The organism is Nocardioides sp. Z22_16 (genome assembly GCF_058134365.1).
The window spans coordinates 1-110,413 of the sequence record NZ_JBYTTI010000005.1 but is presented as its reverse complement, the minus strand read 5'-3'; the positions used below and the strand labels follow the sequence as shown (position 1 = coordinate 110,413).

Here is a 110,413-nt window from a genome sequence, read left to right as displayed (position 1 = left end):
GCCGTCATGGCGCTCAGGCTAGTGGTCAGCGGGGGAGAGGATCGCTGCGACCAGCCCGACCCCCCCGGCGGCCACGGCCACCCAGAAGGCGGGCGACGCCGACGCGTGGTCGACGACGAAGCCGGCGGCGGCCGCGCCCGGGGCCACCCCGGCCACCAGCCCGGTGTGCAGGATCGCCATCCCCTCCGTCAGCCGGCCCGCCGGGACCGACTGCTCGACCACCGTCAGGGTGGCGATCAGGGTGGGGGCGATCGCCAGCCCGCCGACCAGCATCACCAGCGCCATCACCGGGACGGAGGAGACGAAGACCGGGGGCACCATGGCCACCGCGAGGGCCGCCATCCCCACCCTCACCCGGAAGGCCGGTGGCCTGCGCCACGCCACCGCGCCCGTCACCAGGCCGGCGACCAGGCTGCCCAGGGCCCAGCAGGCCAGCAGGATCCCGGCGGCGGCCGGGACCCCCCGCTCGTCGGCGAAGGCCACGGTCACCACCTCCGCCGACCCGAAGAGCGTGCCCAGCGCCAGGCTCACCACGGCCAGCGGCCCCACCACCCGCCAGGGCATCGGCGGTCTCGGGCCGCTGCTGCGGCGCCCGCGAGCCGGGGGCTGGGTGCTGCGCTGGGCGGCGTAGGCGAAGGTCCCCGCCAGGCCGAAGCCGAGGGCGGCGAGCAGCCCGGCCGCCGGGTGCCAGAGGGTCGCCAGCGCGGTCACCAGGACCGGCCCGGCCATGAAGACCACCTCGTCGAGGACGGACTCGAGGGCGAAGGCGGTCTGCACCTCCTGCGGGTGATCGAGCAGATGGGCCCAGCGGGTCCGCACGCTCGCCCCCACCTGGGGAAGGGTGGCGCCGGCCAGCGCCGCGAAGAGGTAGGTCGAGGGGATCGGCCACGACTCCTGGACGGAGAGCACCAGCAGGCTCAGTGCCACGCCGAACGCCGAGATCGCCGCGGGCAGGACGGTGGCCTGACCCAGGGTGTCGAGGAGTCGGCCGTGCACCAGCGCCAGCGCCGCCTCAGCCAGCACGTAGGCCGCCGAGACCGTCCCGGCCAGCCCGTAGGAGCCGGTCTCCGCCTCGACCAGCAGCACGATGCCCAGGCCGACCATGGAGATGGGCAGCCTCGCCACCACGGCGGCCGTGCTGAACCGCAGGGCGCCCGGGCGGCGCAGCACGCGGCGGTAGGAATCCAACATCGTGGCCGCAGCCTAGGCCTGCCTACGATGGCTTGCATGACTCTGGCTCCCGGTCCCGACGTCTCGCCCTACGACGCCCTGCTCCTGCTCTCCTTCGGCGGTCCTGAGAAGCCCGAGGACGTGGTCCCGTTCCTGGAGAACGTCACCCAGGGCCGCGGCATCCCGCGCGAGCGGTTGGAGGAGGTCGGCGAGCACTACTTCCTGTTCGGCGGCCGCTCGCCCATCAACGACCAGAACAGGGCGTTGCTGGCTGCGCTCCGCGAGGACCTGGCCGGGGCGGGGATCGACATCCCGGTCTACTGGGGAAACCGCAACTGGGACCCCTACCTCGCCGACACGCTCCGGCAGATGGCGGACGACGGCATCGTCCGCGCGGCGGTGCTGCCGACCTCCGCCTACTCGTCGTACTCCTCGTGCCGCCAGTACCGCGAGAACCTCGCGGACGCGGTCGCCGAGGTCGAGGGCGCTCCGCGCCTGGACCGGCTGCGCCAGTACTTCAACCACCCGGGCTTCGTGGAGCCGGTGGTGGACGCCACCCTGACGGCGATCGCCGAGCTGGGCGACCCCCTGCAGGGCGAGCCCGAGCTGGTCTTCGTCACCCACTCCGTCCCCACCGAGATGGCGCGGACCAGCGGGCCGCAGGGGGACGCCTACGTGGCCCAGCACCACAGCGTGATGGAGGAGGTGGTCGACCGGGTCCGCCACGAGACCGGCGGCCGGCTGCGGCACGAGCTCGTCTACTGCTCCCGTTCGGGCGCGCCCCACGTGCCGTGGCTGGAGCCGGACGTCAACGACCACCTCGCGGCGCTCGCCGCACGGGGGGTCCAGTCGGTGGTGATGGTGCCGATCGGCTTCGTCAGCGACCACATGGAGGTCATCTACGATCTCGACACCGAGGCGATGGCGACGGCCGAGAAGGTCGGGCTGCGGGCCGCCCGGGCGGCGACGCCGGGGATCGACCCGCGCTTCGTCGCGATGGTCCGGGACCTGTTGGTCGAACGGGCGGCGCAGGAGCGAGGCGAGGTGACGGAGCCGGCCGCGGTCGGGTCGCTGGGTCCGTGGCCGTCGCTCTGCGCACCGGGTTGCTGCCCCAACCCCCGGGGGCCCCGGCCGGCCCTGTGCGGGATGCCGGAGTGACCGGCCGAGCGGGGACCGAGCTCGCGCTGGACCTGCGTGGCATCGCCGTCTCCGTGGCGGTCGAGGCGGCCGCCCTGGTCCAGGAGATGCGCGCCGGGGGAGTCTCGGTCGCGGACACCAAGTCGAGCAGTGTGGACGTGGTGACCCAGGTCGACCGGGCGAGCGAGCAGCTGGTCAGGCGCCGACTCGCGGAGCTGCGGCCCGGCGACGGCGTGCTGGGCGAGGAGGAGGGCGACACCGGCGGCACCACCGGGGTGCGGTGGATCGTGGACCCGGTCGACGGGACCGTCAACCTGCTGTACGGGATCCCGGAGTACGCCGTCTCCGTCGCCGCGGAGCTCGACGGACAGGTCGTCGCCGGAGCGGTCGTCGACGTGGCCCGCGGGCACGTCCACGCCGCCGCCCGGGGTCACGGGGCGACCCGGGACGGCATGCCCCTGCGGGTACGCGGCGAGGCCCCGGTCCCGGAGCGACTGGTGCTGACCGGCTTCGGCTACCTGCCGGAGGTCCGTGCGCACCAGGGGGCCTGCGTGGCGCGACTGCTGCCGCGGGTGCGCGACATCCGGCGGATGGGGTCGTGCGCCCTCGACCTGTGCCACGTGGCCGAGGGCCTCGCGGACGCCTACGTGGAGCAGGGTCCGCAGCCCTGGGACTGGGCGGCCGGATCCCTGGTCGTCCAGGAGGCGGGCGGGCGCTTCGAGATGCTGCCCGGCTCCGGCCCGGCGCAGGGTCCGGGCCAGGAGCCGAGCCCGGTGCTGGTGGCGGCGCCCGCCCGGGGATGGGACGCGCTGGTCGCGTTGCTCGCTGAGACCGGGTTCCTGGCCGGTGCCGGCGACCCGGTCGGGAGCCCCGATCGGCTCGTCCGAGATGGGCCCGCAACGGGGGAATAGGCACGGCTCGACCGTCGTTGCGCCGGGGCGCGGACTTTTCAGCACGACTCGGCCGGGGCACTGATGATCCGGACGTGTCGATGGTGCACAATCGCCCCGCGCATGAGGACTAGGCCGGCGGCACGGCCAGCGGACCGGAAGTGGAAGAGGACAGATGGCGACCGACTACGACGCACCACGCAAGACCGAGGAAGACCAGAACGAAGAGAGCATCGAAGAGCTCAAGGCGCGGCGTCACGACAAGAACTCCGGCAAGGTCGACGAGGACGAGACCGAGGCCGCCGAGTCGTTCGAGCTCCCTGGGGCCGACCTGTCCCACGAGGAGCTGGCCGTCGAGGTCAAGCCCAAGCAGGAGGACGAGTTCACCTGCATGTCCTGCTTCCTGGTGCACCACCGCAGCCAGCTGGCGGACGAGAAGAACATGACCTGCCGCGACTGCGCCTGAGCGCGACGACAGGCCGGACGCGACGAAGGCCGCGGCCCCCTCGGGGGCCGCGGCCTTCGTGCGTGGAGCGTCGGCTCAGGCGTCCTTGTGCTGCCCGTCCTTCTGGAGGTCGGGCGGGAGGTGCCCCGTGGACTTCGCGTAGTAGGTGGCCGCCTTGCGGGTGGCCATCATCCGCGCCAGCCCGATGGCGACGCCGCTGACCGTCGCCCAGGCCACGGCCTCCCAGATGTCCACATCCGGGTCCGCCGGGTTCTCCGGCGGGTTCTTGCCCGTGGCGGCCCGCCACGAGGTGTTCAGGGCCTTCTTCGCGAGCGCCGCGCCGGCCAGCGCGGAGCCGAGCGAGAAGACGGTCCAGAACTTGGAGCTCGATGCCATGTGTCCTCCTGGTTGTCTTCGTGAACCCTACCCAGCGGCCGGGTCGCTCATGCGCTGCTCGGCGCCCTGCTGGAGGGCGCGCGCGAGCCGGTCCGGGTGACGGGTGTGCAGCAGCCAGTAGGGGGTGGGATCGGCGGGGTCGGTGATCTCCACGCGCACGGAGCGCTTGAGGTAGGGGCGGACGAGCAGGTAGGCGCGGGCGTCGGCCTCCACCCCCATCAGCGCCCGGGTACGGGCCGCGTCCAGCGCCTCGACCGCGCCCAGGTGGTGGATCGGGATGTGTGCCCGTCCGGCGTGCAGCTCGCCGCCGGTGACCGCGATCCGGGCTCCCAGGGAGAGGAAGAACGCGACCATCAGCGCCAGCGCGACGCCCGTCACCGCCAGGGAGAGGAGGAACCCACCCCTGGTCTCGGGCATGGCAACCACGACGGCGAGCCAGAGGCTCGCCACCAGCATCGTCCCCTGCACCCACCAGCGCAGCGGGACGTAGAGGCGTTCGGCGTACTCCACACGGCAAGAATAGGTGTCCCCTCGCCACCGTGAGCGGCCGGGGCGACGCCTGTCGCGCGCCGGTAGGCTGCTCCGCCGTGACCGCCCCCGCCCTGGACCCGCCCGACGTCCCGCTGCTGGACGTGCCGGTGCTGCGCCTGGACCCCGCCCTGCCGCTGCCCTCCTACGCGCACCCCGGGGACGCGGGGGCCGACCTGCGCACCACGGTCGACCTGGTGCTGGCGCCGGGCGAGCGCGCCCTGGTCCCGACCGGGATCGCGCTGGCGCTGCCCGCGGGGCACGTCGCGCTGGTCCACCCCCGATCGGGCCTGGCGGCCAGGCACGGGGTCTCCATCGTGAACACCCCGGGGACCGTCGACGCCGGCTACCGCGGCGAGATCAAGGTGCTCCTGGTCAACCACGACCGCGTCGAGCCGGTCGAGCTGCGCCGGGGTGACCGCATCGCGCAGCTGGTCGTGCAGCGGTTCGAGACGGCCCGCTTCGTGGAGGTGGACCATCTCCCGGAGTCCAGCCGTGGAGCCGGGGGCTACGGTTCTACCGGGGGATTCGGCGGGCCCGGTCCTGACCGCCCCGTCGAAGCAGCCGGGGAACCCGAGACCAGGAGGCAGCACAGGTGAAGTTCCGTCGCAAGTCCGCCGAGGCGGCGACGCCGGCGCAGGACGTCTCGCGCGAGGACGCCCCCGAGCCCGCGGGCGCCGCTGCGGCACCCGGCCCCTACGACGCCGAGACGCTGGACGACGGGGTCGAGCGGATCGACATCGGCGCCCTGCTGGTCGCCCCGCCGCCCGGACTCGAGCTGCGACTCCAGGTCAACGAGGAGAGCGGCGACGTCGCGGGGGTCCTGCTGGCCGCCCAGGACGGCGCGATGGAGCTCCAGGTGTTCGCCGCGCCTCGCCACGGGGACCTCTGGAGCGAGGTGCGCCCGCAGATCGCGGACGACGTCGTGCGACGTGGCGGCACCGTCACCGAGCGCGAGGGCCGGTGGGGGACCGAGCTGGAGTGCCGGGTCCCGGTGCGCCGCCAGGACGGCACCGAGGCCGTCCAGCCCTCCCGCGTGATCGGCATCAACGGGTCGAGGTGGCTGCTGCGCGCCTCCCTGCTGGGTCGCCCGGCCGTCGAGCCGGAGGCGTCACCGGAGTTCGAGGACGCGCTGGCCTCGATCGCCGTCCGGCGCGGGGACCAGGCGCTGCCGGTGGGGCGTCCCCTTCCCTTCCGGCTGCCGCCGGACGCTCGACGGGCCGAGTGAGATGACCGTGCGTGGCAGGCTCCGCGACAGCCTCTCCCGCTGGGCGGACAGCGCGGACCAGGAGACGCGGGACCTGCGCCGCACCCATGGCGGCGGCGGGGTGCAGACGATCCAGGACGCGCCCGAGCGTGAGCCGGTGACCCTGCGGGGCACCCTGCGCACGGTGACGCTGCGCCCCCGGGGCGGGGTGCCCGCACTCGAGGCGGACCTGGAGGACGGCACGGACGTGGTCACGCTGGTGTGGCTGGGCCGGCGACGCATCATCGGCATCGAGCCGGGCCGGGCCATGACGGTCTCAGGACGCATCGGTCGGCATGACGGCCGCCGGATCCTGTACAACCCCCGCTACGAGCTGGTGCCGTGAGCCTGGAGGACCCGGAGCGCCCTGAGCGCCCGGAGCACCCTGAGCGCCCTGAGCACCGGGAGCCGCGGGAGTCCGCGGCCGGCGCCGGGGCGGAGGCGACGTCCGAGGTCGACACCGTCGAGGCCCTCGTCCGGCGTCAGCTCGCCCAGGCCCTCGGTGGTCGCCGCGGGATGATCGAGGCGGCCGTCCCCACGATCCTCTTCACCGCCACCTGGCTGCTCGGCAAGGACCTGCGGCTCGCCCTGACGGTGAGCATCGTGGCCGCCGTGGCGCTGCTGGCCGTCAGGCTGGTCCAGCGCTCGACGGTCCAGTTCTGCATCAACGCGCTGGTGGGCATCGGCATCGGCTGGTTCTTCGTCAACCGGGCCGCAGCGGCGGGTGGCTCCGAGCAGGAGCAGGCCCTGGCCTACTTCCTGCCGGGCCTGCTCTACAACGGGGGCTACGCGCTGGTCCTGGCCTTCAGCTGCCTGGTCGGGTGGCCCCTGGTGGGGTTCATGGTGGGCAGCGTGACCGGCGACGCGACCGCGTGGCACGACAACCGGCAGGTCGTGCGCCTGAGCAGCCTGCTCACCTGGGTGCTGGCGGTGCCCTGCATCCTCCGGGTCGTCGTCCAGGGGCCGATCTGGCTGGCGGGCGACTCCGGGAGGTGGGACCCGGACACCGCGATCGCCGCCCTGGGGCTGCTCAAGATCGGACTCGGCTGGCCGCTCCAGCTCGCCGCGCTGGCCAGCATGGTCTGGCTGCTGGCCCGCAACCACACGCCGGTCGAGCCGGCCCCCGACGGCCGCTCCTGAGCGATCGTCGGCGGTCCGTGGCGGCCAGCGGCCCCTGGTGCGGGCCGGTCAGTGCTGGTGCGGCGCCAGGGTCCGCTCGAGCTCGGCCTCGGAGTCCGCGGCCACCACGAAGAGCAGCTCGTCGCCCGACTCCAGCGGCTGCTCGTCGCTGGGAGGGTAGACCTGGCCGTCGCGCAGGATCGTGACCAGGGAGCAGTTCTCCGGGAAGGGGACCAGCCCCGCCGGCTTGCCGACGTAGGGGGAGTCGTCGGGCAGCGTCATCTCGACCAGGTTGGCGTTGCCCTGCCGGAAGGTGAACAGGCGCACCAGGTCTCCCACCGAGACGGCCTCCTCCACCAGGGCCGACATGATCCGGGGGGTCGAGACGTTGACGTCGACGCCCCAGGCCTCGGTGAAGAGCCACTCGTTGTCGGGGTGGTTGACCCGGCCGACCGTGCGCGGGACGCCGAACTCGGTCTTGGCCAGGAGCGAGGTGACGAGGTTGGCCTTGTCGTCCCCGGTGGCGGCGATGACGACGTCGCAGCGGTCCAGCCGCGCCTCCTCGAGCGAGGAGAGCTCGCAGGAGTCGGCCAGCAGCCACTCGGCGTGCGGCACCCGCTCCTGCTTGACCGCGTCGGGGTTCCGGTCGATCAGCAGGACCTGGTGGCCGTTCTCGATGAGCTCCCGGGCGATGGAGCGTCCGACGGCACCGGCCCCGGCGATGGCGACGCGCATGGTCACTCCTCCTCGGGTCCGCGGTTGAGGATGCGGTAGGCGTCCGCGGCGTTCTCCTCGCGGATCACCAGGTGGAGCACGTCCCCCTCCTGGATCACGCTCTCGCGCTTGGGGAGCATGCCCTCGCCGAGCCGGTCGATCCAGGCGATCCGGCTGCGGGTCTGCTCCTGGAAGTGCACCGTGCGGTGGCCGATCCACGCGGTCGGCACCGGGACCTGGTCGAGCCTGATGGTGCCCGAGGGGTCGCGGAAGGTGGGCTCGGCGCCGGCCGGCAGGATCCGCCGCAGCACCTGGTCGGAGGTCCACTTCACGGTGGCCACCGTGGTGATGCCGAGCCGCTGGTAGACCTCGGCCCGGCCCGGGTCGTAGATCCGCGCCACGACCTGCTGGATGCCGAAGGTCTCCCGCGCGACCCGCGCCGCGATGATGTTGGAGTTGTCTCCGCTGGAGACCGCCGCGAAGGCGTCGGCGCGCCGGATGCCGGCCTTCTCCAGCACGGCCTGGTCGAAGCCGTAGCCGGTCACCTTGTCCCCGTTGAAGGACGGGCCCAGGCGCCGGAAGGAGTCGGGCTCGGAGTCGATGACTGAGACCGTGTGGTTACGGTCCTCCAGGCTGCGGGCGAGGGTGGAGCCGACCCGGCCGCAACCCATGATGACGACGTGCACGGGCAAACCGTATCCCAGTCGGGAGGTCGCCGTGCGACTCCGAGATGAGCGGGGGACTAGCCTTCCGCACGTGGGAGTCGGCGATGTCTCGAAGCGGATCCTGTTGGGGCGCAAGCTGCGCAGCTCTCAGCTGGGTGAGTCGCTGCTGCGCAAGCGGGTGGCGCTGCCGATCTTCGCCAGCGACGCGCTCTCCTCGGTCGCCTACGCCCCCGACGAGATCTTCATCATGCTCTCGCTCGCCGGGGCGTCGGCCTACGCCTGGTCCTGGAAGGTGGGGCTGGCCGTCGCACTGGTGATGCTCACCGTGGTGACGTCGTACCGGCAGACCGTCCACGCCTATCCGAGCGGTGGCGGCGACTACGAGGTCGCGTCGGTCAACCTGGGGCGGACCGCGGGGGTCACGGTGGCCAGTGCCCTGCTGGTCGACTACGTGCTCACCGTCGCGGTCTCGATCAGTGCGAGCGCCCACTACGCCGCCTCGGCGCTCGAGTTCCTCCACGGTCACGAGGTGCTCTTCGCCAGCCTGATGGTGGTGCTCCTCGCGGCGGTCAACCTGCGCGGGATCCGCGAGTCCGCGACCTGGTTCGCCCTCCCGACCTACTTCTTCATCGCCGCGGTGCTGGGCATGTGCGGCTACGGGCTGCTGCGGTGGTGGCGCGGCGACCTCCCCCTGGTCGAGAGCGCCGCGCTGGAGATCCAGCGGGCCCCCGGCTACGAGGGGCCGCTGACCACGCTGGCGCTGATGCTGCTCCTGGCCCGGGCCTTCTCCTCCGGGTGCGCCGCGCTCACGGGGGTCGAGACGATCTCCAACGGCGTGCCGGCCTTCCGCCGGCCCAAGAGCCGCAACGCGGCGACCACGCTGCTGCTGCTGGGCCTGATCTCGATCTCGATGATGATGTCGGTGATCGTGCTGGCTCGCGAGATGGGCCTGAAGTACGTCGACCCCCTGGAGCTGGAGCGGCTGACCGAGGCCGGTGTCGCCGTACAGGGCTACGACCAGCACTCGGTCATCGCCCAGATCGCCCGGGGGGTCTTCACCGACTTCCCGCCGGGCTTCTACTTCGTGGTCACGGTGACCTCGGTGATCCTGGTGCTGGCGGCCAACACCGCGTTCAACGGCTTCCCGGTCCTGGGGTCGATCCTGGCGGAGGACGGCTTCATGCCGAAGGCGCTCGGGGCCCGCGGCGACCGGCTCGCCTACAGCAACGGCATCGTCTTCCTCGCCGCGGTCTCGATCGCCCTGGTCGTCGCCTTCGACGCCCAGACGACCCAGCTGATCCAGCTCTACATCGTCGGGGTCTTCGTCTCCTTCACCCTCAGCCAGCTCGGCATGGTCCGGCACTGGACCCGGGCACTCTCGGTCGAGCGGGTCGCGGTCAACCGCCGGCGGATGCAGCGGGCGCGCGTGACGGCGGCGGTGGGGCTCACCCTCACCGCCCTGGTCCTGGTGGTCGTCCTGGTCACCAAGTTCCTGCACGGTGCCTGGATCACCGTCCTGGCGATGGCCCTCTTCTTCGTGGTGATGAAGAGCATCCGTCGCCACTACGACCGGGTCTCGCTCGAGCTCGCGGCGGAGGAGGAGGACAAGGTCCTCCCCACCCGGGTGCACGCGATCGTGCTGGTCTCCAAGCTCCACAAGCCGACCCTGCGGGCGCTGGCCTTCGCCAAGGCGACCCGGCCCAACGTGCTCGAGGCGGTCTACGTCGACACCGATTCCGCCGACACCGACCGCCTGCTCGAGGAGTGGGACGAGCGGAGGCTCGACGTCCCGCTCAAGGTCCTCCACTCGCCCTTCCGCGAGATCGCGCGGCCGATCGTGGAGTACGCACAGGAGATCCGGCGGGCCAACCCGCGTGGGGTGGTGGCGGTCTACATCCCCGAGTACGTGGTGGGACACTGGTGGGAGCAGCTGCTGCACAACCGCAGCGCGCTGAGGCTCAAGAGCCGGCTGCTCTTCTCGCCGGGCGTGATGGTCACCTCGGTCCCCTTCCAGCTGGAGTCCTCGAAGCTCGCCCGTGAGCGGGAGGACCGGGAGGGACTCCGGGTCAAGGCCGGTGACCTGCGGCGCGGTCGGGTCGGGCGGGGAGCCGAGGTGGGTCACCAGACCAGGAGGAGGGACCAGTGAGCCGGTCGGTGCGGTCGCGCAAGCCCCGTGGCAGGTCCCGGGTGGGGGAGCGCTTCGAGGCCGAGGTGGGTCCGGTGGCCCACGGCGGGCACTGCGTGGTCCGGGTGGTCGCCGACCCGGCGGCCCCCGAGCAGACCCGCGTCGTCTTCACCCGGCACGCGCTGCCGGGTGAGCGGGTCGTGGTCGAGATCACCGAGGGCACCGACGGGGACCGCTTCTGGCGCGGGGACGCCGTGGAGGTGCTGCGGGCCTCCGAGCACCGGGTGACGCCCCCGTGCCCCTACGCCGGTCCGGGGCTCTGCGGCGGGTGCGACTTCCAGCACGTGGAGCTGGGCCACCAGCGGGAGCTGAAGGCCACGGTGGTGCGCGAGCAGCTGGTACGGCTGGCGCGGATGTCGCCGGACGACCCGCTGGTCGCCGGGCTCGTCGTCGAGCAGGTCCCCGGCGACGAGCACGGGCTGCGCTGGCGCACCCGCAGCACGTTCGTGCCGCTGCCCGGTGGGGGACGCGGCATGCGCAAGCACCGGTCCCACGAGCTGGTCGAGGTCGACGACTGCCTGATCGAGTCGCAGCACCCCGAGGTCTCCCACGTGGTGCTGGGGCACGAGTTCGCGGTCGCCCCCGGCGGCTTCTGGCAGGTCCACCCGGGGGCGCCCCAGGCGCTGGTGGACACCGTCCTGGAGCTGCTCGACCCTCGTCCGGGGGAGTCGGTCCTCGACCTCTACGCCGGGGTCGGCCTCTTCGCCCGGTTCCTGGCCGAGCGGGTGGGTCCGGGCGCGCGGGTGGTCGCCGTCGAGGGGGACCGCGACGCCGCCCGCCAGGCGCAGGCCAACCTGGCCGGCACCGCCAAGGTCCGGGTCAGCGCGGGCGGCGTGGAGGAGGTGCTGGCGCGCGAGTACGACGAGCCCTTCGACCTCGTGGTGCTCGACCCCCCGAGGACCGGCGCGAAGCGACAGGTGGTCGACCAGGTCGTGGACCGGGCTCCCCGGGCCGTCGCCTACGTGGCCTGCGACCCGGCCGCCCTCGCCCGCGACCTCGGGCTCTTCGCCGAGGCCGGCTACCGCACCGTGGCACTGCGTGCCTTCGATCTCTTCCCGATGACCCACCACGTCGAGTGCGTCGCGCTGTTGGAGAAGACGGGCCCCGACCTGCGCTGAGGCGGCGAAGCGTGTATCTTGATATCGAGAGATATGTCCCCGTGTCGCACGCCTGGTTAGGCCAGCCTTGCTTCCGCCCTCGTGGAGGCCGGCGGCAAGATGGATGCGGTGACACCCACAATCCCCGCTAGGAGACGCGACTGATGGCCAGTCAGGACAGCTTCGGTGCCAAGGGCACCCTGGACGTGGACGGGAAGTCCTACGAGATCTTCCGTCTCAACGCGGTGGAGGGCGACGGCCTCGATGTCGACTCGCTGCCCTTCAGCCTGAAGGTTCTCCTGGAGAACCTGCTGCGCACCGAGGACGGTGCGGACATCACCGCCGACGACATCAAGGCCCTGGCCGGGTGGGACGCCGACGCCCAGCCCGACAAGGAGATCCAGTTCACCCCGGCCCGGGTGATCATGCAGGACTTCACCGGCGTCCCCTGCGTCGTGGACCTCGCGACGATGCGTGAGGCGATGGCGGAGCTCGGCGGCGACCCGTCGAAGATCAACCCGCTGGCCCCGGCGGAGATGGTGATCGACCACTCGGTCATCGCCGACGTCTTCGGCACCCCCGAGGCGTTCGGGCGCAACGTCGAGATCGAGTACGAGCGCAACCGCGAGCGCTACCAGTTCCTGCGCTGGGGCCAGGGCGCGTTCGACGACTTCAAGGTCGTCCCGCCCGGCACCGGCATCGTGCACCAGGTCAACATCGAGCACCTGGCCCGCACCGTCTTCACCCGTGAGGTCGACGGCGTCCTCCAGGCCTACCCCGACACCTGCGTCGGCACCGACTCCCACACCACCATGGTCAACGGCATCGGCGTGGTGGGCTGGGGCGTCGGCGGCATCGAGGCCGAGGCCGCGATGCTCGGCCAGCCCGTCTCGATGCTGATCCCGCGCGTGGTGGGCTTCAAGCTCTCCGGCGACCTGCCCGAGGGCTCGACCGCCACCGACCTGGTGCTGACCATCACCGAGATGCTGCGCAAGCACGGCGTGGTCGGCAAGTTCGTGGAGTTCTACGGCCCCGGCGTCTCGGTGCTGCCCCTGGCCAACCGCGCCACGATCGGCAACATGAGCCCCGAGTTCGGCTCCACGATCGCGGTCTTCCCGATCGACGAGGAGACCCTGAAGTACCTCGAGCTCACGGGTCGCTCGCCCGAGCAGCTCGCGCTGGTGGAGTCCTACGCCAAGGAGCAGGGGCTGTGGCACGACCCCTCCGCCGAGCCGCGCTACTCCGAGAAGCTCGAGCTCGACCTCTCCACCGTGGTGCCGTCCATCGCCGGGCCCAAGCGCCCGCAGGACCGCATCGAGGTCACCGAGGCCAAGCCCGCCTTCCGCAGCGCGCTGGCCGACTACGTCGCCGCTGACGAGACCGGTGGCGAGGACCGCGAGCCCGGGGTGCCCGGCCAGGAGAAGCCCTTCGGCGTCAACACCGGCGCCGACGAGGCCTCGGCCGAGTCCTTCCCGGCCAGCGACGCCCCGGCCACGAACGGGTCGGGCGACGGTCACGACGACTCGCCCGCCCCCCAGGCGTGGCACTCCGCGGCGGCCGTCGACGGCGGCCGGCCCAGCAGCCCGGTCGAGGTGACCCTCGAGGACGGCACGAAGTTCACCCTCGACCACGGGGCGGTCACCATCGCGGCGATCACCTCCTGCACCAACACCTCCAACCCGTCGGTGATGATCGGCGCGGCGCTGCTGGCCAAGAAGGCGGTCGAGAAGGGCCTGCAGCGCAAGCCGTGGGTCAAGACCACGCTGGCGCCGGGCTCGAAGGTCGTCTCGGACTACTACGAGAAGTCCGGCCTGACGCCGTACCTGGACAAGCTGGGCTTCAACCTCGTCGGCTACGGCTGCACGACCTGCATCGGCAACTCCGGGCCGCTGATCCCCGAGGTCTCGGCCGCGGTCAACGAGGCCGACCTCGCGGTCGTCTCGGTGCTGTCGGGCAACCGCAACTTCGAGGGCCGGATCAACCCGGACGTGAAGATGAACTACCTGGCCTCGCCGCCGCTGGTGGTCGCCTACGCGCTCGCCGGCTCGATGGATGTCGACCTGTTCACCGACCCGCTGGGCCAGGACACCGAGGGCAACGACGTCTTCCTCAAGGACATCTGGCCCTCGCCGTCCGAGGTCGAGGAGACCATCGCCGGCGCGATCAACGCCGAGATGTTCGGTGACTCCTACCAGGACGTCTTCGCCGGGGACGAGCAGTGGCAGTCGCTGCCGACCCCCGAGGGCGACACCTTCGCCTGGGACGCCGAGTCGACCTACGTCCGTCGTCCTCCGTACTTCGACGGGATGCCCGCCGAGCCGGAGCAGGTCACCGACATCGAGGGTGCGCGCGTGCTGCTCAAGCTGGGCGACTCGGTCACCACCGACCACATCAGCCCGGCCGGCGCCATCAAGAAGGACTCCCCGGCGGGCCGCTACCTGGCCGAGCACGGTGTGGGGCAGCGCGACTTCAACTCCTACGGCTCGCGCCGTGGCAACCACGAGGTGATGATCCGCGGCACCTTCGCCAACATCCGGCTGCGCAACCAGCTGGCGCCCGGCACCGAGGGTGGGGTCACCCGTGACTTCACCAACGGTGGCGAGGTCACCTCGGTCTACGAGGCCTCGGAGAGCTACATCGCCGCGGGCACGCCGCTGGTGGTGCTGGCGGGCAAGGAGTACGGCTCCGGCTCCTCGCGCGACTGGGCGGCCAAGGGCACCTCGCTGCTCGGCGTCAAGGCTGTCATCGCCGAGTCCTACGAGCGCATCCACCGGTCGAACCTGATCGGCATGGGGGTCATCCCGCTCCAGTTCCCCGAGGGGGAGACGGCGGAGTCGCTCGGCCTGACCGGCGAGGAGACCTTCTCCATCACCGGGATCACCGCGCTCAACGACGGCACCACGCCGCGCACGGTCACGGTGAAGGCCGACGACAAGGAGTTCGAGGCGGTCGTCCGCATCGACACCCCCGGTGAGGCGAACTACTACCGCAACGGCGGCATCATGCAGTATGTGCTGCGCAACCTGCTGCGCAGCTGAGAACCCTCGAAGGGGCCGGTCCGGGAAGTCCCGGGCCGGCCCCTTCGGCGTGCCGGGTCAGCGGACCTGTCAGCGGACCTGTCAGCGGAACAGCGTGGCTCGTTCGTCCGCGGCCGCCTGGGCGGCCGCGGAGACGACCTCGGCCACCGCCACGGCCTGGGCCCGCAGGTCGGGGATGGCGCCCACCTCCCACTCCAGGCCCTTCCGGGCGGCTCCGAGCCACAGGATCCCCTCGCGGGCCCGGTCGTCGTCGGCGACCGGGTGACCCGGCGGCATCAGGTCGGCCCCGAGCCCGAGGCGGTGGGGCCGGAGCAGACCCCGGTCGAGCATCGAGTCGACCAGTCGGCTCCAGCCGCGCGTGGGCACCGGCCGTGGTCCGGTGCAGTTGAGCACCAGATCGAAGTCGGCGGGGGAGACCTGGTCCAGGGTGCGCACCACGAGGCTGCCCTGGTCACGCAACCGGTCCAGGTGGTGTGCCATCGCCGGGGACATGCGGTGCCGGTGCAGGTCCCAGGTGTGGGCGTAGGTGGCGGCGAACCTCGCCTGGTCCTCGGCCGAGAGTCCGGCCCACAGCTGGTTGGCGAACCCGCGGGCCGCGTCCACCGCGTCGCGCCAGTCGGTGCCGTCGGTCGGCTCCACCACGTGGGCGGTGGGCAGGGCCCCGCGGCGCGAGGCGGCGACCATCTCGGCCCGGGGGAGGAGGTGCTCCAGCTCCACCGCCATGTCGAGCATGGTCAGCCCGGTGCCCAGGAGCAGCACCTTCCGGACGCCGGCGACCCGGGAGCGCCAGTCCGGCTCCCACGGGTCCGGGACGAACCGGTCCCCGAGCTCACCGGCGAGCTCCGGTTGGGGGCGGGGCGGCGGGTTGCCGAGGGCCAGCACGACCCGGTCGGCCTCCAGGCTCGCCCCGGAGGCCAGCCCGGCCCGCCACCTCGCCCCGTCCTCCGCGAGGTCCACCACCTCGTCGCGGGTGCGACGCAGCGACGAGCCGGCGGGCACCTCCACCTCCTCGAGCACCGCGGCGAGGTAGTCGCCGTAGATGCGGCGCGAGGGGAACGAGCGTGCCCCCAGGTCCATCCCGCGGGCCGCGCACCAGCGGATCAGGTGGCCCGGGTCGCCCTCGACGGCGCTGAGCCGCTCGGCGAAGTTGTTGACCGTGTGCCGCGGGTGCTCGGTGCGGTAGGCCAGGCCCGGTCCGGGGCGGGGGCTGCGCTCCACCAGGTGCACGTCGACGGGGGCCTCCGCGGTGGTCCGCCGGAACAGGTGGAGGACCGCGATCACCGCGGAGGCGCCGCCGCCGACGACCAGGACCTCCAGGGGCCGGGGACGGGTGCTGGTGCGAAGGACGGTCATGGCTGGCTCCTGGGTGCCGCGGAGGACTCAAGCAGAGAATGTCCAGCAACTTACTACACAACTACTCGTGCCAGGCGCCGGGTCAGTATCGTGTCGGCCATGATCGTCGCCCTCAGCATCAGCCCCGCCGCCGCCGACGAGACCGGAGGTGTCGCCGCCGCCGTGGCCGAGGCCGTCCAGGTGATCCGCGACTCCGGCCTGCCCTGCGAGACCAACTCGATGTTCACCAACATCGAGGGCGCATGGTTACAACGGCACATGACAGTTAAGGAGGGCATCTGATGCTCGTAGCATTCTCTGTTGCTCCAAGTGGCACCGGACGAGAAGACGGCTCGGTCGCCGACGCGGTCGCGGCTGCGGTGCAGATTGTTCGCGAGTCCGGCCTGGCCAGTCGGACCGACGCGATGTTCACGACGGTCGAGGGTGATTGGGATTCGGTCTTCGACGTCGTGAAGCGCGCGACTGAAGCAGTGGCGCCGTACGGTTCGAGGGTGTCGCTCGTGCTGAAAGCCGATATACGCCCGGGGTTCGAGGGCGAGATCGACGCGAAGGTCGAGCGCCTCGAAGCGGCGATCGACGGTCGAGGGACGAACGACTAGGTCTCACCGGGGGCGGCGGCGTGTACGAATGCGAGTGTCCCGATTCGTGCGCAATAGTCGGGCTTATGACCCGCCTCAGTGCTGCCACGGTGACCCGTCGCGCGACCGACGTCGTTCTGAAGTGGGAGGTCGAAGGTGACCCTGAATCGACGTCAACCCCGTGGCTTCTTTCCTGCGATCTCATCGGCGGGGAGAACGGGCAGATCCACCAGTTCGGCTTTCGCTTCCGCGAGGGTCGCGTGCAGGAGCGCTTCTACTTCGACTTCGTCGCTGGGATGAACTACTACGTTCCCGAGGTCTCCCCTCAGCGGACAGGCAACACGTGGACGGCGGTGTTCCCGGCAGGCGACGAGATCGCACGTTCCGGGAAGTGGAAGGCAGCTTTGTCGTTCGATGAGCCGACCAACGACAACGAATCCCGCGTGAAAGGCACGATTTGCGCCGAGGGTTAACCCTGCCCGCCGGATTGGTTCGCGCGCTCGGCTTCGATCCTGGCAAGCATCCACGACGCTAGCGAAGCCGTCACAGTGCCGACGAGTCCGATCCCGACGACCATCAGCACAACTGCGACCGCGCGCCCCTCGAAGGTCACGGGGAAGCGGTCGCCATAGCCGACCGTCGTCACGGTTGTGCATGCCCACCAGAAGGCATCGCCGTAGTTCGTGATGTTCGCGCCTGCCGCGTCTCGCTCCGCGTCGAGCGCCGCTAGGGCGCCGAGGGACACCGAGATGACGGCGACGGATATGGCGTAGACAAGTACTCGTCCTGCGAGACTGCTTGCCGCCGAGCGATCAAAGATTCGGAGGAGCGCTAGCAAGCGCAACAGGCGGAGCGGCCGGAGGATCGGCAAGACGACGAGGGCAACGTCGTACCAATGGTGCATGGCGTACCGTCGCCAGTCCCCGGCCAGGGCGAGTCGGATCCCCAGATCCGTAGCGAAGGCCCCCCACACGGTCCACGAGAGCACCGTGAGGACCGTCCGGAGATCTGGATCGAGTCGGGGATCGAGGACGGGCCAGGCGTATGCCACCACGAACGCGATCGCCAATAACGTGAGGGGGGCCTCGGCTCGCCGCTCCCATTGTTGGACTCGTGTCACGGCGGGGAGTTTGCCACGGGAACCTCCGGTTCGTCTGGAGTGTGGCGTTATGCCGGTTAAAGGAGTGCAGACTCCTCAGCATGGGTTTTGAATGGGGGACCGTACTGCCAGGGTTGTTCGCGCTCGGTGGCGTGCTCGTCGGCGGGTGGATGGGCAGCCGAGCTGAAGCCCGCCGCTGGCGCCGGGACTGGCGCATTGCGCGTCTCGACGCGATCAGGACGCATCTCGCCGACATCGTCGAAGCAATCGACATGCAATGGATTGTCTCTGGACAGGCAGTCCAAGCGATGCAGGGACTACGGATTCCCGTTCCCGACGACCGAGTTCACGAGGCAGGGCGTATCTGGGCGCGCGTGTTCTCGAGGGCGCGGGTGGAGGCACCTGCCGAGGTGCAACAGAGCCTCGTCGCTTTTGACGAGGCGCGGAGCGAGGTGGCCCTGGCACAGTGGGCGCAAGACGAGCCAAGAGCCCAAGAGGCACTCACTGTCCTAGCCAGCACCCGCATTGAGGTACTCGGCGCGGTCAACGCTGTTATTCGTGACGCCAATTCAGCGCTGCTGGAACACATCCTGAGCCGCCCCGCTCTGGTTCTGGTCCGGGTCAAGTCGTGGCGGTCGAAGGATCCGGATGCGTAAGGGAAATCTGCGATGGCACAACAAGCGAGAGTGAGTTGCGTATGACCAGGGTCTGGCTCCATAAGCGACGAAAGCCTCACCTTTCCCCGCATGGTGCCGGAGAAGCGGGCTTCGTCACCAGAGCGGTTGTGGTCCGCTGCCGAATCGTTTCGTAGGCCCAGACGCGGGCGGCCCGTCAAGCGGTCGAAGGACTCCCGTCGGAATGCGCCGCCACCACTGCCCCGAATTGTCCTGAAAGGACCAACCGAACCACATCTTTGTTGGGCCATTTTTCGCCGCGGGGATCGTGGCTAGCACCTCGACCAGATCGGCAACTACTTCCGGCGTAGCGATCTCGACCCCGGTCCGTTTGCCCACCAGAGCAACGCCATTCTCTCGGTCTGCTATCGCGAACGAGGCCGCATGAGTAGCCGAGGCGGCCGTCGCCTCGCCGAGGTACAACTCCACCGCGAAGTGCCAGACCGGGACAGATGACGCATTCTGGATGTTCATCGGAATGCTCTCCGGCCGAACTACCCCGGCGCCGCGAGAAACCTTCGCGATCGAGCTTCCAGCTCCAAAGGCGACGTTGGTCTGTGTTCCGACCCACCGCAGTTCGCCCGGCCACGCTGCGACCTGCACTGCCTGGATGCGCCGAGCTTGCTGGAAGCGATCAGCGTCGCGGCCTTGCTCCAAGGAGAAGGTTCGCCCGGTCTGAACCGCGGCGTACGCCGCCGCGAGTAGGGCCGAGAAGGTTGATACTGCGGCCACCCAATCGGCGAGCGACCCCGGGTCGGCGCCCAGTGCGATCCCGGTTGCCAACGCAACGGCGAACACAACGAATCCGACAAGAATCAGGCCTATGAAGAGCGTCGAGTCCGAACCGCCCTCGACGACGGTCGTGGTCTCGTCGTCTCGCTCGGCGTATTCGGTGCTCACTTCTACATCATCGGGTGCAGGTACGCGGCCCCAGAACCGACACGCCCCACGGAGGGCGGCGGTGTCGAGCGTCGCGGAGGGACGACCGCCAAGTCCCTTTCGCGGGCGGCTGTCTCAGGGCCTGCAAACGCCAAGAGCCCCGCTCCTCCGGCATCGGCACAGAGGGACGGGGCTATTGTCGTGGCTCAGGAGCGGCGGCAGGACGAGCATCGGGTGGGCGGGCGACCATGACGATGCTCGCGGACGAAGACCCGGCCGCACGCGACGCACGTCCCCACGCGCGGCGCACCGGGCGCCTCCGCGGGCGCCGTGACGCTCAAGGGCGCTGGGCGAAGTACGCCCAGACGACGGGCTCGGTCTCGCCCTCGATCCACTCGCGCAGGAGTTGGAGAGACGCGGGGCAGGACGCGCGACGTTCCCCGAACTCGACGAGGTTCTCCCGGGCCCATGATCGCGACGCCGAGCCGCCCGCTTGCCTCCCACCCCGCGCCCAGGACGAATGCAGGCACCATCGCCCGGATGAGGAGGGATGACGGCGTAGGTGCTGCGGCGACGAGCGTTCATAGCCGGTTCCAGATCCGGCCACCCGACGGAGGGCTGCGACGTTCTCGGCGTCGACGCGGTCGCGCCGGGGTCTCCGCGGCGGCCAGCCGCTTGGCGAGGTCAGGCGTCGTGGGGTCGAAGTAGCCGAGGACGCGGCCGGAGGCGTCGCGGCAGAGGGTCGGCTCGGGGGTCATGCCGCCTCCTCGAAGACGGGCAGGCACAGAGCCTCGCCCCGGACGACGTCAAGGTCGAAGCGGGGCGCCTCGACCTCGGCGGGGGAGAGGTTGAGGGACGCGGCGATCCTCGCGCGGTTGCGCTTCGCGGCATGTGCGACCGCCGGTGCCGTCGAAGGCATCGGCAGGACCACACGGCGGGGCGCTGGAGCGATGCCGACGCGAAGGCGGGGACGCATCGCACGGCGGGCGCGCTCTGCCTCGATCTCGGCCAGCGTCGGCCGGGCGACGATGGCCCCGGGACGCCAGGAAGGTGAGCATCCCGTCAGGGCGCCACTTCCTGTCAGGATCGAGCAGGTGGCTGGGGACCACGGCGAGGTAGGCCGGCGGCGGGTCGAGGGGTACGTCGAGGGGACGGCGGCGCGTGTTGTGGGGAGTCGTTGGGCGGGTCTTGGTGCGGCGGTGCATGCGGAGGCGAATCTCCTTTCACTAGAGGGGGTGAGGGGGTACTCGTCAAGGAGTGCGTGAACGTGAGCCACGGCTGTTAGAGCGCCCCAATGACTGCAATCCGGCGCTGGCGGCTCGCGATAAGGCGAACTTGGTGAGTACCGCGGGGCGAAGCGGGCGATGTGGAAAAGTCTCGCGGCCTTGCAGAGGGGGGACGGGGGGATCGGTCACCCGCGGTTCTCCCGGCGCCTCTCCGGCCCCCCTGTGGATTCCGAGAGCTGCGCGCACATCGCCGCTATGCCGAGAGTGTGGCGTGCCGGGAGGGGGAGGGGGTGGTCCCCCGGGGAGAGGGCGCTCCGTCATCGTCGACGGAGCCGCCCCTCTCCTCGCAGGGCCGAGCGGCTCGGTCGCTCACCTGATGGAGGGCAGTCTCGGCTTCCGTACGCGGTCGCGGATCCAGGTCAGTAGAGCCTGCGCGGCTTGCTCGTCTCCTCGTCAGTGACCACACGACCGTTCGCCATGTGCGAGGCGTTGGCGCGGCGTGTGCCTGCGTCGGCGAGGACGAAGCGAGCGCCAGCCTCGGCGGCGAGCGTCCACCACGGCGCCGTAGTCGACGCCAGCGAGGTCTTCATTCGGGATGGCTTGCTCTGGCGCAGTGACCAGACCACGGCTTCGACCTCGCAGGCGGTCACGTCGAGTAGGGCTAGCCGCTGCCAGTCCATAGGAGCGAGTGATCCTCGCTCGCCGGGGACGGGGGCGAAGGGGGCCAAGGCGACCCCGGCGTCTGCGACTCGTCCCGCTGCGGCTCGGGAGAGGGAGTACGCCTCGAAGGTGGCCGGGCTGAGGGAGGAGATGTCGGGCATCACCACGGGGACGCGGGAGGCATAGGTGTTGAGGGTGTCCAGGTCAGGTGCAAGAGCGTCTCGGAAGAGGGAGACGATGGACTCGGCGTTTGCCTCTACCGTCTCGACGCGGGCGAGGGTCACGGCCTCGCTCACGCGGCTGCGGATCTCGCGGGCGGCCGAGGCCCGGGCGATCTGGTCGAGCGCCTCGGTGGTGATCTTGGCTCGCTTGGCTTCCGGGAGGGTGGCGCTTTCCGCGATCGTCGTTGCGGCCGCGGCCTGTACCTCCGGAAGACCGGGGGGCATTACCGGCTCGGCGCCGAGGGCGTCGACCACCGCCGCGGGTAGTTCGACGTCGAGCGTCTTGGCGGTAGCGGTCAGGCGCTTCAGGGCGTTGCGGGCATGGGCTGGGTTGGCGTGCAGGTCGAGCAACGGGTTCTCCTTGAGGGGTGAGGGTGGGGAGGGGCTCGGTTAGGCGTCGCGGCCGAAGAGACGCGGACGAGCGGCACGGTCGGCGGCGGCGAAGGTCTCGGCGAACAGGTCACGCGGCGTAGGCGTCGCGGCACTCATGGCGCGCTCTTCGTCGCGGCGGGCCTCGTCGAGGGCGATTGCGTTGGCCCAGTCGCGACGTAGCTCGACGGTGGAGTCGCGGGCGAGGGGGTTCCGGGCGCCGTTCTGCGCGTTGCGTCCGGCGAGAAGTCGTTCGACTTGCTCGCGGGCGCGGGTGAGGTTCTCGGCGGCACGTCGGAGGTCATCGTGGTTGGGCATGTGGGGTGGTGTTCTTTCTGGGATAGGGGGCGACACCCGATGGGGCTTGATCCCTGCACCGGGCGCCGAGTCGTGCGGTGCGTCTGCCCTCTGTAGGTCGAGGACGTATGGGCGAGTTGGGCGTGCTTGGGAGCCGCTTGGCTATCCGCCGCGTCGCTCTCCGGGCGCAGCTTCTTCGAGGACGTTCCGCGCCGTGGCCAAGAGGTCTTCGGTCATCGTGTAGGTGACTCCTCGCTTCGTGCGTTTGCGGGCTTCGCCTAGATAGGTCCTCAGGACGGCGTCGAAGACCCGGGGGCCGGGCTCCGTGATCTCACGGCCGTCGGGGAGGGCCTCGCCGTCGTCGTGCAATCGACAGAGGGTTTTTGCGGCCTCGGCGCGCAGTTCGGTGAGTCGGTGGGTACCGAGCGTGGGCGGGTCCTCGGGATCTAGCCAGACCTCCAGCCAGAGTCGAGCCGATGCTTCTTGGTCGGCGCGGGAGCGGGCACGGCGAGCGCGCAGGATCTCGGCGTTGCTCTTCACCGGGCCGCGAGGCGGGCACCGAGGAACTTCGACGGCGGGCGCCTCGGGGGGCGTGGGCAGTCCCTCTCTGTAGGCACGGAGGACGTCAAGGAGGTACGCGGAGAATCGCGGAGACGGCACGGAGGCGGCGCGGCGCAGGTCTAGGTAAGCGTCCCGCGCGTCCGAGCGCTCGGGCAGGCCGCGGAGGACGGCTCTCAGCGGCTCGGCGAGCCCCGGTAGGTCAATCGGCCCTGGGTCCCCGTTCGAGCCCATCGGGCGCGCCAAGAGCGCCTTACCGCGGCGGAAGGCTTCGAGGCCGGGGAAGTTCAAGAGCTGGGCTACGTCGCAGGGGGCGGGTAGTTCGACGGCCAGGCGTGTGCCGTCGTCGTCTAGGTAGAACGCCGACGTGCGGGCCAGTCGGTCGCCGTCGTGGCGACGGCGTAGGCGCAACGCTGCTAGGGCGTCGAGGTCAAGTCGGAGTGCGGTCATGGGTCGTCTCTCACGGGTTCGATTGGCAGGGGATCGCGGTCGACCGCGCCGGGTCGGGGGCGCGATCAGGGCAGGGAATTGGGAATCGAGACCAGCGGGTCCGCCCGGGGAGACCCGGGGGCCACGCACGCTCCCTCACTGCCGTACCTCATCTCGGGGCCAGTCCGAGAAGGCTTCCCCGCGCGCGATGACCAGTCGCGGCGGGTGATCGTGAGGGCGCTTGTCACCTGGGTCGATGACCGGGGTGAGCGGCGCTCAGTCCTCGGCCGGAGCGAGCGCGGCCCCGAGCGCCGAGAGGAGGAGGGTGGTTCGGCGGGCCTCCTCGACAAGGACGGCCTTGCGGGCATCGCGACGGGCGGCGTACTCGCGGCGGTAGCGTCGCGCCCGGCACGCAGACGAGCACGTCTGGGCGTCCGAACGGGAGGCGTCGAAGACGGTCGAGCACTCGGAGCAGGTGAAGCGTCGGACGGCCACGGCGAGGCCTCCTCTCGGGTGTCGGCGGGAGAAGTTGTCACGTCACAGGTAGAGGCCGAAAAGAGCGCCCCGGCCTCACCGCGTAGATAGTCGCGGGGCCGGGGCCACCTCAGAACCTCACCCGGTACGGAAGCGCGCCTGTGCGAGCGCCTCTACCTCTATGGGCGCAACAAGTCATCTGCTGTGAGGCGAGCACGTGCCCTTGCGACCATTACGGCGAGGTCGTCGGGAGCGATCCCCAGCGCAGCTCGAGAGGCGCGGGCGACGCGGGCCTCCTCGGCGGCGAGCGTCTCCTCGTAGCGGAGTAACCGAAGTCGGGCACGCTCGCTCTCCTCCCAGCGGTTGCGCGCCTCGGTGGCGGAGGAGCCGGTGGGCGATACCTCGCGGAAGCCGGAGGCTCCGAGGATCGTGGAGAAGGTCCGGGATTCGGCGGCGTCCGGTGTCCAGACGTCGTCAACGGTGACGGCGCCGGAGACGAGGCCCGGGGGTGTCATGGCGGCGGTGTAGCGGTGCCAGCGGCGGGCTTGATCTAGGCGGTTCTTCCTGCGAGCGCGGCAGGTCGGCACGCCGGGGGAGTCCTCGTCGGGACAGGTGACGCGCGGGCGGCCTCGGCCGGAGTGCGGCGCGAGCGGGCGCGAGCACTCGACGCATCGGGCGGGGCGGGGGGACGTGGTCATGGATGAGGGGCCTCCCGGTGGTCTGTAGGTCACGGCCGACACGCGAAGTGCTGGTGTCGTTGGAATCCGCCCGGAGGGCGTGGATTGCTCACCTTCGGAGTCGAGTTCTCGAAAGGTGGACGGGCGCGCGGGGCAGTTGGCCGTCGGCGCCGGATGGAGGCTCACGGGTGACGGAAGGGGACATGTGGCGTTCGAAGTGCCGCTTCGCACTAGCGCTATATATGAATGGTCCGTTTGTCCTAGCCAGAACATTGGGAAGTACGTGAAGGACCGTCACCTGTCGGCTTCCGTCATTCCCTCCGGCCCCCACCTCGGCGCCTACGCGGGCCGTCAGTCTCCCCGCGTCCCTCGCCCGGCGTGCCGCGAACGACGAGAGCCCCCGGCTGATCTCCGGCGCGGGGCTTCCGGCCGCCCGGGCTCAGGTAGGCAGGTCGGGCAGGTCTTCGACCTGTCCGGCGAGGTAGTCCACCTCCGTCGACAGGCGGACGCGGGAGGGGTCCCACGCACCACGACGACGGGCCGGGAGGATGCTCACCCGCACACCGACCGCGGCCATGTGCTCGCGGCGCTCCTCGACGGTCCAGACCTCCCAGGCGGCGCCGTATGGCGTGTGGGTGCGGCGGGTTGTGACGCGGTCCCCTGATGCGGTCAGGCGCTCGCGCTCCGCCGTGAGGCTGGCGATCCGCTCGAAGAGAGCTGGGAGTTCGGGCGTCGCGGTGCGGGCTATCTCGGCCGTAGCGACGGCGAGGGCGGACTCGACCCCGGCGAGCGCCTCGGAGACGGAGACCTCGACGACCCGCTCGACGACCTCGACGCCCGAGAAGGCGGCGAGGAACTGACGTTCGGCCTCGGCGTCGACCTCGGCGGCGTCGACTAGGACGTGAGAACCCTCGCCGATCCCGCGGCACCCGTAGAAAGGTCGGCCTCGGCGCACGCGACGGATCAGGGCCTCTCCGCACGGGCAGTAGGCGAGTCCGTGGAGGAGTGGACGCGGGGCGGCGAGCCCCGCCCGCGTCGCGGCGGAGCGGGCCTCGTCGAGCGCCTCGCGAGTGACCATCGCCCGGACTGTCTCGGCGGTCTCGTCGTCGACGAGGGGCTCCCACGCGCGGACCGGAGCGCCGTCCTCGTCGAGCACCGGGCGCCGTTCGCGGGTTGGGCGGCCCTTAGCGTCCCGGACGGCTTCGGTCAGGTAACCGGAGACGTGCAGGGCGCGGGCGATGTTGAGCACACTCGCGGGCTTCCACTCGCGACCGGTCGCGGTGGGGATCCCCTCCGAAGTCAGCGTGCGGGCGAGACGGTTCACGGGCGCGCCGTCGAGGAGATCTGCGAAGATCCGGCGCACGACGGCGGCTTCGGTCTCGTCGACGCGGAGCACCTTCCCTACGCCGTCCGGGGCGGGCTCGGGACGGTAGCCGTACGGGCGAGGACCGCCACCCCAGCGCCGGAGCCCGCGGAGGTACGCCTTCGTCGCTCGGGCGCGCTCGCCGGTCGTGCGAGCCTCGAGCGCGGCGAAGACTTGCAGGATCTCCACCATTGCGCGCCCCATTGGCGTAGTTGTGTCGAGGGGCTCGGTCGCGGAGATGATGTTCAGGCCCTCGTCGAGGAGGGTCCCGAAGTCGACGACGGAGCGGGCGACGCGGTCGAGGCGCCAGCAGAGGAGAGCGTCGGCGCGGCCGGAGGCGATCGCGTCGCGGGCCGCGGTCAGGCCCGGGCGGTCGAGGCGCGCCTGCGTGGCGCTCACGTTCTCGTCGACGGCGATGTCGACGAGTTCCCAGCCCCGGGCCTCGGCCGTCTTCGTGATGATCTCGCGCTGCTTGGCGATCGAGGTCGAGTCCTCGCTCGCTCGGCTCAGTCGGGCGTAGCCGTAGGCCTTCATTGTGGGATCCTCGTTAGGTGAGCGACTCGTATGCCATGACCAAAGTTACCCAAGAGGGGGAGTGGGACGAGGTGATGGCGGTGGTCAAGGAGGCTGTCTTCAAGGTCGCCGAGGCGTCCCCCCGGGTCGGCCTCGTCCTGAAGGCCGATCTGCGTGCGGGGCACGACTCCGGCGAGCTCGAGGCCAAGGTGCAGCGTCTGGAGGAGCATTTGTCATGACCTCTCAGGTGATACGGCAGGCCTCCGCCTCCGAGGCGCCCCAGGTGCGGGCACTCCTGGAGGAAGCGTTCGGTGCGGCCGAGGGAGAGCAGGTCGCCCTGGTGGTGGACGACCTGGCCGCGCGTGGCCAGCTCGTGGCGCTGCTGGTCGCCGAGCGGGACGCGCACCTGGTCGGCGTGGCCGGGCTCAGTGCCGGCTGGCTGGATGCTCGCCCGCGGCTGGTCGACGTGGCGGTGCTGAGTCCGCTCGCGGTCCTCCCCTCGGCCCAGGGGCAGGGAGTGGGCGCTGCCCTGCTCGGGGCGGCGGAGCGGCACGCGGAGGAGGCGGGCTTCCCGCTCGTCTTCTTGGAGGGAGACCCGGGCTACTACTCCGCCCGCGGCTGGATCGTCGCGGACTCGCTGGGTCTGGAACGACCATCGACGCGGATCCCCGAGCGTGCCTGCCAGGTGCGCCTGCTCTCGTCCCACGAGACCTGGATGGCCGGGCGGCTGGTCTATCCCGACGCCTGGTGGCAACGCGACCTCGTCGGACTGCGTGACCCGGTCCTGGCGGAGGTCGAGGCCGACATCGACGCCCCCTGAGCCCGCCGCGTGACAGGCTGAGGCCATGGAGACGCTGAGCACCGACTACCTGACCGGAGACGTCGAGCGGGTGCTGGACATCACCGATGACTGTGCCGAGTTCGTGGCTGGCCGCGGTGACGGCCTGCTCCATCTCTTCGTGCCGCACGCCACGGCGGGGCTGGCGATCCTGGAGACCGGTGCGGGATCCGACGCCGACCTGCTGGCCGCCCTCGGCGACCTGCTGCCGGCCGATGATCGCTGGCGCCACCGGCACGGCTCTCCGGGGCACGGACGCTCGCACGTGATGCCGGCGCTGGTCCCGCCCTATGCGTCGGTGCCGGTCGACGACGGCCGTCTCGCGCTCGGCACCTGGCAGAGCATCTGCTTGGTGGACCTCAACGTGGACAACGCGGTGCGACAGGTCCGGATGGACTTCCTGCGCGGATGAGCATCGAACAGGTGTTCGACATACGATGACCTGGTGCCCACCTACGTCGCCCCGCCCGGCTGGCCCTCCGCGGTCCGGCCGCCGGACGCGCCGGACTGGGAGCGCACCGCGGTGAACTGGCTCTTCGACATCTCTCCTCCGGAGTACCGCGCCCACCAGGCGCTGCGACGCCACGTCGTCGTCCTGGCCCGGTTCGCGGTGCTGCACGTGGAGGCGCAGCAGGCGGCTTGCCGCCGCGGCCTCAGCGAGGCTCGCGCCGACCTGCGCGACGTGGCCGACCTCGACACGGTGGAGGCGGCGGTGGCGACCTGGCAGGCGGAGGAGGCGCGGCTGCTCGGGGTGCGGCGCGCGGTGGGCCTGGTCGAGGAGGCGTTGCGCGGCCGGCGCTTCGTCGCCCGCCTGTAGGTTCGCCCCGATGTCTCAGCCCACCTCCGACCGGCGCTTCGCCGGAGTCCTGCTGGTCGACGCGCGTGGCCGGCTGCTGCTCCAGGAGCGCGACGAGCACCCCCTGATCGACCCGGAGAGGTGGGGCCTCCCGGGCGGCCACGTGGAGCCGGGGGAGGAGTTCCTGGCCGCCGCCCACCGCGAGCTGGAGGAGGAGACCGGCCTCGCCCTCCCCGAGGGCGGGCTGGTCTTCTGGCGGGAGCTCCTGGTCGACCACCGCGAGGCCTACGGCACCCATGACCTCATGCAGGTCTTCGTGGCCCGGGTGGCACTGAGCGACGAGGACGTCGACTGTCGCGAAGGCCGCCAGATCGTCTTCGTCGACCCGCAGGTCGCTCGCGGGCTGGCGCTCACCGCGGCCGCCGCCGAGATCGTGCCGGCCTTCCTGGACTCGCTGATCTACGCCAGCATGACCTCATGACCCCCCACGCGCCGCTGCAGGTCCACCCCGTCCCGGGCCAGGGTGCCGAGGACGTCGTGGTCGCCCCCGACGGCTCGGTGCTCACCGGGACCGCGGACGGCGCGATCTGGCGGCTGAGCGCCGACGGCGCGCGGCTCGACCGCGTCGCCGACACCGGGGGGCGCCCCCTCGGTCTGGAGCTGCTGCCCGACGGCGACCTGCTGGTCTGCGACGCGCGACGCGGCCTGCTCGTCGTGAGCAGGACCGGGTCGGTCGAGGTGCTCGTCGACGAGGTCGACGGGGAGCCCATGCGGTTCTGCAACAACGCCGCGGTGGCCTCCGACGGGACCGTCTGGTTCAGCGACTCCTCACGGCACTACGGCATCGAGCGCTGGAAGGACGACTTCGTCCAGGCCACCCGCACCGGGCGGCTGCTCCGCCTCGACCCGGACGGCCGGGTGGAGGTGGTGCTCGACGGGCTCGCCTTCGCCAACGGGGTCGCGCTCGCTCGGAGCGAGGAGTTCGTGGCCGTCGCCGAGACCGGGGCCAGGACGGTGGTGCGGCACTGGCTGACCGGTCCCCGGGCAGGGGAGCGTGACTTCCTCTGCTCCGACCTGCCGGGCTACCCCGACAACATCTCCCGCGGCAGCGACGGCCTCGTCTGGGTGACGATCGCCAGCCCGCGCGACCCCCTGGTGGAACGGCTGCAGCGTGCTCCGCTCGCGGTGCGCCGCCTCGTCACCCGGGTCCCCGAGCCGCTCCAGCCGAAGCCGCGCCGGACCGTCCGGGTGCAGGCCTACGACGACCAGGGGCGGCTCGTGCACGACCTGGACGTCGACCACCCCGGCTTCCACATGGTGACCGGTGTCCGCGAGCACCAGGGACGGGTCTGGCTGGGCAGCCTGCACGAGCCCGCGGTCGCCGTCCTCGACCTGACCACCTGAAGGACCCGCGAGCTCCGGGAGGACGCCATGGAGAAGCTGACCAGTGCCGACGTCGAGGCAGCCGGCCTGCCCGACTGGCGGCTGCTCAACCACGCCCTGCAGACCCGGCTGCTGACGCGCGGCTACGACACCGGCCTGGAGCTCGTCGCCGCGATCGGTCAGGCGGCCCAGGAGGCCGACCACCATCCCGACCTCGACCTGCGCTACGCCCACCTCAACGTCCGGCTCTACAGCCACGACGTCCTGGGGGTCACCGACCGCGACGTGCGCCTGGCCCGGCGGATCAGCGAGCTGGCGGCCGGGCGCGGGGTCAGGGCGGCTACCGAGCGGCTGGCCACGGTCGAGATCGCCCTCGACACGCCCGACCACGACGCGGTCAGGCCGTTCTGGCAGGCCGTGCTCGCGATGAGCAGCCCGCGAGCCGACGACGAGGTCCGTGACGACGACGCGGACCTGCCCCGGCTCTGGTTCCAGGCCAGCGACGCCGAGGAGCCCCGCCAGCGGTTCCACCTCGACGTCACGGTGCCGCCCGAGGAGCTGCGGCCGCGCGTCGAGGCCGCGCTCGCGGCCGGGGGGACCCTGGTCGACGACACCGCGGCCCCGTCGTTCATCGTGCTGGCGGATCCGGACGGAAACCGCGTCTGCGTCTGCACCGTGCTCGACCCCGACGGGTGAGGTCGCGCTGGGAGCATCCCCTAGAATCGACCGCTGGACCTCGCACGGACACCACCGTGGCCGCCGTGGGGCCGCCCGGCACCACCGACCACCCGTACACCCCCAGGAAGCGGAGGACCATGGGCCACCTGGAGACGATCTCCACACCGCGTGACCTCCGAGATCTCGACGACGACGAGCTCACCGAGCTGGCCTCCGAGATCCGCGACTTCCTCGTCGCCACCTGCGCGAGGACCGGAGGCCACCTGGGCCCCAACCTCGGCGTCGTGGAGCTGACGATGGCCATCCACCGGGTCTTCGAGAGCCCCCGCGACCGGGTGGTCTTCGACACCGGGCACCAGACCTACGTGCACAAGCTCCTCACCGGTCGCGCGGCCGGCTTCGACCGGCTCCGGCAGGAGGGTGGCGTCAGCGGCTACCCCAGCCAGGCCGAGTCCGAGCACGACATCGTCGAGAACTCGCACGCCTCCACGGCGCTCAGCTATGCCGACGGCCTGGCGAAGGCCTACCGGGTCCGGGGCGAGGACCGGCACGTGGTGGCGGTGATCGGGGACGGCGCCCTCACCGGCGGCATGGCCTGGGAGGCCCTCAACAACATCGCCATCGCCCAGGACAGCCGTCTGGTGATCGTGGTCAACGACAACGAGCGCTCCTACACCCCGACGATCGGCGGGCTGGCGACCGCGCTGACCAGCCTGCGCACCAGCCCGCGCTACGAGCAGGTGCTCGACCTGGTCAAGCGCCGCCTCACCGCGGTCAAGGGCGTCGGGCCGGCGGCGTACGACGCCCTCCACGCCATGAAGAAGGGCATGAAGGACGCGATCGCGCCGCAGGGCCTCTTCGAGGACCTCGGCCTGAAGTACGTCGGCCCCATCGACGGGCACGACCGCGCGGCGCTCGAGCACGCCCTGAGCCAGGCCAAGAAGTTCAACGGGCCGGTGATCGTCCACGCGCTGACCAAGAAGGGCTTCGGCTACCAGGCCGCGATGGCCCACGAGGCCGACCAGTTCCACGCCCCCCGGCCCTTCGACGTCGAGACCGGCGAGGAGCACCCCACCGGGCGGATCTGGACCGACGTCTTCGCCGAGGAGATGGTGCGGATCGGGGAGCGGCGCAGCGACGTCGTCGCTCTGACCGCCGCGATGATGCACCCGGTCGGGCTCGACCACTTCGAGCGTCGCTTCCCCGAGCGGACCTTCGACGTCGGCATCGCCGAGCAGCACGCCGTGACCTCCGCCGCCGGGCTGGCGATGGGGGGCCTGCACCCGGTCTTCGCGGTCTACGCGACCTTCCTCAACCGTGCCTTCGACCAGGTTCTGATGGACGTGGCGCTGCACAAGTGCGGGGTGACCTTCGCGCTGGACCGCAGCGGGGTCACCGGCGACGACGGCGCCAGCCACAACGGCATGTGGGACATGTCGATCCTGCAGGTCGTCCCGGGACTGCGGATCGCCGCGCCCCGTGACGCGTCCCGGCTGCGTGAGCTGCTCAACGAGGCGATCGACGTCGAGGACGCCCCCACCGTGGTCCGCTTTCCCAAGGGACCGCCGCCCGCGGACCTGGAGGCGGTCGGCAGGGCCGGCGGCGCCGACCTGATGGTCCGCAAGGGCACCAAGGACGTGCTGGTGGTCGCCGTGGGCTCGATGGTCGAGGTGGCGGTCGACGTGGCGGACCGGCTGGTCGCCCAGGGCATCGGCGTCACGGTCGTGGACCCGCGGTGGGTGAAGCCGGTGGATCCCGCGATCGTCCAGCTCGCCCGCGAGCACCGCCTGGTCGTCAGCGTCGAGGACAACGGGGTGGTCGGCGGCTGCGGCTCCGTGCTCCTCCAGACCCTCAACGAGCAGCGGGTGACCACGCCGGTGCGGCTGCACGGCATCCCCCAGCAGTTCCTCGACCACGCCAAGCGGGCCGCGATCCTCTCCCGGATCAGGCTGGACGCGCAGTCGCTGGCTCGCTCGATCGTCGAGGACGTCACCGCGACCGAGCAGGGCAGCCCGCTGCTCGAGACCCAGGTGCAGGCCGACCAGGGGTCCTGATCCGGGCATGGACGCGCGGGGGCGTGCGGCCCTAGCGTGGGGCATATGGACCTGCTGCGGACCAAGTCGGTCGAGCAGTCGATCGCGGAGACCGACGAGCCCGAGCACCGGCTGAAGAAGACCCTCGGCGCCCTCGACCTGATGGTCTTCGGGGTCGGGGTGATCATCGGAGCCGGGATCTTCGTGGTCACCGGCACGGTGGCGCGGACCAACAGCGGTCCGGCGATCACGCTGTCCTTCGCCATCGCCGGCCTGGCCTGCGGCCTGGCCGCGCTCTGCTACGCCGAGTTCGCCTCGACCCTGCCGGTGGCCGGCAGCGCCTACACGTTCAGCTACGCCACCTTCGGCGAGCTCGTGGCCTGGATCATCGGGTGGGACCTGGCCCTGGAGTTCACCCTCGGCGCTGCCGCCCTCTCCACCAGCTTCTCCGGCTACTTCCAGGAGGTCGTCGCCGGGTCGGCCCTGGAGGTGCCCACCAGCCTCGGGTCCGCGGCCGACGGTGTGGTCGACCTCCCGGCGGTGGTCATCGCGCTGCTGGTCACCGCGTCCCTGGTCGTCGGCATCAAGTTCTCCAGCCGGCTCAACCAGGTCGTCGTCGCGATCAAGCTGGCCGTGGTCGCCGCCGTCATCGTCTTCGGGATCTCCCACATCGACCCCGACAACTACACGCCGTTCATCCCCAAGTCCCGCCCCGCGCCCGAGGGCGGGGGAGGGTTCCAGGACAACACGCTGATCAGCACCCTGCTGGGGATCGACCCCGCCGTCTACGGAATCGCCGGAGTGGTCGCCGGTGCCTCGATCGTCTTCTTCGCCTTCCTCGGCTTCGACATCGTCGCCACGACCGCCGAGGAGACGCGGAACCCCCAGCGCGACGTCCCGCGCGGCATCCTCGGCTCCCTGGTGGTGGTCACCGTCCTCTACATGGCGGTCAGCCTCGTGGTGACCGGGATGCGGCCCTACACCGACATCGACGAGAACGACGCCGCCCCGCTGGCCACCGCCTTCGACGCCGTCGGCATGGAGTGGATGGGTCGCCTGATCGCGATCGGTGCCTGCATCGGGCTCGTCGTCGTGGTGATGATCCTGATGCTGGGGCAGACGCGGGTCGCCTTCGCGATGGCCCGCGACGGCCTCCTCCCGCGGCCGCTGGCCAAGGTGCACCCGCGGTTCGGCACGCCGTACGTCGTCACGGTGGTGACGGGGGTGGCCGTCGCCCTGATCGGCGGCCTCGTCGACCTCGCCACCCTCGTCAACCTGGTCAGCATCGGGGCGCTCTTCGCATTCGTGCTGGTGAGCATCGGGGTGGTGATCCTGCGCCGCCGCAGGCCCGACCTGCCCCGCGCCTTCCGGACGCCTGCGGTCTATGTCGTGGCCACCTGCTCGGTGCTGCTCTGCGTCTACCTGATGCTCAACCTCACCGGTGCCACCTGGATCCGCTTCCTGGTCTGGATGGCGCTCGGCCTGGTCGTCTACTTCCTCTACGGCCGCACGCACTCGCGCCTGGCACAGCGGTGAGGCGGCCTCACCATGCCTCGCCGAGCGGCAGCACCAGGGGACCATCCAGCGGCAAGCCCTGGGTCTGCGGCACGCACTCGCCGGTGGTGGCCTCGCACCTGAGCAGGTCGACCTCGGTCTCGTCGAGGCCCGTCAGGCCCAGCGCGGCGTAGGTGTCCTCGTCGAGCCAGCGGTAGCCGGCCACGAACGCGTAGGCGCCCAGGTCGAAGGGGAGTCGCTCTCCGGACGCGGTGTCGAAGACCCTGTTCTCGTCGGCCGTCTCGGAGATCAGGTAGCGACCGTCGGGGGAGAGGAAGCCGTCCCAGCCGTCGAGGGCGATGCCGGAGCGCAGGTCCGGACCCACGACGTAGTCCTCCTCCTTCTGCGCCGGGGTGCCCCCGGTGCGGTGGTAGTGGAAGACGCCGTCCTTGACGTCGAGCAGCTTCACACGCGTCCCCCCCGCCACGGGCAACGACCCCACCTCGGCGTCGGCGGCGAAGGGCAGCCAGGCATCGGCCCCGTTCCGGGCCCGCAGGTAGACGGTCTCGCCGTCCACCGCCGCCACAGCCTCACCCATCTCCATCTCCTCCTCGAGAGGAGTGCTGTAGCCCTCACGCACCGGGAGGGAGACGACGGCCGGTTCTCTCGACAGGTCCAGGGCGGCGTAGGCCGGCTCTCCGTCGCCGGCGTCGACCCAGGCGACGACGTCGCCGTCGGACACGAGACGGCCCGCTCGGGGCGCCTCGAGCCTGCCCACCTCCAGCACCTCGCCGTCGATGACGGCGTGGACGACGCCCTCCTCGTCGGCGAAGACGAACCCGGAGTCGCCCTGCACGAGAGCCACCGGCTCGTCACCGAGGTCGACCGTCGGCCCGGTGGGAGAGGTGTGCAGGACGGAGCCGCGCGCCCAGGCCACGGGAGCCTCGGCGCCCGCGCCGCCGTCGGCGACGAGACCGTCATGGGGGTCCCCGCCGGTGGAGCCCAGCAGTCCCGGGCCCGCGAAGGCCGCGGTCAGGCCCAGCACCGCCGCGCCGGCCACCCCCGCGACCCGGCGCCGGCGCAGGCGGCGCTCCCCGCCCGCCATCAGGGCGGCGATGTCGAGGTCGGGGGCGGGGAGCCGGTCCGCCCGCTCCTCCATCAGGTCTCTCAGGTCGGTGCTCATCGCTTCGCCTCCAGCAGCTCGGTCGTCAGGTCCTTCGCGTCGAGGCCACGCGCGGCCACCGACCGGCGCAGCTTGGTGAGGCCGGCCGAGACCTGGCTCTTGACGGTGCCCGGAGCACACCCCATGACCTCAGCGGTCTGGGCCTCGCTCAGGTCCTCGTAGAAGCGGCAGACCAGGGCCGCGCGCTGGCGCGGCGGGAGGGCCAGGAGCGCCTCCCAGAGCCACTCGCGCTCGGTCACCTCGGTCTCGTGCCCGGGGCGGACGACCTCGGGGGGCTCCGCCCCGGGCCGCTCGGCCGACCAGCCCTTGCGCCGGTACCAGGAGATCGCCGTGGTGGTGATCGTCTTGCGGGTGTACGCCTCCGCGCTGCGCGGGTCTCGGAGCCGCGGCCAGGCCAGGTAGGTCTTGGTCAGCGCCTCCTGGAGCAGGTCCTGCGCCAGGCCGCGCTCGCCCACCATGAGGTAGGCGGTCCGGTGCAGGGCGGCCGAGCGGGCGGCGACGAACTCGGTGAACGCCTCGGGGTCGCGCCGCGTCATCTGGTCTCCCGGCTTCTCGGTGTCGCTCTCACGCCTGGTACGACGATCCCAGGCGTCGTTTCGGTTCGTCGGACACCCGGACGACTTTGGAGCCGGCGAAATGGGACGAGGGCGCCCGACCTGTCGGCCGGACGCCCTCGGGTGAGGTGATCCCTCAGTGGAAACGCTTGCCGTTGACCTTCTCGGCCACGCCGGAGGAGTCCAGCAGCATGGTCAGGCCGCCGTTCCAGAAGGAGAAGCCCGCCCCGGTGATCATCGCCAGGTCGAGGTCCTCGGGAGCCGCGACGACACCCTCGTCGAGCATCAGGCGCGCCTCCTCGGCGAGCCCGGAGAGGGCCGCCTCGCGCAGCTCCTCCTTGGTCAGCACGACGGGGCTCTCCGGCTGCTCCTGCAGCGCCTTGATCTCCGGGTCGATGGAGAGGTCGGGCAGGTAGAACGAGCTCTTCTTCTCCGCCACGACCCGCTCCAGCAACGGCGAGACGTAGAAGCGGTCCGGGAACGCCTTGACCAGGGTCTCGTTGTTGTGGAGTGCGATCGCCGGGCCGACGAGGCCGAGCAGCATGAACGGCGGCATCGGGGCGATGCCGGCGAACGCGGCGTCCGCGGTCTCGATCGGGGTGCCCGCGTCGACCGCCTTGGCGACCTCGCCCAGGAAGCGGCCGAGGAGGCGGTTGACGATGAACGAGGGGCTGTCCTTGACCAGGATGCAGGTCTTCTTCAGTCCCTTGCCGGTGGCGAAGGCGGTCGCCAGGGTGGCGTCGTCGGTGGCGTCGCCCTTGACGATCTCGAGCAGCGGCATGATCGCGACCGGGTTGAAGAAGTGGAAGCCCACGACCCGCTCCGGGTGCTGCAGCTCGGACGCCATCTCGGTGATGGAGAGCGACGAGGTGTTCGTCGCCAGCACGCACTCGGGGGAGACGACCTTCTCGACGTCGGCGAAGACCGACTTCTTGACCGACATCTCCTCGAAGACGGCCTCGATGACGAAGTCGGCGCCCGCGAACGCGGTCTCCTTGTCCGCCGACCCGGAGACCAGCGACTTGAGGCGGTTGGCCTTGTCCTGGCTGATCCGGCCCTTGCCCAGCAGCTTGTCGATCTCGGCGGTGACGTAGGAGACGCCCTTCTGGGCACGCTCCTCGTCGAGGTCGGTGAGGACCACGGGGACCTCGAGCCGGCGGGCGAAGAGGAGCGCCATCTGCGAGGCCATCAGGCCCGCGCCGACGATGCCGACCTTGGTGACCTTGCGGGCCAGGGACTTGTCCGGGGCGCCCGCCGGGCGCTTGGCCCGCTTCTGCACCAGGTCGAAGGAGTAGAGGCTGGCCAGCAGCTCCGGGGTCCTGGACATGTCCTCCAGGCCCTGGTCCTCGGCGGCGAAGCCCTCGTCGCGCGAGGAGGTGCGGGCGGCCTCGAGCAGCTCGACCACGCGCTGCGCCGCCGGGGAGGCACCGCCCGTCTTGGCGAGCACGATGCCCTTGGCCCGCTGGACGGCGGCGTCCCAGCCGGCGCCCCGGTCGACCTCGGGCCGCTCCACGACCACCTTGCCGGTCAGCACGTCGGCGGCCCACAGCAGCGACCGCTCCAGGTAGTCGGCGCCGGAGAAGACCGCGTCGGCGATGCCGAGCTCGTACGCCTTCGTGCCGCCGATGACCTTGCCGTTGTTGAGCGGGTTCTCCACCATCACGGTGACCGCGGAGTCGGCCCCGATCAGGTTGGGCAGCAGCCACGCACCGCCCCAGCCGGGGACCAGGCCGAGCATGACCTCGGGCAGCCCCAGGGCGGGTGCGGAGTCCATCACGGTGCGGTAGGTGCAGTGCAGGGCCACCTCGAGGCCGCCGCCGAGCGCCAGGCCGTTGATGAAGCCGAAGGAGGGCTTGCCGCCCTCGCCCAGCTTGCGGAAGACGCCGTGGCCGAGCTCGGCGATCAGCCGGACACCGTCGGGGCCGCCGCCGGAGATCCCGGACAGGTCGGCCCCGGCGGCCAGGATGAACGGCTTGCCGGTCACCGCCAGGGCGGTCACCTCGTCGTCGGCCAGGGCCGCGTCGATCGCCTCGTTGAGCGCGATCAGGCTCTTGAAGCCGAAGGTGTTGGGCCGGGTGTGGTCGAGCCCGTTGTCCAGGGTGATCAGGCCCAGGACCCCGGCGTCACCGGGGAGGGCGACCTTGCGGAGCTTGGCGTGCGTCACGACCTCGTTCTCGGGGGCGAGGGACGCGGCCTTCTCGATGAGGGTGCTCAGGTCGGACATCAGGCCTTCTCTCCGTTCCAGTGCGGGTTCTCCCAGACGATGGTGCCGCCCATGCCGATGCCCACGCACATGGTGGTGATGCCGTAGCGGACCTCGGGACGCTCCTCGAACTGGCGAGCGAGCTGGTTCATCAGGCGCACGCCGGAGGAGGCGAGCGGGTGACCCATGGCGATCGCGCCGCCGTAGGGGTTGACGCGCGGGTCGTCGTCGGCGATGCCGTAGTGGTCGAGCAGGGCGAGCACCTGCACCGCGAACGCCTCGTTGATCTCGAAGGCGTCGATGTCGTCGATGGTCAGGCCGGCCTGCTTGAGGGCCTTCTCGGTCGACGGGATCGGTCCGGCGCCCATCACCTCGGGCTCGACGCCCACGAAGGAGTAGGAGACCAGGCGCATCTTGATCGGCAGCCCGAGCTCCTTGGCGGTCTCCTCGTCGGCGAGGATCGCCGCGGTGGCGCCGTCGTTGATGCCCGAGGCGTTGCCGGCGGTCACGTTGCCGTGGGCGCGGAACGGCGTCTTGAGCCCGGCCAGCGTCTCCATGGAGGTCTGCGGGCGGGGCGCCTCGTCGGTCAGGGCCAGGCCCCAGCCCTCCTCGGCCGAGCGGGTCGCGACCGGCACCAGGTCGGGCTGGATCTTGCCGGCGGCGTAGGCCGCGGCGGTGCGCTCCTGGCTGCGGACGGCGAAGGCGTCCGCGCGCTCCTTGGTGATCGCGGGGTAGCGGTCGTGCAGGTTCTCCGCGGTCTTGCCCATCACCAGGGCGTCGGGATCGACGATCTTCTCGGAGATGATCCGTGGGTTGGGGTCGACACGCTCACCCATCGGGTGGCGGCCCATGTGCTCGACCCCACCGGCGATCACCACGTCGTAGGAGCCGAAGGCGATGCCGCCGGCGGTGGTGGTGACCGCGGTCATCGCACCGGCGCACATGCGGTCGATGGAGTAGCCGGGGGTGGTGTTGGGCAGGCCGGCCAGCAGGGCCGCGGTGCGCCCCATGGTCAGGCCCTGGTCGCCGATCTGGGTGGTCGCCGCGATGGCGACCTCGTCGACCCGCTCCGGGGGGAGCGAGGGGTTGCGCCGCATGAGCTCGCGGATGCACTTGATGACGAGGTCGTCGGCGCGGGTCTCGGCGAACTGGCCCTTGGCCTTGCCGAACGGCGTGCGCACGCCGTCGACGAAGACGACCTCTCGCAACTGTCGGGGCACGAAGTCTCCTAGTGGTGGGGGTGACCCGGTCGTAGCCCGGGCGAGGTAATGTTACCTCTCAGTAACAACAAGGAGAGGATATCCCGCTGTGCGGGTGGTCACGTCCGCCGGTGGCCGGGGGGAGGCCCCTCGCGCGGGTGGCAGCATAGGCTGGCGCCATGCCTGACGCCCCGAACCGCCTTGTGCACATCGTCGACGACGTGCCGGAGCTCGCGGGGGTCGAGGAGCTCACCATGGTCGTGGTGCTCTCCGGGTTCCTGGACGCGGGCCAGTCCGCCGAGGTGGCGGTGCAGCACCTGCGCGAGCTCGGGGAGGGCCCCGTGGTGGCCACCTTCGACGTCGACCAGCTCCACGACTACCGCGCGCGGCGTCCGCCGATCGCCTTCGTGCAGGACCACTACGAGGGGTTCGAGGCGCCGCGGCTCTCGGTGCGGCTGATGCGGGACTCCGGCGGCACCCCGTTCCTGCTCCTGGCCGGCCCCGAGCCCGACATTCGCTGGGAGGGCTTCGCCCTGGCGGTGCGCGAGGTGGTGACCCGCCTGGACGTGACCCGGGTGGTGAGCCTGGGGTCGGTGCCGATGGCCGTGCCCCACACCCGCCCGATCGCCGTCACCCACCATGCCAACGTGTCCGGTCTGCTGACCGGGCGGAGCCCGTGGCGCGGCGAGCTGCGGGTGCCCTCCAGCGCCCAGGCCCTGCTGGAGGTGCGGCTGGGGGAGTGGAACCACCCGGCGATGGGATACGTGGCCCACGTGCCGCACTACCTGGCCCAGATGGAGTACCCGCCGGCCTCGCTGACCCTCCTGGAGAACCTGGAGATCGGGGGCCGGCTGACCATCGACCTCACGTCGGTGCGCCGAGCGGCGGAGGAGTGCGAGCAGGAGGTCGCGCGCTACCTCAGCAGCCACGAGGAGGTGCGCGACGTCGTGTCCGCCCTGGAGCAGCAGTACGACTCGTTCCAGCGGGCCGAGGAGTCTGGCGCCTCGCTGCTGGCCGAGGACGAGCCCCTCCCCACGGCCGAGGACCTGGGGCGGCAGTTCGAGCAGTTCCTGGCCGGGCTGGACCGCCCCGACAACGACCCGGGGCAGGCCTAGTGCCCGGGTCCGCGGCCGAGCTGCTCGAGCTGCTGGACCTGGAGGACCTCGACGTCGACCTGTTCCGCGGGCGCCAGCCCGACACGCGCCGGCAACGGGTCTTCGGCGGCCAGGTGGCCGCGCAGGCGCTGCTGGCCGCCTCGCGCAGCGTCGAGCCGCCGTTCGCGCTGCACTCCCTGCACTCCTACTTCCTGCGTCCCGGGGACACCGCGGTGCCGATCGTCTACGACGTGGAGCGCATCCGTGACGGTCGCACCTTCGTCTCCCGGCGGGTGGTGGCGCGCCAGCACGGACGGCCGATCTACTACCAGACCTGCAGCTTCCAGCTGCCCGAGGACGGGTTCGACCACCAGGAGGTCATGCCGGGCGTCCCGCCGCCGGCGGAGGCGGTCTCCCTGGCGTCGCTCATCGGGCGCCGCGGGGACGCGCAGGCCGAGGAGTGGAGCCGGGAGTGGGCCGCCCTCGACATTCGCTACGTGGGGACCTCGCGGCGAGGGCTCGAGCCCGACGCGAGGCGGCCGGCCCGGGCGCGCGCCTGGGTCCGGGTCGACGGGGAGCTGCCCGACGATCCGTTCATCCAGCAGGCCGCCCTCCTCTACGGCACCGACCTCACCCTGCTCGGGGTGGCCCTGGTGCCGCACGGCGTGGACATCGACTCGGCCGACCTCCAGCCGGCCTCCCTGGACCACACGGTCTGGTTCCACCGGCCCGGCCGAGCCGACCGGTGGTGGCTCTACGACCAGCACTCGCCGTCGGCCTCCGGCGGTCGTGGCCTGGCACTCGCCAACGTCTTCGCCGAGGACGGCTCGCTGGTGGCGACCGTCGCCCAGGAAGGGCTCATCCGCAGGCTCCGCTGAGCGGCCCCACTACCATCACAACGATGTAATTCGGGGGAACAGGCGACAGACACGCCGGGCGCGTGTTTATCTGTGTGCGCTTCCGTGGCGGATGAGCGCTTGCGTGGCACGAGTGTCCCCTGGGGCGCCAGTGCCCCCGGGCGACGGAGACCACGGGCGCTCCCTACGTCCAAGGCGGTCACCCGTGCTCAACTCCTCGCGTCCCAGCCGTCGCGTCCGCTCCGCGGTGGCGGTCTCCGGGCTGGCCGCGCTCGTCCTCTCCTCGGCGGGCCTTGCGGCCGCCGCCCAGATCTCCGCCGCGCGCACGCACCTCGCCGTGCCGGTGACCTCCTACCAGGTGCCCTTCACCTGTGCGCAGGACTGGAGCGCGGGCACCCGCGCGCGCCACTCTCCGAGCCGGCATGCCGTGGACTTCAACCGCGCCAAGGACCTCGGCAAGGCCGTGGTGGCGGCGGCGCCGGGGCGGGTCACGATCGCCAACCAGCGGAACGCCCGCGGATACGGCAAGCACGTCGTCATCGACCACGGGAACGCCGAGACGACCACCTACGCGCACCTGAGGAACGTCTTCGTGACCGCAGGGTCGACGGTCGACCAGGGAGCCCTGATCGGCGCCGTCGGCAGCACCGGCAACAGCACCGGCCCGCACCTGCACTTCGAGCAGAAGGTGGGGCGCGACGTCGTCCCCGCCCACTTCTCCGGCGTCCCGCTCAGCTACGGCGCGGTCGCCTCCGCCAACTGCGTGGACGTGCCGATGGCCGCCAACCTCACGGGGGAGCGGGCGGCCGAGGTGGCGGTCTTCCGCCGGACCGCCACGAGCGACTTCGTGGTGCACCAGCCCGACGGGCTGGCCCCGCTGGTGCTGCGGTTCGGCGCCGGCACCGACGAGCCGCTCCTCGGCGACTGGGACGGGAACGGGACCGCGGAGCCCGGGGTGTGGAACCCCCGCGGCCGGATGTTCAAGCTGAGCGGACCCGCCGGGACCACCCAGCTCCGGTTCGGCGCCCGCGGGGACCGCCCGGTGGTGGGCGACTGGGACGGCGACGGCCTCTCCGACGTGGGCGTCTTCCGCCCCAGCGCGGCCACGTTCTTCCTGCGCCTCGCCAGCGGCGCCGTCGAGGCGGTGGCGCTGGGTGACCGCGACGACGTCCCGGTGACGGGCGATTGGAACGGGGACGGCCGCACCGACGTGGGCGTCTACGACCGCAGCCTGCTGCGCTACACCCTGCGCCACGTGGACGGAGCCGGGGTGCCGGTCGTCTCCGCGGTGCCGTTCGGCTACCCGGGAGACCTCCCGGTGACCGGGGACTGGGACGGCAACGGCGTCACGGACCTCGGCTCGTGGACGCCCTCGACCGCGGTCTTCAACCTCGCCCAGGCTCCGCTGGACGCCACCGCGGCGCGCACCGTCGCCACGGTGCAGTTCGGGCAGCCGCGCTGACGGCCTCGCTCACCGGCGTCACCTCACAGGGCGACGGCCCGGCCCACCAGGTGGGGGGCTGCGTCCTTGGGGCTGACCAGCGAGAAGGCCCACTGCGACCGGTCGCCCTCCAGGCCGAACGAGACCTGGCCCGGCAGGAAGATGGGCCTGCGGAACGAGACCTCCACCCGCACCGCGTCGGGAAGACGGTTCTCGATCGCGGCGAGGCAGCGGGCCTTGGACCACATGCCGTGCGCGATCTGCCGCTTGAAGCCGAGCGCCCGCGCGGTGACGGGGTAGAGGTGGATCGGGTTGAGGTCGCCCGAGACGGCGCCGTACCGGCGGCCCAGGTCGGCCGGGAGGTCCCAGACGGCCCGACCCTGCGGCACCACCGGCATGTCGAGCCCGCGTGACGCGTCCTCCTGGCCCCGGCCGCGGCGCAGGTAGGTCGAGGTCGACTCCCACACCACCTCGTCGCCGGAGCTGATGGACGTCACGAAGTCGAGGAGCGTGCCCTTGGGGTGCGGCCGCGGCGCGCGCACCGAGGTGGTGGCGCCCAGCTGCTCGTCGTTGCCGATGGGGCGGTGCGAGGTGATCGTGTTCTCCAGGTGGACGGTGCCGATCGCCGGCCAGGGGAACTCGGGGCTGCTCATGATCGCCATCTGCAGGTCGAAGGTGAGCAGGTGCGGGTAGCTGAGCGGGACCGTGTCGCGCCGTGGGAAGCCGCAGACCTCGGCGTACGCCGCGACGTGGGCGGGGTCGATCCGGGTCACCGGACCCGTGCGCGACATCCCCGCGAACGAGTCGGCGGGGGCCTTGCGCACGCCGGGCAGCTGGTTGACGCCGGGCACGGCCGGCAGGGCGGCGCGGGCCAGCGTGAGCACGCCGGACATCTCAGGCCCCCAGCATCATCTGGCCGCAGACCCGCACCACGTTGCCGTTGACCGCGGTCGAGCCCGGCGAGGCGAACCAGGCGATGGTCTCCGCGACGTCGACCGGCAGGCCGCCCTGGCTCATGGCGTTGAGGCGCTGGCCGACCTCGCGGGTGGCGAAGGGCACGGCCGCGGTCATCTGGGTGATGATGAAGCCGGGTGCCACCGCGTTGACGGTGATGCCGCCCTCGAGCTCGTCGGCGAGGCTGCCGACGAGGCCGATGACGCCCGCCTTGGAGGCGGCGTAGTTGGTCTGCCCGACGTTGCCGGCGATCCCGGCGATGGAGGCGACCCCGATGATCCGCCCGTTGTCGTTGACCACGCCCTGCTCGAGCAGCTCCCGGGTGATGAGCTCGGGGGCGAGGAGGTTGACCGCGATCACGCTCTCCCAGCGGTCCGGGGCCATGTTGGCCAGCTTCTTGTCGCGCGTGATGCCGGCGTTGTGCACCACCACGTCCACCCCGCCGTGCTGCTCGCGCAGGTGGTGGGCGATCCGCTGCGGAGCGTCGGAGTGGGTGATGTCGAGGCTGAGGTGGTCACCGCCGAGCTCGGCCATCAGGGTCTGCAGGTCGCTGGCGGCCTGGGGCACGTCGACGCCGACGACGGTGGCCCCGTCCCGGTGCAGGACCCTGGCGATCTGCTCCCCGATGCCCCGGCTGGCGCCGGTGACCAGGGCGACCTTGCCGGCCAGCGGCTTCTCCCAGTCGGCCACCGGGGCGGCGTCCTTGCTGCCGTGGGCGCCGATCCGCACGACCTGGCCCGAGACGTAGGCGGACTTGGGTGAGAGCAGGAAGGCGAGCGTCGACTCGGTCGCAGCCTCGGCGCCCGGCGCCACGTAGACCAGCTGGGCGGTGCCGCCGCGGCCGATCTCCTTGCCTAGCGAGCGGGTGAACCCCTCCAGTGCCCGCTGCGTCACTCGCTCGCTCCCCTCGAGGTCCTCCGGCGGGGTGCCCAGCACGACGACGCGGGGGCAGGTCGCGAGCCGTCGCATCAGGGGGGTGAAGAAGTCGCGCAGGGCGACGAGGTCGCCCGGCTCGGCGAGACCGGTCGCGTCGAAGACCAGGCCCTTGTACGTCGTCCCTTCCTGGTCCTCGGAGAGGGTGGCGACGCCCAGGCCGTCGAGCACCTTGGGGAGCTGGCCGGCGAGCCGGCCGCGACCGCCGACGAGCACGGTGCCGTCCACCAGCGGGGCGCCCTCGGTCCACCTCTCCAGCCTGGCCGGGCTGGGCAGGCCGAGGTTCTTGACGAGCAGCTTGCCGATCGGGGAGGAGACGAAGCCCTGGTAACGGTCGCTCATGGCGCGAGGTGCCTTTCGGTGGTGGAACGGTCTTCGGCCGCCGAGGTGGCCGGGGCCCGGGGATAGACTGCCTGACATGTAACTCCAGGTGTAACTCCGCGTCCAGATTTCGTGACCTTGCCCTCATCGGGTTCCGGCCCGGGTGGGTACGCGGAAGGATGGAACGCCGCGAGCGACCTTCCCCACCGACGTTCCCGACCCCTCACCCCGCCACACCCCAGGAGCACAAGATGCAGGCCCAGACCCGCCGCGTCGCCGTCATCGGCGGCAACCGGATCCCCTTCGCGCGTTCCAACGGCGTCTACGCCGACGTCTCCAACCAGGAGATGCTCACCGCGGCCATCGACGGACTGGTCACCCGGTTCGGCCTGGAGGGCGAGCGGGTCGGCGAAGTGGTGGCCGGCGCCGTCCTCAAGCACGCGCGCGACTTCAACCTGACCCGCGAGTGCGTCCTGGGCTCCAAGCTGGACCCGGGCACGCCCGCCACCGACATCCAGCAGGCCTGCGGCACCGGCCTGCAGGCGGTCATCCAGGTCGCCAACAAGATCGCCCTGGGACAGATCGAGGTCGGCATCGCCGGTGGCTCGGACACCACCTCCGACGCGCCGGTGGCGATCAGCGACAAGCTCCGCAAGAAGCTGATGAAGGTCAACTCCGCCAAGGACCTGAAGGGGAGGCTCTCCGCGCTCGGCCAGATCCGGCCCGGGGACATCGGTCTCGACATCCCGCAGAACGGCGAGCCGCGCACCGGCAAGTCGATGGGTGAGCACGCGGCTCTCACCGCGCTGGAGTGGCGGGTCGGCCGCGAGGAGCAGGACGAGCTCGCCGCCCGCTCCCACCAGAACCTCGCCCGCTCCTACGAGGAGGGGTTCCAGGACGACCTCGTGACGCCCTTCCGCGGCGTCGCGCGCGACACCAACATGCGGGCCGACTCGACCCCCGAGAAGCTCGCGAAGCTCAAGCCGGTCTTCGGCAAGGGTGCCGCGGCGACGATGACCGCCGGCAACTCCACCCCCCTCAGCGACGGCGCCTCGGCGGTCCTGCTGGCCTCGGAGGAGTGGGCGCAGGAGCGAGGGCTCCCGGTGCTCGCCTACCTCACCGCCCACGAGACCGCCGCCGTCGACTACGTGCACGGTCACGAGGGGCTGCTGATGGCGCCCGCCTACGCGGTCGCCCGGATGCTGGAGCGCGAGGGCCTCACGCTGCAGGACTTCGACTACTACGAGATCCACGAGGCGTTCGCCTCGCAGGTCCTCTCCACGCTCAAGGCCTGGGAGGACCCGGTCTTCTGCAAGGAGCGCCTGGGTCTGGACGCCCCGCTCGGCTCCATCGACCGTGACAAGCTCAACGTCAACGGCTCCTCGTTGGCCGCCGCCCACCCCTTCGCCGCCACAGGTGGCCGCATCGTCCCGGTGCTCGCCAAGCTGCTCGACGCCAAGGGCTCCGGCCGCGGGCTCATCTCGATCTGCGCGGCCGGCGGCCAGGGCGTCGTCGCGATCCTCGAGAAGTAGGCCACACTGCTCAGGTGACTGATATCGGCAGGACCGTCAAGAACTCGGGCAAGCAGGTCCACGAGAGCCCCTGGATGGATCACCTCGCCCGCGCGGGGCTCGTCGCGTACGGGGTGGTCCACCTCCTGATCGCCTGGGTGGCGCTGCAGCTGGCCTTCGGCGAGACCAGTCGCAAGGCGTCCAGCAGTGGAGCCTTCTCCGAGCTCGCCTCCCAGCCCTTCGGCACCGCCGCCCTGTGGGCGGTGGCGATCGGGCTCGTCCTGCTCGTGCTGTGGCGCCTGCTGGAGGCGATCGTCGGGCACGAGGACGAGGAGGGGGCCGACCGCTGGAAGAAGCGGGCCGGCTCCGGGCTCAAGGCAGTGCTCTACGGCGCCCTCGCCTTCACCGCCTTCCGGACCCTGCTGGGCGGCGGCGGAGGCAAGGGCAAGTCGATGACCGCCACGGTCATGGGGTGGCCGGGCGGCCAGTGGCTGGTGGCCCTGGCCGGGCTCGCGGTGATCGGCTACGCCGGCTGGACGGCGTACCGCGGCTGGTCGGAGAAGTTCCTGGAGAACCTCGACCAGCAGGGCCGGGCGAGCGAGATCAGCGACGCCTACAAGTGGTTCGGCAAGGTCGGCTACCTGGTCAAGGGGCTCTCCATCGCGCTGATCGGGGGCCTCATCACCCACGCCGGGATCACCCACAGCGGCAAGGAGGACAAGGGGCTCGACGACGCCCTCCGGACGGTCCTCGAGCAGCCCTTCGGCCCGGCGTTGTTGACCGCGATCGCCGCCGGGCTCGCCTGCTACGGCCTCTTCTGCTTCGCTCGGGCCCGCCACCTCGACCGCTGAGGCGCCGGAGCATCACCCTGCCGGACCCTGCCGGGAGGGTGGTCCGGCGCTGATAGGGTCGCCGCCGAACGACATCCTTTAACGAGCCGTCCCGTGAGGCGGAGAAGGAGGTCCAGGCCACCGATGCCTGCCCCCGTACCAGGCCGCACCGTCCTCGACGGGCGTGACATCGCCCGGGCGATGACCCGCATCTCCCACGAGATCCTCGAGCGCAACAAGGGCGCGACGGATCTCATCCTCCTCGGGCTGCACACCCGTGGGGTGCCGCTGGCCCACCGCATCGCCGACGGCATCGCCGCCGTCGAGGGCGCGCCGGTCGCGGTGGGCGAGCTCGACGTGACGATGTACCGCGACGACCTCCGCACCCAGCCGACCCGGCGCGCGCACAAGACGCAGCTGCCCACCGGGGGCATCGACGGCAAGGTCGTGGTGCTCGTCGACGACGTCCTCTTCTCCGGGCGCACGATCCGGGCGGCCCTCGACGCGCTGGCCGACCTCGGCCGCCCCGCCGCGGTGCGGCTCGCCGTCCTGGTCGACCGGGGGCACCGCGAGCTGCCGATCCGCGCCGACCACGTCGGCAAGAACCTGCCCAGCGCCCGCTCCGAGCGGGTCAGCGTGCGGTTGGCGGAGACCGACGGGACCGACGAGGTGACCATCTCGTGAGGCACCTGCTCTCCATCGACGACGTCTCCGTCGACCTGATCGGCGCCATCTTCGAGACCGCCGCCGAGATGCACGACGTGCAGCACCGCGACGTCAAGAAGTTGCCCGCGCTGCGGGGCCGCACGGTCGTCAACATGTTCTTCGAGGACTCCACCCGCACCCGCTCGTCGTTCGAGATCGCGGGGAAGTGGCTCTCCGCCGATGTCATCAACATCAGCGGGAAGGGCTCCAGCGCCTCCAAGGGCGAGAGCCTGCGCGACACCGTGCTGACGGTCTGCGCGATGGGGGTCGACGGCCTGGTCATCCGGCACCCGGCCAGCGGCGCCGCGCACCAGGTGAGCCAGTGGGTCGACGCCGTCGTCGTCAACGCCGGAGACGGCATGCACGAGCACCCCACGCAGGCCCTCCTGGACGCCTACACCCTGCAGCGACGGCTGGGATCGTTGGAGGGTCGCCACGTCGTGCTCGTCGGCGACCTGACCCACAGCCGGGTCTTCCGCTCCAACGTGCTGTGCCTGACCAAGCTCGGGGCCAAGGTGACGGTCGTGGCGCCCCCGACCCTGATGCCCGCGGGTGTCGACGCGTGGTCGCGCGCGGCCGGCTTCGAGACCTCCTACGACCTGGACGCCGTGCTGCCGTCGGCCGACGCGGTGATGATGCTGCGGGTCCAGCGCGAGCGGATGTCGGGCGCCTTCTTCCCGAGCGCCCGCGAGTACACGGTCGGCTACGGGCTCACCCGCAACCGGCTCTCGCTGCTGCGGCCCGACGTGCCGATCTGCCACCCCGGCCCGATGAACCGCGGGCTCGAGATCGCCGCGGACGCCGCCGACGCGGCCCAGTCAGTCGTCCTGGAGCAGGTCTCCAGCGGCCTGGCCGTGCGGATGTCCGTGCTCTACCACCTGCTCGCCGGAGAGGAAGACTGATGGCGCTCGTGATCAAGGGGGCGTCGCTGCTCGGCGAGACCCCGGCCGACCTGCTCGTCGTCGACGGGGTGATCGCCGAGGTCGGCACCGTCGACCACGCCGGCCACGAGGTGCTCGACGCCGACGGACTGGTGGCGCTGCCCGGCCTGGTGGACCTGCACACCCACCTGCGCGAGCCGGGCCGCGAGGACGCCGAGACCATCCTGACCGGCTCGCAGGCGGCGGCGCTGGGCGGCTACACCGCCGTGCTGGCCATGGCTAACACCTCGCCGGTCACCGACACCGCCGAGGCCGCGCTGCGCGTCTGGGAGCTCGGCCGGGAGGCCGGTCTCGTCGACGTGCAGCCGGTCGGCGCCGTCACCCGAGGGCTCGCCGGCGAGGAGCTGGCCGAGCTCGGGCTGATGGCCCGCTCGAAGGCGCGGGTCCGGGTCTTCTCCGACGACGGCAAGTGCGTGCACGACGCCCGCGTCATGCGTCGGGCGCTGGAGTACGTGAAGGCCTTCGGCGGCGTGGTCTCCCAGCACTCCCAGGACCCGACGCTCGCCGGCCCCGCGGCCTGCTGCCACGAGGGCGAGCTCTCCGGGCGCCTCGGGCTGCCCGGCTGGCCCGGCATCGCCGAGGAGGTGATCGTGGCCCGCGACGTCATGCTCGCCCGGCACACGGGGTCGCGCGTCCACGTCGCGCACGTCTCCACGGCCGGCTCGGTGGAGGTCCTCCGCTGGGCCAAGGCGCAGGGGGTGGCGGTCACCGCGGAGGTGACCCCGCACCACCTGCTGCTCACCACCGACCTGCTCACCGGCTACGACCCGACCTACAAGGTGAACCCGCCCCTGCGGCCGCAGGAGGACGTGGAGGCGCTGCGCGCCGGTCTGCTCGACGGCACCATCGACGCCGTGGCCACCGACCACGCGCCGCACGCACGGCACGACAAGGAGCACGCCTTCGTCGACGCCGCCTTCGGGATGCTGGGCCTGGAGACCGCCCTCGGCGTGGTCCGCACCGCGCTGCCGGAGCTGTCGTGGGGCGACGTGGCGCGGGTGATGTCGAGCAACCCCGCCGCGATCGCCGGACTCGAGTCGCAGGGCCGGCCGCTGGCGGCCGGCGCCCCCGGGCACGTCGTCCTCGTCGACCCGGCTGCCGTCGTCACCGTGCACCGCGACACCTCCGCCTCGCTGTCGCGCAACAACCCCTGGCACGGCCGGGAGCTGGCGTCGCGGGTGGTGCACACGGTCTACGGGGGTCGCGTGACCGTGCGCGACGGGGCACTGGCCGGCTGAGAGCGCGACCACCCCGCGCGCCCGTGCGGGCCCGCTAGCCTCTCGGCCATGGGGAGCCACCGGACGGGGCTGGGCTGATGGGGCGGGCGCAGCTGCTGCACACCGTGCTGGACGCGGTCGAGATCAGGCGCGAAGCCGAGTTCTGGCGAGAGTTGCTGGGGCTGGTCTACCGCCCCGGTGACGAGGGTGAGGACGACCACGACTGGCTGGTGCTCACCCGCGACGACGGGACCAGGGTGCTCGCCTTCCAGCGGGTCGACGAGCAGGCTCGCACCACCTGGCCGAGCCAGGAGGTGCCGATGCAGCTGCACCTCGACCTCACCGTCGCGGATCGTGAGGAGCTTGAGGCCGAGCGGGATCGGGCGCTGGCCCTGGGGGCCGAGCTGCTGCTGGACAGGTCGGACGACGAGGAGGAGCCGCTCTACGTCCTCGCGGATCCCGCGCGCCATCCGTTCTGCCTCTTCGTGGCCTGAGCAGACCGGACCGGGCCGCTCGGGCGGCGCCGCAGGGTTCGGCTAGTCGAAGTCGCAGGAGGCGGTGCCCGCCTCCACCGCGCGGCGGTCCAGCCTCAGCAGCCCGGGCACCAGGGCGCCGCCCTCGAGGTGGGCGTACGGCGCGGCGCTGGCCTCGCTGACGGTCCAGATGTCCGGCCCCAGCACCTCGACGTCCTCGGCCCCCGGGACGAAGTCGACCGCGGCACCTGAGCCCGGGACGGCCAGCAGCCCGCACGAGATCCGCGAGCTCACCTGCCAGCGTCCCCGCGGGGTGAGGGTCAGTCCCTGGAGCCGCGGGCTGACCCGGCCTCGGCTCACGGGTGCCGCGCGGCCCGAGGCCGGCCGGCCCGTGCCGAGCGCGCTGACCTCGGGAGCGAGCAGGGCGTCGAGGTCGTAGCCGAACCAGCGGCCCCTGCCCCCGGCCCGGTAGGTCCCGATGACCAGACGGCCGTCCCGGATCGCCAGGGTGGAGCCCATCAGTCCGTCCTCCAGCCGCCACGCGCGCAGCACCGGAGGGGCACCGTCGCGGATCCGCGCAGGGTCCAGCAGCCACAGGACCTGGCCGCCGGCGATCCACAGCCCGTCGGCCGTGAGCTCGTTGCCCCCGCCGTGCCGGCAGTACGTCGGGTCCGGTCCGTAGACGGGGGCCTCGAACCGCCGCAGCCGGGCCACCTGGCGTCCGTCGTCGACGTCGAGCACCGCCACCTGGCAGGCGCGCCGGCCGAGGGGCGCCGTGCGGTACCCGGAGACGTAGGCCAGGTCCCCGGCCACCTCGAGCCCTTGAGGGACGAATCGGGTGGCCATCGCCGGGATCCACCACGCCTCGCAGAGCGCCGATCCCGCCGGGAAGTCGCGCAGCGGACGGTCGGCCCGAGGTGGCGACCCGTGCACCTGGGTCAGGTCGACGCCGGTGCAGCGGCCGGACGTCGTCGCGTCGCCGTCCGTGCCGCCCCTGCCGCCCGAGTCCGGCGGTGCGGGGTCGCCCTGGCAGGCCACCAGGAGCAGGCCGAGGATCAGGCAGGGGAGCAGGCAGGGGAGCAGTGCCCCGAGCGGCCGTCCCACGGGGGCCCAGGCGCTCCCCTGACGTCGGGGCGGGGACGGCCTCATGGCACCGATCAAACCAGGCAGGGGACCCACCACCTGTCGGAGCGCTGCGTGGCTCGTCGATCGGGCTGCCCACGTGGCGGTGCCGGTCGCGGCCTGCAGGCCCTCCGCTGATATGGTCACGAGGGTTCGAACATCCTTTAACGATCCGTCCTGTGAGGCGGAGAAGGAGGTGCGGCGTGGCTCTGCCCGCCCCTGCGCTCATGGTCCTCGAGGACGGGCGCACCTTTCGCGGTGACTCCCTCGGTGCCAAGGGTGAGACCTTCGGTGAGATCGTCTTCTCGACCGGCATGTCCGGTTACCAGGAGACGCTGACCGACCCCAGCTACCACCGGCAGGTCGTCGTGATGACGGCCCCCCACGTCGGCAACACCGGGATGAACGACGAGGACCCCGAGTCCCGGCGCATCTGGGTCGCCGGCTACGTGGTGCGCGATCCCGCGCGCATCCCGTCCAACTGGCGCAGCGTGCGCACCCTCGACGACGAGCTGCGCGAGCAGGGAGTGGTCGGCATCTCCGGTGTCGACACGCGTGCCCTCACCCGCCACCTGCGCGAGCGCGGTGCGATGCGGGTGGGCATCTCCACCACCGAGACCGATCCCGAGCGGCTGCTGGCGAGGGTCCGCGAGACCGGCGAGATGGCGGGGGCCAACCTGAGCGGCGCCGTCTCCACGCCCGAGGCCTACGTCGTGCCGGCGGTGGGGGAGAAGCGGTTCACCGTGGCCGCCCTCGACCTCGGCATCAAGGCCAACACGCCGCGGATGATGAGCGAGCGCGGTATCGAGGTGCACGTGCTCCCCGCGACCTCCACGCTGGCGGAGGTCACCGCGGTCGCCCCCGACGGCCTCTTCTTCTCCAACGGGCCCGGCGACCCGGCGGCCACCACCGACCAGGTCGAGCTCCTCCAGGGGGCGCTGGCCCAGGACCTGCCCTACTTCGGCATCTGCTTCGGCAACCAGCTCTTCGGCCGGGCCCTGGGGTTCGGCACCTACAAGCTCACCTACGGCCACCGCGGCATCAACCAGCCCGTGATGGACCGCACCACCGGCAAGGTCGAGGTGACCGCGCACAACCACGGGTTCGCCGTCGACGCCCCGCTCGACGGCTCGACCACGACGCCGTACGGCGAGGCGAGCGTCTCCCACGTGTGCCTCAACGACGACGTGGTGGAGGGCCTCGAGCTCCGCGACGGGGACGGGTCGCTCAAGAGCTTCTCCGTGCAGTACCACCCGGAGGCCGCGGCCGGACCGCACGACGCCGCCTACCTCTTCGACCGTTTCTGCGACCTCATGGAGGCGAGGGCCTGATGCCCAAGCGCGACGACATCGAGTCCGTGCTGGTGATCGGCTCCGGCCCGATCATCATCGGCCAGGCCTGCGAGTTCGACTACTCCGGCACCCAGGCTTGCCGGGTGCTCAAGGAGGAGGGCCTGCGGGTCATCCTGGTCAACTCCAACCCGGCCACCATCATGACCGACCCGGAGTTCGCGGACGCCACCTACATCGAGCCGATCACCCCGGAGTACGTCGAGAAGGTGATCGCCAAGGAGCGGCCCGACGCCCTGCTGGCCACCCTCGGCGGGCAGACCGCGCTCAACTGCGCCATGCAGCTCGACGAGGCCGGCATCCTGGAGAAGTACGACGTCGAGCTGATCGGCGCCAGCATCGAGGCGATCAACCGCGGCGAGAACCGCGAGCAGTTCAAGAAGATCGTCGACGAGCTCGGTGGGGAGTCCGCGCGCTCGGTGGTCTGCCACTCCCTGGAGGACCTCCTCGCCGGCGCCGACGAGCTCGGCTACCCGCTGGTGGTCCGGCCCTCCTTCACCATGGGCGGGACCGGCTCCGGGTTCGCCTACGACGAGAAGGACCTGCGCCGCATCGGCGGCGCCGGCCTCGCCGCGTCGCCGACCACCGAGGTCCTCCTGGAGGAGTCGATCCTGGGGTGGAAGGAGTACGAGCTCGAGGTCATGCGGGACACCGCGGACAACGTGGTCATCGTCTGCTCCATCGAGAACCTCGACCCGATGGGTGTGCACACCGGCGACTCGATCACCGTCGCACCCGCCATGACGCTGACCGACCGCGAGTACCAGAAGATGCGCGACATGGCGATCGGCATCATCCGCTCGGTCGGCGTGGACACCGGCGGCTGCAACATCCAGTACGCCGTCAACCCCGAGGACGGCCGGCTGATCGTCATCGAGATGAACCCCCGGGTGTCGCGCTCCAGCGCGCTGGCCTCCAAGGCGACCGGCTTCCCGATCGCCAAGATCGCCGCCAAGGTGGCCATCGGCTACACCCTCGACGAGATCCCCAACGACATCACCCGGCGTCCGGACGGGCAGAGCACCCCCGCGGCCTTCGAACCCACTCTCGACTACGTCGTGGTCAAGGTTCCCCGCTTCGCCTTCGAGAAGTTCCCCGGCGCCGACCAGACCCTCACCACGCACATGAAGAGCGTCGGCGAGGCGATGGCGATGGGCCGGAACTTCACCGAGGCGCTCCAGAAGGCGCTGCGCAGCCTGGAGAGCAAGCAGGCGGTCTTCGACTTCGGCGGCCCCACCGGCGACCTCGACGCGCTGCTGGAGAAGTCGCGGGTCCCCACCGACGGGCGACTGCGCACGGTGATGGACTCCATCCGGGCCGGCGCCACGCCCGAGCAGGTCTTCGACGCCACCAGCATCGACCCCTGGTTCGTCGATCAGCTCTTCCTGATCCGCGAGGTCGCCGACCGGGTGGCGGCCGCCGACTCGCTCGACGAGGCCACCCTGCGGACGGCCAAGCGCCACGGCTTCAGCGACGCGCAGATCGGTGCGATCCGCGGCGTCCCCGAGGCCGAGGTGCGCCGGGCCCGCCACGACCTGGGCCTGCGCCCGGTCTACAAGACCGTCGACACCTGCGCCGCCGAGTTCGCCGCGGCCACCCCGTACCACTACTCCTCCTACGACGAGGAGACCGAGGTCGCGCCGCGCGAGCGCGAGGCCGTCATCATCCTGGGCTCGGGACCCAACCGGATCGGGCAGGGGATCGAGTTCGACTACTCCTGCGTGCACGCCTCCTTGGCGCTCGCCGAGGTCGGCTACGAGACCGTGATGGTCAACTGCAACCCCGAGACCGTCTCCACCGACTACGACACCTCCGACCGGCTCTACTTCGAGCCGCTCACCCTGGAGGACGTGCTCGAGATCGTGCACGCCGAGCAGCAGGCGGGCCCGGTCGCCGGGGTCATCTGCCAGCTCGGTGGCCAGACTCCGCTCGGTCTCGCCCAGGGGCTGGCCGACGCGGGGGTGCCGATCGTCGGCACCGCGCCGGAGGCGATCCACCTGGCCGAGGAGCGCGGCGCCTTCGGGAAGGTCCTGCTCGACGCCGGACTCCCGGCCCCGAAGTTCGGGATGGCCACCTCCTACGAGGACGCCAAGGAGATCGCCGAGGACATCGGCTTCCCCGTCCTGGTCCGCCCGTCCTACGTGCTGGGCGGTCGTGGGATGGAGATCGTCTACGACGACGCGTCGCTGCGCGACTACATCGGGCGTGCCACCGAGATCAGCCCCGAGCACCCGGTCCTGGTGGACCGCTTCATCGACGACGCGGTGGAGATCGACGTGGACGCCCTCTTCGACGGGGACGAGCTCTTCCTGGGCGGGGTGATGGAGCACATCGAGGAGGCCGGGATCCACTCCGGCGACTCCTCGTGCGCACTGCCGCCGATCACCCTGGGAGCGAGCGAGATCCAGCGCATCCGGGAGGCGACCGAGGCGATCGCCCGGGGTGTCGGGGTGCGCGGGCTGCTCAACATCCAGTTCGCCCTCAGCTCCGACGTCCTCTACGTGCTGGAGGCCAACCCGCGAGCCTCGCGGACGGTGCCCTTCGTCTCCAAGGCCACCGGCACCCCCCTGGCCAAGGCGGCTGCCCGGGTGATGCTCGGGGAGTCGGTGGCCTCGCTGCGCGAGGCCGGCGTGCTGCCCGCCACCGGGGACGGCGGGAACCTGCCCGCCGACGCCCCGATCGCGGTCAAGGAGGCGGTGCTGCCGTTCAATCGGTTCCGCACCGAGGAGGGGAAGCACGTCGACACCGTGCTGGGCCCGGAGATGAAGTCGACCGGCGAGGTGATGGGCTTCGACTCCGACTTCGGCAAGGCGTTCGCCAAGTCCCAGACCGCCGCCTACGGCTCGCTCCCGCTCTCCGGGCGCATCTTCGTCTCGGTCGCCAACCGCGACAAGCGCAACATGATCTTCCCGATCAAGGTCCTGGCGGAGCGGGGCTACGAGATCCTCGCGACCCAGGGCACGGCGGAGGTCCTGCGGCGCAACGGGGTCGCCGTCACGACGGTCCGCAAGCACCACGAGGGGGAGGGGCCACAAGGTCAGCCGACCACGGTCCAGATGATTCACCAGGGCCTGATCGACCTCGTGGTCAACACCCCCTACTCGACCGGGACGACCGGCCGCGCCGACGGCTACGAGATCCGCACCGCCGCGGTCCTCGCCAACATCCCGTGCATCACCACGGTCCAGGGTCTGGGCGCCGCGGTGCAGGGGATCGAGGCGCTGCACCGCGGGGACATCGGGGTGCGCAGCCTGCAGGAGTGGAACGCCGCCGCCGGGCGGCGCTGATGTACGACCAGTTCTTCGACCGGGTGCTGACCCGGATCGACCCGGAACGTGCCCACGAGGTGGCGTTCCAGGCGATCCGGGCCGGCCGGCCGGCCACCGGCCGACTGCTGTCGCGGGGCGCGGCGGCCCCGCTGCCGGTGGAGGCGATGGGGCTCCGGTTCCCCCACCCGCTGGGGCTGGCGGCCGGCTTCGACAAGAACGGCCACGGCATCGACGCGCTCGCCGCCCTCGGGTTCGGGCACGTCGAGATCGGGACGGTGACCGGTGAGCCTCAGCCCGGCAACCCGCGCCCCCGCCTCTTCCGGCTCCCCGCGGACCGCGCGGTGGTCAACCGCATGGGCTTCAACAACGAGGGAGCGGACGCGGTCGCGGCGCGGCTCGCCCGGCGAGCCGCCCGGCTGGCCGGCGGGAGCGGGGCCGCGGGCGACGGCGTCGTCCTGGGGATCAACATCGGCAAGACCAAGGTGGTGCCCGAGGACGAGGCGGTCGACGACTACCGCAAGAGCACCGGCCTGCTGGCGCCGCACGCCGACTACCTGGTCGTCAACGTCTCCTCGCCGAACACCCCCGGCCTGCGCGACCTCCAGGCGGTGGAGAAGCTCGAGCCGCTGCTCCGGGCGGTGCGGCTCCGTGCCGACGAGGTGACCGACCGGCGGGTCCCGCTCCTGGTCAAGATCGCCCCCGACCTCAGCGACGAGGACGTCCTGGCCGTCGCGGACCTCGCCCTCGCGCTGGAGCTCGACGGCATCATCGCCACCAACACCACGATCTCCCGCGACGGCCTCGTCTCCGACGAGGCCGAGGTCGCGGCGATCGGCGCCGGCGGGCTCTCGGGCGCGCCGCTGCGCGACCGGGCCCTGGAGGTGACCCGGCTGCTGCGCGGGCGCGTCGGCCCCGGCCTGACCCTGGTCGGCGTCGGCGGCATCACCACGGCCGACGACGCGCGCGCCCGGCTGGCGGCCGGGGCGACCCTGCTGCAGGGATACACCGCCTTCGTCTACGAGGGTCCCCTGTGGCCCCGGCGGCTGGTCCGCGAGCTGGCGAGGGACTGACCTGTGCCCGTGCACGTGCTCGCCGAGGTCCTGACCAACAAGCGTGCCGGAGCCCACCGGGTCCTCTCGCTGGCCGCCCCGGGGGTGGCGCAGGGCTTCCGCCCCGGCATGTTCGTGGCCTTCTCCGTGGGGGAGAGCCGACTGGCCCGGCGCCAGCTGTGGATCCACCGGGTCCGGGAGAGCGGTACCCACGGTGCCACGCTGGAGGTGGTGGTGGAGCCGCGCGGGGTCGGCGGCACGTGGCTCTCCGCGCTGCGGCCCGGCGCCCGGCTGCCGGTGACCGGCCCGTTGGGCCGCCCCTTCGCCCTGCCGCGGGAGCCGGTGAGCTGTCTGCTCGTGGGGGAGGGGGTGGCGGCGGCTCCGCTCTTCACCCTCGCCGAGCGGCTCCGCGAGCGTGAGTGCCCGGTCAGCATGCTGGTCGCCGCGCAGGACGAGGCGCACCTGCTCTCGGCCCTGGAGGCCCGGCGGCTGTCCCGGTCGGTGACCGTGGTGACCGCCGACGGGTCGGTGGGGACCAGGGGACGGCCCGAGGCGGTGCTCCGCGACGTGCTCGCGAGCACCGAGCCGGGCGTGATCTACGCCTCCGGGGCGCCGGCGCTGCTGAGCGCCGTCGCCGACGCGGCCGCGGACCGCCAGATCAGCGCGCAGGTCGCGCTCACCCCCGCGATGCCCTGCGCCACCGGGCTCTGCGGCTCCTGCCAGGTCCCCGTCCGGGACGCCTCGGGCGAGACGCACTGGGCTCGAGCCTGCGTCGACGGACCGGCGATGCGGGCGGACCGCGTCTGCTGGGACCTCCTCGAGAGCTCCGGGGCAGCGCGGTGACCGAGCTGCGCCTGACCTCCCCGGTGATGGTCGCCTCGGGGTGCGGCGGCACGGGCCGTGAGCTGGCGCCGTACGCCGAGCTCGACGGCCTCGCCTTCGTCACCCGCAGCCTCACCCTCGACGCCCGCCACGGTGGGAGCGGCTCCTTGCTGGAGGAGACCCCGAGCGGCCTGGCGCACGTGCTCGGCACCCGGAACACCGGGGTGGACCGTTTCCTGACCGACGAGCTGCCCTGGCTCGTCCGTGCCGGGGCGCGCGTCTTCGTCTCGCTGGTGGGGTCGTCGCTGGGGGAGTACGCCGAGCTGGCGCGGCGAGCCGCCCGAGCCCCCGGCCTGTCGGGGGTCGAGATCAACATCTCCGTGCCCGACCCGGCGGGGACCGGCCTCTTCGACGCCCGCGAGCCGTTCCACGCCGGCTCGGTGGTCAGCGCCGTGCGCCGTGAGGTGCCCCGGGACCTCCCGGTGCTGGCCAAGCTGCGTCCCGACGTCTCCCGGGTCGTGGAGACCGCCCGTGCCGTCGCCGAGGCCGGGGCGACCGCGGTGGTGCTCGGCAACTCGGTGCCGGCCGCCCTGCGGGACGGGCGGCCGGCCGGGCTGGGCGGGCCGGCGGTCCGCCCGCTGGCGCTGCGCTGCGTCCGGGAGGTGGCCGCGGCCCTGCCCCACGTCCCGGTGATCGGCGCGGGCGGTGCGAGCGACGCGGCCGACGTCCGTCGGTTCACCTCGCTCGGCGCGGTCGCGGTCCAGCTCGGCACCGCCCTCCTGCACGACCCGACCTGTCTGGCACGCACCATCCACGACCTGGAGGAGAGACCATGACCGAGCCGTTCGGCGCCCGCCTGCACGAGGCCGTGCAGGCCCGGGGGCGACTCTGCGTCGGGATCGACCCGCACGCCGCTCTGCTGGACGCCTGGGGGTTGAGCGACGACGTGGCCGGGCTCGAGCGGTTCGCCCTCACCGCGGTGGAGGCCATCGCGCCGGTGGCGGCGGTGGTCAAGCCCCAGAGCGCCTTCTTCGAGCGCTTCGGCAGTCGCGGGGTCGCGGTCCTCGAGCGCGTCATCGGCGCGTCGCGCGAGGCGGGCGCGCTGGTGCTCCTCGACGTGAAGCGGGGCGACATCGGCTCCACCAGCCAGGCCTACGCCGACGCCTACCTCGACCCCGCCTCCCCGCTGGCCGCCGACGCCATCACGGCCAGCCCCTTCCTGGGGTTCGGCTCCCTGGAGCCGATGGTCCAGAGTGCGCGCCGCCACGGGGCGGGTCTCTTCGTGCTGGCGCTGACCTCCAACAAGGAGGGTGCCGAGGTGCAGCGGGCCCGAGCAGGGGACACCACCGTGGCGGGGGTGGTCCTCGACCACCTGCGCGACCTCAACCACGGTGCGAGCCCCCTCGGCGACTTCGGGGCCGTGGTGGGGGCCACGCTGGACCGGCCGGCCGAGGCCCTCGACATCAACGGACCGCTCCTGGCGCCCGGCTTCGGGGCCCAGGGCGGCACCGTGGAGGACCTGCGGCGCATCTTCGGCGACGCCGCCGCCCTGGTGCTGCCCAGCACCTCCCGCGGCGTCCTCGGAGCGGGTCCCGACCCGGCGGGTCTCCGCGCGGCGGTGCTGCGCGCCAACGACGAGGTCGCCGCGCTGGCCCCGTGAGCCCCGTGAGCCCCGGGAGGTGTGCGGTGCAGCACGTCCCCGCGGCGACGCGACCCCCTGCGATTGCCGCTCGTGCGACGACGTGGCTAGATTGACCGAATTCGGGCACCCGGCGACTCGCAACCGCCGGCCTCGCCCGACCACCCCCTGACCTCCCCTACGACGACGAGGACCGACACGTGGCCCTGCCCCCACTCACGCCCGAACAGCGCCAGGCGGCGCTCGACAAGGCCGCCGCCTCCCGCAGGGAGCGCGCGGAGGTCAAGAACCGCCTGAAGAACTCGGGCGCCTCGATCATCGACGTGATCCGGGAGGGCCAGGAGAACGAGGTCATCGGCAAGATGCGGGTCGTCGACCTGCTCCAGTCGATGCCCGGGCTGGGCAAGGTGCGGGCGCGTCAGCTGATGGAGCGGCTCTGCATCGCCGAGAGCCGTCGGGTGCGCGGCCTCGGCACCAAGCAGGTCGCCGCCCTCGAGCGCGAGTTCGCCTCCGAGGAATGAGCGTGTCGACGCAGGAGGCCCCCGACCACGCCGGGTCCCCGGGGGTGGGTCGCTCCCGCCTGGTGGTGCTGGCTGGGCCCACGGCGGTGGGCAAGGGGACGGTGGCCGCTGCGGTCCGCCGGTACCACCCCGAGGTGTGGATCTCGGTCTCCGCGACGACCCGGGCGCCACGTCCGGGAGAGGTGGACGGGGTGCACTACCGCTTCGTCTCCGACGAGGAGTTCGACCGGATGATCGAGGACGGCGAGCTCCTGGAGTGGGCCACGGTCCACCGCGCGGCGCGGTACGGAACCCCGCGGGGGCCCGTCGACGAGGCGCTGGCCGCCGGTCGTCCCGCCATGCTGGAGATCGACCTGCAGGGTGCCCGCCAGGTGCGCGAGTCGATGCCCGAGGCACTCTTCGTCTTCCTGAAGCCGCCGTCGTGGGAGGAGCTGGTCCGTCGACTGGTGGGCCGAGGCACCGAGACCGAGGCCGAGCGGGAGCGCAGACTGGCCACCGCACGCGACGAGCTGGCCGCTGAGAGTGAGTTCGACGTCACCATCGTCAACCGGGAAGTTCACGAGGCCGTGGAGGAGTTGGTAACGTTGATGGGGCTCGGTCCCGAGTCCTGATTCATCCCGACTTCCTTTGTGAGGCTCACGCGTGTCTGCCCCCCACATCGCCGCCGAGGGCGTGACCAACCCCTCGATCGACGACCTGCTCACCAAGACCGACAGCAAGTACCAGCTGGTGCTCTACAGCGCCAAGCGCGCCCGGCAGATCAACGCCTACTACTCCCAGCTCGGTGAGGGCCTTCTGGAGTACGTCGGACCGCTGGTCGACACCCACGTGCAGGAGAAGCCGCTCTCCATCGCCCTCCGCGAGATCAACGAGGACCTGCTCACCTGCGAGAACGTCGACCCGGCGGAGCTCGCGGCCGAGGAGGCGGCTCAGGCTGCCGCCCAGGCCGACCCCGGCGCCACCAGCGCCTGACCGCCGGTCCTGGTGACTGACCACGGCGACGAAGCCGCCCCGCTCCAGCGGGCGCGGCCTCGTGTCGTGCTCGGAGTCAGCGGCGGCATCGCCGCCTACAAGGCGTGCGAGGTGCTGCGGCGCTTCACGGAGTCCGGGCACGACGTGACGGTGGTGCCGACCAAGTCGGCGCTCGAGTTCGTCGGCGCCCCCACCTGGGCGGCGTTGTCGGGGAAGCCCGTCGCGGCCGACGTGTGGACCCGGGTGCACGAGGTGCCGCACGTGCGCCTGGGTCAGCAGGCCGACCTCGTGGTGGTGGCCCCGGCCACCGCCGACGTCCTTGCCCGGGCCGCACACGGCCTGGCTGACGACCTGCTCACCAACACCCTCCTCACCGCCCGGTGTCCCGTGGTCTTCGCGCCCGCGATGCACACCGAGATGTGGGAGCACCCCGCGACCCAGGCCAACGTCGCGACCCTGCGTTCGCGCGGGGCCGTGGTGCTGGAGCCTGCGGAGGGCCGGCTCACCGGCCGCGACACCGGCAAGGGGCGGCTGCCCGACCCGGTGGAGATCTTCGAGCTCGCCTCCCAGGTCCTGGCCCGTCCCGGCCTGGGGCAGGACCTCGCCGGGAGACACGTCGTCGTGTCCGCCGGCGGCACCCGGGAGCACCTCGACCCCGTTCGCTACCTGGGCAACAGCTCGTCCGGCCGGCAGGGCTACGCCCTCGCCCGGGCGGCGCTGGCCCGAGGCGCCGAGGTGACCCTGGTCAGCGCCAACGTGGAGCTGCCCGATCCCGCCGGGGCGCGGGTGGTGCGGGTCTCGAGCACCGAGGAGCTGCGCACGGCGATGCTCGAGGAGAGCAAGCCCGCCGACGCGCTGGTGATGGCCGCGGCCCCGGCCGACTTCCGACCGGTCAGCCCGGCGACGGAGAAGATCAAGAAGGCCTCCGACGGCTCCGCGCCTCCGTTGCTGCTGGAGCAGAACCCCGACATCCTCCACGAGCTGTCGACCCAACGCTCGCGCCCCGACGCGGTGATCGTGGGCTTCGCCGCCGAGACGGGCGACAGCACCGGCTCGGTGCTGGAGCTCGGGCGCGCCAAGCTGGCGAGGAAGGGGTGCGACCTGCTGGTCGTCAACGACGTCAGCGGGGGAGCGGTCTTCGGGAGCCCGGAGAACGAGGTGGTGATCCTCGGCTCCGACGGATCCTCGCGGCAGGTGGCCCGCGCGTCGAAGACGGAGGTCGCTCACGCGATCTGGGACGAAGTCACTCGACGATTCACCCTGTGAGACGGGGATCTTGCATCCTGGTCCACCTTTAATCTTGCCGCTACAACCTCAAGGGAGAGTGACATCGTGTCTGGACGACTTTTCACGTCCGAGTCGGTGACCGAGGGTCATCCGGACAAGATCGCTGACCAGATCAGCGACTCCGTGCTCGACTACCTGCTCGAGCACGACCCCGAGAGCCGGGTTGCGGTGGAGACCCTGCTGACCACCGGGCTGGTCGTCGTCGCGGGCGAGGTCACCACGAAGGCGTACGCCCCCGTGGCGCAGCTGGTCCGGGAGAAGGTCCTGGCGATCGGCTACGACAGCTCCGACAAGGGCTTCGACGGCCGCTCCTGCGGCGTCCAGGTGGCCATCGGCGCACAGTCCCCCGACATCGCCCAGGGCGTCGACGACGCCTACGAGGAGCGCCACGACCAGTCGACCGACGAGCTGGACCGTCAGGGTGCCGGCGACCAGGGGCTGATGTTCGGCTACGCCTGCGACGACACCCCCGAGCTGATGCCCCTGCCGATCACGATCGCCCAGCGGCTCGCCGAGCGCCTCTCCACGGTGCGCAAGGACGGGACGCTCCCGCACCTGCGACCCGACGGCAAGACCCAGGTCACCATCGAGTACGACGCGGACAACCGACCGGTGCGGGTCGACACCGTCGTGCTCTCCACCCAGCACTCCGAGGACACCGACCTCAGCAAGCTCGAGGGCGAGATCCAGCAGCACGTCATCGACCCGGTCCTCGCCGCCTTCGACATCCCGTCGGAGGGCTACCGGATGCTGGTCAACCCCACCGGTCGCTTCGTCATCGGCGGGCCGATGGGCGACGCGGGCCTGACCGGTCGCAAGATCATCATCGACACCTACGGCGGCATGGCCCGCCACGGCGGCGGCGCCTTCTCCGGCAAGGACCCCTCCAAGGTCGACAGGTCCGCCGCCTACGCCATGCGCTGGGTCGCCAAGAACGTGGTGGCGGCCGGGCTTGCCCGCCGTTGCGAGGCGCAGGTCGCCTACGCGATCGGCAAGGCGGCCCCGGTCGGGGTCTTCATCGAGACCTTCGGCACCGGTGTGGTCGACGACGAGGCGATCCAGAAGGCCGTGCTGGAGGTCTTCGACCTCCGTCCCGCCGCGATCATCCGTGACCTCGACCTGCTCAAGCCCAAGTACGCGCAGACCGCGGCCTACGGGCACTTCGGTCGCGAGCTCCCGGGGTTCACCTGGGAGGTCACCGACCGGGCAGACGCGCTCCGCGCCGCCGCGGGTCTCTGACCGGGCGCCCTCACCGGCCGGCCCTCGGGGTCCGTCGGTGGCGGCTGATAGACATTCGCCCATGAGCGAGCACGAGGCCGGGCAGCCGGAGATGCTGCCCGGCCTCCGTGCGTCCGTGGCCGAGGCACGCGCCCGCACCCGCGCCGCCGGTCGCCGCCGTGCCGAGGAGGCCGCGCCGGCGGAGGTCGACCCGGTGGCCCGGGTGCTCGTCGACGTGCCGCTGGCCCACCTCGACCGCCCCTTCGACTACTCCGTCCCGGTGGCGATGGCCACGACCGCGGTCCCCGGGGCCAGGGTGAAGGTGCGCTTCGCCGGGCAGGACGTCGACGGCTTCGTGGTCGAGCGGGCAGCCGCCAGCGACCACCCGGGGCGGCTCGCCCCGCTGCGCCGCGTGGTCAGCGCCGAGCCGGTCCTGACCCCGGAGATCGCCGAGCTCACCGCCCGACTCGCCCGGCGTTACGCCGGCGCGCGGGCCGACGTGCTGCGTCTCGCGGTGCCACCGCGCCACGCCACCACCGAGAAGGCGCCACCGCTCCCACCCCCGCCGCCACCTCGTGCGGACCTCTCCCGCGCCCAGCAGGCCTGGTCCGGTCAGGGGGACGCCGAGCGGTTCCTGACCGCGCTGTCGCGAGGAGGCGCTCCCCGGGCCGTCTGGCAGACCGTGCCGGGGACGGACTGGCCACGGCTGGTCGCCGAGGCGGCCGCCGTGACCCTCGCCGCGGGACGCGGGGTGCTGATCTGCGTCCCGGACCATCGCGACGTCGCCCGGGTCTCGCAGGGGCTCGACGCCGCCCTCGGGGAGGGCCACCACGCCGTGCTGACCGCCGACGAGGGACCGGCGCGCCGCTACCAGGCGTTCCTCTCGGTCTCCCGGGGGCAGTGCCGCGTCGTGGTCGGCACCCGGTCCGCGGCCTTCGCGCCGGTGCGCGACCTCGGTCTGGTCGTCATCTGGGACGACGGGGACGATCTGCACGCCGAGCCCCGCGCTCCCTACCCCCACACCCGCGAGGTGCTGCTGACCCGCGCCGAGCAGTCAGGCACGGCGGCCCTGGTGGGCGGGTTCGCCCGCACCTGCGAGGCCGAGTACCTCCTCCGCACCGGCTGGGCCCGGCCCCTGGTGCCCGCCCGGGAGACGGTCCGCGCGGCCGCCAGGGTCGACGTGGTGCCCGCCGAGGACAGGGGCGTCCCGGCGCGGATCCCGCAAGCCGCACGGGCGATGCTGCGCCAGGCGCTCACCACCGGCCCCGTGCTGGTGCAGGTGCCGCGCGCCGGGTGGGCGCCCTCGCTCGCCTGTGAGCGGTGCCGTACCCCCGCCCGCTGCGCCGCCTGCCAGGGGCCCCTGGAGCTGGGGGGCAGCACCGAGCCCCCACGGTGCCGCTGGTGCGGGACAGTCGAGGAGCGCTGGGCCTGCCGCGAGTGCGGTCACCGTGGCCTGCGCGCCCCCGTCGTCGGGCGGGACCGGACGGCCGAGGAGCTCGGCCGCAGCCTGCCGGGCGCCACCCTCCGCAGCTCCGGGGGGGAGCGGGTCGTGCAGGCCGTCGGGCCGCGCCCCGAGATCGTGGTCGCCACGCCCGGGGCGGAGCCGACCGCAGCCGAGGGCTACGCCGGCGTCCTCCTGCTGGACACCTGGATGCCCCTGGGTCGCGCCGAGCTGCGCACCGACGAGGAGGCGCTGCGCCGGTGGATGGCGGCCGCGGGCCTGGTCCGTCGGGGGGGCCACGTCGTGGCCGTGGGAGACCCGGCGCACCCGGCCCTGCAGGCCCTGGTCCGGTGGGACCCGGCAGGCTTCGCACACCGTGAGCTGGAGACCCGGGCCCAGGCCCACCTGCCACCCACGGTCCGGCTGGCCACCGTCACCGGCGAGCCGGGGGCGGTCGACGACGCGCTCACCCTGCTCTCGTTGCCCGACGTGACCGAGGTGCTCGGGCCGGCTCCCGTCCCGGACCGCGCCGCGGGCTCCGACGAGGTCCGGCTCGTCGTCCGGGTGCCGCGGGCGCTGGGCACGGAGCTCTCCGATGCGCTGGGCGAGCTGCAGCGGATCAGGTCGGCCCGCAAGCTGCAGGCGGTCCGGGTGCAGGTGGACCCCCACGAGCTCTGAGCCGCCTCACCTGACCCACTGCATGCTGGCCTCCCGGGCGGCCTCGACCTGGGAGCCCGTCTGGCGGCGCGCCATCCTGCGCAGCACCAGCGGGGTGACCAGCGCCCCGACGACGGCCCAGGTCCCGAGGACGGCCACCGTCTCCCAGGTCCGCCAGCTCTCCGCGACCTCGAGCGCCGCCGCCGAGTCCGGGAGGAACGCGGAGCGCAGGCCCAGCGCGATCCAGTAGACCGGGAATGCCTGGGCCACCACCTGGACCCACCCCCACAGGGACTGGAGGGGATAGAGGACGCCCGAGATCCCGATCAGGACCAGGACCGGGAGGAACCCCCAGGTGGCGAGCTTCTGCGGGCTGGGCACGACGCTGCCCAGGACCATCCCCAGGGGCAGGGTGGCCACCAGGCCGAGCAGCACCACCCAGGCGACCGTGAACCAGCCCGACGGGTCGGCCATCAGGCCGTCGAAGAGCAGGAGGCTGGGCACCAGGATGACGAGCATCTGCGGCAGCAGGCCGAGCGTGTGGAAGAGCAGCTGCCCGGCGAAGTAGCCGCGCAGCCCGTGCGGCACCGCCTTGTGGCGCAGCAGGGTTCCGTCCTCCTTCTCCATGGCCAGGCTGCTGGCGGGCCCGATCACCACGCCGAAGGCGATCAGCGCCCCCAGGAGGCTGGGCAGGAGCACGGTGGGGACGAGGAGGTCCGTGCCCGCGACCTGCTCGTGGCGCTTGGTGAAGACGTAGCCGACCGAGGCCAGCGCGGTGAAGAGGTAGAACCCCTGGTCCTGGGTGCTGCGCAGGCTCTGGAGGAACTCGACCCACCCGCGGTGCAGGCCCAGGCGGTAGGCCTGGAGCGACGGGTTCACCGGGTCACCTCCGCGAAGAGCTGGGCGGCGGCGGTCTGCTGCCCCGACTCGTGGCGACGGACGAGGGCCAGATAGGCCTCCTCCAGGCTGGCCCGGCGGACCTCGAGGTCGAGGAGGCGGTCTCCGTGCTGGTCCAGCAGCCCCCGCACGTAGGCGGTGGCGTCCGTGACCGCGGCGCTGCGCGCCTCTCCGTCGACCCGCCACCGCACGGTCGCCTCGCCCTGGACCCGGCGTGCCAGCCCGTCGACGGTGTCGTCTGCGGCGATGCGGCCGCCGGCCAGCACCAGGACCCGGCTGGCGAGCTTCTCTGCCTCGGCGAGGTCGTGGGTGGTGAGCAGGATGGTCGTGCCCTCCGCCGCGGCCAGGCGCTGGATCAGGTCGTGGAAGTCGCGGCGGGCCTGCGGGTCGAAGCCGGTGGTGGGCTCGTCGAGGAAGAGCAGCTCGGGACGTCCCACGATCGCCGCGGCCACGTCGAGACGCCGCCGCTGCCCACCCGAGAGCGTCGCCAGCTTGCGATCGGCGTGCTCGCTCAGGCCGACCGTCTCCAGCAGCAGCTCGGTGTCGTGGGGGCGGGGGCGCCCGGGTTCGGAGTACGGCGCGTAGAAGCGGCCCAGGTGGGTCAGCAGCCGCCGGGGCGTCCAGCGGGGGTGGTCGCGCCACGACTGCAGCACCACGCCGGTCCGGGCGCGCCAGTCCTCCGGCGCGGTCGCCGGGTCCTGCCCCAACACCTCGACCGCGCCGGCCGAGCGGAGGCGGAAGCCCTCGAGGATCTCGATCGTCGTCGTCTTGCCCGCACCGTTGGGACCGAGCAGGCAGACGACCTCGCCGGCCTCCACCCGGAAGTCGACCCCGGCCAGCACGTCTTGGTCGCCGTAGCGCATCCGCAGGTCCTGGACGTCGATCACTGTCGCCATGCCACCCTCCCCGGTCGCCTCGGGCGCAGTCTTGCACCGATGAGGCGCCTGCGGCAGCGCCGTTCGTAGACTGGGGGCTTCCCCGACACGAGGAGCCCATTTTCCGTGGCAGTCCAGCCCATCCGCCTCTTCGGTGACCCCGTCCTGCGCAGGCCCGCACTGGAGGTCGACGCGTTCGACAAGGAGATCAGGACCCTGGTCCAGGACCTCACCGACACGATGCTCGCCGCGCCCGGCGCGGGGCTCGCCGCCCCCCAGATCGGGGTGGGGCTGCGCGTCTTCACCTGGAACGTGGAGGGCGAGGTCGGCCACCTGATCAACCCCTCCCTTAGCCTGTCGGAGGAGATCCAGGACGGGCCCGAGGGCTGCCTCTCCCTGCCCGACCTCACCTTCGACTGCCGCCGGGCGCTGCGGGTGGTGGCCCACGGGTTCGACCTGCACGGCGAGCCGTTGCGGGTCGAGGGCTCCGAGCTCCTGGCCCGGGCCATCCAGCACGAGACGGACCACCTCGACGGCGTCCTCTTCATCGACCGGCTCGACGCGGAGTCGCGCAAGGCGGCCATGCGGGCGATTCGCGAGTCGGAGTGGTTCGGCCTCGAGCAGCCCGTCGTCAAGGTCTCCCCCCATCCCACGAACGGTTTCGGATTCTGACCATGCGCCTCGTCTTCGCCGGCACCCCCGAGGTGGCCGTCCCCGCCCTCGACGCACTCGTCGCCTCCCACCACGAGGTGGTCGGCGTGGTGACCCGCCCCGACGCCCCGTCCGGGCGCGGGCGCAGGCTGGTCGCCAGCCCGGTGGCCCAGCGCGCCGAGGAGCTGGGGCTGCCCGTCCTGAAGCCCGAGCACCCGCGTGACCCGGAGTTCCAGGAGGCGCTGCGCGCGCTCCGGCCGGACTGCTGCCCCGTGGTGGCCTACGGGGCGCTCCTGCCGCAGTCCGCGCTCGACCTGGTGCCGCACGGCTGGATCAACCTGCACTTCTCGGTGCTGCCGTCCTGGCGTGGTGCCGCGCCGGTGCAGCACGCGATCTGGGGCGGCGACGAGGTGACCGGCGCGACGACCTTCCGGATCGTCAAGGAGCTCGACGCCGGCCCCGTGTTCGGGGTGATGACCGAGCGGATCCGCGAGGACGACACCGCTGGCGACCTGCTCGCCCGGCTCGCCGAGGGCGGTGCCGGCCTGCTGGTCCGCACCCTCGACGGAATCGAGTCCGGGGAGCTCGAGGCCCGGCCTCAGCAGTCCGAGGGGGTCACCTTCGCCCCGAAGATCACCGTCGAGGACGCCCGCGTCGACTGGAGCGAGCCCGCCGTCGCCGTGGACCGGCGGATCCGGGCGTGCACGCCCGCCCCGGGAGCCTGGAGCACCCACGAGGGTGAGCGGATCAAGATCGGCCCGGTCCGTCCGGTTCCCGGGCATGAGCGGCTCCTCCCCGGTGTGGTGGAGGTGACCAGGAAGGCGCTCCTGGTGGGCACCGCGACCGACCCGGTCCAGCTCGACCGGGTCAAGCCGTTCGGCAAGAAGGAGATGGCGGCTGCGGACTGGGCCAGGGGGGCGCGGCTCGACTCCGGCTTCCGGCTGGGCGACGCGGGCTGACATGGCAGCGTCCGACCCGCGTGAACCCGACCCGACCAGGCCCGCCGAGCCCGCCGACGTGGACCTGATCTGTGCGGCGCTCCCGGAGACCGAGCTCGGCGTCACCTGGGGCGACGTGCCGACCTGGAAGGTCCCCCGCGGCGAGAAGGGGCGCGGGTTCCTGCTCTACCGGCACCCGCACAGCAGCGCCCTGGACCCACGCACCGGGGAGATGTACGACGACCTCCTCGTCGTCGTCACCGCGGACGCGGGGGAGAAGGCGGCCCTCGTCGACGACCCCGGCACGCCGTTCTTCACCATCGACCACTTCAAGAGCACCAACGCGGTCCTGGTCCAGCAGTCCCGGCTCGGGGAGCTGAGTCTCGCCGAGCTGCGCGAGGTCCTGACCGAGGCCTGGGCATGTCGCGCCCCCAAGCGGCTGGTCGCGGCGCTGCGTGCGGCGGAGCAGCAGGATGGCTGACCCCCGCAGGAGCGGTGCCCGACGCGCCGGCGGCCGGCCCCCGCGCGCCCGTGGACCGGTGGACCCGGCCCGGCGTGCGGCGCTCGAGGTGCTCGTCGCCGTCCGGGTCGACGACGCCTACACCAACCTCGTGCTCCCCTCCGTGCTCCGCACCCACGGCCTGACCGGCCGGGACGCCGCGTTCACCACCGAGCTCGTCTCGGGGACGCTCCGGCGCCGTGGCACCTACGACGCGATCCTGGCGGCCTGCCTCGACCGCCCCCTGGCCAAGGTGCAGGCGAAGGTCCTCGACGCACTGCGGCTCGGCACCCATCAGCTGCTCTCCATGCGGGTGCCGGCCCATGCGGCGCTCAGCAGCACCGTCGACCTGGTGCGCGACTCCGCCGGGGCGGGCGCCGCCGGGTTCGCGAACGCCGTGCTGCGCCGGGTCTCCGAGCACGACCTCTCCGGCTGGGTCCGGCGGGTCGCCCCCGACCCGGGCCGCGACCCGCACGGGTTCCTGGTCGTCGCCCACTCCCACCCGCGCTGGGTGGTCGACCAGCTGGGTGCCGCACTGGCGCGGAGTCCGCGCACCAGCAGCGCGGTGCCCACCGCCGAGGAGCTCGAGTCGCTGCTGGCCGCCGACAACGAGGCGCCCGCCGTGGTGCTGGTCGCCCGCCCGGGTCGCGCCGAGGTGACGGAGCTGCCCGGGAGCCCGACCCCGCTCTCGCCCTTCGGGGTGGTGCTCGACGGGGGCGACCCCGGCGAGGTCGCGGCGGTGGCCGAGGGTCGCGCCGGCGTGCAGGACGAGGGCTCCCAGCTGGTCGCGCTGGCCCTGGCCAGAGCTGCTGTCGAGCCGGGGGAGCGGGACGAGCTCTGGCTGGACCTCTGCGCCGGTCCCGGCGGCAAATCGGCGCTGCTCGCCGCGCTCGCCTCCCAGCCCGAGGCGGGTGGCGCGCGGCTGCTCGCGGTCGAGCGACAGGAGCACCGCGCCCGCCTGGTGGCTCGGGCGTTGACCGGGGCCGACCGGAGCCTCGGGGTGGTGGCGGCGGACGGCACCGTGCCGGCCTGGCGTCCGGGGACCTTCGACCGCGTCCTTGTCGACGTGCCGTGCACGGGCCTGGGGGCGCTGCGTCGCCGGCCGGAGTCGCGGTGGCGTCGCACCGCCGGCGACCTCGACACCCTCGTCCCGCTCCAGCGCCGCCTGCTGGAGCAGGCTCTGGACGCCGTGCGGCCCGGCGGGGTGGTCCTCTACTCGACCTGCTCCCCGGTGCTCGACGAGACCGCGGAGGTGGTGGCGTCGGTGACGGCGGCGCGCGACGACGTACGCCTGGGGGAGGTCGGACCGCTGCTGCCCGAGGTGCGGGACGGCGCCGGGCCACTGCCCGGAACAGTCCAGCTCTGGCCGCACCGGCACCGCACCGACGCGATGTTCATGGCGCTGCTGCACCGCGAGCGCTGACCCCCGGAGCCGGTGCGCGGCGGCTAGCCTGCTCTCCGTGCCCTCCAAGTCGCCCGCCGTCGAGATCGAGGTCGACGACCGCGTGGTGCGGGTCAGCAACCCCGACCGCGTCTACTTCCCGGCCAGCGGTGCCACCAAGCTCGACCTGGTCGAGTACTACCTCAGCGTGGGGGAGGGGATCCTCAACGCCCTGCGGGACCGCCCCTGCATGCTGCACCGCTTCCCCAAGGGGCTGGCGGGCGAGAAGGTCCACCAGAAGCGCCTGCCCGCCGGGGCCCCGCCCTGGGTGGAGACCGTCGAGCTCTTCTTCCCCCGCTGGAAGCGGACCGCTGACGAGCTGTGCGTGACGGAGCTGGCCCAGGTGATCTGGGCCGTCCAGATGTCCACCGTGGAGTTCCACCCCTGGAACAGCCGTCGCGAGGACACCGAGAAGCCGGACGAGTGGCGCATCGACCTGGACCCGGGGCCGGAGTCGGACTGGGCGCAGGTGCGTCGCGTCGCCGGCGTCGCCCACGAGGTGCTCGACGAGCTGGGCGCGGTCGGGTTCCCCAAGACCAGCGGCGGCTCCGGGCTGCACGTCTACGTCCGGATCGCGCCGGAGCACGGGTTCGCCGACGTGCGCCGCGCCGCGCTCGCCTTCGCCCGCGAGGTCGAGCGGCGCGCGCCGCAGGACGTGACGACCGCCTGGTGGCGCAAGGACCGCGACCCCGGGGCGCTCTTCGTGGACTACAACCAGAACGCCCGCGACCACACCATCGCCGCCGCCTACTCGGTGCGGGGGGTGCCCGAGGCGCGGGTCTCCACGCCGGTGCGGTGGGAGGAGGTCGACGAGGTGGTCCCCGACGACTTCACCATCTTCACCGTGCCGGGGCGCTTCGCCGAGCTCGGCGACCTGCACGCCGGCATCGACGAGGAGGTCTTCGACATCGCCCCGCTGCTGGAGTGGGCGGAGCGGGACGAGGCGGGCGGGGCTGAGCCGCCCGCCGAGCCGGACTGACGCGCACCTACGATGAGCGCGTGGGAATCCAGATCACGCCGAGCATCCTGAACGCCGACCTCGCCGCCCTCGGGGCCGAGGTGGACCGCATCGGCAGCGCCGACTGGGTGCACGTCGACGTGATGGACAACCACTTCGTGCCCAACCTCACCCTCGGGCTCCCGGTGGTCGAAAGCCTGTCGAAGCACACCGACCTCCCGCTGGACGCGCACCTGATGATCGCCGACCCCGACCGCTGGGCCCCGGCGTACGCCGAGGCGGGGTGCAGCAGCATCACCTTCCACGTGGAGGCGGCCGCGGCCCCGGTCCGGCTGGCGCGGGAGATCCGCGCCCAGGGCGCCCGCGCCAGCATGGCGCTCAAGCCCGCCACCCCGATCGAGCCCTACGAGGCGCTGCTGCCCGAGCTCGACATGCTGCTGATCATGACGGTCGAGCCCGGCTTCGGGGGACAGAAGTTCCTGGACCTCTGCCTCCCCAAGATCCGCGCAGCCCGAGCCCTCATGGACAAGCACGGCGTCGAGACCTGGCTCCAGGTCGACGGCGGCGTCAGCCTGGAGACCATCGAGCGGTGTGCCGAGGCCGGCGCGGACGTCTTCGTGGCCGGCTCGGCGGTCTACTCCGCCGCGGACCCCGACCGGATGGTCCAGGAGCTGAAGGCTCGCGCGACGGCAGCCGCCGGGCGCTCCTGAGTCGCCCGAGCAGACCCGGACCGGTCATGCTCGGCCGGGCTGGGGGCCGGTCTCACACCGCTTGAGCACCTCGGCGGAGCACCAGTCCCGCCTCGCGCCGCCGTTGGCCACGTCGCGACCGGGACCGCCGACGAGTCGGTCCTTCCGCGGGCCCCCCTCGAGACGGTCGTTGCCCGGTCCGCCGAGGAGGCTGAAGGTGTGGCGGTCGCACGACGAGAACCACCGGAACTCCCCGGACCTCGCCGCCTTGAGGCGGTCGCCGCCACTGCGTCCCGTCAGCGCGCCCGAGCAGGCCCCCATGTAGAGGTCGTTCGCCCGGTCGGTGCCGAAGAGCTCGACGTGGTCGCCGAGGGCGGAGGCGTCCTCGAAGCCGCTCAGCTCACCTGCGGACGTCGTGGTCCCCGTGACCCGGTAGTCGCCGGTCCGCATGTCCCAGACGAAGGACCCCGAGGAGTAGAGCTGCACGTCGAAGAGGTCCCGTCCGGGACCGGCGTCGACGACGCTGCCCCGGGCCGGGAGCCAGCCGGCGACACTCACGGTGTCGTCGCCGTCGCCGAGCTGGCCGGCGACCAGGACGTTCTCCCCGACGTAGCTGACGTAGTCGTCGCCGGGGGAGCCCACCAAGGTCAGCTCGCGGGGCGTCGCGTCGTCGGTGGAGAGGTGGAAGCGCTCGAGGTCGCGCCACTGCGCGACGAGGCTCCCCTCCTCCACGAGCTGCCCGGCGGCGTTGTCGAGGATCGTCGCGCCCGCCGCCAGGTCGCGGAGGACCAGGTCGTCGCCCCCACCGCCGGTGATCGAGCCACCCTCGGCCCACGTCCCCGCATGAACAAGCCTGTCAGCCCCCGCCCCGAGGTCGACGACGTCCGCGTTGGGCTGCCCCGCGCTGCCGCTGTTGACCTGGTCCGGGCCGCCGCCGCCGAGGATCACGTCCGGCTCGGTGTCGACGAACGCCGCCGCCTCGATGCTCCAGTCACCGCCGCTGACCACGTCCCTCCCCGGCCCGCCCTCGAAGCGGTCGGCCCCCTCCCCGAGCGACACCGCAAGGTCCCGGCCCGGAGCGCCGGTGCCGTCGACCAGGTCGTCGCCCGGCCCGGCGTCGAGGAAGACCTGGTCCTCCGGGGCCGGTGAGTGGTCGCGGGCGCTGCCGATCACGCAGACCACGTCGTCGCCGCCGTAGGTCTCCACCTTCCCGGCGCCGTCGACCAGCACCACGTCGGGACCCTCGGTGCCCCTCACGGTCCCGGCGGTGCCGTGGATCGTCACGGGCAGTCCGCGGCAGGTCCTGGCGGCTGCGGTGCCGGCGGTCGGGGCCAGCAGCGTGGTGGCGACGAGGGCGGCGGTCAGCAGGACGGACGTACGGCGCATAGGTCCCCCGGGGTGGTCGTGCAGCGCGGTGGTCGAGCAGCAGCGAGGCTGCACGGTAGCGGTCGCGCCGCCGTCCGGGCACGTGCCGGCTGCGTGGCGTGGACGCCTCGGCCTCGCCGCTCCGGGTGTGTGGCACAGTTGGGTCCGCAAGAGCAAGAATGAGAGCTCGCGTGCTCTGGGGGCGGTGAAACTCCGCACCGGCGGTGACTGGACGAGGTGCGCCTCGTCCGGAAGTCCGCGACCCGGCCACTGCCAGTGGCCGGTTGACCAGGTGAGAATCCTGGACCGACGGTCAAAGTCCGGATGAGAAGACGCACGCAGGTCTCGCAGAGCAGATCCCCCTTCGTCGGGGGAGCCTCCGTGAGACCGCGCCCCCAGATGTCCGCGACGGACCTGGGAGAGGCGAATGAGAGCGACAGAGGCCGAGCAGCGGGCGATGCTGCGCGCGCTCACGCTCGCCGCCAGCCCCGGCGTCCCGCTGGGACCGAACCCCCGTGTCGGGTGCGTGCTGCTCGACGACGAGGGCCGCGTCGTGGCCGAGGGCTTCCACCGCGGCGCCGGCACCGCGCACGCCGAGGCGGACGCCTTGGCCAGGGCAGGGGAGTCGGCGCGGGGCGCCACGGCGGTGGTCACCTTGGAGCCGTGCAACCACACCGGCCGCACCGGTCCGTGCGCCCGGGCGCTGGTCGAGGCCGGGGTGCGCCGGGTGGTCTTCGCCCAGTCCGACCCGAACCCCGTGGCGCGTGGTGGCGCCGAGACCCTGCGAGCAGCCGGCGTCGAGGTGCTCGACGGCATGCTGGCCGAGGAGTCCCGCGAGCTCAACCGGGGGTGGACCTTCGCCGTGGAGCACGGGCGCCCGTTCGTGACCTGGAAGTTCGCCACCACCCTGGACGGGCGCAGCGCCGCTGCCGACGGCACCAGCCGCTGGGTCAGCTCGCCCGCGGCCCGGCTCGACACCCACCGGCTCCGCGCGCAGTGCGACACGATCATGGTCGGCACCTCCACCGTCTTGATCGACGACCCGCAGCTCACCGTCCGCGACGAGGACGACCAACTGCTGCCCCGCCAGCTGCTCCGCGCCGTGATGGGCCTGCGCGACCTGCCGGAGGATCGCCGGGTCTTCGACGACGCGGCCGAGACGGTCCGGCTCCGCACCCGGGACCCGCACGAGGCGCTCGCCCGGCTGCGGGCCCTCGACCGCCAGCACGTCTTCCTCGAGGGGGGTCCCACCCTGGCCGCCGCCTTCCTGGCGGCCGGCCTGGTCGATGAGGTCGTCACCTACGTGGCCCCGATGCTGCTCGGCGCCGGACGCTCCGCCGTGGGCGACCTGGGCATCACCACGATCGGTGACGCGCTCCACCTCGACGTCCTCGACGTCACCGTCCTCGGGGAGGGCCCCGAGACCAACCTCCGCCTCACCATGACCCCGCGAGAGGTCCCGGCTCCCCGGGACCCCGCCAGAGAGGACTCCTGACATGTTCACCGGAATCGTCGAGGAGCTCGGCACCGTGCACGCCGTGCTCGACCAGGGCGACGCCCTGCGCCTGACCATCGCCGCGGCGACGGTGCTCGACGACGTGCACCTGGGCGACTCCATCGCCGTCAACGGCTGCTGCCTCACCGTCAGCGAGACCGGGTCCAGCGGACCCGGCGGCGCTGTCGACCTGTGGACCGCCGACCTGATGCAGGAGACGCTGGACCGCACCAGCCTGGCCGGCGTGGCGCCCGGCGACCGGGTCAACCTGGAGCGCGCCGTCACCGCGGCCACCCGCTTGGGGGGCCACCTCGTGCAGGGCCACGTCGACGGGGTGGGCGAGATCCTCTCCCGCACCCCCAGCGCGCACTGGGAGGTGGTCGAGGTCTCGCTGCCCGCCGAGCTCGCGCCCTTCCTGGTGGAGAAGGGCTCGATCGCGGTCGACGGGGTCAGCCTCACGCTGGTCGACGTCGGCGAGTCCAGCTTCACCGTCAGCCTGATCCCCGAGACGCTCACCCGCACCACGCTCGGCTTCCGGCAGCCCGGTGACCGGGTCAACCTGGAGACCGACATGATCGCCAAGCACGTGGCCAAGCTCGTCCGCGCCTACCTTCCGGCGGGGGAGAGGCCATGATCATCCTGGAGTGGCTGGTCCACGGCACCATCCCCGTCCCCGGGGGCACCCTGAGCGCGCCGGAGGTGATCGGCAACGTCTTCGGGCTCGCCAGCGCGCTCCTGGGCATGAGGCGCTACGTGTGGGCCTGGCCCGTGGGGCTGGTGGGCAACGTGCTGCTCTTCACGGTGTTCGCCAGCGGGGAGCTGAGCAACGTCGTCTCCGAGCCCCTCTGGGGGCAGGCGGGGCGCCAGATCTTCTTCGCCGCGGTGAGCCTCTACGGATGGATGCGCTGGAGCCGGCTCCGCCGCGCCGGTGGTGCCGCGGACGGCGGTGTCCTCACCCCGCGCTGGGCCACCGGTCGCGAGCGTGCCCAGCTGGCCCTGGCCGGGCTTGCGGGCTACGCCGCCGCCTACGCGTTCCTGACCTGGATCGGTTCGTGGGGTCCCGCCACCGAGGCCTGGATCCTCGCCGGCTCGATGCTCGCCACCTGGGGGATGGCGCGCGGGTGGGTCGAGTTCTGGCTGGTGTGGCTGCTGGTCGACGTGGTCGGCGTCACCAGCCTGCTCCGGGCCGGCTACTACCCGACCGCCGTCATGTACCTGGTCTACGCCGCCTTCGTGGTGCTCGGCTTCGTGGTCTGGTGGCGCGCCGCGCGCGCCGCCGAGCCGTCGCCGGCGCCTGGCGGGACCGACCCACGCCGAACCGACCACGAGGTCACCGAAGGAGCACGGTCATGAGCATCCGACTCGACAGTGTCGAGAGGGCCGTGGCGGACATCGCCGCCGGGAGAGCGGTGGTGGTCGTCGACGACGAGGACCGCGAGAACGAGGGCGACATCATCTTCGCCGCCAGCAAGGCGACGCCGGAGCTGATGGCGTTCACGATCCGGCACTCCAGCGGGGTGATCTGCGTGCCGATGCCGGGGGAGATGCTCGACCGGCTGGAGATCCCACTGATGACGCCGCACAACAAGGACCGGCTCCGGACGGCGTACACGATCTCGGTGGACGCCCGTGACGGCGTCTCCACCGGCATCTCCGCGGCCGACCGGGCGCACACCGCCAAGGTCCTCGCCGACTCCGCGACGGAGTCCTGGGAGCTGACCCGTCCCGGCCACGTCTTCCCGCTGCGCTACCGGGAGGGGGGCGTGCTGGTACGCCGGGGGCACACCGAGGCGGCCGTCGACCTGGCCCGGCTGGCGGGCCTCACCCCGGCCGGGGTCCTGGTGGAGGTCGTCAACGACGACGGCACCATGAAGCGGGGGCCGGAGCTGCGCGAGTTCGCGGACGAGCACGGGCTGGCGATGATCTCGATCGACGACCTGGTCAGGTACCGGCGCCGCCACGAGATGCACGTCGACCGGGTCGCTGAGACCCGTCTCCCGACCCGGCACGGGGAGTTCACCGCCTACGGGTACCGGATCACCACCGACGGGTCCGAGCACGTCGCGCTGGTCCGCGGCGACATCAGCGGAGACGAGCCGGTGCTGACCCGGGTCCACTCCGAGTGCCTCACCGGTGACGTCTTCGGGAGCCGCCGCTGCGACTGCGGCCCCCAGCTGGAGGAGGCGATGGCCCGGATCGCCGAGGAGGGTCGCGGCGTGGTGGTCTACCTGCGCGGCCACGAGGGACGGGGGATCGGACTGGTGGGCAAGCTGCAGGCCTACCAGATCCAGGACGGCGGCCGGGACACCGTCGACGCCAACCTGGACCTGGGCCTCCCCGCCGATGCCCGGCACTACGGCGCCGCCACCCAGGTGCTGCGCGACCTGGGGGTGACGGCGGTGCGGCTGATGACCAACAACCCCGAGAAGACCCGGAGCCTCGAGGACTTCGGGATCCGGGTGGCCGAGCGCGTCCCGCTCACCCCGCACCCCAACGACCACAACCTGGCCTACCTGCTCACCAAGCGGGACAGGATGGGCCACCAGCTCCCCGACCTGGAGGTCAACTCATGAGTGGTGCAGGTGCCCCGGACCACGAGCACGTCGACGTCGACGACCTGCGCGTCGCGATCGTCGCCGCCAGCTGGCACGTCCAGGTGATGGACGGCCTGCTGGCCGGCGCCCGCAGGGCGATGGCGAGCTACGGCGTGGCGGCGCCGCTCGAGCTCCGGGTGCCGGGCACCTTCGAGCTGCCCGTGGTCGCCCAGGCGCTCGCGGCGCAGGGCTACGACGCGATCGTCGCGCTCGGGGTGGTGATCCGCGGAGGCACGCCCCACTTCGAGTACGTGTGCTCGGCGGCGACCGACGGTCTCACCCGGGTGGCGCTCGACCACCAGGCGGCCATCGGCTTCGGCGTCCTGACCTGCGACACCGAGCAGCAGGCGCTGGACCGGGCAGGGCTGCCGGGCTCGGGGGAGGACAAGGGCTACGAGGCCGCCTCGGCGGCACTGGTGACCGCCCGGACCATCAAGGACATCCGCGACGGCGTGGACCGGCGTGCGTGAGCGACCTGGGCACCGCATAGGCTGGTCGCCGTGAAGACGTTCGAAGGTCTCTGGGCCGAGCTCAACGAGCTGGCACAGACCCGTCCCGAGGGATCCGGCACCGTGCGAGCGCTCGACGCCGGCGTCCATACGATCGGGAAGAAGCTGGTCGAGGAGGCCGCCGAGTCCTGGATGGCGGCCGAGCACGAGGGCAAGGAGCGGGCGGCCGAGGAGATCAGCCAGCTCCTCTACCACGCCCAGGTCCTGATGCTGGCCAGCGGCATCAGCCTCGACGACGTCTACGCACACCTGTGAGGCTCTGAGACCCATGACCGAGATCCAGAACGGCGCGCTGCTGCGCGTCGCGGTGCCCAACAAGGGGGCGCTCTCCCAGTCGGCCTCGGAGATCCTGCGCGAGGCCGGCTACCGGCAGCGCAGCGACTCCAAGGAGCTCGCGCTGGTCGACCCGGAGAACCACGTCGAGTTCTTCTACCTCAGGCCCCGTGACATCGCGCTCTACGTCGGCGAGGGCACCCTCGACGTCGGCATCACCGGGCGCGACCTGCTGCTCGACTCCGGCGCCCAGGCCGACGAGGTGCTGGGCCTGGGCTTCGGACGCTCCAAGTTCCACTTCGCCGGCCCGGCCGGGCGCTACGCCGAGCTCGGCGACCTCGCCGGCAAGCGGATCGCCACCTCCTACGTGGGGGTGGTGCAGCGGTTCCTCGACGAGCGGGGGATCGAGGCGACCGTGCTCAGGCTCGACGGTGCGGTCGAGACGAGCATCCAGCTCGGAGTCGCCGACGTGATCGCCGACGTGGTGGAGACCGGCTCGACGCTCCGCGCCGCGGGCCTGGCGGTCTTCGGCGAGGTCATCCTCGCCTCCGAGGCGGTGATGATCTCCCGCCGGGGCACGCCCCACAGCGACCTGCAGGTCTTCCGTCGCCGCATCGAGGGCGTCCTGGTCGCCCGCAGCTACGTGATGATGGACTACGACATCCGCACCGAGCAGATGACCGACGCAGTCGCACTGACCCCCGGGATCGAGAGCCCGACGGTCTCCCCGCTGCACCGCGAAGGGTGGGTCGCCGTCCGTGCCATGGTCCCCCGGGAGGGTGCGCAGCGCCTGATGGACCAGCTCTACGACCTGGGTGCCCGGGGCATCCTGCTCACCGATGTCCATGCCTGCCGTCTCTGAGCGGCCGCCGCTGCCGCACACCTGGCGACCCCTCGGGGTCCGCCTGGCCGCGACGGCCTGCGCGGTGATGCTCCTGGTGATCTGTGCGGTCGCCTGGTTCGGCTTCGACGAGTCGATCAGGGCCCGCTTCACCCTCTTCCAGAAGAGCACCATGCTCGTGCTGGGGCTGCTCGCCCTCTCGGTGGGCCACGCGCTGGCCCGCTCCCGCGTGGTCGCTCGGCCAGAGGGCCTGCTCGTCGTCAACGGATACCGTCGCCGCACGCTGGAGTGGGCGCAGGTCGTCGCCGTCCGGATGCCGCCAGGGTCGCCGTGGGCCACGCTCGACCTCAACGACGGGACGACGGTCCCGGTGATGGGGATCCAGGGCTCCGACGGGGCGCGGGCCAGGGCGGCGCTGCGCGAGCTGCGTGCCTGTCTCGAGGACTGAAGCCCGCTCCGCCTCTCAGCGGCCCTCTCAGCGGCCCTCTCAGCGGCCCTCTCAGCGGCCCAGCATCGCGCCCACCCGGGCGGGGGTGAAGCCCGGGAAGACCGCCGGGATGCTCGCCCCGAACCGGACGGAGACGACCTCCGCGAGCACGCTGCGGTAGTCGGTGGTGACGAGGAGGTCGGAGTCCGCTCCGTCGACCAGCCCGGGCCAGGTGCCGTGGTAGCCGCCACGGACCCCGGCGCCGAGCAGGAGCATCACGGTGCCGTACCCGTGGTCCAGTCCCCAGTTGGCGTTCTCGCGCACGCGGCGGCCGAACTCGCTGAGGCAGACGACCGTCACCTGCTCGCCCAGCTCCCCGAGGTCGGCGAAGAAGGCGGCGAGGGCGCCGGCCAGCTGCTCGGCGTTGCGCTTCATGGCTCCGCCGGCGACCGTGCCGACGTCGGTGTGCATGTCCCAGTCCCCGTGGTCGACCGTGACCACCTCGACGCCGACGTCGCTGCGGACGATCCGGGCCACCTCGCCGAGGGCGCGGCCCAGGTCGTGGGTGGGATAGGTGGCGCCGTTGAGCGGCGTCTTCTCGGCCTGCTTGACGGGGGCGAACTCGCCCACCGCGGTGAAGGTGGCCCGCATCGACCGCGCCAGGTGGGTCTGGCGCTTGTCCCAGAGGGTGTGCAGCGACCTGACCCGGCCGCCATGGGTGTCCCACTGGTCCGCCCCGGCGATGCCGACGTCGGCGATGCTGCGGGTGGTCAGGTGGGGGGCGGGGCCGTAGAGCGCGGCGGGTGAGCTGCCTCCCAGGTGCATCGCCTGGAGGGGGGTGCCCAGCGACTGCGCGCCGACCAGCCGGTTGAGCCAGCCGCTGCGGGTGGCGGCGCCGGGGGCGGCGTCCTCGAGCTCCTCCATCGCGGCGAAGTGCGAGCGGTTGCGCGCAGGCAGTCCGGCGGCGTGGACGCACGCCATCTTCCCGGCGTCCCACAGCGGCAGCAGCGGGGAGAGCGCGGGGTGGAGCCCGTAGAACCCGTCCGCGGCGACCAGAGACTCGGGCGGCACGGCGAGCCGAGGGCGGGCCTGGGCGTAGACGGGATCGCCGTGCGGCACGACCAGCGAGAGGCCGTCCGCCGCACCGCGGAGCGAGAGCACGACGACCACCCCGCGAGCTTTGCCGGAGGCGGCCACCGCCGCGGGCTGGACGACGGCGGTCCCGAAGGTCGTCGCGACGCCCGCCGCGAGCGCCCCGCCGAGGAAGGCGCGGCGCGAGGAGCGGGCCATGGCCGAGAACTCCGCGCAGCACGCGGCGGCGCCCTGGGGCTGGGGGACGTCGGGGGAGGGAGGCATGGCGGTCACCTGACGAAGAATTCCGGGGAGTCGAGGAAGGTGGTGAGGAGTCGGGCCATGCTGTACCGGACCAGGGGATGGTCGTGGGTGATCTTCTCGCCCGGTCGCAGGTTGGTCGCCTCGCAGCAGGCCTTGAGCAGGGCCGATGTCGAGGGCTGGTGCAGCAGCTCGCGCGACAGGTGGTCGACGAGCTCGTCGAAGCGCATCCCCGACCTGGGCACCCAGGACTTCGGCGGCCGGTAGCGGATGTCCTTGGTCGGCCACCAGCCGCCCGCCATCGAGTAGTGCATCCGCAGGGAGGCCAGCAGACGGGAGGTGGAGGACCAGGCCGCGTTGTCCAGCGGAGTGCCGTCGGGGCGCGGCCAGGAGAAGGGCATCGCCCCCACCGTCTGGGCCTGCCACAGCATGGAGTTGGCGGCCGAGTCGGAGGCGGAGGGTGGGGAGACCCGTACCCGCAGGGCGCGGTAGGTGGCCACCACGTCCTCCGCCGGGTCGCGAAGCTTGTCCCCGATGGAGCGCCGGAACTCGCGTGAGTCGACCAGGGCCTCCAGCACCGGGCGGATCTCGGTGTCGTGAGCGAGGTAGACCTTGGCGAGGCGGGAGACGAGGCGGGCCGGCGGGTCGTCGGCGACGAACTTGATCGCGAGCTTGCGGGCGATGCGCTCCGCGGTGTCGGGGTGGTGGGCCAGGTAGCGCAGGTACTTCCGGGTGACTGCCCGTCCGTCGGCGGAGGCGTTGGGGTCGGAGAACCCCTTGACCCGCACCCGGCCGGTGGCGTGCAGGTCGGACCGGTACGAGGCCTCCCAGGTGCGCCACATGTCGACGTGCCACCCGGTCAGGATGCGGGCCGACGCCTTCACGTCGTCCTCGTCGAAGTTGCCCCGGCCCACCGTGTGCAGCTCGAGCAGCTCACGGCCGAGGTTCTCGTTGGGCCTGGTCGGGGTCGAGCTGGCGTTGTCCAGGTAGATGAGCATGGCGGGGTGCGTGATGGCGGCGAGCAGCAACTCGTCGAAACGCCCCAGTGCCTTGCGGCGGATCGTCTCGCCGTAGTCGCGTCGGTAGAGGAACCACTGCTCGCCGTTGGTCGGCACGTTGAGGTGGTTCTCCCAGAACTGGGCCATCGTCTCCTGCACCTGGCGACGCGAGTGCATGCGACGCGCCATCACCCAGCGCTGGTAGTCCTCCATGACCAGCCAGCCGCCGCGGATGCCGTCGGAGTGGTTCTTCCACAGGGCCAGCGGGCCGTGGTTGAGCATCGGCCACCACGACGCGGTGCGCGCGTGCGTGCGGTCGGAGACCTTGGACGGCTTGAGCTGCCAGGCGAACCACTCGCGGGCGCCGCCCTTGCGGCGCACCTCCCGGGCCAGCTCGGGGGTGATCCCGTAGGAGAACCGGCTCACCAGGTGGCGGTCCTGCTTGTCCAGCAGAGGCCGCTGTGCCCAGGTGCGTGGCCGGTAGCGCGGGGCGGCCTCGGACGGCGCACCGAGCACCAGTGTGGTGCCGGCCGCGAGGGCGCCGCCGCGCAGCACGGCGCGGCGGCCGGGGGACGTGGTCCGAGACGACATGGCCGCGAGCCTAGGGGGCCGGGGTCGCCGTGTCTCCTGAACCCAGCGATCCTGCCCGCGGCCCGGTGAGCCGCGGATGTGCTCCGGTGAAGAGCTGCAGATCTGCGCGTTCGGGCGTCCGCTCGCGGCCGAAGTGCGTCTGCTCGCGCGCCGCCCAGGCCCCCCAGTGCGGGGCGAAGGCGTCGCCGTCACGGGCCAGGCCCCGCGCCAGGCGCAGGGTCGTGGGGGCCGCCACCCACACCAGCCCGCTGCGGTAGGGGGCGGTCAGCCGGGAGCCGGCCCCCACTCCCTCGACGACCAGCAGCGGTGACGGGGAGAGCCGGCTGCGGCCGGCGAAGCGGCCCGCGTGCCAGTCGAACCGGCGCGGTGCCGCCTCCCGCCCGGCGTGCAGGGGCGCCAGGACGTCGGCCACCAGGTCGGCGACCAGCCGAGACAGTCCGCCCTGCCACCCGGCGAGCAGGTCGTCGAGGTGGAGCACGGTCGTGCCGGGCCGCGCCCGCGCGATCCCGGCGGCCAGCGTGGTCTTCCCCGACCCCGCGGGCCCGTCCACGCAGAGGACCGGCGGCCGGGCGGCGGCCTCGTCGACGACGTCGAGGGCGAGGCGGATCGCCTCGTCGACCACCGGGTGGGGTGCCCGCACGGCTCAGAACGCCTGGCCGGCGCCCCGGTAGCTGGGCACCGAGTCGACGATCCGGTCACCGCTGAGGAGGTGGACGGTGGGCGTGTGCTCGAAGAGCTCGCCGGACTTGGCGTGCCGGAACCACACCAGGTCCCCGATGTCGAGGCCGGTGACCGGATGCCCGGTGAGCGGGGTCTGGACCTCGCCGGCCCCTTCGAGCGAGGTGAGCCGCAGGCCGGGAGGGCACCACGGGATGGGTTGCCGGTCGGCGCCGGGCGGGCCCGAGGCGATCAGGCCGCCACCGTGGACGGTGACGACGTCGGGTGCGGGTCGACGGGTCACCGGGGCCCCGAAGAACGCCGCGGGCCGTGGGCGGAAGGAGCGGTAGTGGTCGAAGAGACCGGGCACCAGCAGTCCCGAGCCCGCCGCGACCTCGGTGACGTGGGGGTCCTCCGCGCTGGTCTCCACCGAGCCGGAGCCGCCGGAGTTCCAGAACTCCAGCGGACCGTGGGGCTCCAGGGCCTGCGCGACCTCGGCCCGCCGGGTCGCGAGCTGGCGCACCGACGCCGCCTTCATCCGGCGGACCAGGGTCGAGCGCGCCCGCTCGCCGGGCACGTCGTCCGGCACCCCGGCGACCTGTCCCTCGTACATCATCACGCCGACCAGGCGGAACCCGTCGCGCCGCGCGACCTGGTCGGCCAGCGCCGAGACCGAGGCGGCGTCGTGCAGGGGCGAGCGCTTGGGGCCGACGTGCCGGCCGGCGATCCGCAGGCCGGCGTCGACGTCGAGGGCAACCCGGATCTGCACCGCCTTGGACGCGCGCAGGGAGTCCACCACGTCCAGGTGAGCGACGTCGTCGACCATCAGGCAGACCGCGGCGGCGGTGGCGGGGGAGGCGACGAGCTCGGCCAGCGCGGCGCGGTCCACGGTGGGGTAGCCGACGACCACGTCGTCGGTGATGCCCTCGCGGTGGAGCCAGAGCGCCTCACGAAGCGTGTAGGCGAGGACGCCGTGGAAGCCCGGCCGTGCCAGAGCCCGGGAGATCAGGGCAGGGACCCGCAGGGACTTGGAGGCGACCCGGATCGGGGTGCCGCCCGCACGGCGCACCAGGTCGGCGGCGTTGGCGTCGAAGGCGTCGAGGTCGACCACGGCCAGTGGGGTGGGCGGCGGCCCGGGCAGGGCCTGCGTGGCCTGCTGCAACCTGGTCAGGAGACGGTTGCGCTCCACGAGGCCGTCTGTCATCAGGTGATCCCGCGCTTGCGCAGGAGGGCCTCGATGTCGGCGAGATCGTCGTCCACCGGGGGGGCCTGCTGCCCCTTCTTCCTGCTCTTGCTGCTGGCGGCCGGGGGGAGAGCCCCTCCGGTCTTCGCTCCAGGCAGCTCGCTGCCCGTCCGCGGGCCGCGCGCGAGCTCGCGGCCGCGGAGGAAGGCCGAGACCATGAAGAGGAGCACCGAGAGGCCGGCCAGTGCCACCCCGGACCAGACCACGGGGCTGAGCACCAGGTGCGTGGCCCAGTCGGTGACCGAGCCGGCGATCTCGGTGAACATCTCCATCGTCCCGGTCAGCCACGCCGCCGCGGGCAGCAGCGTGAAGGCCGCCCCGCGGGTGGCCGCGGCCGGGCCCCTGTTCCGGGCCGCCCACCAGGTGTAGAGCACCCCGACCACCGACAGCGTGAGCGCCAGTGCGCCCCAGGTCACCTCGTCCACGGCACCAGCGTCCCACACCGTTGTCTAGGCTGGTGGGCACCATGGCCGACTCCCCGCGCTTCGACGGCGCTCGCATCCTCCAGCCAGGTTTCCCCGGCGACACGGGCGAGGCGGACCCCTCGGTCGCCGCCGCGCTCGCGGGCTACGACCGGACGCCTGGGACCTTCGCCGCGGCGGTCTCGGCGCTGGCCGGCAGCCGTCTCCTGGTCCCGGTGGTGGCGGTGCTGGGCGAGGTCGAGATCGACGAGGCGGGGCTCGCCCACGACAAGTCCAGCGACATGGCCGCCGTCCTGCTCACCGGGGCCGACGGCCGGGTCGCCCTGCTCGCCTTCACCTCCACCCAGGCCCTGGCCGCCTGGGACCCACAGGCCCGACCGGTGCCGGTGACGGCCGAGGTCGCGGCCCTCAGTGCCGTCCAGGAGCAGGCCGACGCCCTGGTCGTGGACGTGGCCGGGCCTGCTCCCTTCGTGCTGGAGGGGCAGGATCTGGAGGCGTTCGCAGCCGGCTGGCGCCTGGCCAAGGTCGGGGACCGCTACGGGTGGCTGCGGCCCGGCACCTGAGGGCTCGGGGGTGCCGGCTTGGTCGCGCGGGAACACTCCGGTAGCATCGACGCGTTGACCGACGTGTCCGGTTCCACCGGGCACGTCACCAAGCGGAGGCTTGCAAGACGTCTCCCACCCGCACCGGCCGCGCAAGGTCGTCGGGTCCGGTCACGGAACAGTCCCGCGAGGGAGGGTTCCGGGAGTGTCCCCGGGTGTGCTGGGGGATGCGTCTGACTGGCTTCCGCTTGGAACGAGCGGGAGCCATCGTCCATTTCGGAGACGGTGTCCTCGCACAAGACCACTGGAGGACACATCAGCACAGAGCTGCGTATCAACGACAGGATCCGGGTTCCCGAGGTCCGGCTCGTTGGACCCAACGGCGAGACGGTCGGCATCGTGCCGACCGACCAGGCACTCAAGCTTGCCCAGGAAGCGGACCTCGACCTCGTCGAGATCGCTCCCCAGGGGCGTCCGCCCGTCTGCAAGCTCATGGACTACGGGAAGTTCAAGTACGAGAACGCCCAGAAGGCTCGTGAGGCACGGCGGAACCAGACGAACGTGATCATCAAGGAGATGAAGCTTCGTCCCAAGATCGACGCCCACGACTACGAGACGAAGAAGGGCCACGTGGTCCGCTTCCTCCGCGCCGGGGACAAGGTCAAGATCACGATCATGTTCCGCGGCCGGGAGCAGCACCGTCCCGAGCTCGGCTTCCGGCTGCTGCAGCGGCTCGCCGAGGACGTCGCGGAGCTGGGCTTCGTCGAGTCCGCGCCGAAGCAGGACGGCCGCAACATGATCATGGTCCTGGGCCCGAACAAGAAGAAGGCCGACGCCAAGGTCGAGGTGCAGGCCGCCAAGGAGACCAAGGCTGCCGAGAAGGCCGCGGCGGACGCCGAGGAGCGCGCAGCCTTCGCGCCGGAGGCGGGCCGCAAGGTCGCCCAGAAGAAGGCGCGCGGTCGCTCGGAGAACCTCGACCCCGAGATCGAGGCCTGAGCACCCACCCCCACTTCGGCGGCCCGGCCCGGTCGCCGTACGCACCACGAGAAGAGAGAGCATCGACATGCCCAAGAACAAGAGCCACTCCGGTGCCGGCAAGCGCTTCCGCGTGACCGGTTCGGGCAAGATCCTTCGCGAGAAGGCCGGCAAGCGTCACAACCTGGAGAAGAAGCCCTCCAAGGTGACCCGTCGGATGACCGGGACCGTCGAGGTCGCCAAGGCCGACGTTCCGCGTGCCAAGAAGATGCTGGGTCTCTGACCGCTCTTCACACCCCCACACTTCCTCCCGGTCCGCCGACCGGAGGGACAGACAGCAACAAGGAGTAAGAAATGGCACGCGTCAAGCGGGCAGTCAACGCCCACAAGAAGCGCCGGGTCGTCCTCGAGCGCGCCTCCGGCTACCGCGGGCAGCGGTCGCGGCTCTACCGCAAGGCCAAGGAGCAGGTCACCCACTCGCTGGTCTACAGCTACAACGACCGCCGCAAGAACAAGGGCAACTTCCGCAAGCTGTGGATCCAGCGCATCAACGCGGCTGCTCGCGCGAACGGCATGACGTACAACCGTTTCATCCAGGGCCTCAACCTGGCCGGCATCGAGGTGGACCGCAAGATCCTCGCCGAGCTGGCCGTCAACGACGCCCCCGCGTTCGCCGCTCTCGTCGAGGCCGCCAAGGCTGCCCTCCCCGAGGACGTCAACGCCCCCAAGGCCTCCTGACCACCCTGTGGTGACCCCTCTGTCCGCGGGCAACACCCGCGTGAAGGAGGCCAGGAAGCTCAGCCGCCGCTCGGTCCGCACCGAGCGGCGGCTTTTCCTTGCCGACGGACCCAAGGCTGTCCAAGGCGCTCTCTCGGTGCCGGGCTGCGTGGTGGAGGTCTTCGCGACCCCGTCGGCGGCCGCCCAGTTCGCCACCTTGCTGGAGCCCGCCGCCCGGGTCACCCTCGTGGAGGACCGCGCCCTCGCCGGTCTCTCGGAGTCGGTCACCCCGGCCGGGGTGGTCGCCCTGTGCCGGTTCCTCGACGTCACCCTCGCCCGCGCGGTCGAGCTGGCGGGCGACCACGGTGGCCCACGCCTGGTCACCGTCTGCCACGAGGTGCGCGACCCCGGCAACGCCGGGACGGTGATCCGGGCCAGCGACGCCGCGGGAGCCGACCTGGTCGTGCTGACGGGCAGCTCGGTCGACCTCTACAACGCCAAGACGGTGCGGGCGTCGGTCGGCAGCCTGTTCCACCTCCCGGTGGTGGTGGAGCCCGACCTCGGGTCGGTGCTGAGCGTCCTTCGGGACGCCGGGCTCGCGGTGCTGGCGGCCGACGGCGCGGGGGAGCGGGACCTGTTCGAGATCGACCTCGCCGGACCCACCGCCTGGCTCTTCGGCAACGAGGCGCACGGGCTGCCGGCGGAGGTCTCCGCAGCGGCCGACCAGCGGGTGGCCATCCCGATCCACGGTCGGGCCGAGAGCCTCAACCTCTCCACCGCGGCCGCCGTCTGCCTCTATGCCAGCGCGCGCGCCCAGCGTACGGTCGGCTCGTGATCCTGATCGACCCCCCGGCGGTGCCCCGCTGGGGCCGCCTCTGGTCCCACCTGGCCAGCGACCACTCGCTGGAGGAGCTGCACGCCTTCGCCCGTGCGCACGAGCTGCCGCTCCGGGGGTTCGACCGGGACCACTACGACGTGCCCGACGAGCACCACGCCCGGATGCTCGCCGCCGGCGCGACGTCGGTCACCTCCCGCGAGCTGGTGCTCAGATTGCGTCAGGCGGGCCTGCGTCGTCCCAAGCCATCCTCCGCAGGGTGACGAGCTCGCGCGCCACGTTGGCGCGCGCGGCGCTCTCCCAGCCCTCCCGGGCGTGGTCGGTGGAGAAGAGCCACGGCTGCGCGGTCAACGACTCCAGCACCGCGATCCGGCCGAGGGCGAACGTCCGGTCGTCCAGGTCGGCGTACTCGTGGCGCACGCCCGCGGCGTACTCGGCGTACCGCTCGGGGGTCGCGGCGAGGATGGCGAGGTCGGCGTCGGAGAGCGCCGTGCCGTTCGCGTCGCCGGGATCGGGGCGGTGGTGCTCGGTGACCAGGACCAGGCGCACCACCTCCTCCACGTCGACGCCGGTGTCCTGCAGGGCCTCGGCCGCCCAGCGGGCGGAGCGCTCCTCCGCGTCGCGCTCGCCGTCGTAGACCGCGTCGTGGAACCAGGCGGCGAGCAGCACCGGGAGGCGGTCGAAGGGGTGCGGCCGGCCGAGCTCGCCCAGGCGCTCGAGCACCTCGTGCAGGTGGCGCAGGTCGTGGTATCCCCGTCCGGGCGCCGTCCACGCGCCCTCCAGGGCGAGACGGAGATCCGGACGGTCCGGCAGCGGCCACCAGCGAGTCAGATCGGGCATGTGACCATTCAACTGGGTACATTTCGCGGGTGACGCACCCATCCCTGGATCTGCTCCCGGACGGGGTCGTCGTCGCCGATGCCGACGGCCTCGTCACCGCCGTCAACACCGTGGCGCGCGCCATGCTGGGCGCCTCCGCCCAGGAGGGGAGGCCGCTGACGGAGGTGCTCACCCTCGTCGACCAGGCAGGCCGGGACTGGTGCGCGTGCAACGTGCCCTACGCCGGTCTCGGGACCCGGACCGGCGTCCCCGAGCAGTCCTGGATCCTGCCCAGCGGCGGCGAGGTGCTGGTGAGCGCCAAGATGCACCGCGCGGCCCCCCATGCTCCGGTGCAGCAGGTGGCGGTCTGCCTGCGCAGCGGGCGCGGACGGGAGCGGCTCGACCGCGGGCGCTCCGACCTGGTGGCGACCGTCGCGCACGAGCTGCGCTCGCCCCTGACGGGGGTCAAGGGCTTCGTGCAGGCGATGCTCAACCGCTGGGACCAGCTCAGTGACGCGCAGAAGAAGCTGATGCTCGAGACGGTCAACGCGGACGCCGACCGCCTCGCCCGCCTGATCGCCGAGCTCCTCGACGTGGCCCGGATCGACACCGGTCGACTCAGCCTCTACCCCCGCGAGGTCGATGCGCGGGTGCTGGTGCGTCGCGTCGTCGACTCGGTGCAGGCCGCGACCTCGCGCACGGTGGTGCTGGAGGCCCCGGACGCCGGCGTCGAGGTCTTCGCCGACCCCGACAAGCTCACCCAGGTGGTCACCAACCTGGTGGAGAACGCGGTCCGGCACGGCGAGGGGACGGTCCGGGTCCGCCTGGAGCCTTCCTCGCTCGGCGACCAGGCAGCCGGGGCGGTCCTGGTGGTCACCGACGAGGGCGAGGGGATCCCGGAGGACCTGCGCCGGCGGGTGCTCACCAAGTTCTGGACCTCCGGCGCGGCCGGCGGGTCGGGACTGGGCATGTACATCGCCCACGGTCTCACCCGGGCCCATGGCGGGAGCCTGGTCATCGACGACCGCCCCGGCGGCGGCGCGCGCATCACCATCGAGTGGCCCGGCGAGGACCGCCGGCCCGAGTGAGGTCGTCGGCTCGATCTGCACCGAACCTTCACGAGTCGTCACCACCTCGCACACCGCTCGACTCCTAGGGTCGGGACCATGGCGGAGACGGCGAGCAGGGCACGACGACTGGTGCTGGTGGTGGAGGACGACGCGGTCATCAACCAGTCCTTGACCGACCGCCTGGTCGCCGAGGGGTACGACGTGGAGCGGGCCTTCGACGGTCCCGGCGCGGTGGCCCGGGCCGCCGCCCGGCCCCCGGACGTGGTGGTCCTCGACGTGATGCTGCCGGGCTACGACGGTCACGAGGTCTGCCGGCGGCTCCAGGCCGAGCGGCCGGTCCCGGTGCTGATGCTCACCGCCCGCGACGAGGAGGCCGACGTCCTGGTCGGTCTCGGCGTGGGTGCCGACGACTACCTCACCAAGCCCTTCCGGATGCGCGAGGTGGTCGCCCGGATCGCGGCGCTGCTGCGCCGGGTCGAGCGCGCCGAGGAGCTCGCGACCGCGGCGCCCGGTCTCCGGACCCTCACGGTGGGGGAGCTGAGCGTCGACCCCGCCGGGCGGCGCGCCGCCGTAGGCGGAGAGCAGGTCCACCTGACGCCGACCGAGTTCGACCTGCTGGTCGCTCTCGCCTCCCAGCCCGGCCGGGTGCTGACGCGCGAGCAGCTGCTCTCCCGGGTCTGGGGGTGGGCCGACGCGTCGGGCACCCGCACGGTCGACAGCCACGTCAAGGCGCTGCGCGCCAAGATCGGGGTGCACCGGATCCGGACGGCTCATGGGGTCGGCTACGCCCTGGAGCATCCCGAGGGGGAGCGATGAGCGCCCTGACGCCCCTGGGCTCCATCCGCACCAAGCTGGGCGTGCTGGTCGCGGTCTCGGTGCTGGTGACCGCCCTGGTGGCGACCGTGGGGACTGCCGCCGGGGTGCCCGCCTGGCTCTCCCTGCCGGTGACCGTCCTCCTGGCCCTGGCGGTCACCCAGCTCCTGGCTGCCGGGATGGTGGCGCCGCTGCGGGAGATGACGGTGGCCTCGCAGCAGATGGCACGCGGTGACTACGCGATCAGGGTGCTGACCCCCAACACCGACGAGGTCGGGCAGCTGGCCTCGGCCTTCAACACGATGGCCGACGACCTCGGCCGCGCCGACGCCGAGCGTCGCGACCTGGTGGCGACGGTCTCCCACGAGCTGAGGACCCCGGTCGCCGCGCTCGGGGCCCAGCTGGAGAACCTGGTGGACGGCGTCGTCCCGGCGGACACCCACCATCTGCAGGAGGCGCTGGGCACCGTCCAGCGCCTCGGCGACCTGGTCGCCGACCTGCTCGCGCTCTCCCGTCTGGAGGCGGGTGTCGTCGAGCTCGCCCCGGTCCCCACCGGGCTGGCCGGGCTGGTGGGGGAGTGTGTGGAGCAGGTGCGGCGCTCCGGCCGGGACGTGCCGGTCGAGGTCGACGTGCCGAACGGCCTGTCGGTCCTGGTCGACCCCTCCCGACTGCGTCAGCTGCTGGTCAACGCCCTCGACAACGCGGCCCGGCACACCCCCGACGGGGGACGGGTGACGGTCGTCGCGGGAGAGGCGGAGGACGGTTCGGGGCAGCCGGGTGGCTGGTGGCTGGAGGTCCGTGACCCGGGGCCAGGCGTGCCGGCGGCCGACCGGGAACGCGTCTTCGAGCGCTTCGGCACCGACCCCGCCGGCGGGGGGACCGGCCTCGGGCTGGCGATCGCGCGCTGGGTGGCGAGGCTGCACGGCGGCACGCTCCGGTTCCTCGACCCCGAGGAGGGGAGCGGGGCACGGCTCCGCCTCGAGCTGCCGGTGGCGCCGCCGACTGACGGCCCGGCGTCCGCGACGGCGGTTGCCCTGGGGCCGTCGCGGACGTCGAGGTCACCACTCGACCAACCCTCGGCCCCGGCGTCGGCCCCGGTGTCGGCCCCGGTGGGCTCCGCCCTGGACCAGCTCTTCGGCGAGGTGTGGCCGGAGCGGGCACCGGCCGCAGACCTGCGACCCGTCCTGGCCTCCCTCGCGGTGGGCGTGGTCGCCGGGGCCACCATGACCTTCGCCGGTCCTGGCCTGTCCTGGGCCCTGGTGCTGCTGACCGCGGGGCTGTGCGCGTGGTTCGCCTCCTCGCGGCGCACCGACCGGTTCACGCTCGGCTGCGGACTGGTCGCCGCAGCACTCGTCTCGACCCTGGCCCTTCGGGCCAACGAGGGCCTGGCCGTCCTGGCGGTGGTGGTGGCGGCCGGGGTCTTCCTGGCCGGAGTGACGCGAGCCCGGACCTTCCGCGGGATGCTGCTCAGCGGTCTCGCGTGGCCGTTGGCCGGCCTGCGCGGCCTGCCCTGGTTCGGACGGACGCTCCGGCTGGTCGGGACCCGCGGCCTGGCGCCTGCGGTGGTCCGGACCGCGCTCGTCTCGGCCCTGGCCGTCTCGGTCTTCGCGCTGCTCTTCGCCTCCGCCGACCTCACCTTCTCCCGTTGGCTCGAGCGGCTCGTCCCGGACGCCGGCTTCGACGAGACGGTGGCGCGCCTCTTCGTGACCCTGGCGGTCTTCGGCATGACACTCGCAGCGTCCTACCTGGCCCGTAACCCCGCTCGGGTCGACCCGGACACCGGGACGGTGGTCCCGGCCACGTCGCGCTGGGAGTGGCTGGTGCCTCTGCTCGCCGTCGACGTGGTCTTCCTGGTCTTCGTGGTGGCCCAGGCCCGGGTCGTGCTGGGCGGTCACGACTACGTGCGACGCACCGCCGGGCTCAGCTACGCCGACTACGCGCACCAGGGCTTCGGTCAGCTGGTGGTGGCCACGGCCCTCACCCTGGTGGTGATCTGGGCGGCGGCCAGGCGGGTCGGCACGGACCCGGCAGACCGCCGGTGGCTCCACGTCGCGGCGGGGCTCCTCGGCGTCCTGGCACTCGCCGTCGTCGCCGCCGCGCTCGGCCGGATGGCCGTCTACCAGGACGCCTACGGCTTCACCACCCTGCGCCTGGTCGTCAACGTCTTCGAGGGATGGCTCGGACTGGTCGTCGTCGCGGTGCTGGTGCTGGGGTGGCTCGGGCGCGCTGCCTGGGTGCCGAGGCTGGCCCTCCTCTCCGGGGGCCTCGCGCTCCTCGGGCTGCTGCTCCTCAACCCCGACGCGTGGGTCGCTGAGCGCAACATCGACCTCTACGAGCGCACCGGGAACCTCGACGCCTCCTACCTCTCGGAGCTCTCCGACGACGCCGTCCCGGTCGTGGTCGCGCGCCTGCCGGAGGACGTGGCCCGGTGCGTCCTCGCCGTGGGCCGCTCCTACCCCCCGCGGGAGAGCGACGACGAGTCGGGGACAGGGGACTGGACGTGGGGGGCCTCGCGGGCCGACCGGGCTCTCGCCGGTCTCCGGGCCCGGGATGGCGGCGACCCGCTCGACTGCGAGGCTGTGCTCCCTCCCGCGGGTCCCAGCGCGGAGGCTCCGCGGGATCGGCCCTAGACTCTGGGGGTCCCGACCACTGCTGGAAAGGGAGCCATGTCCGGCCCCAACACCGACTACGACCCCGTCGAGGTGACCCCGCTCAAGGCCGAGCAGGTCGAGGCGATGCGCGAGGCGGCCCTGGCCGCCGTCGCCGCCGCGGGCGACCTCGACGCCCTCCGGCAGGTTCGCCTCGACCACGCAGGCGACCGCTCCCCGCTGGCCCTGGCCAACCGGGAGATCGGTGCACTGCCGCCGCAGGCGCGCAAGGAGGCTGGCCAGCGGGTCGGCCAGGCGCGAGGAGCGGTGGCCAAGGCCATGGCCGAGCGCCAGGCCGTGCTGGAGGCCGAGCACGAGGAGCGGATGCTGGTCACCGAGACGGTCGACGTCACCTTGCCCACCACACGTCGCCGCCGGGGCTCGCGTCACCCGCTGACCCTGCAGTCGGAGCTGATCGCCGACATCTTCACCGCGATGGGGTGGGAGATCGCCGAGGGGCCGCTGGTCGAGGCCGAGTGGCTCAACTTCGACGCGCTCAACCTCGGCCCGGACCACCCGGCCCGCACCATGCAGGACACCTTCTGGACCGAGCCCGCCGGGAACCACGTGGTGCTGCGCACCCAGACGTCGCCGGTGCAGGCCCGGACGATGCTGACGCGCCGGCCGCCCATCTACGTCGCCTGTCCCGGCCGGGTCTTCCGCACCGACGAGTACGACGCCACGCACAGCCCGATGTTCCACCAGGTCGAGGGACTCGTGGTCGACGAGGGCATCACCATGGCGCACCTCAAGGGCGCGCTCGACCACTTCGCTGCGCGCCTCTTCGGCGACGGCATCGGCACCCGCTTCCGTCCGTCGTACTTCCCCTTCACCGAACCGTCCGCCGAGGTCGACCTGCTCTGCTTCGTCTGCCGGGGGGAGAACCCGGAGGAGTGCCGGACGTGCCGGGGCGAGGGATGGATCGAGTGGGGAGGCTGCGGCGTGGTCAACCCGCGCGTGCTGGTCGCCTGCGGCGTCGACCCCGAGGTCTACTCGGGCTTCGCCTTCGGCATGGGCATCGACCGCTCGTTCATGTTCCGCCACGACCTGGAGGACCTCCGCCCGCTCTTCGAGGGCGACGTGCGGTTCAGCTCCGCCTTCGGCACCGAGATCTGAGGAGAAGACGATGAAGGCCCCACTCTCCTGGATCAAGGAGTACGTCGACGTCCCCGCCGACGTGACCACCGAGGAGCTCACCCGCCGGCTGACGGCCACCGGGCTCAAGCTCGAGGCGATCGACAGCCCCGGCGCGCAGATCACCGGCCCGCTGGTGATCGGCCGGGTCCTCACGATGGAGCCCGAGCCGCAGAAGAACGGCAAGACGATCAACTGGTGCACCGTCGACGTGGGGGATGCCAACGGCAGCGGCGAGCCCCAGGGGATCGTCTGCGGCGCCCACAACTTCGCTCCCGGCGACCTGGTGGTGGTGATCCTGCCCGGTGGCGTGCTGCCCGGGAACTTCGCCATCTCGGCGCGCAAGACCTACGGCCACGTCTCGGCCGGGATGATCTGCTCGGCCCGCGAGCTGGGCCTCGGCGAGGACCACGACGGCATCATCGTCCTGCCCCCGGACTCCGGCGCTCCTGGCGAGGACGTCCGGCGCGTCCTGGGCCTGGACGAGGAGATCATCGAGTTCGAGGTCAACCCGGACCGTGCCTACGCGCTCTCGCTGCGGGGGATCGCTCGCGAGGTGGCGGTCTCGGTGGAGGGTGCGACCGGCTTCCGCGACCCGGCGCTGCGCGAGACGCCGCCGGCCAACGCCGACGGCCAGCCCGTCGTGCTCGAGGACCCGGTCGGCTGCCCGGTCTTCGTCGCCCGCAAGGTCACCGGCTTCGACCCGACCGCGCCCACCCCGCGCTTCGTGGCGGACCGGATCGAGGCGGCCGGCATGCGCTCCATCTCGTTGGCGGTCGACGTGACCAACTACGTGATGCTGGAGACCGGACGGCCCATCCACGGCTACGACGCCGACAAGGTGCGGGGGCCGATCGTGGTCCGCCGGGCGGCCGCGGGGGAGAGCCTGCTCACCCTCGACGGCACGCAGCGGGTGCTGTCGCATGAGGACCTCGTCGTCACCGACGACTCCGGCATCATCGGTCTCGGCGGCGTCATGGGTGGCGCCACCACCGAGATCTCGCAGAGCACGACGTCGATCCTGGTCGAGTCGGCGCACTGGGACGCCGTCTCGATGTTCCGCACCGGCAGGCGGCACAAGATCACCTCGGAGGCCGGCAAGCGCAACGAGCGCGGCGTCGACCCCACGATCTGCGAGGCCGCGGCCGACCGTGTCGTGGAGCTGCTGGTCGCCCACGGCGGAGGTCAGGCCGATCCCGGGGTGACGGTCGTCGGCACGCCGCCGGCGATGCCCACCATCCGGGTCGCCGGAGACCTGGCGGCCCGGGTCTCCGGGATGGAGATCAGCGAGGAGGCGAGCATCGCGGCTCTCCGAGCCGTGGGGTGCGAGGTCACCGGGAGCGGCACCCTCGCCGTGGTGCCCCCGCCGTGGCGCCCGGACCTCACCGACCCCCAGGACACGACCGAGGAGGTCATCCGCCTGGTGGGCTACGACAAGGTCCCCTCGGTGTTGCCCGTGCCCCCTGCCGGACGCGGACTGACCCGGGCCCAGCAGCTGCGTCGGCGACTCTCGCGCGCGGCCGCGGCGGAGGGCTACACGGAGGTCGTCACCTTCCCCTTCGTGGGCGACGCCGACCTGGACTCACTCGGCATCCCGTCGGGCGACCCGCGTCGTGAGACCCTGCGGCTGGCCAACCCGCTGAGCAACGAAGCGCCGTACATGACCACCACGGTGCTCCCGGGCCTGCTGCGGGCGGCCGCGAAGAACGTCGGGCTCGGCGCTGCCTCGTTCGGCCTCTTCGAGACCGCGACGGTGACGCTGCCCACGGGCGGCGTCGCGCCGATCCTGCCGGTGGACCGGCGCCCCACCGACGAGGAGCTGGCGGCACTGCAGTCCGCGCTGCCCGACCAGCCTCTGCACCTGGGTCTGGTGGCGGTCGGCGAGGCCGACGCCTCCGGCTGGTGGGGAGAGGGGCGACAGGTCTCGTGGGCAGACGCGGTCGACGCCGTCCGCGCGCTGGCTGACTCCGTCGGCCTGGAGGTGGCCGCGAGCGCGGTCGAGCACGCCCCCTGGCACCCCGGCAGGTGCGCGGAGCTCTCGGTGCACGGCGAGGTCGTGGGGCACGCCGGCGAGCTGCACCCGAAGGTGTGTGTGGCCCTGGGCCTGCCGCGCGGCAGCGTGGCTGCCGAGGTCGACCTGGACGTCCTGATCGAGCGAGCTGTCCACCTCCGCCCGGCGCCGTCCTTCTCCTCCTACCCCGTGGCCAAGGAGGACGTCGCACTGGTGGTCGACGACTCCGTGCCCGCCGCCCGGGTCGAGGCGGCGCTCCGCGAGGGGGCGGGGGAGCTCCTGGAGTCGGTCCGGCTCTTCGACGTCTACACCGGTGAGCAGGTCGGGCCGGGGCACAAGTCCTTGGCCTACGCCCTCCGCTTCCGGGCGCCCGACCGCACCCTCAAGGAGGGTGAGGCGGCTGCCGCCCGGGACGCCGCGGTGGCGCGGGCCGGAGAGCTCGCAGGAGCAGTCCAGCGCTGAGCCGGAGAGGTCTGGGCGACGCGCCCATGGTGGAGTCCGTCGCCCCTTCCTAGCGTGACGGGTGTCACATCCACCAGGACGCTAGCCGTCCCTTCTCTCTCGGGAGATCTCCATGCGGCAACCCAGACGTCTCGTCGTCGGCCCGATCCTGTCCCTGCTCCTCGGCCTGAGCCTGCTGGTCGGACCCGCCGGTCCAGCTATTGCGCAGAGCCCCTACGAGCGGGGCCCGGACCCCACCCAGTCCTCCATCGAGGCCCGGCGTGGCCCCTTCGCGGTCAGCTCCACCTCCGTCTCCGACCTCTCGACCTCCGGTTTCGGGTCGGCGACGATCAACTACCCGACCTCGACCTCGGAGGGCACCTACGGGGTGGTCGCGATCTCGCCGGGCTACACGGCCTCCGAGTCGACCATCGCCTGGCTCGGCCCCCGGATCGCGTCGCAGGGCTTCGTGGTGATCACCTTCAACACCCAGTCGCGGCTCGACCAGCCGGGTCAGCGCGGTGACCAGCTCCTCGCCGCTCTCGACTACGTGGTGCGGAGCAGCAGCTCCACGGTCCGTCAGCGGGTCGACCCCAACCGCCTGGCGGTGATCGGTCACTCGATGGGCGGCGGAGGCACCCTGGAGGCTGCGAAGGACCGGCCGTCCCTGCAGGCCACCATCGGCCTCACGCCCTGGAACCTCGACAAGAGCTGGCCTGAGATCCGCACGCCCAGCCTGGTGATCGGCGCCGAGAACGACAGCGTGGCGGCCGTGGGGTCGCACGCGATCCCCTTCTACCAGTCGATCCCGTCCACGACCGCCAAGGCGTACCTGGAGCTGAACAACGCCAGCCACTTCGCGCCCAACAGCGAGAACACCACGATCGCGGCGAACACGATCAGCTGGCTCAAGCTCTACGTCGACGACGACGAGAGGTTCCGTCAGTTCCTGTGCCCCGGCCCCCGGCCGTCCACGACGGGCGCGGTGTCGGACTACCGCAACACCTGCACCGCCTAGCCCCCCGCGGGCACCCGGCCCGGTCAGGTGATCGGCTGGGCCAGGACCGCTCGGAACCTGGCCAGCACCGAAGGGTCGCCGGCGACGTGGACCACGTCGTCGGCGGCCCGGTGCCACAGCCAGGAGTCGACGTCCCCCGCGGCGCCCTCCACCACGGCGTCGGGCTCCCGCCCGGGCGCCGGCACCACCCGGATGTCGTCCTCGTCGTACGTCGTGCCGTCCTCCGGGTCGGTGCCGGTGAACCGCACCAGGTCCACCCAGGTCTGGGTGTCGGTGTCGGTGCAGTCGACGCGGACGAGGAGCTCGGTGGAGCTCTGCGTCCCCCACGGGGGGCAGCCCCCGTACATCAGCGTGAGCGCCTCGTCGACACCGTCCGCGGCGAGCAGGGGATCGAGGGCGGTGGGGCTGCCGGCGGCCAGCTCCGCGTCCAGACGGTGGACCAGTGCCTCGTGGGCCTGACGGCGGAGCACGAAGCCGACCGTGTGGTCCGACGACCACGTCCACGCCTCCTCCCCGGGTGACGCCGCGGCGAGGTTCTCCTGCAGCGCGGCGCTGGCCCGGTCGAAGAAGGTCAGCAGCCCGGCGCGGGAGTCGGGTCGCTCGACGCCCGGCTGGGACTCGGGTGGGCTGGGCCGCCGACGCACCACCTCGGACCAGAAGTGCTGCACCTCGCCGAGGTGCCACAACAGGTCGTCCGCGTCCCAGTCCGGGCAGCTCGGCACCCTGGCGTCGCGTGGCAACGACTCGACGACCTCGCGGAACCGTGCCGACTCCGTCTCCAGGTGCTGAAGGTAGCGCTCCGCCTGCAGGCGCGTGGTCCCGCGCGCAGCCGCGTCGTCGTCCTCGATGTGCTCCATCGCACCACCGTAGTTAATTCGGCGTTCTCCTGCGAAGAGAGGTGCGGACGGGAAACCCTGCCACGGTGTCCGCGTCTGCCAAGGTCCTCGTCGTCCTCGCCGCTGTGCTGGCGACCGTCATGCCCCCCTCGGTCCCGGCCCTCGCGACGGGCGGCCCCCTGCCTACCGGCGAGCGTTCGCTCCGGATCGCGGTCCGGGGCGACTCGATCAGCCACGGTGCGACCGGCGACTACACGTGGCGCTTCTTCCTCGACCGCCACCTGGCAGCGGTGGGCGTCGACGCGGACCTCGTCGGACCTCGCGACCACCTGCACGATGATTCGCGTCCTGTCGAGGGCTCCTACGACTACGCCGACCCGGACTTCGACGCCGATCACGCCGCGCAGTGGGGCGACGCTCTCGCCTGGCCGCAGCTCCCCCTGCGGGAGTTGATGGCCGACCACGATCCCGATGTCCTGGTCATCGCCCTCGGGACCAACGATCTCGCCTGGCTGCGTGCCAGCGCGGAGGAGACCCTCGCAGCGATGAAGAGCACCATCGACGAGGCGAGGGTCGCCCGCTCCGACGTGCGCATCGTCGTCGTCGAGCTCACCGCCCTGCACGTGCAGGATGCCGCGCGGTACAACGAGCTGCTCGAGGAGGAGGCCCTCACGTGGTCCACGGGGGCTTCCCCGGTGGTGATCGCCCACGCCGCCGACGACTTCGACCAGCTCCACGACACCTGGGACGACACCCATCCGGACACCTCGGGACAGGTCAAGATCGCCGCGGCCGTCGCAGACGCCCTCGCCGAGTTGGGGGCCGGGACGCCGTACCCGCGACCACTCGCGGTCCCGGTGGAAGGGCTCCGGCACCCCGCCGTCCTGATGGGTGAGGCGACCGCGGGGGGAGTGACCCTGTGGTGGACCCCGGCGCCTGGTGCCACGTCGCACGATGTGTGGCTCCGGGACCTCACCTCCCAGGGACAGCCGGTGCGGCGCACGGAGGAGCAGACCGGCACCACGACCACGCTCGTGGACCTCACGCCCGGTCACGAGTACGAGTTCTGGCTGCTGCCCAGGAAGCACAACCAGCTCTCGCAGCCAGACGTCGTCAGCAACATCCTGCGGGCGACCGTGCCCCTGCCGATGCCTGTCGAGCCCGTCCCGGAGCCGACGCCGGAGCCGACGCCTGAGCCGACGCCTGACCCGACGCCTGACCCGACGCCGGAGCCGACGCCGGAGCCGACGCCGGAGCCGACGCCGGAGCCGGCGCCGGAGCCGACGCCTGAGCCGTCCGCGGCCCCACCCACACACTCCACCCAGGGGAGCAGCCCGCCGGAGCCCCTCCCACCTGTGCCCGGAGGGCTGAGGGTCCGAGAGCGGCGCGACGCGCTGGTGGCACGGTGGGGCGCGGTGTCCGGCGCCACGTCGTACCTGATCGCCGTCCGCGACAACACCCGCGGCGCCGCCTGGAGTGCGTACGAATCCGCGGAGCCGCGGGTCCGGCTGGACGGGCTTCGCTCGGGGGCGGCCCACCAGGTCGTGGTGCGGGCGGTCGGGAGGGCGGGCGCGAGTGCCCCGTCGTCCCCGGTGACGGCGACCCCCCGTGGTCCACGTCCCAAGGCCCCCGCCTGGTTGCGCGCTGAGTGGCGGGGCAAGCAGCTGGTGCTGAGCTGGGCGCGAAGCGCGCAGGCCACCCATTACGTGGTCCAGGTCCGGAAGGTCGCACGGCACGGCGGGTGGCGGACGGTGAAGACGCCTGCACTCGCCGCGGTGCGGCGAGCGGTGGTGCGGATCCTCGGGAGTCATCGGGTCGAGTTCCGGGTACGGGCCCATCACGACGACATCGCGAGCAGAGGTACGGTCAGCTTCATCGTGCGACGTCCTCGTGCATGAACATTCACACTCTGGTATAGATATGCAGCGTGAGTGGGAAGCTGAAGGTCGCCGTTGCCGGAGCGAGCGGGTACGCCGGGGGTGAGGCGCTGCGCCTGCTCCTGGGCCACCCTGACGTCGAGATCGGCGCGCTGACCGGCGGCTCCAACGCCGGGCAGACGATGGGCGCGCTCGCGCCGCACCTCGTGCCCCTGGCCGACCGTGTGCTGGAGTCCACCACGCCCGAGGTGCTGGCGGGCCACGACGTGGTGATCCTGGGGCTGCCGCACGGCAAGTCGGCCGAGGTCGCCGAGGCGCTGGGGGAGGGGACCGTGGTCATCGACTGCGGTGCCGACTTCCGCCTCACCGATCCCGCTGCCTGGGAGAAGTTCTACGGCTCGCCGCACGCCGGCTCCTGGCCCTACGGCCTGCCCGAGCTGCCGGGGCAGCGCGAGCTGCTGGCCGGCGCACGGCGGATCGCCGTGCCGGGCTGCTACCCCACGGTCTCCACGATCACGGCCGCTCCGGCTCTGGCAGCCGGGCTGGTGACGCCGGACGTGACGGTGGTCGCCGCCAGCGGGACCTCGGGGGCCGGGAAGGCCGCCAAGGCGCACCTGCTGGGGAGCGAGGTGATGGGCAACGTCTCCGCCTACGGCGTCGGCGGCGCCCACCGGCACACGCCGGAGATCGTCCAGAACCTGGCGTCGGTCCACGGCGCCGCGGTGCGGGTCTCCTTCACCCCGCTCCTGGTCCCGATGCCGCGCGGCATCCTCGCGACGGTCTCGGCGCCCCTGGCCCGCGACGTCACTCCCGAGCAGGCGTACGAGGCCTACGCGGCCTTCTGTGCCGACGAGCCCTTCCTGCACCTCCTGCCGGCCGGCCAGTGGCCCCAGACCAAGTCGGTGGTCGGCTCCAACGCCGTGCACCTCCAGGTGACGGTCGACCGCGACGCCCGACGACTCGTGGCGGTCGGCGCGGTGGACAACCTCACCAAGGGCACCGCGGGGGCCGCCGTCCAATGCCTCAACCTCGCCCTCGGGCTCGAGGAGACCACCGGACTTCACACGATCGGACTCGCACCATGACCACGACCCATCCCGCCGGCTTCGTCGCCGCCGGCGTCACCGCCGGCCTCAAGACCAGCGGCGGCAAGGACCTCGCCCTGGTCGTCAACCAGGGCCCCACCTTCGACTCGGCCACCGTCTTCACCGCGAACCGCTGCAAGGCCAACCCCGTGCTGTGGAGCCAGGAGGTCGTCAAGGACGGCGTCGTGCGCGCCGTCGTCCTCAACTCCGGCGGGGCCAACTGCTACACCGGTCCCGACGGCTTCGCGACCACGCACGCGGTGGCCGAGCGGGTCGCGGACCGACTCGGCATCGGCGCCATCGACGTCGTCGTCTGCTCCACCGGCCTGATCGGCCTGGCCAACCCTCGTGAGCTCCTGCTCGACGGGGTCGACGCCGCGCACGCCGAGCTCGGCCCCGACGGCGGCCTCGACGCCGCGGCCGCGATCATGACCACCGACACGGTGAGCAAGACCGTCGTGGTCGAGGGCGCCGGCTGGTCGATCGGCGGGATGGCGAAGGGCGCGGGCATGCTCGCACCCCAGCTCGCCACGATGCTGGTGGTGCTGACCACCGACGCCGTGGTTCCCGCGGCCGACCTCGACGCGGCCCTGCGGGCCGCCACGCGCGTCTCCTTCGACCGCCTCGACTCCGACGGCTGCATGTCGACCAACGACACCGTGACCGTGATGGCCAGCGGGGCCTCGGGGATCACCCCCACCCCGGAGGACTTCACCGAGGCACTGGCCCGGGCCTGCACCGACCTGGCGATGCAGCTGCTCAAGGACGCCGAGGGCGCCGACCACGAGATCGCGATCACGGTGCTCAACGCCACGAGCGAGGACGACGCCGTGGAGGTCGGCCGCAGCATCGCCCGCAGCAACCTCTTCAAGGCGGCCGTCTTCGGCAAGGACCCCAACTGGGGCCGGGTGCTGGCCAGCGTCGGCACCACCGAGGCCGCGTTCGATCCCGCCGACCTGGACGTCGCGATGAACGGCGTGTGGGTCTGCCGCAGCTCCACCCCGGCCGAGGACCCCGCCAAGGTGGACCTCAGCGGCCGCGAGGTCACCGTGACGGTCGACCTCAAGGCCGGTGACCAGCGGGCGACCGTCTGGACCAACGACCTGACCCACGCCTACGTCCACGAGAACAGCGCGTACAGCTCATGACAGAACGCAGCAAGAACGCCCCCGACCCCGCCAAGGCCGCCACCCTCGCGGAGGCCCTGCCCTGGCTCAAGCGCTACCACGGGCGCACGATCGTGGTGAAGTACGGCGGCAACGCGATGACCGACGACTCCTTGAAGGTCGCCTTCGCCGAGGACATCGCCTTCCTGCGGTTCGCCGGCTTCAAGCCCGTCGTCGTGCACGGCGGGGGTCCCCAGATCTCGGCGATGCTCGATCGGCTCGGCATCGAGTCGGAGTTTCGTGGGGGACTGCGGGTCACCACCCCCGAGGCGATGGACGTGGTCCGGATGGTGCTGGTCGGGCAGGTGCAGCGCGAGCTCGTCGGCCTGATCAACCAGCACGGACCGCTCGCCGTCGGCCTCTCGGGGGAGGACGCCGGACTCTTCACCGCCGAGCCCACCAACACCGTCGTCGACGGTGAGGAGGTCGACCTGGGCCTGGTGGGCGAGGTCGCCTCGGTGCGCCCCGAGGCCGTGCAGGACCTCGTGGAGGCCGGTCGCATCCCGGTGATCTCGAGCGTGGCGCCCGACGAGGACGGTCTGGTCCACAACGTCAACGCGGACACGGCCGCGGCGGCCCTGGCGGTGGCGCTCGGCGCCGAGAAGCTGCTGGTCCTCACCGATGTGGAGGGCCTCTACCGGGACTGGCCCGACAGCGACGACGTGATCCAGGAGATCGCCCCCGAGGCGCTGGCGGAGCTGATGCCGTCGCTGGCCAGCGGCATGGTGCCCAAGATGCGCGCCTGCCTCAACGCCGTCCAGAACGGGGTGCAGCGCGCCACGGTCGTCGACGGCCGGCAGCCGCACGCGGTGCTGCTGGAGATCTTCACCGACGAGGGGGTCGGCACCCAGGTGCTCCCCGGCGTGGAGACGAAGCTCCGCAAGGCCTACTCGAGCGCAGGGGAGAAGACGTCATGACGTGGCAGGAGCGGTACACCGCCTCGTTGATGAACACCTTCGGCACGCCGTCGATGGAGCTGGCGCGCGGCGAGGGGGCGCGGGTCTGGGACACCGACGGCAACGCCTACCTCGACCTCTTCGGCGGCATCGCGGTCAACTCCCTGGGCCACGCGCACCCGGCCGTCGTGGAGGCGGTGACCCGCCAGCTCGGGACGTTGGGGCACGTCTCCAACCTCTTCGCCAGCGAGCCCCAGCTGCTGCTGGCCGAGCGGCTCGCCGGTCTGCTCGGGCACGGCACCAAGGTCTTCTTCTCCAACTCCGGCGCCGAGGCCAACGAGGCTGCCTTCAAGCTTTCCAGGCTCACCGGTCGCACCCACGTGGTCGCCGCCGAGGGCGGCTTCCACGGCCGGACCATGGGCGCCCTGGCGCTGACCGCCAAGGAGGCCTACCGGACGCCGTTCGAGCCGCTTCCCGGCGAGGTCACCTGGGTCCCCTACGGCGACTCCGACGCCCTGGCCGCCGCGGTCACCGACCGCACGGCAGCCGTCGTCCTCGAGCCCCTCCAGGGCGAGGCGGGCGTCCGGGTCCCGCCGACGGGCTACCTGGCCGACGCCCGGCGCATCACCTCCGAGCACGGGGCCCTGCTCTGGTTCGACGAGGTGCAGACCGGCATCGGCCGGACCGGGGAGTGGTTCGCCCACCAGGCGGTGACCGGTCTGGTGCCCGACGTCGTCACGCTGGCGAAGGGCCTCGGGGGCGGCCTGCCGATCGGCGCCACGCTGGCGACCGGCGCGGCCGCCGACCTCTTCACGCCGGGCAACCACGGCACCACCTTCGGGGGGAACCCGGTGTCGTGCGCAGCCGCCCTGGCGGTGCTGGACACCCTCGCCTCGACCGGGCTGCTCGAGCAGGTGAAGCGGGTGGGGAAGCGGCTCGCGGACGCGCTCGCAGCTCCCGACGAGGTCGTCGAGGTGCGCGGGGCCGGGCTCATGCTCGCCGCGGAGCTGGCCGGCGAGCACGCCCCCGCCGTGGTGGCCGCCGGCCGTGAGGCGGGCTTCCTGCTCAACGCCACCGGACCGTCCACCCTGCGGTTCGTGCCGCCGCTGGTGATCACCGAGGAGGACGTGGCCGAGCTGGCCGCCGTGTGGCCCGACCTCCTCACCCGGGGGAGAGGGGCATGACCACGCCGGTGCGCCACCTGCTCGCCGATGACGACCTCACTCCGGCCGAGCAGGCGCACGTGCTCGACCTGGCCGCCGCGCTCAAGGCCGAGCCCTTCTCCCGCCGTCCCCTCGAGGGCCCGCGGACGGTGGCGATGGTCTTCGACAAGCAGACGCTGCGCACCCAGACCTCCTTCTCGGCCGGGATCGCCGAGCTCGGCGGCTTCCCGATGGTGGTCGACGGCGCCCTCGCGGGCATCGGGGTGCGGGAGTCGGTGGCCGACGTGGCCCGGGTGCTCGGGCGCCAGGCGGCCGCGGTCGTCTGGCGCACGGGAGCACAGGAGCGGCTCGAGGAGATGGCGCGCTACGCCGGCGTCCCCGTCGTCAACGCCCTCACCGACGACTACCACCCCTGCCAGCTGCTGGCCGACCTGTTGACCATCCGGGAGCATCGGGGGTCGCTGGCGGGCACCAGCGTCGCCTTCGTCGGCGACGGCGCGTGCAACATGGGCAACTCGTGGCTGCTCGCGGCAGCGACGGCGGGGATGCACGTGCGGGTCGGCGCTCCTCGCGGCTACCAGCCGGCACCCGAGGTGGTGGCCCGTGCCGTGGGCATCGGCGACCGCACCGGCGGCTCGGCGGTGGTGGTCGAGGACCCCCGCGCCGCCGTCGAGGGCGTGGACGTGGTGGTGACCGACACCTGGGTCTCGATGGGCTTCGAGGAGGAGTCGGCCGACCGCGTGGCGGCCCTCTCGCCGTACGCCGTGACCGCCGAGACGCTGGCCCTGGCGGGGCCCGACGCGATCGTGATGCACTGCCTGCCCGCCTACCGTGGCCGGGAGATCAGCGCGGAGGTCCTCGACGGGCCCCGCAGCGTGGTCTGGGACGAGGCCGAGAACCGGCGGCACGCCCAGAAGGCCGTGCTCGCCTGGCTGCTGGAGTGTGGGGGGTGAGCGAGATGGGGAGCACCCCGACGACCAAGAGCGCGCGGCTGCGCCGCATCATCGAGCTGGTGACCCACCACGAGGTGCGGTCCCAGTCCGAGCTCGCCGAGCTGCTGGCCGCCGACGGGCTCCACGTCACCCAGGCGACGCTCTCGCGCGACCTCGTGGAGCTCGACGCGGTCAAGGTCCGCGCGGCCGACGGGTCGCTGGTCTACGCCGTCCCGGCCGAGGGCGGCAGCCGAGCCGCCGGGCCCCCGGAGACCACGGCGGCCTCCCATCACCGTCTCGCCCGGCTCTGCGTCGAGCTCCTGGTCAGCGCCGAGGCGACCGGCAACCTGGTCGTCCTGCGCACGCCTCCGGGGGCGGCGCAGTTCCTGGCCTCCGCCTTCGACCGCGCCGAGCTGGCCGACGTCCTGGGCACCATCGCCGGGGACGACACGCTGCTCGTGATCGGGCGCGAGCCCGACAGCGGCGAGGAGCTCGCCCGACGATTCCTGGCGCTGGCGAGCAGCTCGTCAGCGCCCTGACCCCACCTCCGCACTCCTCCTCCACGCACCATGACAAGGAACATCCAGTGAGCAAGGTCCTGACCTCCCTCCCCGTCGGCGAGCGCGTCGGCATCGCCTTCTCCGGCGGCCTCGACACCTCCGTGGCCGTCGCGTGGATGCGCGACAAGGGCGCGGTGCCGTGCACCTACACCGCCGACCTGGGGCAGTACGACGAGCCCGACATCTCCGGCGTCCCCGGCCGGGCCACCGAGTACGGCGCCGAGATCGCCCGCGCCGTCGACTGCCGCGGCCCCTTGGTCGAGGAAGGGCTCGCCGCACTCGCCTGCGGTGCCTTCCACATCCGCTCGGGCGGCCGTGCCTACTTCAACACCACCCCGCTGGGTCGTGCGGTGACCGGGACCATGCTGGTCCGGGCGATGCACGAGGACGGCGTGGACATCTGGGGCGACGGGTCCACCTTCAAGGGCAACGACATCGAGCGCTTCTACCGCTACGGCCTGCTCGCCAACCCCGACCTGCGCATCTACAAGCCGTGGCTGGACGCCGACTTCGTGCACGAGCTCGGCGGGCGCGCCGAGATGAGCCAGTGGCTCACCGAGCAGGGCCTGCCCTACCGGGACAGCAAGGAGAAGGCCTACTCGACCGACGCCAACATCTGGGGGGCCACGCACGAGGCCAAGACCCTGGAGCACCTCGACGTCTCGCTGGAGACGGTCGAGCCGATCATGGGCGTGAAGTTCTGGGACCCGTCGGTCCACATCGAGACCGAGGACGTGACGCTCCGCTTCGAGGGCGGTCGCCCGGTCGCGATCAACGGCACGCGCTACGACGACCCCGTCGCCCTGGTCCACGAGGCCAACGTGATCGGGGGCCGTCACGGCCTGGGCATGTCCGACCAGATCGAGAACCGGATCATCGAGGCCAAGTCGCGCGGCATCTACGAGGCGCCCGCGATGGCACTGCTCTGGGCGGCCTACGAGCGGCTCCTCAACGCCATCCACAACGAGGACACCATCGCCAACTACCACGCGGAGGGGCGCCGCCTCGGCCGGCTCCTCTACGAGGGCCGCTGGCTCGACCCGCAGGCGCTGATGCTGCGCGAGGCCATCCAGCGGTGGGTCGCCTCCCTGGTCACCGGCGAGGTCACGCTCCGGCTCCGGCGAGGGGAGGACTACTCGATCCTGCGCACCGAGGGACCGTCGTTCTCCTACCACCCCGACAAGCTCTCGATGGAGCGGACGGAGAACGCGGCGTTCGGCCCCACCGACCGGATCGGGCAGCTGACGATGCGCAACCTCGACATCGCCGACTCGCGCGCCAAGCTCGAGCTCTACGCGGCGCAGCCGCTCGACGAGGGGCAGGTGCTGGTCGAGAACGGTCACCTGCTCGGGCGCCTGGAGCGGGGCGGTGCGGAGCGCATCGCGGAGAACCCGCAGGCTGAGCGCGACGCCACCACCGAGCTGGCGCTGGACCACGCGGCCATGGAGGCCGGGACCGACTGACGTCGGCCCGGCGGGAGAGAGGATCACGACGTGACTGATTCAGGCGGCACCAACACCGGCATGCTCTGGGGCGGACGCTTCGCGGGCGGGCCCTCGCCGGAGCTCGAGGCGCTGTCGCGCTCGACCCACTTCGACTGGCGGCTCACTCCCTACGACCTGGCCGGCTCCCGTGCCCACGCCAACGCGCTGCACGCCGCCGGCCTGCTCAGCGACGCCGACCACGCGGCGCTGCTGGGAGGTCTCGCGCGGCTGGGGGAGCGGTACACCGACGGCACGCTCCTGCCGGACCCCTCGGACGAGGACGTGCACGGCGCGCTCGAGCGACTGCTGCTCGACGAGGTGGGGCCGGAGGTCGGCGGGCGGCTGCGTGCCGGCCGCAGTCGCAACGACCAGATCGCGACCCTCTTCAAGGTGTTCCTCCGCGACCACGCACGGGTGGTGGCGGGGCAGGTGCTCGACCTGGTCGACGTCCTCGCCCAGCACGCCCAGACGCACATGGACGTGATCATGCCGGGACGCACGCACCTCCAGCACGCGCAGCCCGTGCTGCTCTCGCACCACCTGCTGGCCCACGCCTGGCCGCTGCTCCGCGACGTCGACCGGCTCTGCGACTGGGACGCGCGGGTGGCGGCGGACTCGCCGTACGGCTCCGGAGCGCTGGCCGGCAGCACCCTGGGGCTGGACCCCGAGGCGGTCGCGGCCGAGCTGGGCTTCTCCGGCTCGACCGCGAACTCGCTGGACGGGACGGCGGCTCGCGACTTCGTCGCGGAGTTCGCCTTCGTCACCGCGATGATCGGGGTGGACGTCAGTCGTCTGGCCGAGGAGGTCATCCTCTGGTCGACCCGGGAGTTCGACTTCGTCACGCTGCACGACTCGTGGTCCACCGGGTCGAGCATCATGCCGCAGAAGAAGAACCCCGACATCGCGGAGCTGGCCCGGGGCAAGGCGGGGCGCCTGGTCGGCAACCTGGCCGGGGTGATGACCACCCTCAAGGCGCTTCCCCTGGCCTACAACCGGGACCTGCAGGAGGACAAGGAGCCGGTCTTCGACTCCGTCGACACGCTGGAGGTGCTGCTGCCTGCCTTCGCGGGCATGGTGGCGACCCTGACGTTCAACACCGCCAGGATGGCGGAGCTCGCGCCGCAGGGCTTCTCACTGGCCACCGACATCGCCGAGTGGCTGGTGCGGGAGGGGACTCCCTTCCGGGCGGCCCACGAGGTCGCCGGCGCCTGCGTGCGGCGTTGCGAGGAGCTCGGCATCGAGCTCCACGAGCTGACCGACGAGCAGTTCGCGGAGATCGCGCCCGAGCTGACGCCGCAGGTCCGTGAGGTGCTCACCGCCGAGGGATCGGTCGCGGCACGCGCCGGGCGCGGCGGCACCTCCCCGGCACGGGTGCGCGAGCAGCTCCTCGAGGTCGGGCAGCGCGCCCGGGACCTCCGTGACCGACTGGCCTGAGGCACGCCGACTCCTCTCGGGGGCGGCCCTTGACGTCGCCCCCCGGTTGCTCGGCGCCCTGCTGAGCGTCAACGGGGTCACCCTCCAGCTCACCGAGGTCGAGGCCTACGAGGGGGAGGGGGACCCCGGGTCCCACGCCTACCGCGGTCAGACCCCGCGCAACGCCACCATGTTCGGCCCGCCCGGGCATCTCTACTGCTACCGCATCTACGGCCTGCACACCTGCGCCAACATCGTCTGCGGGCCGGAGGGCACCGCCTCCGCGGTGCTCCTCCGCGCCGGGGAGGTCGTCGAGGGCGAGGAGCTGGCCCGGGCACGTCGCGGTGACCTGCCCACGGAGCGGCTGGCCCGGGGCCCGGCCAACCTGGTCCAGAGCCTGGGCCTGGGTGTGGCCGACGACGGGATGTCCCTCCAAGGACGGCTGCGTCTCGGGCTCCCGGTGTCGTCAAGGAGCGTCTCGACCGGCCCTCGGGTGGGTCTGCGGCACGCGGCGGACCGCCCCTGGAGGTTCTGGATCACCGGATCCGCCTCCGTCTCGCCGTACCGTCCAGCGGCCCGCAGAGGGGGCCCGAAGGGCGCAAAGGGCCTCTGACCTGGGGAAACGCGAAGAGGCACCCCCCGAGTTGGCGCTCCCGCAGGATGTGGGCTAATGTTTCACCTGTCGCCGCGAGCGGCTCCCCGCCACTGGCCTTCTTGGCCGAAGCAGGGGAGGGACTCGCATGGCGGCCGCCCGGATCGGCTTCGTCTTGACGAAGAGGGTCCAGCCAAGTAAAGTTGGCGAGGTTGTCCCGGAACAAGGATCGAGAGATCTGCGGTCGGGTGCGTCTGATTCTTGAGAACTCAACAGTGTGTCATAGTCGACGAATTAGTTTGTTATGCCCCGTCAACATGATGTGGTTTGTCGTGTTGGTGGTTTCTTTGGTTGACAATAATTTCTGACGTTTTTTCGTTAGCAGTTTTGTCTGTCAGGGGATGTGGCTCTCTTTTTCTCGCCAGTTTGCTGGTGGGGTTTGTTTTTCAATGGAGAGTTTGATCCTGGCTCAGGACGAACGCTGGCGGCGTGCTTAACACATGCAAGTCGAGCGGTAAGGCCCTTCGGGGTACACGAGCGGCGAACGGGTGAGTAACACGTGAGTAATCTGCCCTTCACTTCGGGATAACCACCGGAAACGGTGGCTAATACCGGATATGACCACGTACTGCATGGTGTGTGGTGGAAAGTTCTGGCGGTGAAGGATGTGCTCGCGGCCTATCAGCTTGTTGGTGAGGTAATGGCTC

At 72.3% G+C, this 110,413-nt stretch carries 114 protein-coding genes, 1 rRNA gene and 1 riboswitch (1 of these 116 cut by a window edge); of the genes, 81 read left to right on the top strand and 34 right to left on the bottom strand.

All coding sequences use genetic code 11. The features are described 5' to 3' along the window. Positions 1-8: the beginning of a D-arabinono-1,4-lactone oxidase gene (locus AC3X7R_RS15695; RefSeq protein WP_489966612.1), read on the bottom strand. It extends 1,297 nt beyond the left edge of the window; 8 of the gene's 1,305 nt are visible here — the first part of the coding sequence; its start codon is at positions 6-8; its stop codon lies beyond the left edge, outside the window. A 10-nt stretch (positions 9-18) separates the two neighbouring features. Beyond that, positions 19-1,191 carry an MFS transporter gene (locus tag AC3X7R_RS15690; RefSeq protein ID WP_489966611.1) on the bottom strand — a complete coding sequence of 391 codons (1,173 nt, stop codon included), beginning with the start codon at positions 1,189-1,191 and terminating at the stop codon, positions 19-21. 36 nt (positions 1,192-1,227) lie between these two features. On the opposite strand from AC3X7R_RS15690, the gene AC3X7R_RS15685 reads away from it, so the two are divergent. The 3 genes from AC3X7R_RS15685 (at position 1,228) to AC3X7R_RS15675 (ending at position 3,663) form a co-directional block, all read left to right on the top strand. Further along, the gene (locus AC3X7R_RS15685) at positions 1,228-2,328 is read left to right on the top strand and encodes a ferrochelatase (RefSeq protein ID WP_489966610.1); all 1,101 of its coding nucleotides are present in this window, start codon (positions 1,228-1,230) and stop codon (positions 2,326-2,328) included. After that, complete coding sequence (locus AC3X7R_RS15680) at positions 2,325-3,218, top strand: inositol monophosphatase family protein (protein WP_489966609.1); 894 nt, start codon at positions 2,325-2,327, stop codon at positions 3,216-3,218. Before AC3X7R_RS15685 ends, AC3X7R_RS15680 begins: the two co-directional genes overlap by 4 nt. Before the next feature lie 154 nt (positions 3,219-3,372). Next, complete coding sequence (locus AC3X7R_RS15675) at positions 3,373-3,663, top strand: DUF4193 domain-containing protein (protein ID WP_489966608.1); 291 nt, start codon at positions 3,373-3,375, stop codon at positions 3,661-3,663. 75 nt (positions 3,664-3,738) lie between these two features. Here the strand turns inward: AC3X7R_RS15675 and AC3X7R_RS15670 are convergent, their stop codons facing one another. Then, positions 3,739-4,038, bottom strand: a complete 300-nt coding sequence (locus AC3X7R_RS15670) for a DUF4235 domain-containing protein (protein ID WP_489966607.1) — start codon at positions 4,036-4,038, stop codon at positions 3,739-3,741. Positions 4,039-4,065: 27 nt separating this feature from the next. Continuing rightward, on the bottom strand, positions 4,066-4,548 hold the full coding sequence (locus AC3X7R_RS15665) for a DUF3093 domain-containing protein (RefSeq protein WP_489966606.1): 483 nt from the start codon (positions 4,546-4,548) through the stop codon (positions 4,066-4,068). A gap of 77 nt (positions 4,549-4,625) precedes the next feature. Here AC3X7R_RS15665 and dut point away from each other — a divergent pair, with 77 nt between their 5' ends. The 4 genes from dut to AC3X7R_RS15645 are packed head-to-tail and all read left to right on the top strand — an operon-like array spanning position 4,626 to position 6,952. Further along, on the top strand, positions 4,626-5,165 hold the full coding sequence (dut, locus tag AC3X7R_RS15660; RefSeq protein ID WP_489966605.1) for a dUTP diphosphatase: 540 nt from the start codon (positions 4,626-4,628) through the stop codon (positions 5,163-5,165). After that, entirely contained in the window at positions 5,162-5,794 is a 633-nt protein-coding gene (locus AC3X7R_RS15655) for a DUF3710 domain-containing protein (protein WP_489966604.1), read from the top strand. Before dut ends, AC3X7R_RS15655 begins: the two co-directional genes overlap by 4 nt. 1 nt (position 5,795) lies before the next feature. Then, the gene (locus tag AC3X7R_RS15650) at positions 5,796-6,158 is read left to right on the top strand and encodes an OB-fold nucleic acid binding domain-containing protein (protein WP_489966603.1); all 363 of its coding nucleotides are present in this window, start codon (positions 5,796-5,798) and stop codon (positions 6,156-6,158) included. After that, complete coding sequence (locus AC3X7R_RS15645) at positions 6,155-6,952, top strand: DUF3159 domain-containing protein (RefSeq protein ID WP_489966602.1); 798 nt, start codon at positions 6,155-6,157, stop codon at positions 6,950-6,952. Before AC3X7R_RS15650 ends, AC3X7R_RS15645 begins: the two co-directional genes overlap by 4 nt. Before the next feature lie 48 nt (positions 6,953-7,000). Here the strand turns inward: AC3X7R_RS15645 and AC3X7R_RS15640 are convergent, their stop codons facing one another. Both AC3X7R_RS15640 and AC3X7R_RS15635 read right to left on the bottom strand, forming a co-directional pair. Further along, a complete protein-coding gene (locus AC3X7R_RS15640) occupies positions 7,001-7,666 on the bottom strand; it encodes a potassium channel family protein (protein WP_489966601.1) in 666 nt (221 codons plus the stop codon). 2 nt (positions 7,667-7,668) lie between these two features. Then, positions 7,669-8,316, bottom strand: a complete 648-nt coding sequence (locus tag AC3X7R_RS15635) for a potassium channel family protein (protein ID WP_489967088.1) — start codon at positions 8,314-8,316, stop codon at positions 7,669-7,671. Positions 8,317-8,401: 85 nt separating this feature from the next. Here AC3X7R_RS15635 and AC3X7R_RS15630 point away from each other — a divergent pair, with 85 nt between their 5' ends. From AC3X7R_RS15630 to AC3X7R_RS15620, 3 genes are all read left to right on the top strand, one after another. Further along, positions 8,402-10,456, top strand: a complete 2,055-nt coding sequence (locus tag AC3X7R_RS15630) for an APC family permease (RefSeq protein ID WP_489966600.1) — start codon at positions 8,402-8,404, stop codon at positions 10,454-10,456. Continuing rightward, a complete protein-coding gene (locus AC3X7R_RS15625) occupies positions 10,453-11,613 on the top strand; it encodes a class I SAM-dependent RNA methyltransferase (protein ID WP_489966599.1) in 1,161 nt (386 codons plus the stop codon). The genes AC3X7R_RS15630 and AC3X7R_RS15625 overlap by 4 nt, the downstream gene beginning before the upstream one ends. A 143-nt stretch (positions 11,614-11,756) precedes the next feature. Beyond that, positions 11,757-14,630, top strand: coding sequence for an aconitate hydratase (locus AC3X7R_RS15620; RefSeq protein WP_489966598.1), 2,874 nt, complete (start codon positions 11,757-11,759; stop codon positions 14,628-14,630). 81 nt (positions 14,631-14,711) lie between these two features. Here AC3X7R_RS15620 and AC3X7R_RS15615 read toward each other — a convergent pair whose 3' ends face one another. Continuing rightward, a complete protein-coding gene (locus AC3X7R_RS15615) occupies positions 14,712-15,983 on the bottom strand; it encodes an FAD/NAD(P)-binding protein (RefSeq protein ID WP_489966597.1) in 1,272 nt (423 codons plus the stop codon). Positions 15,984-16,082: 99 nt separating this feature from the next. On the opposite strand from AC3X7R_RS15615, the gene AC3X7R_RS15610 reads away from it, so the two are divergent. The 3 genes from AC3X7R_RS15610 to AC3X7R_RS15600 all read left to right on the top strand — a co-directional run bounded on the left by AC3X7R_RS15610 (position 16,083) and on the right by AC3X7R_RS15600 (position 17,034). Beyond that, positions 16,083-16,265 (top strand): thiamine-binding protein, encoded by a 183-nt coding sequence (locus tag AC3X7R_RS15610; protein WP_489966596.1) that lies wholly within the window; start codon positions 16,083-16,085, stop codon positions 16,263-16,265. After that, positions 16,265-16,582, top strand: coding sequence for a thiamine-binding protein (locus AC3X7R_RS15605; RefSeq protein ID WP_489966595.1), 318 nt, complete (start codon positions 16,265-16,267; stop codon positions 16,580-16,582). The genes AC3X7R_RS15610 and AC3X7R_RS15605 overlap by 1 nt, the downstream gene beginning before the upstream one ends. A gap of 65 nt (positions 16,583-16,647) precedes the next feature. Next, a complete protein-coding gene (locus tag AC3X7R_RS15600; RefSeq protein ID WP_489966594.1) occupies positions 16,648-17,034 on the top strand; it encodes a hypothetical protein in 387 nt (128 codons plus the stop codon). Here the strand turns inward: AC3X7R_RS15600 and AC3X7R_RS15595 are convergent. Then, on the bottom strand, positions 17,031-17,630 hold the full coding sequence (locus tag AC3X7R_RS15595) for a potassium channel family protein (RefSeq protein WP_489966593.1): 600 nt from the start codon (positions 17,628-17,630) through the stop codon (positions 17,031-17,033). The two genes, AC3X7R_RS15600 and AC3X7R_RS15595, sit on opposite strands and share 4 nt — an antisense overlap. Before the next feature lie 131 nt (positions 17,631-17,761). On the opposite strand from AC3X7R_RS15595, the gene AC3X7R_RS15590 reads away from it, so the two are divergent. Next, positions 17,762-18,316, top strand: a complete 555-nt coding sequence (locus tag AC3X7R_RS15590; RefSeq protein WP_489966592.1) for a hypothetical protein — start codon at positions 17,762-17,764, stop codon at positions 18,314-18,316. A gap of 114 nt (positions 18,317-18,430) precedes the next feature. On the opposite strand, the gene AC3X7R_RS15585 is transcribed toward AC3X7R_RS15590, so the two are convergent. From AC3X7R_RS15585 to AC3X7R_RS15545, 9 genes are all read right to left on the bottom strand, one after another. Continuing rightward, on the bottom strand, positions 18,431-19,234 hold the full coding sequence (locus AC3X7R_RS15585) for a hypothetical protein (protein ID WP_489966591.1): 804 nt from the start codon (positions 19,232-19,234) through the stop codon (positions 18,431-18,433). 560 nt (positions 19,235-19,794) lie between these two features. Next, complete coding sequence (locus tag AC3X7R_RS15580) at positions 19,795-19,971, bottom strand: hypothetical protein (RefSeq protein ID WP_489966590.1); 177 nt, start codon at positions 19,969-19,971, stop codon at positions 19,795-19,797. After that, a complete protein-coding gene (locus AC3X7R_RS15575; RefSeq protein WP_489966589.1) occupies positions 19,968-20,132 on the bottom strand; it encodes a hypothetical protein in 165 nt (54 codons plus the stop codon). Before AC3X7R_RS15575 ends, AC3X7R_RS15580 begins: the two co-directional genes overlap by 4 nt. Positions 20,133-20,858: 726 nt before the next feature. After that, positions 20,859-21,671: a hypothetical protein gene (locus AC3X7R_RS15570; protein ID WP_489966588.1), complete on the bottom strand. Its 813-nt coding sequence runs from the start codon at positions 21,669-21,671 to the stop codon at positions 20,859-20,861. A gap of 39 nt (positions 21,672-21,710) precedes the next feature. Beyond that, the gene (locus tag AC3X7R_RS15565; RefSeq protein ID WP_489966587.1) at positions 21,711-22,007 is read right to left on the bottom strand and encodes a hypothetical protein; all 297 of its coding nucleotides are present in this window, start codon (positions 22,005-22,007) and stop codon (positions 21,711-21,713) included. A gap of 141 nt (positions 22,008-22,148) precedes the next feature. Next, entirely contained in the window at positions 22,149-22,994 is an 846-nt protein-coding gene (locus AC3X7R_RS15560) for a hypothetical protein (protein WP_489966586.1), read from the bottom strand. Between the two features lie 255 nt (positions 22,995-23,249). Then, positions 23,250-23,468 (bottom strand): hypothetical protein, encoded by a 219-nt coding sequence (locus AC3X7R_RS15555; protein ID WP_489966585.1) that lies wholly within the window; start codon positions 23,466-23,468, stop codon positions 23,250-23,252. 158 nt (positions 23,469-23,626) lie between these two features. Then, positions 23,627-23,962 (bottom strand): hypothetical protein, encoded by a 336-nt coding sequence (locus tag AC3X7R_RS15550; RefSeq protein WP_489966584.1) that lies wholly within the window; start codon positions 23,960-23,962, stop codon positions 23,627-23,629. Between the two features lie 601 nt (positions 23,963-24,563). Then, complete coding sequence (locus AC3X7R_RS15545; RefSeq protein ID WP_489966583.1) at positions 24,564-26,021, bottom strand: recombinase family protein; 1,458 nt, start codon at positions 26,019-26,021, stop codon at positions 24,564-24,566. Positions 26,022-26,038: 17 nt separating this feature from the next. Here AC3X7R_RS15545 and AC3X7R_RS15540 point away from each other — a divergent pair, with 17 nt between their 5' ends. The 9 genes from AC3X7R_RS15540 to AC3X7R_RS15500 all read left to right on the top strand — a co-directional run bounded on the left by AC3X7R_RS15540 (position 26,039) and on the right by AC3X7R_RS15500 (position 33,264). Continuing rightward, positions 26,039-26,239: a thiamine-binding protein gene (locus tag AC3X7R_RS15540; protein WP_489966582.1), complete on the top strand. Its 201-nt coding sequence runs from the start codon at positions 26,039-26,041 to the stop codon at positions 26,237-26,239. After that, the gene (locus AC3X7R_RS15535; protein WP_489966581.1) at positions 26,236-26,820 is read left to right on the top strand and encodes a GNAT family N-acetyltransferase; all 585 of its coding nucleotides are present in this window, start codon (positions 26,236-26,238) and stop codon (positions 26,818-26,820) included. The genes AC3X7R_RS15540 and AC3X7R_RS15535 overlap by 4 nt, the downstream gene beginning before the upstream one ends. A 25-nt stretch (positions 26,821-26,845) precedes the next feature. Beyond that, positions 26,846-27,250, top strand: a complete 405-nt coding sequence (locus AC3X7R_RS15530) for a YjbQ family protein (RefSeq protein WP_489966580.1) — start codon at positions 26,846-26,848, stop codon at positions 27,248-27,250. A 33-nt stretch (positions 27,251-27,283) separates the two neighbouring features. Further along, on the top strand, positions 27,284-27,655 hold the full coding sequence (locus AC3X7R_RS15525; RefSeq protein WP_489966579.1) for a hypothetical protein: 372 nt from the start codon (positions 27,284-27,286) through the stop codon (positions 27,653-27,655). 10 nt (positions 27,656-27,665) lie between these two features. Further along, positions 27,666-28,115: an NUDIX domain-containing protein gene (locus tag AC3X7R_RS15520; RefSeq protein WP_489966578.1), complete on the top strand. Its 450-nt coding sequence runs from the start codon at positions 27,666-27,668 to the stop codon at positions 28,113-28,115. After that, positions 28,112-29,038: an SMP-30/gluconolactonase/LRE family protein gene (locus AC3X7R_RS15515; protein ID WP_489966577.1), complete on the top strand. Its 927-nt coding sequence runs from the start codon at positions 28,112-28,114 to the stop codon at positions 29,036-29,038. Before AC3X7R_RS15520 ends, AC3X7R_RS15515 begins: the two co-directional genes overlap by 4 nt. A 27-nt stretch (positions 29,039-29,065) precedes the next feature. Further along, the gene (locus tag AC3X7R_RS15510) at positions 29,066-29,713 is read left to right on the top strand and encodes a 4a-hydroxytetrahydrobiopterin dehydratase (RefSeq protein ID WP_489966576.1); all 648 of its coding nucleotides are present in this window, start codon (positions 29,066-29,068) and stop codon (positions 29,711-29,713) included. Between the two features lie 119 nt (positions 29,714-29,832). Beyond that, positions 29,833-31,749 carry a 1-deoxy-D-xylulose-5-phosphate synthase gene (gene dxs, locus AC3X7R_RS15505; protein WP_489967087.1) on the top strand — a complete coding sequence of 639 codons (1,917 nt, stop codon included), beginning with the start codon at positions 29,833-29,835 and terminating at the stop codon, positions 31,747-31,749. A 45-nt stretch (positions 31,750-31,794) separates the two neighbouring features. Then, positions 31,795-33,264, top strand: coding sequence for an amino acid permease (locus AC3X7R_RS15500; protein ID WP_489966575.1), 1,470 nt, complete (start codon positions 31,795-31,797; stop codon positions 33,262-33,264). A 7-nt stretch (positions 33,265-33,271) separates the two neighbouring features. Here AC3X7R_RS15500 and AC3X7R_RS15495 read toward each other — a convergent pair whose 3' ends face one another. The 4 genes from AC3X7R_RS15495 to AC3X7R_RS15480 all read right to left on the bottom strand — a co-directional run bounded on the left by AC3X7R_RS15495 (position 33,272) and on the right by AC3X7R_RS15480 (position 38,382). Further along, positions 33,272-34,405, bottom strand: a complete 1,134-nt coding sequence (locus AC3X7R_RS15495) for a hypothetical protein (protein WP_489966574.1) — start codon at positions 34,403-34,405, stop codon at positions 33,272-33,274. Beyond that, positions 34,402-34,941, bottom strand: a complete 540-nt coding sequence (locus AC3X7R_RS15490) for a SigE family RNA polymerase sigma factor (protein WP_489966573.1) — start codon at positions 34,939-34,941, stop codon at positions 34,402-34,404. Before AC3X7R_RS15490 ends, AC3X7R_RS15495 begins: the two co-directional genes overlap by 4 nt. A gap of 154 nt (positions 34,942-35,095) precedes the next feature. Then, the gene (locus AC3X7R_RS15485) at positions 35,096-37,183 is read right to left on the bottom strand and encodes a 3-hydroxyacyl-CoA dehydrogenase NAD-binding domain-containing protein (RefSeq protein ID WP_489966572.1); all 2,088 of its coding nucleotides are present in this window, start codon (positions 37,181-37,183) and stop codon (positions 35,096-35,098) included. Beyond that, positions 37,183-38,382 carry a thiolase family protein gene (locus AC3X7R_RS15480; protein WP_489966571.1) on the bottom strand — a complete coding sequence of 400 codons (1,200 nt, stop codon included), beginning with the start codon at positions 38,380-38,382 and terminating at the stop codon, positions 37,183-37,185. The genes AC3X7R_RS15485 and AC3X7R_RS15480 overlap by 1 nt, the downstream gene beginning before the upstream one ends. A 158-nt stretch (positions 38,383-38,540) precedes the next feature. Here AC3X7R_RS15480 and AC3X7R_RS15475 point away from each other — a divergent pair, with 158 nt between their 5' ends. The 3 genes from AC3X7R_RS15475 to AC3X7R_RS15465 all read left to right on the top strand — a co-directional run bounded on the left by AC3X7R_RS15475 (position 38,541) and on the right by AC3X7R_RS15465 (position 41,774). After that, a complete protein-coding gene (locus AC3X7R_RS15475; protein WP_489966570.1) occupies positions 38,541-39,476 on the top strand; it encodes a proteasome assembly chaperone family protein in 936 nt (311 codons plus the stop codon). After that, complete coding sequence (locus AC3X7R_RS15470) at positions 39,476-40,333, top strand: acyl-CoA thioesterase (protein ID WP_489966569.1); 858 nt, start codon at positions 39,476-39,478, stop codon at positions 40,331-40,333. The genes AC3X7R_RS15475 and AC3X7R_RS15470 overlap by 1 nt, the downstream gene beginning before the upstream one ends. Before the next feature lie 184 nt (positions 40,334-40,517). Further along, positions 40,518-41,774, top strand: coding sequence for a peptidoglycan DD-metalloendopeptidase family protein (locus AC3X7R_RS15465; protein WP_489966568.1), 1,257 nt, complete (start codon positions 40,518-40,520; stop codon positions 41,772-41,774). A 23-nt stretch (positions 41,775-41,797) separates the two neighbouring features. Here the strand turns inward: AC3X7R_RS15465 and AC3X7R_RS15460 are convergent, their stop codons facing one another. Further along, positions 41,798-42,646, bottom strand: a complete 849-nt coding sequence (locus tag AC3X7R_RS15460; RefSeq protein ID WP_489966567.1) for a MaoC family dehydratase — start codon at positions 42,644-42,646, stop codon at positions 41,798-41,800. A gap of 1 nt (position 42,647) precedes the next feature. Then, positions 42,648-43,982 carry a 3-oxoacyl-ACP reductase gene (locus AC3X7R_RS15455; protein WP_489966566.1) on the bottom strand — a complete coding sequence of 445 codons (1,335 nt, stop codon included), beginning with the start codon at positions 43,980-43,982 and terminating at the stop codon, positions 42,648-42,650. A 230-nt stretch (positions 43,983-44,212) separates the two neighbouring features. Between AC3X7R_RS15455 and AC3X7R_RS15450 the strand changes: the two genes are divergently transcribed. The 6 genes from AC3X7R_RS15450 to AC3X7R_RS15425 all read left to right on the top strand — a co-directional run bounded on the left by AC3X7R_RS15450 (position 44,213) and on the right by AC3X7R_RS15425 (position 49,659). Next, on the top strand, positions 44,213-45,493 hold the full coding sequence (locus tag AC3X7R_RS15450) for an acetyl-CoA C-acetyltransferase (RefSeq protein ID WP_489966565.1): 1,281 nt from the start codon (positions 44,213-44,215) through the stop codon (positions 45,491-45,493). 14 nt (positions 45,494-45,507) lie between these two features. Continuing rightward, a complete protein-coding gene (locus tag AC3X7R_RS15445; protein ID WP_489966564.1) occupies positions 45,508-46,323 on the top strand; it encodes a DUF1206 domain-containing protein in 816 nt (271 codons plus the stop codon). A gap of 123 nt (positions 46,324-46,446) precedes the next feature. Next, complete coding sequence (gene pyrR / locus AC3X7R_RS15440; RefSeq protein WP_489966563.1) at positions 46,447-46,986, top strand: bifunctional pyr operon transcriptional regulator/uracil phosphoribosyltransferase PyrR; 540 nt, start codon at positions 46,447-46,449, stop codon at positions 46,984-46,986. Further along, positions 46,983-47,909, top strand: a complete 927-nt coding sequence (locus AC3X7R_RS15435; RefSeq protein ID WP_489966562.1) for an aspartate carbamoyltransferase catalytic subunit — start codon at positions 46,983-46,985, stop codon at positions 47,907-47,909. The genes pyrR and AC3X7R_RS15435 overlap by 4 nt, the downstream gene beginning before the upstream one ends. Beyond that, positions 47,909-49,186 (top strand): dihydroorotase, encoded by a 1,278-nt coding sequence (locus AC3X7R_RS15430; RefSeq protein WP_489966561.1) that lies wholly within the window; start codon positions 47,909-47,911, stop codon positions 49,184-49,186. The genes AC3X7R_RS15435 and AC3X7R_RS15430 overlap by 1 nt, the downstream gene beginning before the upstream one ends. A gap of 77 nt (positions 49,187-49,263) precedes the next feature. Further along, positions 49,264-49,659: a VOC family protein gene (locus AC3X7R_RS15425; RefSeq protein WP_489966560.1), complete on the top strand. Its 396-nt coding sequence runs from the start codon at positions 49,264-49,266 to the stop codon at positions 49,657-49,659. Positions 49,660-49,701: 42 nt separating this feature from the next. Here the strand turns inward: AC3X7R_RS15425 and AC3X7R_RS15420 are convergent, their stop codons facing one another. Further along, on the bottom strand, positions 49,702-50,787 hold the full coding sequence (locus AC3X7R_RS15420; protein ID WP_489966559.1) for a hypothetical protein: 1,086 nt from the start codon (positions 50,785-50,787) through the stop codon (positions 49,702-49,704). Between the two features lie 200 nt (positions 50,788-50,987). Here AC3X7R_RS15420 and carA point away from each other — a divergent pair, with 200 nt between their 5' ends. The 12 genes from carA (at position 50,988) to AC3X7R_RS15360 (ending at position 65,005) form a co-directional block, all read left to right on the top strand. Beyond that, positions 50,988-52,091: a glutamine-hydrolyzing carbamoyl-phosphate synthase small subunit gene (gene carA / locus AC3X7R_RS15415; protein ID WP_489967086.1), complete on the top strand. Its 1,104-nt coding sequence runs from the start codon at positions 50,988-50,990 to the stop codon at positions 52,089-52,091. After that, positions 52,091-55,396 carry a carbamoyl-phosphate synthase large subunit gene (carB, locus tag AC3X7R_RS15410; protein ID WP_489966558.1) on the top strand — a complete coding sequence of 1,102 codons (3,306 nt, stop codon included), beginning with the start codon at positions 52,091-52,093 and terminating at the stop codon, positions 55,394-55,396. Before carA ends, carB begins: the two co-directional genes overlap by 1 nt. Then, on the top strand, positions 55,369-56,448 hold the full coding sequence (locus AC3X7R_RS15405; protein ID WP_489966557.1) for a quinone-dependent dihydroorotate dehydrogenase: 1,080 nt from the start codon (positions 55,369-55,371) through the stop codon (positions 56,446-56,448). The genes carB and AC3X7R_RS15405 overlap by 28 nt, the downstream gene beginning before the upstream one ends. 3 nt (positions 56,449-56,451) lie before the next feature. Continuing rightward, positions 56,452-57,270, top strand: a complete 819-nt coding sequence (locus AC3X7R_RS15400; RefSeq protein ID WP_489966556.1) for an iron-sulfur cluster-binding protein — start codon at positions 56,452-56,454, stop codon at positions 57,268-57,270. Then, positions 57,267-58,085 (top strand): tRNA-dihydrouridine synthase, encoded by an 819-nt coding sequence (locus AC3X7R_RS15395; RefSeq protein ID WP_489966555.1) that lies wholly within the window; start codon positions 57,267-57,269, stop codon positions 58,083-58,085. Before AC3X7R_RS15400 ends, AC3X7R_RS15395 begins: the two co-directional genes overlap by 4 nt. Further along, positions 58,082-58,909, top strand: a complete 828-nt coding sequence (gene pyrF, locus AC3X7R_RS15390; RefSeq protein WP_489966554.1) for an orotidine-5'-phosphate decarboxylase — start codon at positions 58,082-58,084, stop codon at positions 58,907-58,909. The genes AC3X7R_RS15395 and pyrF overlap by 4 nt, the downstream gene beginning before the upstream one ends. Before the next feature lie 179 nt (positions 58,910-59,088). Further along, positions 59,089-59,409, top strand: a complete 321-nt coding sequence (gene mihF / locus AC3X7R_RS15385) for an integration host factor, actinobacterial type (RefSeq protein WP_489966553.1) — start codon at positions 59,089-59,091, stop codon at positions 59,407-59,409. A gap of 2 nt (positions 59,410-59,411) precedes the next feature. Next, positions 59,412-60,020 (top strand): guanylate kinase, encoded by a 609-nt coding sequence (gene gmk, locus AC3X7R_RS15380; RefSeq protein WP_489966552.1) that lies wholly within the window; start codon positions 59,412-59,414, stop codon positions 60,018-60,020. A gap of 31 nt (positions 60,021-60,051) precedes the next feature. After that, complete coding sequence (gene rpoZ, locus AC3X7R_RS15375; RefSeq protein ID WP_489966551.1) at positions 60,052-60,381, top strand: DNA-directed RNA polymerase subunit omega; 330 nt, start codon at positions 60,052-60,054, stop codon at positions 60,379-60,381. Between the two features lie 12 nt (positions 60,382-60,393). Further along, complete coding sequence (coaBC, locus tag AC3X7R_RS15370; RefSeq protein ID WP_489966550.1) at positions 60,394-61,647, top strand: bifunctional phosphopantothenoylcysteine decarboxylase/phosphopantothenate--cysteine ligase CoaBC; 1,254 nt, start codon at positions 60,394-60,396, stop codon at positions 61,645-61,647. A gap of 66 nt (positions 61,648-61,713) precedes the next feature. Further along, a complete protein-coding gene (gene metK / locus AC3X7R_RS15365; RefSeq protein WP_489966549.1) occupies positions 61,714-62,907 on the top strand; it encodes a methionine adenosyltransferase in 1,194 nt (397 codons plus the stop codon). Between the two features lie 61 nt (positions 62,908-62,968). Further along, a complete protein-coding gene (locus AC3X7R_RS15360) occupies positions 62,969-65,005 on the top strand; it encodes a primosomal protein N' (protein ID WP_489966548.1) in 2,037 nt (678 codons plus the stop codon). A gap of 6 nt (positions 65,006-65,011) precedes the next feature. On the opposite strand, the gene AC3X7R_RS15355 is transcribed toward AC3X7R_RS15360, so the two are convergent. After that, positions 65,012-65,863, bottom strand: a complete 852-nt coding sequence (locus AC3X7R_RS15355) for an ABC transporter permease (RefSeq protein ID WP_489966547.1) — start codon at positions 65,861-65,863, stop codon at positions 65,012-65,014. Then, on the bottom strand, positions 65,860-66,777 hold the full coding sequence (locus tag AC3X7R_RS15350; RefSeq protein ID WP_489966546.1) for an ABC transporter ATP-binding protein: 918 nt from the start codon (positions 66,775-66,777) through the stop codon (positions 65,860-65,862). The genes AC3X7R_RS15355 and AC3X7R_RS15350 overlap by 4 nt, the downstream gene beginning before the upstream one ends. A gap of 105 nt (positions 66,778-66,882) precedes the next feature. Between AC3X7R_RS15350 and def the strand changes: the two genes are divergently transcribed. The 6 genes from def to rpe are packed head-to-tail and all read left to right on the top strand — an operon-like array spanning position 66,883 to position 71,953. Next, positions 66,883-67,428, top strand: coding sequence for a peptide deformylase (gene def, locus AC3X7R_RS15345; RefSeq protein ID WP_489966545.1), 546 nt, complete (start codon positions 66,883-66,885; stop codon positions 67,426-67,428). 2 nt (positions 67,429-67,430) lie between these two features. Further along, entirely contained in the window at positions 67,431-68,366 is a 936-nt protein-coding gene (gene fmt / locus AC3X7R_RS15340; protein ID WP_489966544.1) for a methionyl-tRNA formyltransferase, read from the top strand. Between the two features lies 1 nt (position 68,367). After that, a complete protein-coding gene (locus AC3X7R_RS15335; protein ID WP_489966543.1) occupies positions 68,368-68,826 on the top strand; it encodes an MmcQ/YjbR family DNA-binding protein in 459 nt (152 codons plus the stop codon). Then, the gene (locus tag AC3X7R_RS15330; protein ID WP_489966542.1) at positions 68,819-70,267 is read left to right on the top strand and encodes an RsmB/NOP family class I SAM-dependent RNA methyltransferase; all 1,449 of its coding nucleotides are present in this window, start codon (positions 68,819-68,821) and stop codon (positions 70,265-70,267) included. The genes AC3X7R_RS15335 and AC3X7R_RS15330 overlap by 8 nt, the downstream gene beginning before the upstream one ends. Positions 70,268-70,304: 37 nt before the next feature. After that, positions 70,305-71,264, top strand: a complete 960-nt coding sequence (gene ligD, locus AC3X7R_RS15325) for a non-homologous end-joining DNA ligase (protein ID WP_489966541.1) — start codon at positions 70,305-70,307, stop codon at positions 71,262-71,264. A 20-nt stretch (positions 71,265-71,284) separates the two neighbouring features. Then, positions 71,285-71,953, top strand: a complete 669-nt coding sequence (gene rpe, locus AC3X7R_RS15320; protein ID WP_489966540.1) for a ribulose-phosphate 3-epimerase — start codon at positions 71,285-71,287, stop codon at positions 71,951-71,953. A gap of 24 nt (positions 71,954-71,977) precedes the next feature. Here rpe and AC3X7R_RS15315 read toward each other — a convergent pair whose 3' ends face one another. Then, a complete protein-coding gene (locus tag AC3X7R_RS15315; RefSeq protein WP_489966539.1) occupies positions 71,978-73,318 on the bottom strand; it encodes a hypothetical protein in 1,341 nt (446 codons plus the stop codon). 166 nt (positions 73,319-73,484) lie between these two features. Then, positions 73,485-73,639: riboswitch (FMN riboswitch) on the top strand. Positions 73,640-73,724: 85 nt separating this feature from the next. Between AC3X7R_RS15315 and ribD the strand changes: the two genes are divergently transcribed. The 8 genes from ribD to AC3X7R_RS15275 are packed head-to-tail and all read left to right on the top strand — an operon-like array spanning position 73,725 to position 79,457. Beyond that, on the top strand, positions 73,725-74,792 hold the full coding sequence (gene ribD, locus AC3X7R_RS15310) for a bifunctional diaminohydroxyphosphoribosylaminopyrimidine deaminase/5-amino-6-(5-phosphoribosylamino)uracil reductase RibD (protein ID WP_489966538.1): 1,068 nt from the start codon (positions 73,725-73,727) through the stop codon (positions 74,790-74,792). A 1-nt stretch (position 74,793) separates the two neighbouring features. Then, positions 74,794-75,426: a riboflavin synthase gene (locus AC3X7R_RS15305; RefSeq protein WP_489966537.1), complete on the top strand. Its 633-nt coding sequence runs from the start codon at positions 74,794-74,796 to the stop codon at positions 75,424-75,426. Continuing rightward, positions 75,423-76,145: a nicotinamide mononucleotide transporter family protein gene (locus tag AC3X7R_RS15300; RefSeq protein WP_489966536.1), complete on the top strand. Its 723-nt coding sequence runs from the start codon at positions 75,423-75,425 to the stop codon at positions 76,143-76,145. The genes AC3X7R_RS15305 and AC3X7R_RS15300 overlap by 4 nt, the downstream gene beginning before the upstream one ends. After that, positions 76,142-77,365 (top strand): bifunctional 3,4-dihydroxy-2-butanone-4-phosphate synthase/GTP cyclohydrolase II, encoded by a 1,224-nt coding sequence (locus AC3X7R_RS15295; RefSeq protein ID WP_489966535.1) that lies wholly within the window; start codon positions 76,142-76,144, stop codon positions 77,363-77,365. Before AC3X7R_RS15300 ends, AC3X7R_RS15295 begins: the two co-directional genes overlap by 4 nt. After that, positions 77,362-77,856 (top strand): 6,7-dimethyl-8-ribityllumazine synthase, encoded by a 495-nt coding sequence (gene ribH / locus AC3X7R_RS15290; protein ID WP_489966534.1) that lies wholly within the window; start codon positions 77,362-77,364, stop codon positions 77,854-77,856. Before AC3X7R_RS15295 ends, ribH begins: the two co-directional genes overlap by 4 nt. A gap of 30 nt (positions 77,857-77,886) precedes the next feature. Then, positions 77,887-78,150, top strand: coding sequence for a phosphoribosyl-ATP diphosphatase (locus tag AC3X7R_RS15285; protein WP_489966533.1), 264 nt, complete (start codon positions 77,887-77,889; stop codon positions 78,148-78,150). A gap of 13 nt (positions 78,151-78,163) precedes the next feature. Further along, complete coding sequence (hisG, locus tag AC3X7R_RS15280; RefSeq protein WP_489966532.1) at positions 78,164-79,030, top strand: ATP phosphoribosyltransferase; 867 nt, start codon at positions 78,164-78,166, stop codon at positions 79,028-79,030. Further along, positions 79,014-79,457 carry a PH domain-containing protein gene (locus AC3X7R_RS15275; RefSeq protein ID WP_489966531.1) on the top strand — a complete coding sequence of 148 codons (444 nt, stop codon included), beginning with the start codon at positions 79,014-79,016 and terminating at the stop codon, positions 79,455-79,457. Before hisG ends, AC3X7R_RS15275 begins: the two co-directional genes overlap by 17 nt. A 51-nt stretch (positions 79,458-79,508) precedes the next feature. Here AC3X7R_RS15275 and AC3X7R_RS15270 read toward each other — a convergent pair whose 3' ends face one another. Genes AC3X7R_RS15270 through AC3X7R_RS15250 form a run of 5 tightly spaced genes read right to left on the bottom strand, consistent with a single transcriptional unit; the run spans position 79,509 to position 84,682 of the window. Further along, entirely contained in the window at positions 79,509-80,792 is a 1,284-nt protein-coding gene (locus tag AC3X7R_RS15270) for a DUF1501 domain-containing protein (protein WP_489966530.1), read from the bottom strand. A 5-nt stretch (positions 80,793-80,797) separates the two neighbouring features. After that, positions 80,798-82,357 (bottom strand): DUF1800 domain-containing protein, encoded by a 1,560-nt coding sequence (locus AC3X7R_RS15265; RefSeq protein ID WP_489966529.1) that lies wholly within the window; start codon positions 82,355-82,357, stop codon positions 80,798-80,800. 10 nt (positions 82,358-82,367) lie between these two features. Next, a complete protein-coding gene (locus AC3X7R_RS15260; protein WP_489966528.1) occupies positions 82,368-82,997 on the bottom strand; it encodes a nucleoside/nucleotide kinase family protein in 630 nt (209 codons plus the stop codon). 3 nt (positions 82,998-83,000) lie between these two features. Next, positions 83,001-84,218, bottom strand: coding sequence for an amino acid deaminase/aldolase (locus tag AC3X7R_RS15255; RefSeq protein WP_489966527.1), 1,218 nt, complete (start codon positions 84,216-84,218; stop codon positions 83,001-83,003). Next, complete coding sequence (locus tag AC3X7R_RS15250) at positions 84,218-84,682, bottom strand: hypothetical protein (protein WP_489966526.1); 465 nt, start codon at positions 84,680-84,682, stop codon at positions 84,218-84,220. Before AC3X7R_RS15250 ends, AC3X7R_RS15255 begins: the two co-directional genes overlap by 1 nt. 41 nt (positions 84,683-84,723) lie before the next feature. On the opposite strand from AC3X7R_RS15250, the gene AC3X7R_RS15245 reads away from it, so the two are divergent. The 6 genes from AC3X7R_RS15245 (at position 84,724) to AC3X7R_RS15220 (ending at position 88,011) form a co-directional block, all read left to right on the top strand. Beyond that, complete coding sequence (locus AC3X7R_RS15245; protein ID WP_489966525.1) at positions 84,724-85,242, top strand: SseB family protein; 519 nt, start codon at positions 84,724-84,726, stop codon at positions 85,240-85,242. A 264-nt stretch (positions 85,243-85,506) separates the two neighbouring features. Beyond that, on the top strand, positions 85,507-86,217 hold the full coding sequence (gene infC / locus AC3X7R_RS15240; protein WP_489966524.1) for a translation initiation factor IF-3: 711 nt from the start codon (positions 85,507-85,509) through the stop codon (positions 86,215-86,217). A 67-nt stretch (positions 86,218-86,284) separates the two neighbouring features. Next, positions 86,285-86,479, top strand: a complete 195-nt coding sequence (gene rpmI, locus AC3X7R_RS15235; RefSeq protein WP_157339999.1) for a 50S ribosomal protein L35 — start codon at positions 86,285-86,287, stop codon at positions 86,477-86,479. 71 nt (positions 86,480-86,550) lie between these two features. Then, complete coding sequence (rplT, locus tag AC3X7R_RS15230) at positions 86,551-86,934, top strand: 50S ribosomal protein L20 (protein WP_489966523.1); 384 nt, start codon at positions 86,551-86,553, stop codon at positions 86,932-86,934. Positions 86,935-86,944: 10 nt separating this feature from the next. Beyond that, positions 86,945-87,748: a TrmH family RNA methyltransferase gene (locus AC3X7R_RS15225; protein ID WP_489966522.1), complete on the top strand. Its 804-nt coding sequence runs from the start codon at positions 86,945-86,947 to the stop codon at positions 87,746-87,748. Next, positions 87,745-88,011, top strand: a complete 267-nt coding sequence (locus tag AC3X7R_RS15220; protein WP_489966521.1) for a DUF4031 domain-containing protein — start codon at positions 87,745-87,747, stop codon at positions 88,009-88,011. Before AC3X7R_RS15225 ends, AC3X7R_RS15220 begins: the two co-directional genes overlap by 4 nt. On the opposite strand, the gene AC3X7R_RS15215 is transcribed toward AC3X7R_RS15220, so the two are convergent. Continuing rightward, on the bottom strand, positions 87,959-88,588 hold the full coding sequence (locus AC3X7R_RS15215) for an HD domain-containing protein (RefSeq protein ID WP_489966520.1): 630 nt from the start codon (positions 88,586-88,588) through the stop codon (positions 87,959-87,961). The genes AC3X7R_RS15220 and AC3X7R_RS15215 overlap by 53 nt on opposite strands. Before the next feature lie 29 nt (positions 88,589-88,617). On the opposite strand from AC3X7R_RS15215, the gene AC3X7R_RS15210 reads away from it, so the two are divergent. The 6 genes from AC3X7R_RS15210 (at position 88,618) to AC3X7R_RS15185 (ending at position 97,702) form a co-directional block, all read left to right on the top strand. Further along, entirely contained in the window at positions 88,618-89,655 is a 1,038-nt protein-coding gene (locus AC3X7R_RS15210; RefSeq protein ID WP_489966519.1) for a sensor histidine kinase, read from the top strand. A gap of 78 nt (positions 89,656-89,733) precedes the next feature. Continuing rightward, complete coding sequence (locus AC3X7R_RS15205; protein ID WP_489966518.1) at positions 89,734-90,453, top strand: response regulator transcription factor; 720 nt, start codon at positions 89,734-89,736, stop codon at positions 90,451-90,453. Next, a complete protein-coding gene (locus AC3X7R_RS15200; RefSeq protein WP_489966517.1) occupies positions 90,450-93,080 on the top strand; it encodes a DUF4153 domain-containing protein in 2,631 nt (876 codons plus the stop codon). Before AC3X7R_RS15205 ends, AC3X7R_RS15200 begins: the two co-directional genes overlap by 4 nt. A 36-nt stretch (positions 93,081-93,116) precedes the next feature. After that, a complete protein-coding gene (gene pheS / locus AC3X7R_RS15195) occupies positions 93,117-94,214 on the top strand; it encodes a phenylalanine--tRNA ligase subunit alpha (RefSeq protein ID WP_489966516.1) in 1,098 nt (365 codons plus the stop codon). Between the two features lie 10 nt (positions 94,215-94,224). Beyond that, on the top strand, positions 94,225-96,705 hold the full coding sequence (gene pheT, locus AC3X7R_RS15190; RefSeq protein WP_489966515.1) for a phenylalanine--tRNA ligase subunit beta: 2,481 nt from the start codon (positions 94,225-94,227) through the stop codon (positions 96,703-96,705). A gap of 112 nt (positions 96,706-96,817) precedes the next feature. Beyond that, positions 96,818-97,702, top strand: a complete 885-nt coding sequence (locus tag AC3X7R_RS15185; protein WP_489966514.1) for an alpha/beta hydrolase family protein — start codon at positions 96,818-96,820, stop codon at positions 97,700-97,702. Positions 97,703-97,725: 23 nt separating this feature from the next. Here AC3X7R_RS15185 and AC3X7R_RS15180 read toward each other — a convergent pair whose 3' ends face one another. Then, on the bottom strand, positions 97,726-98,559 hold the full coding sequence (locus tag AC3X7R_RS15180) for a maleylpyruvate isomerase family mycothiol-dependent enzyme (protein WP_489966513.1): 834 nt from the start codon (positions 98,557-98,559) through the stop codon (positions 97,726-97,728). 65 nt (positions 98,560-98,624) lie between these two features. On the opposite strand from AC3X7R_RS15180, the gene AC3X7R_RS15175 reads away from it, so the two are divergent. From AC3X7R_RS15175 to AC3X7R_RS15125, 11 genes are all read left to right on the top strand, one after another. Next, on the top strand, positions 98,625-100,436 hold the full coding sequence (locus AC3X7R_RS15175) for a GDSL-type esterase/lipase family protein (RefSeq protein WP_489966512.1): 1,812 nt from the start codon (positions 98,625-98,627) through the stop codon (positions 100,434-100,436). A gap of 29 nt (positions 100,437-100,465) precedes the next feature. After that, positions 100,466-101,500: an N-acetyl-gamma-glutamyl-phosphate reductase gene (gene argC, locus AC3X7R_RS15170; RefSeq protein WP_489966511.1), complete on the top strand. Its 1,035-nt coding sequence runs from the start codon at positions 100,466-100,468 to the stop codon at positions 101,498-101,500. Further along, on the top strand, positions 101,497-102,648 hold the full coding sequence (argJ, locus tag AC3X7R_RS15165; protein ID WP_489966510.1) for a bifunctional glutamate N-acetyltransferase/amino-acid acetyltransferase ArgJ: 1,152 nt from the start codon (positions 101,497-101,499) through the stop codon (positions 102,646-102,648). Before argC ends, argJ begins: the two co-directional genes overlap by 4 nt. Further along, on the top strand, positions 102,645-103,583 hold the full coding sequence (gene argB, locus AC3X7R_RS15160) for an acetylglutamate kinase (RefSeq protein WP_489966509.1): 939 nt from the start codon (positions 102,645-102,647) through the stop codon (positions 103,581-103,583). Before argJ ends, argB begins: the two co-directional genes overlap by 4 nt. Beyond that, positions 103,580-104,746: an acetylornithine transaminase gene (locus AC3X7R_RS15155; protein WP_489966508.1), complete on the top strand. Its 1,167-nt coding sequence runs from the start codon at positions 103,580-103,582 to the stop codon at positions 104,744-104,746. The genes argB and AC3X7R_RS15155 overlap by 4 nt, the downstream gene beginning before the upstream one ends. Beyond that, on the top strand, positions 104,743-105,678 hold the full coding sequence (gene argF, locus AC3X7R_RS15150) for an ornithine carbamoyltransferase (protein ID WP_489966507.1): 936 nt from the start codon (positions 104,743-104,745) through the stop codon (positions 105,676-105,678). Before AC3X7R_RS15155 ends, argF begins: the two co-directional genes overlap by 4 nt. Positions 105,679-105,683: 5 nt before the next feature. Next, entirely contained in the window at positions 105,684-106,196 is a 513-nt protein-coding gene (locus AC3X7R_RS15145; RefSeq protein ID WP_489967085.1) for an arginine repressor, read from the top strand. A 47-nt stretch (positions 106,197-106,243) separates the two neighbouring features. Then, positions 106,244-107,680: an argininosuccinate synthase gene (gene argG / locus AC3X7R_RS15140; protein ID WP_489966506.1), complete on the top strand. Its 1,437-nt coding sequence runs from the start codon at positions 106,244-106,246 to the stop codon at positions 107,678-107,680. A 60-nt stretch (positions 107,681-107,740) separates the two neighbouring features. Beyond that, positions 107,741-109,135: an argininosuccinate lyase gene (gene argH, locus AC3X7R_RS15135; protein ID WP_489967084.1), complete on the top strand. Its 1,395-nt coding sequence runs from the start codon at positions 107,741-107,743 to the stop codon at positions 109,133-109,135. Further along, positions 109,119-109,727, top strand: a complete 609-nt coding sequence (locus AC3X7R_RS15130) for a DNA-3-methyladenine glycosylase (RefSeq protein ID WP_489966505.1) — start codon at positions 109,119-109,121, stop codon at positions 109,725-109,727. The genes argH and AC3X7R_RS15130 overlap by 17 nt, the downstream gene beginning before the upstream one ends. Positions 109,728-110,152: 425 nt before the next feature. Then, positions 110,153-110,413 (top strand): 16S ribosomal RNA (locus tag AC3X7R_RS15125); the annotation flags it as partial.

What these genes read in the sequence shown, in the direction of transcription:
- AC3X7R_RS15270 (WP_489966530.1), bottom strand. Translation starts at nt 80,792, where the DNA reads ATGCCTCCCTCCCCCGACGTCCCCCAGCCCCAGGGCGCCGCCGCGTGC.
- AC3X7R_RS15535 (WP_489966581.1), top strand. Translation starts at nt 26,236, where the DNA reads ATGACCTCTCAGGTGATACGGCAGGCCTCCGCCTCCGAGGCGCCCCAG.
- AC3X7R_RS15485 (WP_489966572.1), bottom strand. Translation starts at nt 37,183, where the DNA reads ATGTCCGACCTGAGCACCCTCATCGAGAAGGCCGCGTCCCTCGCCCCC.
- AC3X7R_RS15425 (WP_489966560.1), top strand. Translation starts at nt 49,264, where the DNA reads ATGGGGCGGGCGCAGCTGCTGCACACCGTGCTGGACGCGGTCGAGATC.
- AC3X7R_RS15350 (WP_489966546.1), bottom strand. Translation starts at nt 66,777, where the DNA reads ATGGCGACAGTGATCGACGTCCAGGACCTGCGGATGCGCTACGGCGAC.
- AC3X7R_RS15640 (WP_489966601.1), bottom strand. Translation starts at nt 7,666, where the DNA reads ATGCGCGTCGCCATCGCCGGGGCCGGTGCCGTCGGACGCTCCATCGCC.
- hisG (WP_489966532.1), top strand. Translation starts at nt 78,164, where the DNA reads ATGACCGAGATCCAGAACGGCGCGCTGCTGCGCGTCGCGGTGCCCAAC.
- AC3X7R_RS15620 (WP_489966598.1), top strand. Translation starts at nt 11,757, where the DNA reads ATGGCCAGTCAGGACAGCTTCGGTGCCAAGGGCACCCTGGACGTGGAC.
- ribH (WP_489966534.1), top strand. Translation starts at nt 77,362, where the DNA reads ATGAGTGGTGCAGGTGCCCCGGACCACGAGCACGTCGACGTCGACGAC.
- AC3X7R_RS15690 (WP_489966611.1), bottom strand. Translation starts at nt 1,191, where the DNA reads ATGTTGGATTCCTACCGCCGCGTGCTGCGCCGCCCGGGCGCCCTGCGG.
- AC3X7R_RS15420 (WP_489966559.1), bottom strand. Translation starts at nt 50,787, where the DNA reads ATGAGGCCGTCCCCGCCCCGACGTCAGGGGAGCGCCTGGGCCCCCGTG.
- AC3X7R_RS15215 (WP_489966520.1), bottom strand. Translation starts at nt 88,588, where the DNA reads ATGCCCGATCTGACTCGCTGGTGGCCGCTGCCGGACCGTCCGGATCTC.
- pyrR (WP_489966563.1), top strand. Translation starts at nt 46,447, where the DNA reads ATGCCTGCCCCCGTACCAGGCCGCACCGTCCTCGACGGGCGTGACATC.
- AC3X7R_RS15430 (WP_489966561.1), top strand. Translation starts at nt 47,909, where the DNA reads ATGGCGCTCGTGATCAAGGGGGCGTCGCTGCTCGGCGAGACCCCGGCC.
- AC3X7R_RS15670 (WP_489966607.1), bottom strand. Translation starts at nt 4,038, where the DNA reads ATGGCATCGAGCTCCAAGTTCTGGACCGTCTTCTCGCTCGGCTCCGCG.
- AC3X7R_RS15615 (WP_489966597.1), bottom strand. Translation starts at nt 15,983, where the DNA reads ATGACCGTCCTTCGCACCAGCACCCGTCCCCGGCCCCTGGAGGTCCTG.
- pheS (WP_489966516.1), top strand. Translation starts at nt 93,117, where the DNA reads ATGTCCGGCCCCAACACCGACTACGACCCCGTCGAGGTGACCCCGCTC.
- AC3X7R_RS15515 (WP_489966577.1), top strand. Translation starts at nt 28,112, where the DNA reads ATGACCCCCCACGCGCCGCTGCAGGTCCACCCCGTCCCGGGCCAGGGT.
- AC3X7R_RS15490 (WP_489966573.1), bottom strand. Translation starts at nt 34,941, where the DNA reads ATGACGCGGCGCGACCCCGAGGCGTTCACCGAGTTCGTCGCCGCCCGC.
- AC3X7R_RS15275 (WP_489966531.1), top strand. Translation starts at nt 79,014, where the DNA reads ATGCCTGCCGTCTCTGAGCGGCCGCCGCTGCCGCACACCTGGCGACCC.
- argF (WP_489966507.1), top strand. Translation starts at nt 104,743, where the DNA reads ATGACCACGCCGGTGCGCCACCTGCTCGCCGATGACGACCTCACTCCG.
- AC3X7R_RS15530 (WP_489966580.1), top strand. Translation starts at nt 26,846, where the DNA reads ATGGAGACGCTGAGCACCGACTACCTGACCGGAGACGTCGAGCGGGTG.
- AC3X7R_RS15500 (WP_489966575.1), top strand. Translation starts at nt 31,795, where the DNA reads ATGGACCTGCTGCGGACCAAGTCGGTCGAGCAGTCGATCGCGGAGACC.
- AC3X7R_RS15315 (WP_489966539.1), bottom strand. Translation starts at nt 73,318, where the DNA reads ATGCGCCGTACGTCCGTCCTGCTGACCGCCGCCCTCGTCGCCACCACG.
- AC3X7R_RS15650 (WP_489966603.1), top strand. Translation starts at nt 5,796, where the DNA reads ATGACCGTGCGTGGCAGGCTCCGCGACAGCCTCTCCCGCTGGGCGGAC.
- AC3X7R_RS15450 (WP_489966565.1), top strand. Translation starts at nt 44,213, where the DNA reads ATGCAGGCCCAGACCCGCCGCGTCGCCGTCATCGGCGGCAACCGGATC.
- carA (WP_489967086.1), top strand. Translation starts at nt 50,988, where the DNA reads ATGGTCCTCGAGGACGGGCGCACCTTTCGCGGTGACTCCCTCGGTGCC.
- AC3X7R_RS15265 (WP_489966529.1), bottom strand. Translation starts at nt 82,357, where the DNA reads ATGTCGTCTCGGACCACGTCCCCCGGCCGCCGCGCCGTGCTGCGCGGC.
- AC3X7R_RS15550 (WP_489966584.1), bottom strand. Translation starts at nt 23,962, where the DNA reads ATGACACCCCCGGGCCTCGTCTCCGGCGCCGTCACCGTTGACGACGTC.
- argB (WP_489966509.1), top strand. Translation starts at nt 102,645, where the DNA reads ATGACAGAACGCAGCAAGAACGCCCCCGACCCCGCCAAGGCCGCCACC.
- AC3X7R_RS15360 (WP_489966548.1), top strand. Translation starts at nt 62,969, where the DNA reads ATGAGCGAGCACGAGGCCGGGCAGCCGGAGATGCTGCCCGGCCTCCGT.
- AC3X7R_RS15575 (WP_489966589.1), bottom strand. Translation starts at nt 20,132, where the DNA reads ATGCCTTCGACGGCACCGGCGGTCGCACATGCCGCGAAGCGCAACCGC.
- argH (WP_489967084.1), top strand. Translation starts at nt 107,741, where the DNA reads ATGCTCTGGGGCGGACGCTTCGCGGGCGGGCCCTCGCCGGAGCTCGAG.
- AC3X7R_RS15580 (WP_489966590.1), bottom strand. Translation starts at nt 19,971, where the DNA reads ATGACCCCCGAGCCGACCCTCTGCCGCGACGCCTCCGGCCGCGTCCTC.
- AC3X7R_RS15185 (WP_489966514.1), top strand. Translation starts at nt 96,818, where the DNA reads ATGCGGCAACCCAGACGTCTCGTCGTCGGCCCGATCCTGTCCCTGCTC.
- AC3X7R_RS15600 (WP_489966594.1), top strand. Translation starts at nt 16,648, where the DNA reads ATGACCCGCCTCAGTGCTGCCACGGTGACCCGTCGCGCGACCGACGTC.
- AC3X7R_RS15590 (WP_489966592.1), top strand. Translation starts at nt 17,762, where the DNA reads ATGGGTTTTGAATGGGGGACCGTACTGCCAGGGTTGTTCGCGCTCGGT.
- AC3X7R_RS15255 (WP_489966527.1), bottom strand. Translation starts at nt 84,218, where the DNA reads ATGACAGACGGCCTCGTGGAGCGCAACCGTCTCCTGACCAGGTTGCAG.
- AC3X7R_RS15180 (WP_489966513.1), bottom strand. Translation starts at nt 98,559, where the DNA reads ATGGAGCACATCGAGGACGACGACGCGGCTGCGCGCGGGACCACGCGC.
- AC3X7R_RS15155 (WP_489966508.1), top strand. Translation starts at nt 103,580, where the DNA reads ATGACGTGGCAGGAGCGGTACACCGCCTCGTTGATGAACACCTTCGGC.
- AC3X7R_RS15145 (WP_489967085.1), top strand. Translation starts at nt 105,684, where the DNA reads ATGGGGAGCACCCCGACGACCAAGAGCGCGCGGCTGCGCCGCATCATC.
- rpmI (WP_157339999.1), top strand. Translation starts at nt 86,285, where the DNA reads ATGCCCAAGAACAAGAGCCACTCCGGTGCCGGCAAGCGCTTCCGCGTG.
- pheT (WP_489966515.1), top strand. Translation starts at nt 94,225, where the DNA reads ATGAAGGCCCCACTCTCCTGGATCAAGGAGTACGTCGACGTCCCCGCC.
- AC3X7R_RS15300 (WP_489966536.1), top strand. Translation starts at nt 75,423, where the DNA reads ATGATCATCCTGGAGTGGCTGGTCCACGGCACCATCCCCGTCCCCGGG.
- ribD (WP_489966538.1), top strand. Translation starts at nt 73,725, where the DNA reads ATGAGAGCGACAGAGGCCGAGCAGCGGGCGATGCTGCGCGCGCTCACG.
- AC3X7R_RS15605 (WP_489966595.1), top strand. Translation starts at nt 16,265, where the DNA reads ATGCTCGTAGCATTCTCTGTTGCTCCAAGTGGCACCGGACGAGAAGAC.
- AC3X7R_RS15305 (WP_489966537.1), top strand. Translation starts at nt 74,794, where the DNA reads ATGTTCACCGGAATCGTCGAGGAGCTCGGCACCGTGCACGCCGTGCTC.
- argJ (WP_489966510.1), top strand. Translation starts at nt 101,497, where the DNA reads ATGACCACGACCCATCCCGCCGGCTTCGTCGCCGCCGGCGTCACCGCC.
- AC3X7R_RS15200 (WP_489966517.1), top strand. Translation starts at nt 90,450, where the DNA reads ATGAGCGCCCTGACGCCCCTGGGCTCCATCCGCACCAAGCTGGGCGTG.
- AC3X7R_RS15455 (WP_489966566.1), bottom strand. Translation starts at nt 43,982, where the DNA reads ATGAGCGACCGTTACCAGGGCTTCGTCTCCTCCCCGATCGGCAAGCTG.
- AC3X7R_RS15545 (WP_489966583.1), bottom strand. Translation starts at nt 26,021, where the DNA reads ATGAAGGCCTACGGCTACGCCCGACTGAGCCGAGCGAGCGAGGACTCG.
- AC3X7R_RS15460 (WP_489966567.1), bottom strand. Translation starts at nt 42,646, where the DNA reads ATGTCCGGCGTGCTCACGCTGGCCCGCGCCGCCCTGCCGGCCGTGCCC.
- rplT (WP_489966523.1), top strand. Translation starts at nt 86,551, where the DNA reads ATGGCACGCGTCAAGCGGGCAGTCAACGCCCACAAGAAGCGCCGGGTC.
- AC3X7R_RS15245 (WP_489966525.1), top strand. Translation starts at nt 84,724, where the DNA reads ATGGCCGACTCCCCGCGCTTCGACGGCGCTCGCATCCTCCAGCCAGGT.
- dxs (WP_489967087.1), top strand. Translation starts at nt 29,833, where the DNA reads ATGGGCCACCTGGAGACGATCTCCACACCGCGTGACCTCCGAGATCTC.
- AC3X7R_RS15565 (WP_489966587.1), bottom strand. Translation starts at nt 22,007, where the DNA reads ATGCCCAACCACGATGACCTCCGACGTGCCGCCGAGAACCTCACCCGC.
- AC3X7R_RS15335 (WP_489966543.1), top strand. Translation starts at nt 68,368, where the DNA reads ATGGCAGCGTCCGACCCGCGTGAACCCGACCCGACCAGGCCCGCCGAG.
- AC3X7R_RS15520 (WP_489966578.1), top strand. Translation starts at nt 27,666, where the DNA reads ATGTCTCAGCCCACCTCCGACCGGCGCTTCGCCGGAGTCCTGCTGGTC.
- AC3X7R_RS15675 (WP_489966608.1), top strand. Translation starts at nt 3,373, where the DNA reads ATGGCGACCGACTACGACGCACCACGCAAGACCGAGGAAGACCAGAAC.
- fmt (WP_489966544.1), top strand. Translation starts at nt 67,431, where the DNA reads ATGCGCCTCGTCTTCGCCGGCACCCCCGAGGTGGCCGTCCCCGCCCTC.
- AC3X7R_RS15510 (WP_489966576.1), top strand. Translation starts at nt 29,066, where the DNA reads ATGGAGAAGCTGACCAGTGCCGACGTCGAGGCAGCCGGCCTGCCCGAC.
- carB (WP_489966558.1), top strand. Translation starts at nt 52,091, where the DNA reads ATGCCCAAGCGCGACGACATCGAGTCCGTGCTGGTGATCGGCTCCGGC.
- AC3X7R_RS15475 (WP_489966570.1), top strand. Translation starts at nt 38,541, where the DNA reads ATGCCTGACGCCCCGAACCGCCTTGTGCACATCGTCGACGACGTGCCG.
- AC3X7R_RS15295 (WP_489966535.1), top strand. Translation starts at nt 76,142, where the DNA reads ATGAGCATCCGACTCGACAGTGTCGAGAGGGCCGTGGCGGACATCGCC.
- AC3X7R_RS15610 (WP_489966596.1), top strand. Translation starts at nt 16,083, where the DNA reads ATGATCGTCGCCCTCAGCATCAGCCCCGCCGCCGCCGACGAGACCGGA.
- AC3X7R_RS15330 (WP_489966542.1), top strand. Translation starts at nt 68,819, where the DNA reads ATGGCTGACCCCCGCAGGAGCGGTGCCCGACGCGCCGGCGGCCGGCCC.
- AC3X7R_RS15685 (WP_489966610.1), top strand. Translation starts at nt 1,228, where the DNA reads ATGACTCTGGCTCCCGGTCCCGACGTCTCGCCCTACGACGCCCTGCTC.
- pyrF (WP_489966554.1), top strand. Translation starts at nt 58,082, where the DNA reads ATGACCGAGCCGTTCGGCGCCCGCCTGCACGAGGCCGTGCAGGCCCGG.
- AC3X7R_RS15560 (WP_489966586.1), bottom strand. Translation starts at nt 22,994, where the DNA reads ATGACCGCACTCCGACTTGACCTCGACGCCCTAGCAGCGTTGCGCCTA.
- AC3X7R_RS15635 (WP_489967088.1), bottom strand. Translation starts at nt 8,316, where the DNA reads ATGGGTTGCGGCCGGGTCGGCTCCACCCTCGCCCGCAGCCTGGAGGAC.
- AC3X7R_RS15495 (WP_489966574.1), bottom strand. Translation starts at nt 34,405, where the DNA reads ATGAGCACCGACCTGAGAGACCTGATGGAGGAGCGGGCGGACCGGCTC.
- AC3X7R_RS15205 (WP_489966518.1), top strand. Translation starts at nt 89,734, where the DNA reads ATGGCGGAGACGGCGAGCAGGGCACGACGACTGGTGCTGGTGGTGGAG.